We start from the raw sequence: 102,646 nt of genomic DNA, 5'->3' as shown, positions 1-102,646 counted from the left end.
GATTGAAGAATTGTTACCACACCGCTGGAAACCTAAATCGAATTAAAAAATAGGCATGGGGTTCAGCGGACGCTTACGAAATAAATACTGATTTAGACACTCATAACGTACTGTACGATTAAATCGCTCAACATATGCATTTTGCTGTGGATTGCCTGGTTGACTAAATACATGCTCAATACCATGCTGATCACACCACTTTTCCATCAGCTCACTTATATACTCTGGGCCGTTGTCGGTTCTAATGCGTTTAGGTTTGCCTCGTCATTCAATGAGCTGATCAAGTGCTCTCAGCACGCGTTCTGCTGGCAATGAAAAGTCAATCAATATATCCAATGACTCGCGATTATAGTCATCAATCACGTTGTGAACTCGATAACTACGTCCATCACTGAGTTGATCATGCATAAAGTCCATTGACCATGATTCATTCTTAGCTGTCGGTACTGCAAGGGGTTCTGGCTGTTCTCGTTTAATCCGCTTATTAGGCTTGATTCTTAAATTAAGCTCAAGCTCCTTATAAATGCGATAGACACGTTTATGATTCCACTGATAGTTTTTGATATTACGTAGATACAAAAAGCAGAGTTTGAAGCCCCAAGTCTTATGTTCATTGGTCAGTTTAATCAGCCAATCTGCGATTTGAATATTCTCCTGATCCAAACGAGCTTTATAGCGATAACACGTTTGACTGACTTTAAAAATTAAGCAGGCCATGCTGATTGAAATCTTAAATTGCTCAGTAGCTTGCTGAGCAAGTGACTTTCGCTGAACAGGCCTTAAAACTTTTTTAAAAGTGCATCTTGCAAGATGTCTGACTTTAGCCGCTCATCAGCATACATGCGTTTTAAACGGGGGATTTTCAGCCTCAAGTTCTTTAAGCCGCGTCATCATTGAAAGATCCATGCCGCCATATTTGGACTTCCACTTGTAGAATGTAGCAGAGCTCATACCATGTTCGCGGCACAAGTTTGGTATGGGTGTTCCTGCTTCAGCTTGCTTCAAGATACTCATGATCAAGCTGTCTGAATACTTAGATGTTTTCATAGAAAATCTCCTTAAATCAAGGTTATTCGATTTTCTACTTTTAAACGCAATTATTTTTAGGGGGGATTACCCTGCGTATTCTTTAAAGTTTTTATGCTTTCTAGCTCTGGTATAACCACAGACAGGGAGTGGGAAGCCATCAATAAAGTGAATGTTATCTGAACCATAACGCTGAATGAGCTGTGCCATAATGGATTGACTGACATGCCACAGGTTTGCACAATGTTTACAGAAATTGGGATAAGATCCTAATTTTGGAAACCATTCTAACCAATTGTTTTTGAAATACATCCAAATATTTTTGTCTGTATCTAAACCAAGAAATTCACCTACTATTTGCATAGTAATGATTTCTGAATCAGTAACAGCAGGCGGAAAACCACGAGTTCTCAGGGGCTGAATAACAACAATGGGGTAAAGTTCTTCTATGATTACATAGACAAAAATGATAAATTCTTCAATGGACATAACTTTTCTTTAATTTCTTGGTGGAAACTAAAATAGGGTTATGTCCTTTTTATTTCAATCACTTAAAAAGTTGAGATTGGGGTAACTTTATAACTTTTATGCCTACATAGTTTTCCAATTATGTAGGCTTTTTAATGGAATCCTATATGAAACCCTTTATTTTTACGCTTATGCTACTCTGTAGTGCAACTCTATTAACTGCATGTGACAATATTAAAAAAGTTCTGCCGCAAGCTGAAAATGAGAAATCTGAACAATCGGTTACAGCTCAAACTGAAGAAAAGATTATTCAAAATAAACCTACTCTTCAAGGCATTGAAACTTTGGTTGACAATAAAATTGCTGAATCGATTAAATTCTTAAATGAAGAATCCAGACGTTCTGCTACAGATGACGATTATTTTAAATATGCATTAAACGCAAAAAATATTATTAAGTCCGATCTTAATCAGGATGGAAAGACTGATTACGTTGTTGAGGCGAGTTTCTGTGAGGAAACAAACTGCCATTCAACAACTATGACTTATGAAGTTTTTATTTTTACGACTGACCAACAAGACCAGATTAATTTTATAACTGATCTCAATCTAGGCTTGGATGCTAAAGTCACCAACATCAGTAAAGATGGCATTATTACTATTGAGAACCATGAATATGCAGAAAATGATCCCTCTTGCTGCCCATCAATTGTGAATACTCAATCTTACGCACTGGTTGGCAAGAAACTAGCTTTACTTGCTCATCCATAATTTTTAAAAGAGGAAATGCCAATATTGACATTTTCTCTTTTATTATCTTTTAAATGTCCAGTTACCTAAATTTGTATTAATTTGAATTTCAATGATTTTATCCAAGTTACAGTTATTGATATAGCCTCGATAGGTATGACCAAAGCTTAAAGTGACAGGCATTTTAATTGAATTATCAATTGCACTACACTGTCCCCGATTGAGAATCACTTTTTCAATCGTTACCTGATCTGTTGTCGATTGAACATCAATCATACCTAAACCATATTCAGCCCATGCAGGATTTAATTGTAAGTCGATTCGTACAGGAGCTTCTTCGGGGATTTGAGGTGTTTCCATTTCCTCTACTCTTTCATTCTCATAACGGGTTAAGCCGTCTGCACTATATTGATCATCTGTATCATTCACAGGCTGGGTTTCCTGAATCGCTTCAGCCTTTTCAGTGGAGTCTACATTTGTCTTATGGTTTGAGGCATCCTGACACCCAGCGACAAGCAACAGACTCCCGATAAGATAGTATAATCTCATTGGATCACCATTTATTTAAAAAATTCAGGCTCTTATTCCGAGAAAATGAAATAAGAACCTAGAGAAAGATAAAACTAGGATTACATTTCAGGACGAAGTTTAATGCCCTGAATTTTACTGGTTATTTTTTTATTGGCAGCACATTCCACTGTGGCAAGTAATTTGTCGTTATTGGAAACTTCAACGCCAGCCGTATATTGTTGAGACATTTTGTCCAGACTGTCATTGACCCGATATATGGTTTTTCCATTCGCAATATTAATCGCATAATTCTCATAGCGACCAAATCCCTCCCATTGATAGGTGGTGACTTTATTGCGAGGAACTGCAATCGCCAACTCTGGCGTGGCATTTGCCTTACCAAATGAATAACTAATCGTATTGCCTGCATCACAGACCTGAATCACTTTGTTATTGGTCGTTGTGCAGTTGAATACCGTTTTGCTCTGACTTGGGCAAGCTGCGAATAATGAATGGCTACAGGCAGCAACGGCAAGTCCGATGATTAATTTTTTCATTTTAGAGCCCTTTAAGTTTCTTATTGATCGTGGCAATATTTTTGTTCACCAAATGGTTCATCATCACCCAAGCTAAGCGCTGATACTTTTTGGCTTTTTAATTGCTTGGTTGTTATGTCCCCACCCCAAGTATTAAAAATCAGATTGATTGAACCCTCTGGACCACTTCTCACAACATAGTCTGCAATTGCACCCTCACCCCAGCCCTCATGGTAGCAACCGTATTTAAGCTTTTTTTCAATGGTGCTAATGCTTTCTTTATTAAGGAAAATCTTAATACCATCTGTATATAAATAATCAGTAGGCACGTTTCCACTTAATGTTGCATTACTTAAGCCATATTGATCAAAACGAGCTGCAACTTTATTGCCATTTTTTAGCTTCCAGATAATCAACCCTGCTGCTTTCTCTGAAGGTTTGCCTAGTCTGCTTGTAACCGTTTTTAGTGAATCGCCTACTGTAAGCTTCACCCCATTTGCAGAAATAAAGTCATCTGCAAAAACAGATGTAGTTGTAGCAAGTAAACTTGCCAATAAGACAAATTTTGATAATTTCACTGAATAAGCCCCTTATTAAATTATCGCTTTGTACACGACAAAAAAGATAACTCATTGAAATAATGGCATAATACTTGTTTTGTAAAGACGAATATGATGAAACATTTCAATGAGTTATATCTCATCTTAAACAAATATCTAAAGTGGAACAAGTCACATGTAAAATGTTTTACACTGATTATGCTTGCATTAATTGTAATACAGACATGTAATCTTTCTTCTGCATCTAAAGCCTTACCCATCAAGTGCTTACCACAATCATTTTATCGACGTATACAACGCTTATTTGCAGATCAGTATTTCGATTATCATCAAATTTCTCAGTTAATTTTCAATATATTTTTATTCGATAAAGTCCAATTAACTTTGGATAAAACCAACTGGAAATGGGGAAAACGAGATATTGAACCGTACCGGGTTTGTCGGAGAGTCAATATTCTGAGAGACTATCCCGATGACAAAATTAAAATATACCCCTGAAATCAGAGAAAGAGCGGTTCAATTATTGATTGAATCCGAAAAAGATTATCCATCGTATTGGGCTACAATCACAGCAATTGTGCCTAAGATTGGTTGTACTCCTGAAACACTTCGTGCTTGGCATCAAAAGCATTTAGATCAGCAAAATCCTATTAAAGTACAACAGATATCTGATCAAGAAAAAATGAAGCAAATGGAACGTGAAATTAAAGAATTAAAGCGTGCCAATGAAATTCTACGTAAAGCAGCCGCTTTTTTCGCCCAGGCGGAGCTCGACCGCCCACACAAATAATGGTGGATTTCATCCATAACAATAAAGACTTATATGGTGTTGATGCGATTTGTAGGATTTTACCGATCGCAGCTTCAACCTATTACCGAACTTTAGATCTCGCTGACAATCCAGAACATCGAGCGAAACGAGATCTACATGATGAGCATCATGCTGAACAAATTAAACGAATTTGGAAAGAAAGTTCAGGTGGATATGGTGTGCGTAAGGTCTGGCAACAATTGAAACGTGAAGGTTATGTTATCGTACGTTGTACTGTTGCTCGATTAATGAAAAAGCTAGGTATACAAGGTGTTTGGCGTGGTAAGAATAAACAAACTACCCGTAGCAGAGATGATCAAAAACGAATGGATGACTTGGTGAAACGTAATTTTAGTGCTGATCATCCTGACCCTTGCGAAGCAGTGCTTCTTGTATCTTGATTGATATAGTGATTAGCTACCACTATACGCAAATTGTAGAGTTTGGAGTGCTGCTAAAATCTTAAATTTGAACCTGAGATAAAACCTACAATTTGCCCTTATCCCTCATACAACTCTGAACGGTAACTAAGCACTTTGATGCTGTATTCACAAGGTAAGATGATGGTTAATGGGATAAAAATCATAGCTTAAACTCAAGGAATATCACCATGATTATGCTAGGTATTGATGTCAGTAAAACCAAAATAGATTGTTGCATTTTCCCTCAAGGTTTGACTGGAAAAAGAAAAAATAAAATATTTACTAATACAGAAAGTGGCTTTGGCAGTCTGCTCAAATGGCTCATCACTCTTAAAATTGAACCTGATCAAGTGACAGCAATCATGGAAGCGACTTCGGTTTATCATGAGAATTTGGGATATTATCTATATGATGCAGGTGTAAAGGTTTGTGTGGCTAATCCTTCACGAGTAAGAGCCTTTGCCAAAGGCATGTCCATGCTAAATAAAACGGATAAAGCTGATAGTGAAGCTCTTTCACGTTATGGTTACACCGCAAAGTTAATCATATGGCAGCCTGAACCTGAAAATGTCAGATTATTAAAAGCTTTACTAGGCAGACGAGATGTCTATCTAGGTAGTCTATTGCAGGAAAAGAATCGACTTGAAAAGGCGCAGTCCACTCATACCTCCGTTGTTGTGATTAAATTACTTGAAGAGAATATTGAGTATTTAAATCAGCAACTTGAACATATTGATAAGTTAATAAATAATCACATAGATCAAGATCCAACATTGAAACAGGATTTGAAATTACTGCAAACTATTCCTTCAATCGGTGAACGATCAGGCTTATTACTGTTGGGGTTATTTCATTCGCACAAGTTTGAAAAAGCAAGTCAAGCTGCTGCATATGTAGGTTTGGTTCCAGTACATCAGTTGTCTGGCAGTTCAGTCAACAAGCAAAGTCACTTATCAAAAGCAGGTGACAGTAAAATACGCTCAGTATTGTATATGTCAGCATTAACAGCGATTAAATATAATCCACACATTGAAGCTTTATATCAACGATTATTAAGCCAGGGTAAAAATAAAATGTGTGCTTTAGGTGCTGCAATGCGCAAGCTTATACATCTGTGTTATGGCGTTTTAAAACATCAGACTGCCTATCAAAGAGATTATTTATTGGTCGAATAATCTCAAAACCTGATTGACTACCAAGACGGTATCTCAGGTCGCTGACTTCACGTATATTCAAACTCACTCAGGCTGGGTCTATACCGCCTTTATTATTGATGTGTTCTCACGAGCAATTGTTGGATGGAAAGTATCTACACGGATGAATACAGATATGGTGCTCGATGCACTTGAGCAAGCATTGCACGATCGAGGCATGCCAAAGAATGTGATTCATCATTCCGACAGAGGTGTGCAATATCTTTCCATTCGTTATACCAATCGTTTAGAAGCAGCAAATTTACGAGCATCAGTCGGTACGACTGGTGATTCATACGATAATGCTTTGGCTGAAACGGTGAATGGCTTATACAAAACAGAGGTGATTGAATATTTAAAAGCAGATTGGCAAGGTTTAGCAGATGTACAACTTGCGACACTAAACTGGGTAGATTGGTTCAATAAAAAGCGTGTACACAGTGCACTGGGTTATGTATCGCCTTTTGAGTTTGAAGCAATGTACTATGATAAGATTAACCCGTTAGGTCAGGTGGCCTAACTTAAATAAAAAAGTCTCCGACAAACCCGGTACGGTTCAGTTTTGATGATTTGATTATTAGTATACAACATAAGAAAGTTACCTTTTTTTGATTAAGATTTCGACACCTTTATCAAAACGGGTAACTTTCTCTTTTTCAAGAGGTATGTACGATCAAGTTTGAACTAATATATTTAAACGCCTATACGGATGCATATATTGCAGAAATCACTTAACGTTTGAATCATCGCCCAAGAAAAAGACTCGGCTTCAACAGTCCGAGTCAGGTATTATGGCAACAACATGGTGTTGCACTTCAAATGCTAATCTAAGACTATAATAATTCAATTGTTAAAAGCTTATACTTTTACACTCTTTAGTTCCTTCCAAGCAAATACTCGCATATCCTGTATTTGTTGAAGGTTTATACTGCTGTGAAGATTTCGCCACATTAACTTCTGTATTCGTAGCAGTGTTATAACTTTGTTGTAATCCTACAAAAGACAGTAGATCCTCTGCCAATGCTTGTCCTAATTTTTGATAACCTGCTTCTGAAAAATGAACCCCATCTTTTCGACCTAAACCTTGATTAATCCAAGATTTCATCGAACATCCCCCCCCCATAGCTTGTTGCCAATTCCAATACAAAGTATGCTTTTGCTGTGCAACTTGGTACTGCACATTTTGAATCGCAGTTAATTTAATTGGTCTTATCCCACATTGACCCGCGATATTTTTTAAGCTTTCTGGTGCTGAAACAATCATAATGGCAGTATCAGGACTCGCTACACGGATCTGATCAACTTTCGAAATTAATAAATTTTTATACTTATCAACATCAATATTGTCGTTAAATGCTTCATTTGTTCCATAAGCAATAATAATCAATTCAGGCGAGATGCTCTTTAAATTTTGCTGCCATCCCTCGTTCCAGCGATTCCAATATGATAATTCTGCTCCATTAATTCCTAATGCTGAAACAACAGCACCCTCACCATTTTGATTTTTTGCCCACCATCCCCCAATTGCTGATTGCTCTGCATTTGAAGCAGTGATGGTAAATGGTAGCTGTGCCACAAACTCGACTGTTTGCCAGGTATTGTTTTTGATTGGGGCTTCAATCTCAAATTGATGCCCTTGTGCATCTCGGCCCAAAAACTTACCATCCGTTGCAGCCTGCCTTAAATTTACTTTGATTTTTTGCGAAAGTTCACTTTGTTTTGATTTAATGGTTAAAGTTGCTCCATTAAACTTAGGGGTAGCGATTAAGCCCCCCAAAGTATAATTTTGATCTCGTTGCTGGCGACTAGAGATTGGCTCCCAACCATTGTTATCGTACCCATAACGGACTAAACGTTGCCCAGAAAAATACATAGGCATTCCCCACCCCATTCCACCGTTTCCTAACCGGTTTTGTAATTGAGACCTTAACGTTCCTGTCATTACATCAGCCGCTGTATGGGAATCACCGAATTGAACAATATGAACAGATTTATTTTTAAAAGCAGTCATTAATTGGTCGGTATTAGGATCATTAAAATTGGTCAAATTACTAGCGTAAACTGGTGATCCGATCGTTAAAATGCAAAATACACCTAAATAAACTGACTTTTTAATCAACATAGACTTAACCTGTATTTTATTGACTTTAATGAATAATTTTTAGATGGCTTGAAATAACTTGTGCAATCAGTTTCTGACCATCTGTTGAAAAATGGATTCCATCAGCACTACGCATTTTAATAGAATTTCCATTTTTAGTAACATATTCATTGTAAATATCGTTTTTTCCACCGAGTAATGGTCTGGAATCAATAAAAAATGCCTGATGCTTTTTCACTTCATCACTAATGACTCGATTTAAATATACCATCTGTTGATTCAACGAATCTTTTTTCATGTTTGGTGGACTCAACCACATCACACTAATTCGATTTTCTTTGGCTGTTTGAATAATTTGAGAAATGCGAGAACGATAAACAGTCTCCCATTCAGGCGATTGAAATTTAAGGTAACTTCCACCTTTAGGGTTTGGCATATCCCAAGGATCATTCGCTCCTAAAAACACGACTAAAACTTTAATTTGCTTATTTGCAGAAATAGTATCTTGAATTGTTTTAGGCCAATCGAAGAAGCTAGGGTACGACAAGCCTGTACTCTGTTTACTTAAATTAATGGTTTTAATATCAAATTTTTCTTGCAAATGCTTTTGCACGTGCGGTGCAACTCCCTGCATTAATGAGTCACCTGCAAAGAAAACTTGGTCAGTTTTGGTCAAGGTAAATTGGTCAAGTAAAGCTTGGTGTGCCTTTGCTTGTTCTTCTTTCACTAATCTAATTTTTTCTTGTTTCTCAAGTTGTAGTAAGTATTGGCGATATTCTGGTGTATAAGCATAATGCTCATTGTATCGATTTATGATGTCTGTATTCAATTGACCAATCATGGCTTTATCCAAGCCATGTTTCGTATATAGAAGATTGCCAATCTGCCCACCGAATGTCCATACTTCAAATTTATCTAACTTAGTTAAAGGACTTTCTCTATGGTAAGTCTGCTGAAAATAGGCATTGACTGAATTTTGCATAATCCAAATTGATAAAAATGCAAAAAAAACCAGGGTAACCAGAATAAAAATATAACTCTGAACATGATCATCAGCTGGACTAAATTCCTGAGCATTAATTTCATATTCAAGCTCTAGCAGTTTTGACTCATTAGAAATTTGCATATATAAATCCAGGAATTCCAGAGGGTGCACAAATGATAATAGTGATGAAAATAGCGAAGAGCGGTACTAGCAATGCATATCTTGGGATCTTTCGTTGATATGAACTTAAATTACTTAATGCCCGATAAACAAATGGGTAAATTACCCAGGCTATCGTTAATAAAGTAAGTAAATATAATGGGTTACTAGTCCATTGGACATTAATATGATTACTCAATAAGGCTCTAAATACCTGCAATGCCTCTTCGAAGGTTTTGGCTCTAAAGAAAACAAAGCAAAAACTAACAAAGGTGATTGTTAAAAATATGCTAGTGGTTTTACCTATCCAACTTGATTTTGCAAAAGCATCACGTGCATGTTTTATGTCTACTTTAAAGACCTTTTGATAGACTTTATCTGAGATATTAAGCAGTACTAATGCTAAGCCGTGTAACAATCCCCAGATAAAAAAATTCCATCCTGAACCATGCCAGATACCTGATAACACCATTGCAATCACTAGATTTAATTGGGTTAGTGTAAAACCACCCCGGCTTCCCCCTAGCGGGATATAAATATAGTCTCGGATCCAGGTAGACAAACTGATATGCCATTTATCCCAAAAATCACGAATGTTGTGGGCAAGTAATGGAGCTCTAAAGTTTACAGGTAATCTAAAACCCAACAGCAGGCCAAAAGCGATCATCATTTCACTGTAGCCGGAGAAATCAAGAAATAGCTGCAAGGTATAACCATAAATCGCAGCTAATATTTCTAAACTATGATATTGCATTGGATTAGCGAATACGGGATTTACCCATTGATCCGCAATCCAACCCGCAATCCACCATTTTTTTATTAACGCTAAAACCAGAAGTATTAAAGCCAAGCTCGGTAATAAAATTTTACGGGGCTGATTCGTCGTTATCTGTGTACTCATTCCACAAGACTGGCCACTAATATCAGTCAGCCCCTTTGCATTCTGAGCACGAGCGATAGGGCCGGCAGTTATAGTTACAAAGAATGAAAAATGCATTAAAAGTTGAATTAAATTAAATCTAGGACAATCTATTTCATTCCTATAACGACTAACCAAATAACTAATCGCTTGGAATGAGTAATAGGAAATGCCTAAAGGTAAAATTAAATTTGCTGCCAATCCGGAATTATCTAAATTAAATTTATCTAAAAATTCAGAAACTATAGGTTTAAAAAAATCATAATATTTAAAGATACTTAGCTGAATTAATGTTATTACAATTCCAGAAATTAATAATTTTTTCTTAATTAAAACATATCGATCCATTAATATAGATATTAAATAAACTATCAGACTAAAGACAAGTAAAATGATGATAGCTAACCCACCAGCCATCAAAAAAACCAGCAAATAACTTGTAATAACGAGAATCAGATTCTGAATCTGAGGCTTATTCCTAAATACCCAATAAATTGCAAAAAATAGAATAAACGACAATGCGAATTCTATAGATAAAAAAGAAAACATTTTTTTATTCAGTTACAAAAAATTACCCAAATATAACATTATTTTTAAAAAAATATTTATTAGATTTATTAATAAATTTATTACATTACTTAAGATAAACTCATTAAATAACCCGAATCCTGTTTAAGCCATTGATCCCATAATTTGAATTTTTGGCTTATTTTGATGGGTAAGTTGATATGCGCATAACGATGCATAGATTCCACTGAGAAATCCAGAAATACTACGTGATTTGCTTGTAACCAGATTGTATTGACCTTTCAATAAGCTGAATAAGGTTTCTATTTTATTGCGCTGTTTCAAGTGATATCCATCAGATTCAGAAAGCTGTATAGACTGCATGTTCTTTCGATGATAGGTAATTAAATCAATACCTTGATCTTTTAATCTATGCTTCGTTTCCTGACGGCTTTGTTGCACAAACCTATCTGTAAAGGCTTTTTCAGCGATATAATTTTCAAATGAAGAAGCCTACACACAAAATCTATCGCACAACCAATTGGCCCGCATATAACCGAGCACTCATGAGTCGCGGAAATATTGCCCTTTGGTTTGATCCTGCTACGCAATGGTATGCGCCATCAAAAGGCAAACAAGGGCGAAATCAAACCTACTCCGACGCAGCCATCCAATGCTGCTTAATAATTAAATCCTTATTTCGTCTGTCTTTACGTATGGTTACTGGCTTTGTGCAAAGTCTGATTAAACTCTGCGGATTAAATTGGATAGCTCCAGATTACACCACACTGTGCAGAAGACAAAGGCATATCGATATTGCAATTTGCTATCAAAAAAGTAGTGGTGGTCTCCATCTACTCGTAGACTCTACTGGCCTAAAGTTTTTAGGTGAAGGTGAATGGAAGCGTAAGAAACATGGATCTGAATATCGTCGCCAATGGCGTAAGCTTCATATTGGTATCGATGCCGAAACCCTTCAAAGACGTGCTGTACAACTCACCGCAAATAATGTCAGTGATTCACAGGTACTGGAAGATTTACTTGCTCAAATCCCTTTAGATGAACAAATCGATTCTATCTATACAGATGGTGCTTATGACACAAAACGATGCCGTCAGGTCATTGCAGATCGGCAAGCACATGCGGTGATTCCACCTAGAAAAAATGCGAAACCATGGAAAGATACAAAGAGTAGCTCGCTAGAGCGAAATGAATTACTTCGAACAGTTACACGTTTAGGCAGGACACTATGGAAAAAATGGTCAGGCTATCATCGGCGAAGTTTGGTTGAAACTAAGATGTACTGCATTAAATTTTTAGGAGATAAACTCAGTGCAAGAAAATTTGATAGCCAAGTCAATGAAATTCATGCACGTGTAGCAGTCCTCAACAGATTTACGGAATTAGGTCGACCACTTACTCAAGTTACGCCTTAAATTTGGCTCAATTAGGGGGCTTTGTATTTCAAATCTTTGTGCAACAAAGCCATGCAATTGATGAAAATCAAAGTTTAGATTATGAAATAAATAGTGCTGCCGAAGTAGATAGTCTTTTTCAAGTCACTGAAATTGAAGACTTGAAGTTTGTTAAAGAAACAAGTAATTCGGCCACCTATAAAGTAAAAGTTGGAGTAATTAGAGGTGGGCATATCACATCTTCTTGTACTGTAATTGCTACATATGATGACTCGGCAGGTCTGATTGATTGGGAAATCCCATCGGAATGTCATGATTTTTAATGTTGTAATTGGAGATTAGTACATCAACTAATCTCCATTATGCTTACAAGAAATTTCTTTTCTTAACTAAGTTAATTTTATCAAATATTCTTATTAAGAATTCTAAATTGAGGGAAATTTAGATATATTAACATGTACCATTTTTCACAATAGATATTAGTTCTTTTCTATAACTTCCTGGATCATAAACGTCAGTAATTTTACATCCTTGAGCATCACATTTCACATCAAAATCAACATGAAAACTTTCTCCGAAATTTTTAGCCTGTGCGCGTACACGTCCATTTGGTAGTACCGAGTACTTTATTTTATTAGCACGAACATCATAATCATTGCCCGGAATAAGCACTTGACGCACCCATTCACACATATCTCCTTCATGACGATCTGCAATAGCATCTCGCTTCTGAATTAGTAAGCGCAATTCTTTGGATGCATGTAGCTTTAATACATCAATCCCCATCAAGTCTTCATTTAAGTGATCTTCATATACTTTTTTAACAAAATTTATTTTTTCCTGCTGAGAGGAGTTGGCATAGCCTGTACCCGAAGATAAAATGCATAATGCAGTTAGAAAAATTTTTAATTTCATATTTTACTAAAGTATTTGATATTTAAAATAAATATTAATGTTTATTAATATTAAGCACAAGAAAAATTTGCATATTTGTATAACAGCGTGGCGTGAAGCTTTTTATAATAATAAGAGGATCATTTTGAATGCATGTAATAGCCACTTTGGTTTATAAGAATATTTGTCAAAGTGTCCATCTTTAATAAGAATGGGTGTCTAAGTAATTATTGATTTTTCAACTATCCACTAAAAATAATTCTCATACATATGTCATATTCATGGACAAACATCAGCAATTACTCTCATCGCTATACCAACGGTTATTCGCTGTATGCTGTCCAATTTGCTTTATAAATTACTAATTAAATTTATAAAAAGAGATTAACTATAAGATTCACATTTCATAGCTTTGGCTGGTGTTATATTTTTCGCACTCACTAAGTGACTAGAATCATATCCTTCAGTTTCTGCAATGAGTAATCTATAGTTTTTGATGGTTACTGTAGCTTTACCTTCATACGTACAATAGCCTTTCTTAATGCTGTTTGGCAATTTAAAGGTTTTCTTTGCTGTTTCAAAGTTAGAAAAACAGAACCATGCAATACGTGTGTCGCCTTTAGGTCGAGGAATTAACGATGATGATTTTTTGTCTGGATAAAAGCACACATCATCCCCCATATAGTCCACATACTCAGGATCAAGATTCCGTGAATATGTACCGGTTAAATTGGTTTGTCCTGTGTAATATTTTAGCTCTCCCTGGGTTTTTTGATATTGAAAAGCATGTGCACCCACTAACATTGGACATAACACTGTAATACAAATAAAGAGTTGTTTCATTTTTACCCCTAAGTTTATTGTGCTGTTATCCACTTGATACAGCACTGTAGAATTTTTAAGCTGCACATATGTCACCCTATTCTAAATAGCTGTCAAATGTGGCTATGGTTTCTCATCTCTTTAGAAAAGATGATGGCACCCATTTCAGCACTGGTTGAGTTTGATTACTGATATTCTTTTTTCTCTGCATTGTAATTCACAACCAACGATTGATTGGCCGGTTCAATACTGCTGAAGTCTGCATTGGGTTTTTCCCCACTATAATTGACTTGGATTGGAAAATATTTTTTCCCATTGTCAAGGACTTGAATCGTACTGTCGAAGCTAAAATGCAAAGGAGATTCGGGTTCATGGTTTCCTGCATTGTCACCAGCTGCGTCAGCGACACCATAAGCACCAATAAAATCATCTTCAGGTAAGTGAATCACGTTCCAAGAACTACTCGTTTCACCTGTGCTGGTATAACTACTTTGATAAAAGCTGCCAATAAGTTTCTTACCAATCGGCTGCATATTATTTAGAATTTGTTCTCGATCTAAATGTACACGTCCATAGCTGCCGCCATATTCTTGTTCGGGTTGGCTCTTACTGACTATTTGAAATTGTCCATTAGTGAGTTTTTTAAAGCTATATAAGTCCAAACTACCGACACAAGCGTGACAACTCACCACACTCCCATTTTCCATCACTTGCACTTTTTCAATCATGACTAAAAAGCGTGCTTCACCTTCCATATTTCGATAGTTAATAATTGGATGCATGATCGCAACGGTATTTTCACCAGCTTCATCTGGCGAACCAATTGCTACAAAATTTTGTGTTTCAAGTTCACCTTCATTTACAAAAACATTACGCATATTATCTTTGTAAAATAGGCGCATAACTTCTTTAAAACTTAATTCATTTAAACGTGCATCCACCAAGTCTTGACTAAGGAAACCAGATTTTTTTGATTCAGGTGATTGCTGTGTGGTTTTGGGTTGTTGAACTGTAGCTGTTGCAGTCGACTGCCCGCTATACCCTAAATAACCCCATACTGCTGCACCACCTAATACAATCCCAGTAACACTACCTAACCATGCATTTTTCATCTTTTTTTTAACTCGATGTAACGTTTCATAAAATTTTAAATGGGATGTTTTCCCTTAAACAAACTTCTACTATAAAAAGCCTTTTTCCCCATTTTAGCTAGTTCAATTTACTATGCTAAAACTTAAATTTTTAGTCGATAATCGATAAGAAATTGGCAATTTTGGTTTGTTCTTCTAGGGATGGATACAACATACTTAGAAACCTATTTTTCCCGTTTGTTTAAAGTCTTTCTTTTTCATCCACCCCTCAACTGTAGATCCATCGTTGCGAACATACATGACGCTGATCCATGTCTGATTACTGATACGAATTTCTTCATAAGCAATGATGGAATCTTTAGGAATCAAAAAAAGACTTTTTTGTTTACACTGTTCAGTGGGTGCCGTATAAAAATAAGTCCGAAAACCCTTTTGACCTGTCACTTCAAATGAAAGTCTAGGCTGATACATGGCTGAGCGCTGACTAGATTGTGAATTCAGTGCGGAGCAGGATTGTGCATGTGCTGATATAGTCACAATCGAAAGACCGATAACTGCAAAGAAACTTCTGATTAAATTTTTCATTTTTTCCCAACCATTGGTTTTTTACCAAAAACGTACATGTTCAGTAGATACATCACTCTGAATAATCACCCCTCTTCTAAGATCAAGCTGACTTTCATCTGTGTTCAATGTTTTTAGCCGATAGGTTTTTTGATCACCCAAGTTTTTAAGCTCCCAACTATCCATACCTAGATAACGACTCACATCCCCATCTGGCCATCTAATAGTCAATAATGGTAAGGATTCATTCGCCCCGTAAATTTGCTTTGTTACTGAATCAATTGATGCTTTCACCATTGAACGTGTGACTACACACTTTTTACTGGCAGCTTTACCTTTATAAGCACAATTGAATGATGCCGAAGCCTGAGAAGCATTCATAAATTTATTGATTGAAACTTCTGCATTGATCTGCATGGAGCCAAATAAAAAAGTCAGCGCTAGCCCGATTTGAATGATAAACTTCATATTCCCTCTTTAAACCCAAATTATTTTTTAATTAAAAATAACAACTTATGATACATAATGTATCTGAAAACTATTTAAAATTCACGTTCAAAATAAATTTATTTTTGCTTCACAATATATTGAAATACGTGTGAATATTTCCTTTTAAGGCACTGTTGCAAATAGAAACTTGAGTCGATGGTGTTCCCTTTAAAAAGTGCTTAGAGACCGAAAAACCTATCCACTAGATACACTTCACCCTGAGGCTGACCATAATAAAATGACGAAGCTTGTCCTTTACGTAGTGCACGCATGACTTCAATACCTTTTAATTGTGGCATAAGCCGTCTTCATAGATTTGAATCCTAAGGTGACCCTGATGATCCGCTTTAGCTTGCCATGATCACATTCAATCACGTTATTTTTGTACTTAATCTGCCTGTGCTCAAGGTCTGATGGACATTTTCCTTCCCATTTTAACGGTGATAAAGCACGTCCATATGTGGGTGCTTTATCCGTATTGATCACTTTTGGAATTTGCCACTTCTTCTGCCATATTTACAATACCAACGCACAACCCAAAGGATGATCTCACCCTGAAAATGCCAATCATGGAAGAGATTCATATGCTGCACCTTTAGCTAAAAGAGCATTCAGCTTACCATTAGTGGTTATTTGCAACAGTGCCATTTGGAAAGCTTGGAAATACGGGCTTTTTCATGTATGAAATATTTGTGTCAAAATTTCATGCAAATATGAAATTAACAATATGGTTTTTTAGCTAGCTGTTGCATTTCAATCTTATAACTCTCTGGGTCGTAAACATCATCAACTTTACATGATTTAACATCACACTTTACTTTAAAATCACGATGAAATTTTTCACCAAAATTTTTACCTTGTGCTCTTACAAGACCATTACTAAGAACTGTAAATTTCATCCCACTATATTTTGTATCACTATCATTACCTGGGATATAAACATAACGCACCCAATCACAATACTCTCCACCAAATTTAGAATGGATCGAATCTCTTGTATTAAGTATTTTTCTAAACTCGGGGGTTGCATTAGCTTTTAACGTATCGGTTCGGCTTAGTGAACTCAATTCAATTTTATAAATATTTTTTATTAAATCTACTTTTCGAACTTGTTCATTATTTGCATGTGCAAAATTGGATAAGCTAAAAGATAAATACAAAACGGTTTGGACTATGTTCAAATGGCTATTCTACGTTTGATTGGTTTTGGAAAAAAAGAAGAATTTAAGAAAGTGCTAGCAATTTTAAGAAAGAAAAAGCCTGATAGGACAAGGATCCTATGAAATTTGTCGTGTACAGAGGTAATTTTTATGAAATCTAAAATCATGAGAAAAAGATAGAAAAGCACTTAGTCAGTTTCGGAGTATTATTTAAAACGTGGAGATGTTTTTCCTATGTTGATTAGTCAATTTATTTACGAATGAGGTATAAAGTTTTATCTAATTTTTCTTTTTATCCAATTTAAAATTAGGTGCGTACACGGCCTCAACTTTCAATAAAGTATAAAAGGTGTTTGTGTAGGCAATACCCTTACTTTTGATAAGCCAAAAGAAAGCAAAAGCCTTTGTTACCCATACATAACATCCCTATTATGATGGATAACGTGTGGCATCCCTGCCACACTCGTGTATCCAAACGTTGCTTAAATTAAACTATGTAATAGTGGCGACATAAAGGTGCTCTTATCGCTATATATTAAAAACTTAGTGGAACACTGTTTCTAAAGCTTTTAAACCCACTTTGGGATCAAGTAGACCGTTGTAAATTTCAGGGATTTCACGTTCCACCCCAAAAAATTCATAAATGGCAAGCATCGCCCCACGAACTGAATATTCCACAGTAAAGACCACGTCATCTTCAATTTCCACAAACTGTCCAAGGAAAGCAAAGTTTTGTGAGCCTTGTGGAATTACCTGTGGACGATCCCCCGGTTTACGGCAGGCGAATAGGGCAGAGGCGTATGGCATCATGGCGGTAGTAACATCAGTCGTTGCCAAAACATGATCTAAAATGTCGTCAAAACCGAGCTGTTTAATCAGTTCTGTTAGGATTTCTTGCCCCGTGGCTTCGGACATTGGTTTTTTGATGTAATCGCCTATATGGTCAATTTGGAAACCGTAGCCCCATAAGGTATATAAACCTTCAGGTAAGTCGGCAAAGTGTGGCTGTGCAGGAACCACGATGGATAAATGCCAACCCGACTCATACCAAGTCATGAGTGCGCCTGTGCCTGGTTCATTGCCTGTATAGTCAATAATACGTTTAAGTAGCACGTCATCTTTCATGGTCAGAGTGAAAGACTCCCACTTATGTTCATCGACATTGCCATAAAAAGTCATTGGACGGCCAAAGTCTGGGGCTTTTTGTGCCAGCGTTTCCCAAAGCGTCCAGCCATGATCTTCTCGATGACGAATAAGGGCAGGCACGTCATGATTACCGCCATAACGTGAGTCTGCTGTAATAGAGCCTAAAGTGAAAATAGCTAAATCATTGGCTTTCAGATTAATTTGCTCTGAGCCTTCAGGCAATTGTACATATAGGCGTGAAGCGTAGCGTTCTTGAGTTTCAGCATTGGTAATGAAGTCTGCATCTGTGACATAGTGTCCAAAACGCACATCGACGCCTTGTGCGACTAACCAACGCTGTAGGGGCAGAATCATCGAGTCATATTGGTTGTACTTGGTACGTTTCACACCCGCTAAGGTATGAATGCGTGGCAATTCTTGAATAAAACGCAAGAAATAGCGTCTTAACTCTGCTGCACTGTGCCATTTTTGAAAAGCGAAAGTCGTGCGCCACATGCGCCAGAAATTGGTTTCAAAAAAGGTTTCATCAAAAAACTCATCAATGCGGCGACTGCCAATTTTTTCTTCTTTTGAAGCTAATAGGCGCAGCATCTGTGCACGATGTAGCGTATTCAGACCAAGCTTTGCTGCATCCGCAATGACATGTTCGGCATCAATCAACCGTGCATTGGCGTGGGTTTTCACTTTTTCATTAAACTCACGACATTCTTCACGCACCGAAATGTCTGGATTTTCCAAAGATGGAATACTGGAAAATAAGTCCCATAGGCACAAATAAGTTTCATCGGTCAGCATTCGCCCACCACGTGTTACCCAAGCTTGCGCGGCATGCGGTGTATGTCCACCATCCATCGAACCACCTGAAATATCGAGTTCTTCTAAAATATGGATATTTTTGGCAGGGACTTTGGCATCACGGATTGCAAATGCAGCAGCGGCCATACCTGCGATACCACCACCAATAATCCAAAGATGGGACTGTTGCGCGTCTAATGGGGTGCGCTTCTTATTTTGCATGGTTCACCTTTAATTATGATGTTAAAAATTATGAAGTAAAAAAATTGGTTTAGAAAAACCTTAAAAATAGTATGTCTTTTTATATATGAAAAATGTATGAAATGGGAAGCAATCCCCTCATTATATTTTGTAATCAAAAATAGACGTATGATGGCTATTTTTAATACACATTTGTCTTTTTATTAAAATTGAATATGATCTAAATAATTGATGTTAATGTTTATTGTTGAGTAATTGCTCTATTGTTGTTTTCACTATGCCGTATGCTAAATTTCTTTAAAAATAGGCTTTTTATTTATCATTAAAAAATATCTTTGTACACGACAAAAAAAGATAACTCATTGAAATAATCGCATAATACTTGTTTTCTGACGACGAATATGATAACACATTTCAATGAGTTACATCTCATCTTAAACAAATATCTAAAGTGGAACAAGTCACATGCAAAATGTTTTACACTGATTATGCTTGCATTAATTGTAAAAACAGACATGTAATCTTTCTTCTGCATCTAAAGCCTTACCCATCAAGTGCTTACCACAATCATTTTATCGACGTATACAACGCTTCTTTGCAGATCAGTATTTCGATTATCGTCAAATTTCTCAGTTAATTTTCAATATATTTTCATTCGATAAAGTCCAATTAACTTTGGATAGAACTAATTGGAAATGGGGAAAACGAGATATTAATATCTTGATGTTAGCCATCGTCTATCGTGGAATAGCGATACCTATTGTTTGGACATTGCTCAATAAACGTGGAAATTCAGATACAAAAGAGCGTATTGCTTTGATTCAACGCTTTATCTCCATTTTTGGTAAAGATCGTATTGTGAATGTGTTTGCAGACAGAGAATTTATCGGTGAGAAATGGTTTACATGGTTAATTGAAAATGACATTAACTTCTGTATACGTGTTAAAAAAACTTTATTGTGACCAATCACTTAGCCAAGAATCATAAAATTAGTGATTTATTTCGTCATCTTCAAGTTGGTCAAACTGAATGTCGTAAACGACGTATTTGGGTTGGTCGAGTGAAACTGTATATTAGTGCGCTACGATTAGAAGATGGAGAACTTTTACTTGTTGTTTCTCCTATGTTTAATGCTTCTGCTATTCGTGATTATGCATTACGCTGGGAAATCGAAACGTTATTTAGTTGTCTCAAAGGACGTGGATTCAATCTTGAAAATACTCGTTTAACAGACCCTAGACGAGTCAAGAAATTGATAGCAGTGCTAGCTATCGGTTTCTGTTGGTGCTATTTAACAGGTGAATGGCAACATGATCGGAAAAAAGCGATAAAAATAAAGAAGCATGGACGACTTTCAGTAAGTTTATTTCGCTACGGTTTGGACTATGTTCAAATGGCTATTCTACGTTTGATTGGTTTTGGAAAAAAAGAAGAATTTAAGAAAGTGCTAGCAATTTTAAGAAAGAAAAAGCCTGATAGGACAAGGATCCTATGAAATTTGTCGTGTACAGAGATCTGTGTTATAGCGTTTTAAAACATCAGACTGCCTATCAAAGAGATTATTTATTAGCCGAATAATCTCAAAACCTGATTGACTACCAAGACGGTATCTCAGGTCGCTGACTTCACATATATTAAAACTCATTCAGATTGGGTCTAAACCACATTTATTATTGATGTTTTTTCATGTGCAATTGTTGGCTGGAAAGTATCAACACGTAAGAATACAGATATGGTGCTTGATGCGCTGAGTTATGTATCGTCTTTTGAGCTTGAAGCAATGTACGATTATAAGATTAACCCGTTAGGTCAGGTGGCCTAACTTAAATAAAAAAGTCTCCGACAAACCCGGTACGGTTCAGTTTTTGCATAGACCCAAGTGTTAAATCATCATTACGATTCTTGCGTACCACACCATGGACACGTGAAAAAGTAGAAAGCTTATATTTGTACGTCTTACGCCAAAAGGCCAAACAGAAACCGTAGCCTCAGGCAACACTCCTCTCATCATAAAATTATACCAGTCAGTAAAACACTCTTAGATTAAGCATATGAATGTTGGTTATTATTGTTGATTATCACAATAAATTAGTGACCAAAAATCAAAGTACCCTACCCCACCTTAAATTACGTCACACAAAATTAAAACTCTATATAACTGTTATATATAGAGTTTATTAACATACCAATTATGTAATTTAGTGTATTTTATGTCGGTGACTCTTGCCAAGGTTGGGGTCGGGAGTTCGAGTCTCCTTTCCCGCTCCAGATTCAAGAAGCCCTCATCGAAAGATGGGGGCTTTTTTATTGTTGATTTATAATAAGTTTTATCAAATATATCATCAATAAGTGTATTAACCCCTAATTAAACGACACTCACAATTAAGACCTAGGCATAGAACTAGAGTTAAGGAGTGTCTTATGGAACGTTTTAAAGTTATTACATCAGTTCAATGTCGCAGATGGTACAAAAGTGTTCAATTCATGACAAAAATATGTGTGTCATTGCAGGGCATTTAGCTTGAAGGCTATGTGAAAACACACGTAAAACTTGGTCAAAAAGAGCATGCATATGAAATTTCTAACAATCTCAAAAAGCTAAGAATAAAAACTCGGATCAGGCACTTTATCTGTTAACACCCATTCTCCGACTTCTTGATATTTATAATCAATCGGGTCATGTAAGGTCTGGGTACGCACATTGCGCCAAAAACGATCTAAATTCAGTTTGGCAGTCGTGGCTCTTGCCCCCATCACTTGGAAAATATTTTGCGTCACAAATAACGACGTATTGGTCGCAGCAATTTTTGCAGTAGCAATCGCAATAGACACTTCACCACGCTGTTCCACATTCAAAATTTCACCAATGTCCCAAGCTTCTTGTAGTTTTTCAACTGCTTTATTTGCCAATAAACGCACACCCTCAAGCTGCACATAAAACTCAGCAAAATGCTTTTGGGTAAATGGATCATTTACCGCATTTTCAGCCAAAGACTTTGACCATGCTTTTTGGCTTTGTACCGCTTCTTTGGCAACATCAAAAGCACCTTCAGCCACACCTAAAAATAAATGCACAAAAATCAATTGTGCAATCAAAGGACGTAAACTCGAATACGGCGTACTGAGTGGTCCTGGATTTAATAACAGCTCATCTTTAGAAATTTTGACTTGTTCAAAATGACTTGTTCCGCTATCCGTTTGGCGCTGCCCCATATTGTTCCAGTCACCTAAAAAGCTCACACCTTCACGTGCTGTTGGAATGACACCAATCAATAATTTTCCAGCCTCATTAAAACCTGAACACAGTAAAATATCAGAATCCATTGAACCTGAGCAAAAGCTTTTATCTCCATGAAAAATAAATTCATTTTCAGAAATTTGTTGTGCTGTCGTGCGTTGATCTAAAGGGTTTAAAGTATTGCCCCAAAACAGATTTTCACTCGCAGTCTGTTCAAACCATTTTGCATATTGCTCAGGCTGTGAAAACAACTGAACTGTGGCAATCAGTAAATGATGGAAACCATAAACATGTGCTATAGAACTATCCACTTGAGCAATGGTTTGAATGGTTTGGAAAATGGTTTTCCAATCTGCACCTTGTCCGCCATATTGCTGAGGAATAGATAGCCCCAACAAGCCACTTTGACGAATCAAATCACGCTCAACTTTTGGATTGCCTCCAACTTTATCTCGTTCAGCAGCCGTTTTTGCAAATTCTTCAGCGAGCTTTTTTGCCAAATCCAAAGCTGATAAATTCAAGTTTTGTTGTGGTGCATTCATCATGATTACCTATATTTATATTATTTTTAGCTTAGCAAAGCTGGTTTTGTTTGGTTATCTGAATAAATGCTGTCCTTATCTTTAAAAATAAATTCAGCTCAAAACGAAAAACTTTTTTCATCAAAAAATATCAGTATTCATACGTTTTTATCACTATACTCAGCCCATAAAAACCATTTTGGACAATAATAATGACTTATTCTTATCAATGGTTCAGTGCTCCCAAAGAAATCAGTATCGTATGCCCTGTATGCCACAAAGAAGCACTATTTCAATTTGCATCTGTCTTTCATGTTGAAAAAAAACAAGACCGAATATTTTTTGAGACTCATCCCGCTTTTGAAACGACCACTGTGTATGACTCTTATACCTATACCCATAAATTTTGTGTCATTTTTTATCCTGCCTTAAACTCCAATCCAGAACTTGATATTTTTTTGGAATGCCATAAAGGTTTGAATAACTCTGTCCCTCATCTGATAAAAGATAAAGGCGTTGTCTTTTGTCCATCATGCCTGATCAAACGTAAACATCAACTAAACTGGCCACAAGAGGCTTATTATTGTATTGATTATAAAGGTCAATTGCTTTGGGCATTTCATCGTCCTGCCTTTGTTTCAATTTATGATTATATTCAGGCTAAAATTCGAGATCGTCATGTTGCAGGACATTTTATCTATTTGTTGCATATTCCCAGACATTTTTTAACGCAACATGCACGCACCGAAGTGAGTAAAAAAATGCGCCGTTTATTGCTCAGGGTATAAACCACGATCAGACTTCACGATAAAAAATACCGCCCTCATTGGGCGGCATTTTTTTATTTTCAATTGTTATGAAGCATGTTGTGATTTTACTTCTTCAATCAACTGATCCACCACGGCTGGATCAGCCAAGGTTGAAGTATCACCTAAACTATCCAGTTCATTGGCTGCAATCTTACGCAAAATGCGACGCATGATTTTTCCTGAACGGGTTTTCGGTAATGAAGGTGCCCAATAAATCGCATCGGGAGTTGCCACAGGTCCCATCACTTTACGAACCCAACTCACCAATTCTTTACGCAATTCCTCAGTCTCCTGAGCGCCTGCCTGTAAGGTGACATAGGCTGCAACACCTTGCCCTTTAATGTCATGTGGCATACCAACCACAGCAGCTTCTGCAACCAGCTCATGTGCAACCAAGGCACTTTCAATTTCAGCCGTTCCTAAGCGATGTCCTGAAACATTCAGCACATCATCGACACGTCCTGTGATCCAATAGTAGCCGTCTTTGTCACGGCGCGCGCCATCCCCCGTAAAGTAGCTGCCAGGATAAGTCGAGAAATACGCTTCAATAAAACGCTCAGGATCACCCCAAATGGTTCGCATCTGACCCGGCCAGGAATCTTTGATAATTAAATTCCCTTCTGCCTCACCCTCAATTTCATTTCCTTCGGCATCCACTAAAGCAGGTTGCACCCCAAACAATGGACGTGTTGCTGAACCAGGTTTAACAGCTGTAGCACCTGGTAAAGGTGAAATTAAAATCCCCCCTGTTTCAGTCTGCCACCATGTATCCACAATCGGGCAACGGCTTTCACCTACAACAGTGTAGTACCAGTTCCATGCTTCAGGATTGATTGGCTCGCCTACAGTACCCAATAAACGTAAACTACTGCGGTCACTTTCACGGACAAAAGCATCCCCCTCACGCATCATGGCGCGAATTGCAGTTGGTGCAGTATAAAGAATGGTAATATTATGTTTATCGACAATATGCCCTGTCCGTGCCCATGTTGGATATTGTGGAATCCCTTCTGACATGACTGTAGTGGTACCATTGGACAATGGTCCATAAAGCACATAGGAATGCCCTGTAATCCAGCCTATATCTGCCGTACACCAAAACACATCATTTTGTTTAATATCAAATACTTCACGGAAAGTCAGATTGGCATAGGTCAGGTATCCACCAGTGGTATGCAACACCCCTTTTGGTTTTCCTGTCGAACCTGAGGTATACAGAATAAATAATGGATCTTCTGCATTCATGGGTTCAGGTGGGCAAATATCAGTGACCGTCATGATTTCCATGTGATACCACAGATCACGACCTTCTTTCATCTCAATTGGATGCCCAGTACGATGCACCACAATCGTATTTTGTACTGAGGATGTACCCTCTAATTTGAGTGCTGCATCGACATTTTCCTTGAGTGGAATGGTTTTACCACCACGCATGCCCTGATCCGCTGTGATCACCAATTTCGCCTGACTGTCATCGATTCGGCTTGCCAACGAATCTGGTGAGAAACCACCAAAGACCACACAATGCACCGCACCAATACGGGTACATGCCAGCATAGCAATCGCCGCTTCAGGAATCATAGGCATATACAGCACAACACGATCGCCTTTACGAATGCCATTTTTCTTTAAAACATTGGCAAAGCGGCAGACCTCATCATGTAATTCTTCAAAAGAAATAATTTTATGCCGTGAAGGATGATCACCTTCCCAGATAATGGCAGGTTTAAGCGGATGCTCTTTTAAATGACGATCCAAACAATTAGCACTGACATTTAGTTCGCCATCTGCAAACCATTCGATTTTAAAATTTTCAGGATCATAGCTAGTATCTTTGACCTTGGTAAAAGGCTTCATCCAGTCCAGTTTTTTTGCTGCTTCAGCCCAAAACTCGTTGGGATGATCTACTGACTGTTGATAACGCTCGAAATACTGCTGTTCATTGGTTCTTGCTGTTTTTACAAATTGTTCTGGTACAGGATATATTTCTTTCATATTCTACTTCCTAGTTTGTCATCTCGTCTCGAGAGTTATGCTTACGTTCTTGATTTTATTCCTTGCATACAATCAGTATTACGATAGCGCATTTCTCATCACAATTGTGCTTTGGTCGTAGACGTGGGATTCACTTTATCCATCAGATTTATACAAATCATTTGCAAAAACATCCAAAAAATCAGTATTAATGCTCTTTTTTGATCTTATAATTTATTCAATAACATGTGTGTATTTTTCAAATTATTACATTTTTACCGAATTTTATTTTAAAGGATAATATTTCATTATCTTTTAAATTTTTAGCATTTGTATAAATACACAAAATGTGAACCGATCATCACTGATGATTAATATCGTTGAATCATGGAAAAGTAAAGCTTTGGCTACTCTTCATGACATGATTCAACAAAGTGCTGCATATTTTAACGAAACACAACTGTAGTTTGACTCATGGTCAAAGCTATGCTTGATTTAGTTTATTTTGTCGAACTTTAAAACAAAATAACTTAACTTTTAATTGGATTTTATCGTGGCTGAAGATACACCTACGCTCAGTGAAGTCGCCCAAGACACCACTCAACTTTTACACAATGCAAGTGAAAAAACTGCAAAAACAGTGATTGAGCACACTGCAAAATACAATGATGCTTATAGTACGATTGATAAATTTGTCGATGGTTTTTGGGAACGCGTCCCCTATTTATGTATCGCCTTAGTCGTTCTGCTGATTTTCTGGGTATTATCAAAAATATTTAAACTTTTTGTCCGTAAAACTTTAGAAAATCGTTCATATACACGACAAAACTTGGTCTTAGTTCTAAATCGTGTTGGTAGTACTTTTATTATTTTCTTTGGCTTCCTCATTGCAATGGTCATTGCTATTCCTGGTTTTACTCCAGGTCAACTGATGAGTGCCCTCGGAATTGGTTCGGTTGCAATTGGTTTTGCTTTTAAAGATATTTTCCAAAATATGCTATCGGGGATTCTCATTTTACTGGGTGAACCATTTAAAATTGGTGATGATATTATTGTCAATAATATGGAAGGTACGGTTGAGGATATTCAAATTCGTGCAACTTTCCTGCGCTCACCTGATGGTCGTCGTATTGTGATCCCAAATGCAACAGTTTATACCAGCGCAGTAACTGTCAATACAGCCTATCCACGTCGTCGTTGTGAGTTTGTTGTGGGGATTGGTTATGAAGATAATGTTCAGGCAGCCAAAGATATTATTTTAAAAATTTTAGATCGTGATCAAACTATTCTCAGTCAACCTTCTTTTAGTGTAAATGTCACAGCACTTGCAGATTTTTCGATTAATCTTAAAGTGCAATGGTGGGTTAATACCTCTGAAACCAGTACTTCAGCTTCTATTAGCCAAGTACAAGAAGAAGTTATCGAATCCTTTGCCGAACATAATATTTCAATTCCTTATCCAGTACAGGAAGTGAAAGTTTATCGTGGTGAAACAGATCCAGAAGAAAACTCAGGTCGTGCTAAACAAACGACCTAAGACATAAGGAATTACCGTTTCTGTTCGAATAATTCGGTTGCCTAAGCTTACAGCTTGGCAGCCATTTTTTATAAGTAAATCAATTTCATAGGGAATAAAACCACCTTCAGGACCAATAATCACTGTGCATGGATGCTCAATCGCAAAAGGCATTTTTGCTTCGGTATAAGGATGTGCTACAAAAGCAGGCGTTTGTTTTGTGATGAAGGTCGGTAAAACATCTTCAACAAAAGGCTTAAAGCGTTTATATAACTCAATTTTTGGCGCAATGGTGTCACCCGCCTGTTCTAAGCCCAAAGTCACATAATGATCAAGCTGTTGTAAAAATGGGGTTTGCCAATAACTTTTATCCACTCGATAGCTATGAATCAAAATCAGTCGCTCTACCCCTAAAGTGACTGCATCCATAATTAAACGGCGTAATACTTTTGGTCGTGGTAATGCCACAATTAAAGTTACAGGTAATTTTTCAGGAATATGATCTTCTTTAAGTGGTTTAACTTTAATGATATTTTCAGAAATTTCAACAATTTGTGTTAAATAACGTTTTCCACCACGAATACCTATTTTTAAGGAGTCTCCGACTTGAACAGCAAGATGTGTATGTAAATGTTCAATTTGTCTTTGAGCTGTGATTGACCATAATTCTGACTGAGTTTGTCTTGGGTCTAATAAAACGATATTCATAAAATGGTTAATTCATTCATACAATCAAAATAGTGAACGCATATTTAGCAGATTCATTTATAAATCTAGATTTATAAATCATCGACTTATAAATAATGATCAATCACTGCCAAATGCTTTTGTAAAGAACCCATATTTTTCTGCATCACAGTTGCTGCATGTTGACTCAATTGTTGAGCAAATTCTGGTTCATCAATACATTGTAATAATAGCTGTACAACTTGTTCAGCATTTTGCCCAACTTTGACAGCATCTGCTTGTAAAAACTCATCAACAATACTTTGAAAGTTAAAATAATTTTTTCCAATGATCGTGGGTACATTTAACGCCATTGGCTCTAAAATATTATGCCCACCGCCCGGCTCATTTAAAGAACCACCAACAAAACAAGTTTGGCTTAAAGCATACCACAACCATAATTCGCCCATACTGTCTGCCAAATAAACCTGTGTATCGGGTTGAATTTTTTCACTTAGACTTCGACGTTGCGTATTTAAATTCAAATTTTTTGTGATCGTAAATACATCATCAAAACGCTCAGGATGACGTGGAACAACAATACACAACAACTCTGGTCGTTGTTTTAAATAAGGCATCAAAGTGCTTAACAAATTCTGTTCTTCAGGTGCATGTGTACTGGCAAGTGTAATAATTTTACGTTGCTTCAATTGCCATTCACAGATCAGTTCTTGAGCATGTTGTAGATGTAGCAATGGTGCAGAAATATCAAATTTAATACTTCCCACAACATTTACACTTTGTTTTGCTAAACCCAATTCAATAAATCTTTGCTGTGTAGCTAAATCTTGCGCCAACAAATGATCTAATTTTTGCAACATTGGACGCGTTAAACTTGGAACTTTGGCATATGCTTTCGCTGATTTTTCTGAAAGTCTGGCATTAATTAAAATACAAGGGACTTGGAAATTTTTAGCTTGATCGATTAAATTTGGCCATAACTCTGTTTCAACCAACGCTAAAAGTTTAGGTTGGTATTTTTGATAAAATTCAGCAACTAAATCTTTTTGGTCAGCAGGTAAATACACGGCTTGAAATAAAGCCTCAAAAGGCGGCTTTAAAAATAATGACTTAGCGCGTGCTTGTCCTGTTTTAGTGGTATTTGTCACTAAAACAGCATGTCCATTTTTAAAATAATGCTCAATCAGTGGTTGAGCGGCATTGGTTTCACCCACCGAAACTGCATGAAACCAAATCGCTTGCCGATTTTTAACAGGCTGAAAAGGACCAAAACGTTCCAAACACTCTTGTTGGTACTGTGCTAGATCGGTAGCACGTTTTTTAATTCGCCACTGATACAAAGGTTTGACGATTGCAAGTGCTGCGTTATACCAAAAAGGAGTAGCCAATCAAAAATTCTCATATTGGGATCAGTCGGCAAATATAACAGAGCGATCACAGCTTGTTAATCAACAATCGTGTAGAGAATTGCATCAAGTTTTAAAGCATAAGTTTTTAAATCATGCATTGATTAAATCATTAAGCTTCAACTTTCTTGTTGTGCAGCCTCAATCCACGCTTTCACAGCACCAACATTCAAAATAGTTTGCATATAATTTTGACTATTTTCACTGACAGGTAGCCCATAACTTTTAAAACGCATAACAACAGGTGCATAAAATGCATCAACAATTGTAAATTCATTGCCACATAAAAAGCCTTTTGGATATTCACGTTTCGACCAAATTTCCTCAATACGTTTTATATCTGCTTGTAAGTCTGCATTTTCATGAAAAAGTTGTTGTCCAAGTTGAGTAAAATCTTGGGTGATATTCATCGGACATAAACTACGTAAAGCCATAAAACCACTATGCATTTCTGCACAAACTGCTCGTGCATAAGCACGTGTTTTTATATCTTGTGCCCATAAATGACGCTCAGGAAAAAGCTCTGCCAAATACTCACAAATTGCCAATGAATCCCAAACAATCAAATCCTGATGTTTTAAAACAGGAACTTTACCTACAGGTGTAATTTTAGCTAAGGTTTGTTTGAAATTTTGTTCAGGCAAAAAGTCATCATACGGCACTAAGTGTTCAGTAAATGGGATCTGAAAATGTTGCAGTACTAGCCACGCTCGCATCGACCAAGTTGAGTAATTTTTATTACCAATGTATAAATCCATCTTATTTTCCTGTGTATTGTTATTTATATTTTGACACAAATAAAAAGAGCAACTTTGCTGCTGCTCTTTTCAAACGCATACTGCAAGGAATGATTTAAAATAAATATGAAAAACCAAATCCTGCATTATAACTACGATCTTGCCCTTCTAAGTCAACACCAATACTGGCATCTAACTGAGCGCGATCATTTAAAGCATAAATAAGCCCAGAGCCTAAACCATATTGGTAATTTTCACTTTCACCTTTACGATAAATAAACTCTGAAAAGCCTGATAAATTTCCAGCAATTTTATAAGCAACCGTTGGAATTGCAGTCACAGACCAATCACCATCTTGAACTGCATATTGCATGGTAATGCCTGTATTTACCAAGTCATTATATTTATAGTCTAGTGATGTCCCAATACTATAAATATCATCTTCATTGCTAAAGTTGTCATTACCTGTTGCAATCACAGCTTGTGCTAAAACAGCCATAGATAATTTTTCATCATCTAAATCTATCGCTTTCTTTAAACCAATACTGACATCACCTAAACCATCATCATCAACTTTATTACCATTGTACTTGGTTTGCGTCCATGCTGGACCTGCCCAACCTAATTGTAATTCTAAGCCTGATGCTAAACCTGTACGCAATAACATATCACCATTCAAGGTTACCGTTTTTGCTTTGCTACCATCTACAGTTGTTTCTGTATAAGTTGCACTAGGTAAACCCTGTTCCCATGCGACTTGTCCGACAGGTGTAATCCCTGTACCAAAACCTGCACCAGGACGATCAAAGGAAAACTCTGCGGCAAAGCTGCTCATACTGGCAGTTGCTGCAAGCATAACGATGATTTTATTAGAAATTGTCATACTATTACTCTGTTAAGCTAATTCTTTAGACATTTTTGCGCCATGGCTACGTAATAACTCTAAAGTTTCTTTCTCTTCAGGTAAAGCCTGTGACCAATCAATTTCATCAAAATCTTGATCAAAAAATAAATCACTTATTGAGGTTAAAATCGTTTTACCCTCTTCATCTTTGGTATTTGGATCTACTTTATGCTCAAGTAATCGTTTCACTGCTGGTACACATGCTGCACTTGCTGCATCCCATAATGGACCATAACATTCTTCTGCATCCCAAAGATGGAAGTTAGCATTTGCATGGATGAGTTGTTCTAAAATCTCTAAATGAATATTTAATTTTTCTTGTTTTTCCTGCTCAGTTAAAGGCTGACCTGCCTCATACGCTTCACATACATTTTCCCACCATACAAATAAGCCATCCGACCAAACAGACACTGCTGGACCTTTTTCTGGTTCAATAAAGTTAGGGTTTAGACCTTCTGCTAATTGGCGTTTTACTTGTTCAAGGTCTAATGCTTCGATAGCCTGTAAAAAGCTCTGTTGTGGCGCTGTCAGCATATACTTTTCTCATGTGAGTTCAATTTAGGCATATTATGCCGAAAAATATAAAAGATAGTTCAAGTAATTATCATCTTACTGTTTTTGTAAGCTTTTCTGCCCTTTTTTGTTGTTTTCTGACCAAAAATTTTAAACAACCCATAAAAAAAGCCCCTTTCGGGGCTTTTCATTAAGCTTCATCAGCTTCTAAATCAGCATCTGTAAATTCAAGCTTTCCACCACGTGGATTTTCTTTTTTCTCCAGTACATGCTCAATACTACGTTTAATTCGGTCAATTGCACCATGTAATGCTAAGTCGATATTTTTAGCTTTGTGCGTTACAACAACGGGTTTTAATCCTGCTGCTTTCGCTTCAATCATGCAACGGATGTCATCATCGCCGCCTTTATCCCCATTTTCATCACTAATATGAACCGAAAACTGCGTAATGCGTTCACTATGACGTTGAAATTCTTGGTTTAACTCTTCGCGCACATATGTGATTAAACGATCACTATTTTGAATATTTTTATCTGTACGGATTTCAATGTTCATAAATATCAACCTCTTATAACAATTTTATATTTCAATAACTTTTAAAAACTCATTTATGTCTCTGTGCAAAACTTTCTTATGTTGGCACGTTGGATTCTTGCTGATCTTTCAGCATTAAGCACATCTTCATTTGAATTTTGGTCGCAACCTCCACAATGAATGATGAACACTTTGGAGAAATTTCCGTGTCCTTATATCTTCAATATCGGTCTATATTGGAAAATATGCAAGTACATTTTGAAAATATTTATGAAAAGAATATGAAAAATGACAACTTGTTACTTTATTTTCTAATTTAATGATTTACTTATCTTTTTTTAATTAAATATTTACATTTTTCACACATTTCAAAAGCACTAAAAGCGTTATGTTGTTCGTTATATGTCTATAAATTTGCTAAAAGCCTAAATTCAAATTATTAACTTCAGAAAAATAGCGCTATATCTTTAGATACATCCTAAATTCAAAATACGTTATGAGTCGATTCTTAATTGACCTGATCTCAGAACTTATGAGCACTTATCACTTGAGTCAGAGCAATCTCTTTGCCTTTATCACCGTAAATTTTAGATTTATTAAATAATCCACCACAAAATTTTTGCATGATTAAAAGCTTGATCTGCATTAAATTTAGTGAAAAGTATTCTATTTTCAAGCATTCATTTCATACTTTCAGATTACATAAAAATTTACATTTTCGACTATTTCGGCTTTATTTTTGCATAAGAATCTGTATCCTTGTTACGCTTTCTTGGGGGAAACTTTTCATGAAATTTACACACTTTGCTGCGATCTGCGCACTTGCATCAACTGCAACCTTCGCTCAGGCTAATCCAATTGTATGGCAAGATTTTAGCTTAACGGGTCTTTATGGTGAAAACTATGAAGTTGGTACCGAAGACCGTACAACTGTGACTGCTGAATATGCAGCAAAATTAAAATACGCTGATGTATTTTTCTTTGTAGATCACCAACTCGATGGTAATGATGAACAAAATACTTATTTTGAATTATCACCTCGTATCAGCCTAGGTGAAGTATCTGGTCAAAAACTTGCGTTCGGTCCAATCAAAGATGTATTGATCGCAACGACTTGGGAACATAACGCAGGCTATGACCTTAACCAAGAATTTAACAACTTTATGTATGGTGTCGGTTTTGATCTGGCAATTCCATATACACAGTTTGCAAGTATAAACTTCTATAAAGTTGAAAATGACATCCAAGATGATGATTATCAAATGACCATCACTTATGGTGTACCATTTAAATTTGGTTCAGAAGAGTTTTTAGTGGATGGTTTCCTTGACTGGTCTACTGCTGAAGATGACCATGCAAGTGAACTGAACTGGACAACTCAGTGGAAATGGAATGCAGGTAAGCACATTTCTCCAAAAACCAAGCTTTATGTCGGTTTTGAACATTCTGTTTGGAATAATAAATACGGCATCAAAGGTGTTGACCAAAATGATGTCAGTGCTTTAGTAAAATATCATTTCTAAGCAGATGTAGCGTCGCTATAAAAGCAAGATTTCGGTCTTGCTTTTTTGATTTTTAAAGTTTAAAAATTGAAAATAATTTCTTTCTTTTACATACCATGCAATTTTTGATTCGTCCCGCACAAAGTTCAGATCTCATTGAGATTATGCATATTTATAATCATGAAATTAAATCTGGATTAGCTACATGGAATAGTCAAATCAAAAATTTGGCAGACTATCAAGATTGGTTTGATCAGTTACAAAAACAAAATTTTCCTATTTTTGTTGCTGAGGAAATCAACAGTCAAAGTATTGTAGGCTATGCTGACTATTCTAGCTTTAGACAAATCAATGGTTATCGTGCAACGGTTGAACATTCGGTATATATTTCTCCTCCATTTGCCCATCAAGGTTTAGGCAAACAACTGCTGCTTAAACTGATTGAACATGCAAAACAGCATCAAATTCATGTGATGGTCGCAGCAATTGATCATGAAAATATTGCATCTATTCAATTGCATCAAAAATTAGGCTTTGAACAAACGGGTTATATGCCTCAAGTTGGACAAAAATTTGGATTATGGCGTGATTTGGTGTTAATGCAATATATGCTGTAACAGCCAATCTATAATGCTTTAAAATTCACCAAATCATTAATATTATTTATACAAATCAAGCAAATGATGAAAAAAACAGAAAACCAAAAAACAATAAAGCATTGATTTTAAAATAAAAAAATTATGGCATGTTTTTTGATTATCACTCTGTATTCAACGATAAGGAATACATCGTTGTTTTTTAAAATTTTTATGGAAATGACAATGAAAAAATTAATTGTGTTATGTATGGGACTTGGCACATTTTCTAGTGCTTATGCAGATTTGGATTTAAGTCAATTTAAAACACGTTTAGGGGTAACGTTAATTGAACCTAAAAGCCATCCTGGAAATTTATATGATGGCACAGCAACCAGTATTTCACGTAGTTATGCGCTCACTGCATCTAACCTTTATTTTGTAACCCCAAATGTTGCCGTTGATTTGCTTGTAGGTACTGCACCCAAACATCGTATTTATGGCAATGGTGAAAAAATTGGTTATACCCGCTATCTTCCACCAACATTAAGTGTGCAATATAACTTTAATCCCGATGGTCAACTGAATCCTTATTTAGGGGTCGGCGTAAATTATACGTACTACTTTAATGAAAAATTAATCAGCAATGATAAATTATCTATTTCAAATTCTTTTGGTTATGCTGCTACCGCAGGAATGGAATATAATTTAAATAAAAACATAAGTTTAGGCGCAGAATTTCGCTATATTGATGTGAATTCAGATATCCGAATCAATGGTACAACTGTAGGTAATGGTGATGTGAATCCAATGCTGTATACCTTAAATTTAGGCTATAAATTTTAAACTTTTTTAGGCTGTAACTTTCCCACAATGAAGTCTTCGGGCTTCATTGTTTTTGTACATTTTGACAATAGCATCATCATCATACATATTTTGCGATAAAATAAAACGTCAACCAATTTGTGTCGAATACAATAATGCAAAAAGTTTTCTTACTTGCCCTTTCTATCTTTACTTATAGCGCTGTGCAAACTGCACAAGCAGAATCATCTTTTGAACAGGAATTACAACGCGGCTGTCAGGCAGTTTCGCAGCATGCGGCTTTAGGCAAAAAGTTGTATGACCAAAAAAATTATAAGAAAGCATTAGAGCATTTTCAAACTCAAGCAGCTTGGAGCTCTTTTTGTTTATCAAATGAAGAAGAAACAACGGTTAAGTTCACAGAACAGCAAGTGATCACTGCCCAAAATAATGTAGCGCTGAGCTATGCAAAAATGGGAAAACCGATGTGGGCAAGAGCTTGGTTAATGATCAATAAAGAAGAAAAAACCAATCAATTTAATTTAAAAAATCTGGCTAAACCAAAGATTTCTACAGACTTATCAGGTGAATATGTCAGTTATTCAGGTTATGGCGAATGGGATCATATCACGGTTAAACGTCATAAAAATGCGTATGAGGTGAGCTACGCAGGTTTATATATGGGTTTAAGAAGCCTTATTTATGGACCAAATATGGGAGAGTTTGATACTTCATTTGCTTTAAATAAAAAACGAGCAATTTATAAATATGAGGACTGTACGATTCAGCTTGATTTTAAGACAGATCAAAATTTAGGTCATTATATTGAAGCTAAACAAGAAAGTGGTGAGTCGACCTGTGGCTTTGGACACAATGTTTATGCTGGTGGAACTTTCTATAAAGTTGAGAAATAAAACCCCATAAGGGGTTTTATAATAAAAAATTATATTTTTTCAAATAACTCTTGCGCAATTTTTTGAGCAAGTTGATCTTTCTCTTCACTTAAATTATCTAAATCTATGACATATTGGATCGCCTCACGTCCTGCAATCTCTATAGGTCCATAATCATCATAAGCTTCACCTGTATAAGCGTTATAAGCTCTCAAATCATCTTTTGTAAAATCTTTACCTAATAATTGAGCTAAATAAATATAAATCCATGCTTCGCCCGAATTTTTAAATACACCCCGATATAAAAAATCTTCAATCGCATTTAAATTCCCTCGATTACAGAGATAAAGAAATTGCTTATATATCACTTCTTTATCTGCTTCAAAATCAATTTCTGCAAGGCTGATTGGTGCAAATTTCACAAATTCTTGATAGTGCTCTGCTAATTTTATAAATTCATCATATTGTTTTTTCAGTTCTGATGTTTCTTTAGATTTTATATATTTTTGCTTATCATTGTCCCATTTTGCCCCAAAGGTCGACCCATCTCGACCATAAGGAGCTATTTGATTCGCCAAGTAGCGATAATATCCAACCAAAACAGCATAAGCATCTAAATTATGACGCTCTTCTGCATAAATTTTTATCTTATCTAATTTTTGACCAATAATATCAAACTTGTTTTCATCTCCATCGTAAAAATCGTCATATTCATCTTCAAAACTTCCATTTTCAAAGTCTGAATAACTTAATGATTCTCGAAGCTCCTTAAAATTTAAGTAGTCTAAATTCAAAAATAAAAATTCGTATTGCAAAGTTTTTGCTAAATTAAAATATTGTTCATATTCATAACTTTCTTTTAACAAACTTTTCAATTTTAAAATTAAATTTTGAATGTTCTCTAATAAATGATTACTTTCATAATCATCCCAATGGATCTGATCATCCTCGTAATTCGAATAATCTGTTTTTGGTGGATTTTTCAAAATTTCTGATGTTAATAAACCTAATAAATCATGTTCATGATATGTTTCCGAAGAATCATAATTACAATTAAATAAAAGGTTTTGTCCAACAAATGCGTTATAGGATTTAAAACCTTGATTTAAAGCAATTAGTTCATATATATGCGAGCGACTAATTTTTATAGCAAATTGAGATTGTATTTTTTGGGCTAATTGATATGCAAATTCTTGAATAGACATAATTTTCTCACTTTTCAATCCTAATCATTATATTGATTTTGGTGTCATAAGACTTTTAGCAACGCATGTTTAAATACTAAGAACCAAACGGATTGATCTTAAGAAAATTAAAGTTGTATGCAGTTTTTAATACTGACTTTTGAAATCCCTTTTCTACTCATGCGTAAGTACGGTAGGCGACCTTAATATTAAGATAATAAATTCTTATTTATTTTTCAATAGTGAAATTAAAAAAGCTCACAAAATGTGAGCTTTTCATTAAAATGTATTTAAGAATCAAACAGCTAAATCCGCTAAATTACCTTTCTGTTCTAACCAATGTTTACGATCAGCAGAACGTTTTTTCGCAAGCAATTTATCCAATAAACCTGCAGTAAACTGACTATCATCCAGATCTAGCTGTACCAAACGACGTGTATTCGGATCCATAGTCGTTTCACGAAGTTGACTGGCATTCATCTCACCCAAACCTTTAAATCGGGTGATTTGCGGATTCTTAGATTTAACTTTCTTTAAGATCGTTTCTAACTCATCGTCATCTAGTGCGTAATGTACATCTTTAGCATCATCAATACGGAACAACGGCGGCATAGCAACAAACAAATGCCCCTCTTCAACTAAGCTAGGAAAGTGTTTGACAAATAAAGCACACAACAAGGTCGCAATATGCAAACCATCTGAGTCAGCATCAGCAAGAATACAGATTTTCCCATAACGTAATTCTGAAAGATCATCACTACCAGGATCTACGCCAATCGCGATCGCAATATCATGAACTTCCTGCGAAGCTAAAACCTCATCTGAAGATACTTCCCATGTATTTAAAATTTTTCCGCGAATCGGCATAATCGCTTGGAAGTTTTTATCACGTGCTTGTTTAGCAGAACCACCTGCTGAGTCACCTTCCACAATAAACAACTCAGATTCTGCAAGTGTATGCCCCACACAATCTGCTAATTTACCTGGTAAGGCTGGTCCTGAAACAATCTTTTTACGCTCTACTTTTTTTGCTGCTTTTAAACGGCGACCCGCTTTTGCAATCGCTAACTCAGCCAATAACATTGCAGTTTCAGAATTTTGGTTTAACCATAAAGCAAAAGCATCTTTGGCAATATTCAAAACAATATTTGAAGCTTCACGACTTGAAAGACGTTCTTTGGTTTGACCTGAAAATTGTGGCTCTTGGAATTTTAATGACAGGATATAATTCACACCATCCCAAACATCTTCGGCTGACAATTTCATATTACGTGGCAATAAGTTACGTAACTCACAGAACTCACGCAGCGCATCTGTAACGCCTGAACGCAAACCATTGACATGCGTACCACCTTGCGCCGTTGGAATCAAATTCACATAACTTTCTTGAATCTGTTCGCCACCTTCTGCATTCCAACAAATGGCAAATTCAGCACTCGCACGCTCAGCATCTCCAGTTGCAACAAAAGCAGGATGAGGAATAATTTCTCGATCTTGCAATTCATCCATCAAATAGTCAACTAGACCATTTTCAAACTGCCAAACTATTTTTTCATCATTAATTTCATCAACATAATTAATCTGCAAGCCCGCAGCCAAAACTGCTTTCGCTTTTAAATTATGTTTTAAAGCTTTGAGTGCAAATTTTGGTGAATCAAAATATTTTGCTTCTGGCCAAAAACGTACAGTCGTTCCAGACGCTCTTTTGGGTGCTTTTCCTTCTAATACTTCAAGTGGCGCTGCTGCTTCGCCATGCTCAAATGCCATCTTGTACAGATTGCCTTGGCGCTGAACTTCAACTTCCACTCGATCCGATAAAGCATTAACAACTGAAATACCAACACCATGTAAACCACCTGAAAATTGGTAGTTATCTGTACTAAACTTACCACCTGCATGTAACTTAGTTAAAATGATCTCAATGCCGCTTTGCCCATATTCAGGGTGAATGTCGACAGGCATGCCTCGCCCATTATCTTCAACAGATAACGAACCATCTTTATATACCGTGACTGTAATTTTATTGGCATGTCCCGCAAGTGCCTCATCGACAGCATTATCAATAACTTCTTGTGCCAAATGGTTTGGTCGCGTGGTATCGGTATACATACCTGGACGACGGCGAACAGGGTCTAAACCAGATAAAACCTCAAGAGATTGGGCTGTGTATTGCGTCACGTTGCAAGTTTCCCTTTTTTAAAAATTAAGCAGATAGATTATGAGTTGGTACAGTATCTCATTTTCAGTAAAAAAACAGCTTTGATCATCATCTTAAATGGGGTAATACGACAGTCAGTGACGTAATTGTTACAGATTCACTCATTTTTCATTCAAGTTTTGATTGAAAATTTGTTAAGATTCTCTTGATTTATTTCAATCTGATAATAGTTTTTTGCAAACAAAATCATGCTTTGCCTTATAAAAATTGAGATAAATTTTTTAATATGAATAAGATAATGAGAAATGATATGAAAAATATACTCCTACTCTCCAGCCTTGTGTCAACATTACTCCTAACTGCCTGTGGTGGTGGAAGTGACTCGGATGATAATAATGCTGTAGAGCCAAAACCTGAACCACCAAAACCTGCTGAATATGTTCCGTCACAGTACAAAACCTTGAAAGATAATTTCAAATATGTACAAGACCCTCTCACTGAGGTAAAAAATAACAATTTATATGACCTAAGCTATTGGGTAAATGAAAATCCTCTCGAATTAGCAAGTTATAGTTATTTATACTCAAAAGATGATAAAACTTTCAAAACTAAAGAATACGTGACACAAGGATCATCTTATAATACTTGGCAAGAAGACTCTATTCCGTCCTTGGTATTTAATATTGCTCAAAATAAATGGGTGGAAACTCAAGGAGATATGACCGTTTCACAAGGTCCTGTTGGTACTGAAGGCATTAAAACACTCTATATTCAGTCAGATACAGGCATTAAATACTATACATTAACTGAAAAATCTCTTGCAGGACTCAGTCTTGCACAAGGTATCAACCAAGGCTTTGGTAATGGTATTCCTTTACCTGAATCTATTAAAACCCAATATTTTTCTCAAGGTGCCAAAGCCTATGCTTGGGTAAAAGATATTACTCAACCCAATTACGCTATTACGCGTACCCATACAGTATTTAGTTCAACAAATACACCGCACCCTATTTATACCTGTAACACAGTCAGTTCATATTGTTCAACGACAGCGCCAACCCTTGAAAAAGCCATCGAAAGCAAAGCTTGGTATCAAAATACTGGACGTACTGGTGTCATTCGCTTAAATGACAAACAAGTCGCTGATGTTGCAGTTTTTGATAAAGAGCAAAATAAAACACTCAACTACACGATCAAATATGAGTTGATTGCAGCAAAACAAGGTGCACCAAAGCATATTTTATTTACTGCGTCAGACACAGCAGCAAAAGAAGCACTTAAAACTTATTTTAGTGTTAATGATAGTCAAATTGCATGGTTTGAATACAATAATCAAGTTGTTAGAGGAAACTACAACTTACCAATCAAAGGTTTACAAAGCACATATTATAGCTACAACAAAATTGCGGTGAATGACATTTTAACCAAATGGAGTCCACGTAAAAATCCTGTACTTGAATAAGCCCACAAATTAAAAATCAATTTTACTCAAAGGTTAATTGACTTAGCCTTTGAGTTTATTTTTAGCTTCAAATCCTGATAAAAATGCGAGTAACATCGGAATCTTTTCAGCAAAATTTTCCATTGCATGATTACCTTGCATTTCTGTCACAACAAAAGAAGATGGACGATAAAATTGTTCTGCTTGACGATAATCTAACACCTCATCACCTTGCTGCAATAACACTAAAAAATTTTCTGAATGCTGTAGTTTTTGCACAGCAATCTGTTCTAAAAAATTGAGCTGTGTATTATCTAAAGTCCACTTTTCATTGACTTGATAAGGTAGCTGTTCTATTCCAAATAATGTTCTAAATAATAGCCAAGGTTCTACTGCAGGATTAATTAAAACTGCTGGAATATTAAACTTTTCAGCCAATTGTGTTGCATAAAAACCGCCTAAGCTACTACCAACTAATGCAACATCTTCTAATTTTTCAATCATCGCTGCAACAGTGCTCAGCACTTCATCGGGTGGCGCATTTAAATCTGGCAAATGCAACTGATGTTGGCTAATGTATTGACTATACTGATAAAGCTGTTGCCCTTTTATCGAAAATGGGCTGCTTTGAAAACCATGTAAATAAATAATATTCATCTAAAACCATTTGCAAATTTCAAAGAGCTGATATAAGTTAAAATGCGACATAAATCACAAAATGTTATAAATTGTATAACAGCGTTTATTGTCGGACAAAAAAAATACTGTACTAAAACCTGAAACAGTATGCTAAATAAGTTTCAAGATGAATAATAGAATGACATAAGGATATAAGCCTTGATTTTACACATCAACCCATGTGTGTAATCATTTAGAGGATAGCAATCTATGGCAAGTTTAACACCACTACATGAAACATATTGTAAATGGGATCGCTCCCCTCCGAGTCAAGCTGATGTTCTCGAAGGCTTAGCGCAATTGGTTAGTACACCGTTTACTAGCGTGGTACAAGACCTCATCCAATCCTTACAACGTGAAGTTTTACTCAGTGTGTTTGGTCTAAGTAAGCAAAGAGCTAAACGCTTCCAAGCGCGTCCTTATGTAGAAAAAATTTACCAATTTGGTTTTAACTCACTACAAAATTATGGGCATTATTTTTTAGCACCCAGTTTACGTAAAGTGATTGAGCATTTTCCAAAGCTCCATGATAAACCATTGACCCCAACACTTAATTTTTTAGTCAGCGCTTTAAATGGTGTTTTAGGCGATTATCTTTTAGCGACTCATAATCCTTTAGCGTTATCGACTGTTTTGTATGATCATTATGGTGCAATTCAGAAAGGTGATTTAGCAGGAAGAGTGGTTATTTTTGCCCATGGTTTATGTATGAACCATCTTGATTGGAGCAATCGTGGCAATGGCGGTATTGGAGAAAAACTCCTTGCACAACGCGATAATAATACGATGCTCTATTTACACTACAATACAGGTCGTCGTATTTCTGCAAATGGTCGCTCTTTTTCAAATTTGTTAGAAGATTTAATTAAACGTAATCCACGCATTACCAGTATTGATTTAATTGGGCACAGTATGGGTGGCTTAGTTGCTCGTAGCGCCCTGTTCTATGGTAAGCAAAATATGCATAACTGGATTCATCTGGTTGAAAATCTCGTTTGCTTAGGCTCACCGCATCATGGTGCTGTATTAGAACGCTTTGGTTTTGCATTACAAGACAAAATTGGTCATTTCCCTTTGGTCAAACTGGTCAGTCATATTGTCAATATTCGCAGTAATGGTATTTTAGATTTACGTTTTGGCAGTGTACGTGATGATGACTGGGAACATAATCATGCGCGTATTGGTTTAATGGATGATAATCGTAAACCTGCACCATTGCCATCGTACATTAATACCTATTTAGTTGCGGGTACACTTGAGTTTGAAAATCGTAAAAATCGAACTTTAAAAGTGATAGGTGATTATCTGGTCAGTGTAAAAAGTGCTTTAGGTGAACATCCAAATCCTAAGTTTCAGCTTAAATTACCTGAATCACATAAAGCAGTATTTTATGGGTTAAATCATTTTGATATTCAATATCATCCTGATGTTGCCGAACAAGTTGCAAAATGGTTTTATCCTCATCATGACGAAATCGCAGAAGAGCAGATTCGTAAGTACTTGATCAAGCTTGAAAGTATGCGTGGTATTGTTGAAACCTAAATGATCTCGATATAAAACTATCTTGATATAAATTGTCCTAATATAAAAAATGCCAACTCATGTTGGCATTTTTAGTTTAAGCAGGATATTTTCGGAAAAGCTGCCATAGACTGATTAAGGTCAAAACACTAAAAAATAAGCATGACCAAACAGGTAGTGATTGTCCTAGAAATGTCCAGTCAACCATAGCGCATTCACCAGATCCCTTGAGTACATTTTCAAAAACTGCCTTTAATGGCAAGGTATCTACCCAATAATCTAAGCCCGGTCCACAACTTGGTACTTGGTCTTTAGGTAGGTTTTGCAACCAAACATGACGGGCAGCAACGCCTACAGACCAAGCAATCGCTAAAGTACCTAAAAATGCATAAAAACGTTTAAATACATTTGTTTTAGGATTATGCAGTAAGGCGATTAAAGAAATAAGACCTAAACCAATCAAACCAATGCGTTGAAAAACACAAAGTGGGCATGGGTCTAAACCTTGTACATGCTCTAAATACAGAGCAAATGCCATCCCAATAACACTTGCCAAAAATAAAAAACCACTTACAACACGGTAACTCTGCCACTGCATGGCTGTTCCTCTAATTTTTTCTCTAATTTATATCATCTAAATTTGGCAAGATAGTCTTCAAAACTTAAATCTGTTTCTTGCTCAAGTTGCTGTTGTTGTTGCAATGATGATGCTGTCAGTTGCTCAAAATACGCTAAAGTTTCTGGACTTAATACATGTTGTTCGTAATATTTTACATGGCGATGTGCCATTTCACTACCAAAGCTCCACGTTCCGCCGCTTTGTAAAGTATCTTCAATCACTTGCGCAGATAGTGTTTGATCAACATCGCTGATACGTTGTTGCATTACAGTTAAAGCATCTACATAAAGTGTCGTTTCATAACTTTGATTGAGCATTTCAGCCAAAGCTTGCATGGCTTGAATATGGTGTTCTGCCCATTCTCGAAGTGGATATTCAGCATCAAGCTCTTGGATCATCACATTTTCTGCACGTCCACGATTGACCACTTCGTTTTGATTTTTTTCAATCATATCCTGTTCTTTTTCTAAAAGTTCAGGACTATCTTTGAGTAAACAATACAAGGCTAAAACTTCTAAAAAGCCTGCCGTTGTTTCATCAATCCCAATTGCAACATAAGGGTTAACATCAACAGCGCGCAATTCTACATAGCCAATGCCGCGTTTAGCTAAAGCTTCAGAGGGTGTTTCCCCTGCTTGTGGCACTTGTTTTGGGCGTACCAAACTATAATATTCATTTTCAATTTGCAGCACATGGTCATTGATCTGAATAGGTTCACCTTGTTCATCATTTAGACCTAAATGGCTAAATTGTGCATAAGGTGTATTGACTGCTTTTTGTAATTCTGCAACATAACATTTAAGGTTGTTATAATGGATTCCCAATTGTTTTTGGGCAGAATTTTGATAACCAAAGCGTCCCATACGTAAAGCAGTCGCATATGGAGAAAATAAAGTACCTTTCACCAAAGGCAACAAATGATGGTCTCGTCCTGTCATAAAACATTTACAGACAGATGGACTTGCTCCCACCAAATACATCACCAAAGGGGTTAAACGAATAAAATTACGCACTAAGCCTAAATAACGATGACTACGATAGTCTTGTAAACTCAGATTTTTTAATTCATCGTCGGTTTCATGTTGTTGTAATTGTTCAAATAAATGATCAGGAAATGAAACATTATAATGAACACCTGAAATGGTCTGCATACGACGACCATAACGAATACCTAAACCATGACGATATAGCGTTTTAAATTTACCAATATTTGAGCTGCCGTATTGTGCCAGTCGAATATTTTCTTCTTGGTCATCCAACATACATGGCATAGATAAAGGCCAGAGTTTTTCATCATTTTCTAAATGACGATGCACAACCGCATGAATATCTGTTAAATAACTGAGTGCTTCAGGAATACTCTCTTTTGGTGGTGTAATAAACTCCATCAACGCTTCAGAGTAATCTGTTGTGATATGTGGATGGGTCAGCGCTGAACCTAATGTCTTAGGATGATCGGCTTGGGATAAAAAACCATTGCTTTGCATGCGCAAGCTTTCACGCTCAATACCGCGCAACATACCTTTGAATAATGCAGAATCAACCCAAACTGGTAAAACTGTAGGAAAAACTGCTTCGGGTTGACTCATTAGTTACTCACTTATCTTAAAGAATTTTTAAAATAAAATATTTCTGATGACGCAGTATAACGTGAATTATCGATATACTGGCATAGCTGCCAAACTTTTAAATAGAATATTCATTTTATTTCGGCATTTTTTTATCACAAATTAAGCCTTTTAGACATGTTAAATTTGTGATTTTATAAAAGAATTAGTTTACAAAAGATCAAAACCTATGAAATATCAAGATATCCTTAATTTTTGGTTTAATGCCGACACTCAGCCTTTTTGGTTTCAAAAAAGTACTGATTTTGATCAACAATTGCATCAGCGTTTTGCTGATATTTTAAATCAAGCCAAACAAGCAGAGCTTTGGACATGGCGTGAAAATGCAGAAGGACGTTTGGCAGAAATCATTGTACTTGATCAATTTTCTCGAAATTTATACCGTGATCAAGCAGCAGCCTTTGCTCAAGATGCTTTAGCACTAGCTCTTGCCCAAGAAACAATTCAACTGGGTTTAGATCTGCAGTTACAACCTGAGCAACGTTCATTTTTGTATATGCCATTTATGCATAGTGAGTCAAAAGTCATTCATGAAGAAGCATTAAAATTATTTGAGGCTTTAGGCAACCCGATCAATTTAGATTTTGAAAAAAAACATAAAGTCATTATTGATCGTTTTGGACGTTATCCACATCGCAATGAAGTTTTAGGGCGCGAATCTACACCCGAAGAAATTGAGTTTTTAAAACAACCCAATAGTCGTTTTTAATCTCAGACAGATACCCTTCTTTTTAGTCACTGATGTTACGCAGTAGTTCTAAAATTATACTTTGGATCTAGAAGAATGTTGATACGCGGAAACGTCATCCGCAATTGTTCGAGGCAGGACTCCTCCTTATAAATAAAGTTTCTGCGAAATATTCAATCTTTTGACGCTAGTGAACGAGTTCTGCGGATGACAATGGTTTTGCCTACTTTTCCCGAAAGAAAAGTAGGTCGAGCCGAGGGCTAACCCCTAAATTTAAACTTTGGATATAGAACTCCCTCGTGTAATTTAGATTTTTCTATTTTTAGCGATGTAATTTGAATCAAATGCGTAACATCAGTTAGTCAGATACACCAAGATGGAGGAAAATACTTCCATCTTGACCTTCAAAAATAAAATCGTTCCAAGCGCACTCATACCATGAATGTGTCTGCACATCGACTTGATAAATTTTTTGTACTTTGAGTAAAAACTTTATCTTTTCAAGTATTTTTTGTACATAATCAAGTTGTACATCAATAGAAGTAAGATAAAAATCTTGATATTTATCATCTAAATAACACAAGCCTGAACCTGAACCAATCAGCTTTTCATCAATATCGTCAGATTTTTGATAACTAAAAAGCCATGCTCTCAGTACATCACGCACTTTTAAATCAGTAAGAGACAATTCCTCAAATGTAACTGAAGCTGCTGGGTAAATCTCTAAAAAATAGTGTTGAAATGCAATTTGACTTTGCTCACAAACCTGAAGATTAACGATTTCAAAGCTATAATCATGATTGGTCTTTGTATTAAGCAATGCAAAGGTATCTAAAATTCCAGCCAAACGCCCCAATTCGAAGTTAATATTTTGCATCATTGATCTAATTTTTATTCCACTGTGTAATTATATACTGCTTTTGAATTAACAAAAATCTTCTTGAAATTCATGCTCAATCCATCAACGTAGAATAAGATTATAAAAGATAAATTTCTCCCATTTTATAGATTTCTTTTCCACGCTGAGAAGGAGCAAAACATGAAAAATCTATGGATGTGTTTAAGCATTGTTGCAACACTCACAATGACAGGTTGTGCGACGACGCCAAGTAAACCACTTACTTTTGATCAGCTTGGGCAATTTTCAACTTTGCCATTAAATGCCCATACTTTTCGTATCAGTTTTCAAACACGTAATATGAGTTATGGCACAGCCGAAGAAATTACATTGTTAAAATCTGCACAAACGACAGTACAAAATGGCTTCCAATTTTTTAAAGTCCTTGATGATCCAAGCAATCGTACTCAACAACCTCCACGTAAAGCCGTCGTATATCCAACACCAAATTATTATCCTTATGGATATCGACGTCATGGCGCATTTTTCGACCCATTTTATGATATGCCGCAAGTGGTTACTCTAGATCCTACGCAAGTTGCATATACGATTGAATGCTTTAAAGACCAAAAATCTGCACCTACTGATGCTTTTGATGCTCGTTTAATTTTGCAATCATTGGGTCAAAAATATGGGCTTAGTCCGACAGGACAAGTACTCCAACCTCAGATAACTGATGTAACATCAACAAAACAATAACGTTTAAGGTGCTGAATGAGTAAGACTGAAGTTGCAAATGTACCCAGTTTAAATCGAAGTAAACGCTTTGCCACAATTGCACTCATTGTGGCGATCGTTACTTGGTTTTTATTGATTATTTCAGCCAAACTCATGCCCGAATATGCATGGTTTATTCATATCTTGATGCTCGGTGCAGAAGCAGGTGTGGTCGGTGGTTTAGCCGATTGGTATGCGATTACGGTATTATTTCGCAACCCTTTTGGCAAAATTCCTATTCCTAAGTTTTTAAAAGATCACACTGAAATTATTCCACGCAACAAAGCACGTATTGCTGAGTCTATGGGTAAATTTGTTCAGGAAAATTTTCTTTCACCGCAAATTGTTGAAAAAAGTTTACAGAAAACTGACCTCACTTTAGCCGTTGGGCAATGGCTTGCCGATCCCAAAAATAACAGCCAAGTGACAGATGTCATTCAACAAACAGTACCTAAAATTTTCGACTTTGTGGGACAACAACAAATTGGAAATTTCATTCAAAATAATAGTGTTCAATGGATTAAAAATACACGTATTAATCATTTAGCCAGTGAAATGCTGCGTGCTGTTTTAGAAAATGACTTCCACCAAGATGTGCTACAACGTGGCTTAGATATGGCACATGAATGGATGATCCATCATCCTGAGCAAACACAAGATTTAACTCGACGTCTATTTAAAGAATTAGGTGTTTGGAAACTCGCTAAAGGTGCAAGTTGGATCGGGATTGATGTTCAACAGCGTACGATTGATTCATTACTTGAAAAAGTTGAAGCGATTTTGGCTGACCCTGAGCATTCATTTCGTAAAAAACTTGAAGAACTTACACATGACTTGATGCTCCAACTTGCGGACAACCAAAGTGCTGTAAGTATTCGCCTGAATGAAACTAAAAATGCCCTTCTTGATAGTGAGTCTGTGTTGAATTTCATTACAGGTGCAGTGGTTATTTTATGTGATGCAATTAAATCAGACTTAATGAAAACGGACTCAGGTATAGCCACAAATTTACGTGTGGCGATTCAACAAGTCGGTGAAAATCTCATTGCCAATCAATCTGTACGCCAACTACTTAACCAACGTATGAGTGAAATGGCAATTCATTTAAGTGATCAATATAGCGAAAAAGTCATTCGTTTTATCAGTGAACGTATTCATGAATGGGACTCTCGTGAAATGATTGATAAAATTGAGAATGAAGTGGGTGGTGACTTGCACATGATTCGCGTCAATGGTGTTGTTGTTGGTGCTTTTATTGGTCTAACTTTAGGTGTGATTCGTGCAGCAATTGATTTTATGGTTTAGTGAATTTAAAGCATCATTCAAAAACATATATTTATTGTAATTTGTACGTTTAAGCGTACAACCTATGAGGGATTTAGCCAATATACAACTTTATTCAAAATTTATATTATAGATTTATAGAGAGCAGGATGCTCCAGAAAAAAATAAGAAAAGACAACAAAGGACATGTAGGTACAACAGGAGTTATACCTGAGTAACAAATACAAAAAAAGCCTGACAGGATGTCAGGCTTTTTTTTCATCTATCTTATTTTTCTAACTGATGTTACGCAGTAACTCTAAAATTAAACTTTGGAGCTAGAAAAATGTGGATACGCGAAAACGTCATCCGCAACGTGTTTGAGGCAGGACTACTTTAGATAGAAATGTTTCTGCGATGTATTTATCAATTTGCGGTAGTTGACGAGTTTTGCGGATGACAATGGTTTTGCCTACTTTTGCCAAAACAAAAGTAGGTCGAGCCTGAGCAAGTCAAAGTATACTTTGATGAAGCGCAAGACGCAGTGGCTAATCCCAAATTTCAACTTTAGATGTAAGATCCCATCGTGTAAATTTAGCTTTTGCTTTTTTCAGCTATTTAATTTAAATCCAATGCGTAACATCAGTAAATAATAAAAAAACATGAAAATTATATTGGATTAATGATGAAATGGTTGACTTCAATTTATGTATCTTATGCGCTTTTAGACGCTATTTTTAGGCTTAAAAGAATTGATTTTTATCATTTTAAATCTACATTTTTCATGGTTTTGTCATTGAAGCAGCTTAGCATCAAAGCTCATTTTAGCCATATGAAAAACAACAATGAAATATCAATATTTAGCTTTATCTATAATGACTGCCAGTGTATTGGTTGGCTGTGGAAATGATAAAGACAATACAACTGAACTTCCAACAAACTCAAAGCAAGTTTTAACATTAGAACAAACCCTTCAGTTTGGAGATCAAGATTGTCGTTTTGGTGGTACGGTAAAATTCTCTGCATTAGATTTAAATAACAATAAAAAGCTAGAGACTGATGAAATTCAAAAAACAGAAAATAAGTGTATTACGCAGAATTTATTTGCTCATGGTGTACATTTGAATTATGAGCTGATGGATATTAAAGGAATTGTCGATGGTGCAAAAGCTGGCAATTTTATTGAGTTTCGTCGAGGTGGATTTGGTTCAGATTTAGTTGCTCATCCAAAGCATAAAAATCAATATTATGCTTTGACAGACCGAGGACCAAATGCAGATTTTAACTTGAATAAAGACAACGGAAAAATGTTTCCAGATCCTTCATACACACCACGTATAGGTTTGTTTGAAGTGCAAACAGATGGAACTGTGAAAAAAATAAAAGAAATTTTACTCAAAGATCGTACAGGTAAAAATATTACAGGTTTGCCAAATCTCAATTTTGGTTCAACTAAAGAAGCAGCTTATGATATTTATGGAAAGTTATTAAAACAACAAACGGATGAATATGGTTTAGACCCTGAAGGTTTAGTGGCACTTGCAGATGGAACTTTTTGGGTATCTGATGAATATGGTCCACATATTGTGCATTTTGATGCAAATGGTCAAGAGCTTGATCGAATAAATGCTTTTACTGATGATACACGTCGTATAGGTGGCTATATTTTACCTGCTGAGTTTGCGAAACGTCGCCCAAATCGTGGTATGGAGGGATTAACCGTTACACCTGACGGAAAAACATTGGTAGGCATTATGCAATCGACCATGGATAATCCAAACAATAGTGTGAATAAGTCGGATTTGACTCGTATAGTCAGCATTGATTTAGTCACGAAAAAAGTAAAACAGTATTTATATAAGCAAGAAGGTGGTACCAAAGCATATTCAAACTCTGCGATTACTGCGTTAAGTAATACTTCATTTTTAGTACTGGAACGTGATGGAGATTTTTATAAAGATAATCAAAATGCTTTTAAACGTGTATATAAAATTGATTTACGCCAAGCAACGAATTTAGAAGAAGTTAAGGAAAATAACCAAATTAAACAAGATGAAAAACTGGGTTTAACGATTGATGGGAAAACTTTGGAACAATATGTTTTAGCTGAAGGTTGGCAAGGTTTAACTGCTTTAAATATTATTGTACCAAATAAAACTTTGGTATTGGATATGAATAAACAAGTAAAATTTCCACATGATAAAATGGAAGGGCTATGGCTGATCGACCAAGAACGTTTAGGTTTAATTAATGATGATGATTTTTCATTATGGGTAAATAATGGCGCGCTTGAACAAAAATATTTAGATCAAGATAAAAAAGTTATTGATACGAATACTTTATATATTATCGACCATTTAGATTTAAAGCCAATTCCATAAAATATAAAAATAACCAGAGTTTGATTCATTAAAAACTCTGGTTTTAATAAGTGACTTGTGATTATAAACTGATATGAATACGGCTAAATTAACAAACTATCATATTTTTATTACTTTTTTAAAATTGGGCTGTATTGGTTTTGGTGGTCCTGCAGCACATTTGGTTTTATTTCATAATATTTTAATCAAAAAAATGCGTTGGTTAGATGAAGCACAATATTATCAAATATTAGCTTTAGCTCAAATTTTACCAGGACCAACCAGTAGTCAAGTTGGAATAAGTATTGGTTATCTTAAAAATGGTTATTTAGGCGCTTTTTGTGCTTGGTTGGGTTTTACTTTACCTTCTGCCTTGTTGATGGCGAGTTCAGCATTATTTGGGCAATATATTTTTAACACATTGAATAATATATTTTTTCATATTATTCAGCTCATTGTTTTGTCAGTGGTTATTTGGGCATTTTGGCAAATGTTAACCACTTTATGTCATCAGCTCTGGCAATATGTTTTGCTGATTTTTTCAGCAGTTTTTATTTATACTGTGTCTATGGCGATGAATCAATTCATTGTGATTTTTATTGCGGCTCTCGTTGGTGGGTTTTTAGCAAAAGAGCAGCATCAAAAAGAAATTTTTTTAAAAGACTCTGAAGCTAAACTAACTATTATAAATATAAAAAATTCTAAAGCTTATATTTGGCTATTCATTTTTATTGTGCCTTTTTTCTGCTTTCCACTATTTAATCATTTTTCCCCTTCGGTTTTAATACAAAGTATTGAAGGTTTTTATCAATCCGCTTCTTTAGTTTTTGGCGGTGGGCATGTTATTTTGCCATTACTGCATCAAGAATTTGTGAGTACAGGGCTAATTTCAAATGATAAATTTGATTTAGGTTATGCTTTGGTGCAATTCGTACCTGGTCCATTATTTAGTTTTTCTAGTTATTTGGGTGCATTATTACCTTTAACATCCTCAGTCACTTTGAATATTATTATTGCAAGTTTTATTATATTTGTTCCTTCATTTTTTTTGATATTTGGTACTTTTCCATATTGGTCATGGTTAATGAAGCAAAAAATAATCTATAAGTCTTTGCAAGGTATAAATGCAGCAGTGGTTGGTTTGTTATTGTGTTTAATTTATCAAATGTCTGAAAAATATATTATTCAAAGCACTGATATTATTTTTGTTGTTATTTTAATTTTTTTACTAAGAATGAAATTTCCTGTTTGGTTAGTTTTATTATCTACTTTTTTCATTTATTACTTTTATTTAAACCATTATATTATGTGATTTTTTGCTGAAGATGATGGTTTAAATATTTAATTCTTAATTTAAAAATTCTAATTTTTCAAAAATTTAAAACTTAAATTACTCAAAAAGCTAAACTTATCTATTTTTAATTATTTATAAAAACTAAATAAAAGTGAAAAATATCTAAGTTGAATAACGAAAAGAGAAAAATAATGACTGAATTGACAACAACAGAAAGCGAAAACCGACAAATACCATTTAAGAAAATTATCATTTCCATATTTGTTGTTATCGTGACGATATTTGTAGCGATTGCTGTATTGAGTAATCTTTATCCAGTGCAATCACAAAGCATCACTCAAACTTTACAAGAAGGGTTTTCTAGCAAAAGCTTTTGGACTGCGGCAGGCGTTGGCTTATTTGCTCAAGTCGTAGATGGAGCTTTAGGGATGGCTTATGGTGTAACCGCCAGTACTTTTTTATTGTCCACAGGTGTGCCACCTGCTGCTGCCTCAGCATCTGTGCATATTGCTGAAGTATTTACTACGGGCTTTTCAGGGCTGTCACATTGGAAATTAGGCAATATTAATAAAGCCTTGTTTAAGCGCTTGGTGATTCCTGGTGTTATTGGGGCGGTGATAGGTGCTTATTTATTAACAAATATTGATGGAAATGTCATTAAACCTTTCATTTCAGGATATTTATTGTTAATGGGGATTTATATTTTAATCAAAGCCTTTAAAACGATACGCATTAAGACAGATCCTCCAACCTATGTTGCGCCTTTAGCAGTAACAGGAGGCTTCATGGATGCGATTGGTGGTGGTGGTTGGGGACCAGTCGTCACAACATCTTTAGTTGGTAGTGGGCAAGACCCTAGGACAACCATTGGCTCAGTCAATGCCGCAGAATTTTTCTTGGCAATTGCTGGAGGAGCTGCTTTTGCTTTATTTGGTGGTTTTACTCACTGGACAGTCATTGCAGGTTTAGTCATCGGTGGTTTATTTGCTGCACCTATTGCTGCTGTATTATGTGCAAAATTACCTGCTCGTACACTGATGATAGTGGTGGGGATTTTGATTTCATTATTAAGTATTTATAATTTATACAAAGCTTTAGCTTAGTTTTTGGTCTTGGCATTGAAGAAACTCAATGCCAATTTATTTGATTTTATACAAAACGCCTTAAATATTTTTTAAACGTTCAGATCCAATCCAATGTTTAGAAAATTGATAAGCTGCTCGTCCAGAACGTTGCCCACGACTTTGACACCAACGTAAAGCCTCTGCACGAGTTTCCGCTGTAAATGGCATATTTTCTTTCGCCAAATAGTGCTCTACAATTTCTAAATATAAATTTTGATCCATTGGATAGAAGGATAACCACAGCCCAAAACGGTCTGAAAGAGAAATTTTCTCTTCGATTGCTTCTTGTGGGTGTAACTCTTTATATTGTGGGACATCAACTTTAGTCACAGGTGTATTTTCATGCATAAACTCAGGGAGTAAATGACGACGATTACTGGTTGCATAAATAATGAAATTACTTGAACCTGATTGTAATGAACCATCTAAAACACTTTTTAAACTACGATAATTTTCATCTTCTGCGTTAAATGCTAAATCGTCACAATAAACAATAAATTTTTCAGGACGATGCTGTATCGCTTTTTGAATTTCGGGTAATTCAGATAAATCGTCACGTTCAATTTCAATTAAACGTAAGCCTTGCTCATGGTATTGCGTTAATAAAGCCCGCACAATGGAAGATTTTCCTGTGCCACGTGAGCCTGTGAGTAAAATATCATTGGCAGGTAATCCATGTAAAAATTGTTCTGTATTTTGTAAAATTTTGGCTGTTTGGCGCTCAATACCTTTTAAATCTTCCAATAAAATCGCTTTAGGTTGGTAGATTGGTTTGAGTTGTTTATCTTGCCAACGATAGGCAGGTGCAGAAAAATCCGTTTCTTGTCGAGGTTCGGGAAGAACTTGTTTTAACTGTTCAAGTACAACGGATAAAGATTGGATTAAATGATCAGGTAAATCAAGAGTTGCCATAAGAGTTCGCTAATAATTAACAGTTTGGATTGATGTTAACATGTGCATCATCTCAGTGTTTATTTTATGCAATGAAAATGATCATCTGAGCCAAAAAATAGTTGTTTTGAGTAATTGCTTATACGTTGATTATTCAGCATAGTAACCTGATTAGATACTCTATTTAGAGTGGTATTAAAGGATAATGCGACAGATGAAAATAGAATTTAAACATGACTTTAATCCGCATCAAGCATATCGAATTAAAAAGTTAAAAAGACAACTGGCACAAGCTGAAAATTATGAGGAATGGAAATCCACAGCTTTAAAGTTAGATGAAGAAAGTGGAACGCAAGAGTGGAAATATGACAATAGTTCCCCTTATTTTGATGCTCAGATTATTTCCCATCGTTTAAATATTTTACGTCGCTACCGTCATCAGAAGCGTACCGCTGATCTTATTTATATTTTAAGTGAAGGTTTAAGCCATGATATTGCAAATATCGCCCATCCTTTGTTGTTCACAGAAACGTATGTTGGCACTAAAAAAATTATTGAAGATTATGTTGAAGAAGTAAGTCAAAGTCTCGCTTTTATTGCATCCGTGGCATGTGAGGATCTGAGCCTCGTTGAGAAAATTGAATTTTTTACCAACTGTGAAAAAGTATATGGTCAACCTGCGATGATGTTTTCTGGTGGTGCAACATTAGGTTTATTTCATACAGGTGTTTGTAAGGCATTGATGGAGCAAGATTTACTGCCAAAAGTACTGTCAGGTTCGAGTGCAGGTGCAATTATGACAGCAATGCTTGGTGTTTCAGAGCAAAGTGAAGTCCCTAATATTTTGTCTGGTGAACATTTTTATAGTGAGGCTTTTCATTTTCGAAGCCTACGAGAACTGGTCAGAGGTAATGGCGGTTTTGCTGATGTTAAATATTTAAAGAAATTTTTGATTGAAAATTTGGGTGATTTTACTTTTGAGGATGCTTATAAAAAATCAGGTTTAGATATTAATATTAGTGTTGCACCCTATAACGCTTCACATGAAGATGCACGTATTATGAATAAATATACAGCACCTGATTTATTGGTGTGGAGTGCAGTTTTAGCGTCTTGTGCTGTTCCTATTTTATTTCCACCTGTACGTTTGACAGGGAAGCGTTATGATTCAGTGCACACGCCTTATTTAGCGAGTACACGTTGGGTTGATGGTAGTGTACGCAGTGATTTCCCTCAAGAGAAAATGTCTCGTTTGTATAATATCAACTACACGATTGCCAGTCAGGTCAATCCGCATATCGTGCCATTTATGCAAACAGATGTTGAACGTTTTAGAACGGATTTATTAAGTTGGCCTGAGCGAATCGTCCGTAAACATGGCAAAACGATCGCGATGGATGTGATGGACTTTACTCGAGACCGAATGGGACGTATTCCCACTGTACGCAGATTGCTAGAACATGGTTATGGCATCATAGATCAGCGTTATTATGGTGATGTTAATATTATTGGAAATTATAGTTTCAAACATTATCAATATATGTTGCAGAACCCTCGACCAGAACTTTTTCAATTATTGCAACGTGAAGGTGAGCGCGCAACTTGGCCTAAAATTTCAAGTATAGAAACACATGCACGTATTGGTAAAACCATTCAACACTGCTTAGAGCTGTTAAATTTTAATTTGAAAAATAAAGTGAATACTACGCAGAAAGTAGAAGCATGAACATCAAATCATTGGGTACAGCGATAAATTCCGCTCGCAGCCAAAGTTTCGGGCGGAGAGTTTATTGTATAGAAAGTACAACAGGTAAATATTGGGTTAAGCAACAACTTGCTCATGTGAATGCAGAATATGAACGTGGTTTTTTAAATGAACTAGAAATGTATAGCCGTTTGAATGCTTTAGAATCTTCTGATCATTCATTTTTAAGCAACTTTTCAATTTTAGATATTAGAAATGATGATCAAACTCAGTCTGTCTATTTGGGGCAACAATTATGTGTAGAACATACAGATGCACTTTTTGTAGAGCATCCCCAGTTTATGGCATTTTCTCAAGTGATCTGTATTTTAAAGCAGAGTTTAGATGTCTTGGAAAATTTACATGAATTAGGTTTTATTCATGGTGATTTAAAGGTTGAGCATTTTCGACAACAATCAGAACGCTTGTGTTTAATTGATTTTGAGCAGACATGTCATCTTGATGATGTAAAGCATATGCCAAATACAGCGACACCACGTTATATGGCACCAGAATTATTTCATGCACAACCTAAATCAGTGCAAACAGATCTTTATGCTTTAGGAATTATTTGGTTGGAATGGTTAACCCAAGAAAAGTTGCAAGCAAAAAGTTATCAAGATTGGGCTTTTTTGCATTGTCAGGACTTAAAAATAGAATTGGTGCCTAAATTTTATGCTTTAAATGAGATATTAAATTTATTGCTCATGAAAAAAAAGCAGGCGCGTTGTACAAATATTTATCAAATAAAACAACTATTAAGCAAAATTGGCTAAAGAAAAAGCAGGGAAGTGTATTTTTGTTTTATATTTAAGCAAACGAGTGTTTTTTTCAAAAAAAGGACTTGTCAGATCATAATGATCTCTATAATATACACAGCCATTGGGGACGTGGCGAAATTGGTAGACGCACTGGATTTAGGTTCCAGCGCCGCAAGGTGTGAGAGTTCGAGTCTCTCCGTCCCCACCAACAATTATTAAGTTGTCCGAAAACTTAATAATTTGTGATAGAGGATTGGTGTAATGGTAGCATGACGGTCTCCAAAACCGTTCGTCAAGGTTCGAGTCCTTGATCCTCTGCCAACTTATTAGCCATTAAATTGGTGTTTATTCGGGGACGTGGCGAAATTGGTAGACGCACTGGATTTAGGTTCCAGCGCCGCAAGGTGTGAGAGTTCGAGTCTCTCCGTCCCCACCATATTCAAAAGGAGCAAGATTTTAAATCTTGCTTTTTTTATGTCTGGAATTTAGGAATAAAAATTTTAGGCATCCATAAGGATGCCTGATTTCTCTTTTCTAATAAAAAAAGAAATTTATGCTTTTAAATGATCTTCGAATTCTTCACCTAATTGAAATGCAAGATTGTTTCCTGCAAGATCACATGTCACTAAACCGTATTCTTTTTTAAAACTAAATGTGAAACCTTTACCATCAGCTAAATTTTTAACAGAGTAACCTAACTTTTCTAACCAAATACGAAATGCGATAAGATTTTTTGCTTTAACAACCTTTTTCATGAAGATGCTCCTGAATTCCTGTCTATAAAAATTAATAGGGATGGTCGATAAATTTTTAAAGGGCAAAATAATAAAATAATTTTTTTATAACAATTTTTGATCAAGTTTAAAAGTGAGTTTTTTGTTTACAGTACAAATTTCATTATCAAATACATAGTTGATTTTTATCTATGTGTTTGATAATTATTGATTTAACTGTAAGTTATTACAGTTTAGTTGAGCCATATTGAAATAATTTGAAAAACTCTAATATAAATCTGAATTTTCTCAATCTGTAAGAAAATATGACATAAATAGGTTTTATCAATTATTTTCTAAAAATACCATGCATTTGTTTAAATCATGCATGGTAAATCATCTTAAAAGTTGTCTTTCATCGCACGAATACGAGCAAATTCTTCTGCACTTTCCACCCTTAAAAATGGATTAGTCTCAAGTTCGAGTTCAATAGTACTAGGTAAAGTAATTTTTCCTTCAGCACGTAGTTGCTGAACGTGTTCAGCGCGTTGTTGCAAAGCAATATTGTCAGGTTCTACATGTAAGGCAAATTTTGCATTAGATAACGTATATTCATGTGTGCAGTATACGTGTGTACGTGGTGGTAAAGCTGCGAGTCGATTAAGTGAATGGTAAAATTGTTCAGCAGTTCCTTCAAACATGCGTCCACATCCCATAGCAAATAGTGTATCACCACAAAAAACGCTATCAATTTCATCAATAAAATAAACAATATGCCCAAGTGTATGACCAGGAACAGCAATGATCTCGACTTTTAAATCATGAAAAGTAATTTGATCATCATGTTGTAAAGGATGAGTGACAAAAGGAAGATGACTTAGTTCTTCGCGAGGTCCATAGACAGGGATATTTTTTTCAGTTATTAGAGCGGGGACACCACCCACATGGTCTTTATGCCAATGTGTCAGCCAAATTTGACTTAAAGTGAGTTGATGTGTCTGACAGTATTCTTCAACTAAATGTGCTTCTGTAGGGTCAATGACAACCACATTTTTACTTGAGGTATGTTCAATGAGCCAAATGTAATTTTGTAATTGATTTTTTACATCTATCACATGAATTTTGAAAGACATTTTTCACTTCCTTGCTGTATTCATCACATTTTATTGTAGAGAAAATACAGTGTGAATGATAGTTACTCTATGCAAGATGATAAAAAGCATTAATTTAAGTTAAAGCATTTTTAAATTGTTTTAAGTGTTAGTTTTTTGAACGAATAAAGATAAATTTTGTTGTAATAATATTGTAAATGTAAATAATACTGATTCTTATTTATATTTGTAAATTATTGCTATGTTATTTTCTTATTCACGTATTTATTGTGCTGTTGCTATGGCGCTATGTGCTTCAGGTATACAGGCAGAAATGCTGTCTAATGAAAAAATACAATCTCATGAAAACTTAGAAATTAGGACATTAAACCCTGTTATTTTACAGGCGAAGTCCAATATACAAGTCGGACAAAGTAAGTATACGAAAGAAGATTTAGAAAATATTCCAAATACGCAAAAAAATATCAACGACTTTTTAAAAGTAAATCCGAATGTGCAGTTTAACAATAATGCGCTTGCTGCAGGGAAACTTGGCGATTTGGCAGCATCGGATGTCAGTATTCATGGTGCATTATTTTATGATAATAAATTTTTACTCAATAATGTGAATATCGGTAATGCTTTGAATCCAGCAGATGATAAAGATGGAACAGGGATAGAATCTATTGATGGTGGTTCATTAACAGCAACTGTTAATACAGATTTGTTATGTGGTATTGAGGTATTAGATAGTAGTGTAAGTGCTGAATATGGCGAGTTTACGGGTGGCGTTATTCAGGCAAAAACCTGTATACCCAATACAGCAGTCGGTAAAGTGCATGGCTCGCTTGCTTATGATTATAGCAGTAGTGATTGGACAAAGTACCATTTTGTTGATGCTGAAGAGTTTGATGCTTTTGCCGATAATGATAACGCAAAATATCAAAAAAAATTTGTTAAACAAGGTTTAAGTAGTACGGTCTATGGCAAGCCGACAGAACGCTTAGGTTTGAGTTTGTCTGCATCACGACGTTGGTCGGAAATCGACTTAGTTTCTAGTTATGCTGCTCAAGAACCTGCTAATCAAACACGTCAAATTGATAATTTTTCAGGAAATTTATCTTATGATTTTGATGATAAAAATCAATTAAAGCTTGGTTTGTATTATCAAGAAGAAAGTAATAATAAGCATAATCCAAGTTTAGCCAATAGCTCATTTCAGTCGCAAAGTGAAAATCTGGCATTAGATTTTGAATTAAAGCATGACTTAGAGTATGCCGTATTAACACAAAATCTTGTTTTACAAAGCCAAAACCGCGCACGTGACTCGGCAAGTACATCCATGCTGGCATGGAATACATCACCTGATAAAAATTGGTCGACTCAACTTTCAAGCACCGAAGGGGGTTATGGTGATTTGGAAATGAGTCAAGACAACTGGGAATATAATTTAAAATCAAATTTTAAGGATTTTGAACTTGGTGGATTTATACACCATTTTAAAGCGGGTGTAGGTTATGGGCATTATCAGGCAGATTGGAAGCGTTTAGAGGATGCCTATATGTATTATTTACCTTCAAAGTCAAATGGTGGTTTAGGTACAAATACATGTACTTTAGCAGATGGAAGTCTCGATCCTTATTGTGATTTAAGTTATAGCAATGGTACGGTATCGGGGCAATATTTGGCACGTCGTCGTCATTATGCTGAAGGGGAAATAGAGGTACAGCAAGATCGTTGGTTTAGTTATCTTGAAGATGAAATGCAGTTAGATCAATGGTTGAAGTTACGACTTGGACTAAGACAAGATTATGATAGTTTATCTAAGAAAAATAATGTCGCGCCACGAAGTTTGCTACAAGTTTTACCATTTTCGAATGAGCGTTTGAATTTGAGTGTGGGCTGGAATCGTTATTATTCGAATAATGCTTTTAGCTATGCATTACAAGATGGAAAAAATGCCTTAACGAGTGAAGAACGTCGCAATAGTTTAGAAGATGCTTGGAAAGTCAGCAATGCAAATGCAGCCAGTAGTAATATTCAACGTACACAATTAGATGTCGCTTATAGTGATGAATCTCTTTTTGCGATCAGCTCGGTACTTGGAAATTGGCGTTCACAATTGAAATTTGTAAATCGTGATTATAAAGATCAAATACGAAAAGATAAAATTGCTGATACAGCCAGTGATTATCAATACACCAATAATGGACAAAGCTCAGCGAAAACCTATACATTACAGATTGATAACATTATACCAATCAATGCTTTGCAGGCTAAAAGCAACTTTAGTTTAGCCGTAGATTATAGTCAAATTAAACGTAATTTTAATGACTATGATGATTCTATGTACAATGAACAGCACTATGTTGAATATGATGGAAAAATAATTTCACAACTCGATATGCCTGCTGATAATTTTGCCCGACCTTTAACTGTTCGTGCGGTGTGGAATATGAAGTTTGATCATACACCTTTAACACTCACTCATTTTTTACGTTATCGATCTGCTTATGATGTGATGGAAAAAAGTACCATAGCTAAAAATGATCGCTATGAATACAACGGAGAAATTATACAAAGCCGATATAACCCTGAACGCTTATCTGCTGCGTTTACATGGGACACTCGCGCAACTTATGCAATGAAAATTGGTCGAGATTATGCACTTAATTTAGGTTTGACTGTGAACAACGTCTTCAACCGTCATAATAAATACTATGAACAATCAGCAAGTCGCATTTTGTCAGAAACAGGTCGTCAATTTGTGGCAGATGTGCAGTTTAAATTTTAACTAAGTTAGGTAAATTGAATCAAAAATGAAAGTATTTATCGTATCTGTGATGACAATATGTGTATTAACAGCATGTACGTCTACAGAACTCAAGCAACACAATCAAACTCAAAAAATGCTCAATGCAGAATGTCGAGTAAATCCCGATATTCAGCGTAATACTATTCCTCAGACGCCTAATAACATCAGTTTACCTGCATTTGGGCAAGGAATCATTGGCTGGGAAACGGGTGAGGAAGGGGCTAAGCAGCGTTTAATACAATTCAACAGCAAGATGTGCAAAAGATTCAAGCTCAAGGTGTGACACTCGATATGGTACAAGAGTGGCAAGCCTTTTATGAAAATGAAGTACAGCGAAATTCTTGTAACCCTACTGCACCTTATCGTGCTGCGCTCATGAAAAAAATCGCGATGTTATGGTCTACGACAAGCCAATAGTAAGTTAAAGTTATGTATTTAAGTACTTTTAAATGGTTAAATTCGACGATTTAAAAGTATTTTAAAAGCAAAGATTTATGCTAAATAATTCTTAAAATTTAGGCATTTAAAATAAAATAAAACTGAATGATCTTCATAATAAAACATAATTTGTTATAGTGGCTATACGATTGGGGAAACAATAATGCAATTTAATTTTGAAATTGACACGACATGGTGTTTAGAACAATTATTAAAAGATCAACGAATTACCGAACGCGACAAAGTTTTAGTACAAACCACGCATCGGCAACGAGATCAACTAAAATGGCATCCATTACAATGGATTGCGAGTTTTAATCTATCTGACCAAACTGCACCACAAAAAAGACTGACATTAAGCGTTTTATGTCAGTGGTTGTCTGAAAAAACACAACTACCTTTATATGTGATTGATCCTTTAAAAGCAGATGTGGCAAGTTTAACCAATGTGATGTCACAAGAATTTGCTTTACGTAATCGAATATTGGCTGTTGAGATACAGGATGATCAGGTTTTGATTGGTGTTGATCAGCCATTTATCCAAGATTGGATACAAAATTTAGAAAGTAGTTTAAAGCCTAAAAAAATTCAGCGTGTACTTTTAAATCCTGAACAACTGCAACGTTATTTGGTGGAATATTACCAAGTCAGTCGTGCTGTTATTTCCTCGCAAAAAGCAGGTGCACATCATAAGGAAAATAAAGGTGTTGAAGCCTTATTGCAATTAGGTGATACCCAAAACCCTGATGCAAATGATCAGCATATTGTGAAACTTGTTGATTGGGTTCTACAATTTGCTTTTGAGCAACGCGCAAGCGATATTCATTTAGAACCACGTAAGGACAATGGCAAAATTCGCTTTCGTATTGATGGGGTTTTACATACCATTTACAACATGCCAGCAAACACTTTAACCGCTGTCATTTCTCGTATCAAAATTTTAGGGCGTATGAATGTTGCAGAAAAACGTAAACCACAAGATGGACGTTTAAAAACACGAACACCAAAAGGACAAGAAACAGAACTCCGTTTAGCAACGTTGCCAACAGCCTTTGGTGAAAAGTTGGTGATGCGTATTTTTGACCCTGAAGTTTTGGTGCGTAGCTTTAAACAATTGGGATTTGATGGAAAATTATTACAAGATTGGCAAGCCATTACCCAACATAGTCATGGCATTATTTTGGTAACAGGACCGACAGGTTCAGGAAAAACAACGACTTTATATTCATCACTTAAGCAATTAGCAACAGAACAAGTCAATGTCTGTACCATTGAAGATCCAATTGAAATGTTAGAGCCAAGTTTCAATCAGATGCAAGTTAATCATGGCATTGAGTTAGGTTTTGCCGACGGGATTCGAGCTTTAATGCGTCAAGACCCTGATATTATTATGGTTGGGGAAATTCGAGACTCAGATACAGCCAATATGGCAATTCAAGCTGCATTGACAGGGCATTTGGTGCTTTCAACTTTACATACAAATGATGCGCCTTCAAGTTTAACGCGTTTACATGATTTAGGCGTACAACCATTTTTGACAGCAGCAACAATTTTAGGTGTATTGGCACAGCGTTTGGTTCGTCAGCTTTGCCCACACTGTAAACAAGAAACGTTTATTAATGATCAAGAATGGAAACATTTAACTTTTGGTTATCAAATACAAATGCCTGATTTTGTATTTAAAGCTGTTGGCTGTGAAGAATGTCGTCAAACAGGCTATCAAGGTCGAGTTGGAATTTATGAGTTTATGCCAATTAGCCTAAGCTCAAAGCAGAAAATTTCGGCGCATGCAACTTTGGATGAATTACGTGCTCAAGCAAAACAAGAGGGCATAGACCCACTTCGTATTGCTGGTGCGCATAAAGTCATAGAGGGCGTGACCACTTTGGAAGAAGTATTAAGAGTCGTACCGTTAAATTAAATCTGTTTAAAAATAATTGACCATTTTTTAAATTTATTGAAAATTAAATCGTCATTTGAGAAGAAGCAGAGGTTTAGTGATAAATTTTTGCTTCAATAACAAAAACTTATTTTATCAAAAAAATCATTTCTAAGCTTTTGTTCAATCCTTTTTATGGGAAATAGCTAGAACTACGACACATTTTTAGTATAATTGTGTTTATAAAATAAACTTTTATTTGCAGATGATGAAAAGAATTTTTAAATTAATTGTTGTTAGTAGTTTTATTGCTTTATCTGCATGTGGTGGCGGTTCTTCAGATAACCCTGCACCTCAGATCAAACCTCAAGTGTCTCCACAAAAAAATCAGAGTGTACAATTTTTTATTGCAGCCCATCCTGATGATATTCAATTATTTATGGCAAAAAATGCTCAATTCTATATTCAGCATAAAAATAAAAATGTATTTATTTTGACTACGGCAGGGGATGGTGGACATGAAATCAATCTTTCTCGCTATTCACCTTTTAGTAAAACATTTTGGGCAACACGACTTCTTGCCTATGAAAAATCTATTCATTATTGGAATAATAATCAAAATAATATTCAAGAAAAAACTTTAGAATTTAATCAACATCTTTTGCCACGTCGACAGTTTGGTGAAAATATTGTGATGTATAATTTTTTATTGCCTGATGGCAATATGCAAGGAAATGGTTTTCCTACTACAAATTTTCAAAGTTTAGAAAAATTGTATCATGGCAATATTAAGATGATTTCTAGTGTTGATCAGAAAAACAAATATACCAAACAAGATTTTATAGAAACTTTAGCGCAAATTATTAAATATGAAGCAGGTGAAAAGGAGATTAGTTTTAATATTGCTGAAGATAATCTTTATATTAATCAGAAAGACCATTCTGATCATATTATGACCTCATTGCTTGTGCAAGACGTGAGTCAAAAACTCAATAATTGTATGTTAACCAATAAATATACAGAGTATGTAAATAGAGCAAAGCCGATTAATATGTCATCAAGCGAATATGATCAACACCAAAAAATGTGGAATGTGCTTAATTCCGTTTTAGTTGAATATAAATATGTAAATCCGTATGCACGTGATCCACATTTAGTATGGTTAGGTAAGCAATATATCAGCTCAAATACAGTCGTAAACTGTAAAAATGTGCAAGAAAAATTAGCACAAAATTTACCTTAAAACTTATTTTAAAATTCACCAAGTTGATTTTGTAAAACCATGAAATAATCATCAAAAATCAGGAATTCCTAAGATTCACCTCATCTTACTTTGTTTTAATGACTTTATCGAAAATGAATAGAGTGAGATATTTAACATGAAACTTATGACAAAAGCAGTATTATTTTCTACTTTAGTTGCTGTGACTTCTATTACTGTTGCAAATAATACCATCGTCAATCAAGCAGCGACTCAAACGCAAGTGGTTAATCAAACAGCTTTATATACAGCGACGACAGTCAAGCAAGCATTGACATTAAAACATGATGCTAAGGTTCAACTTCAAGGATATGTTGTAAAAGCGATTGGTGATGAAAAATATCAGTTCCGAGATAAAACGGGAACAATTACCGTTGATATTGATGATGATCTTTGGAAAGGTAAAGCTGTTTCTGCAAGTACTTTGGTGACTTTGAGTGGTGAGGTTGATGTGGATTATAAACCTACAAAACGTGTGGAAATTGAGGTTGATGCTGTTAAATTCTAAATCAGATCAGTGAGATAGTTACACATGATTTTCATGTCTGATTAGACATCATGATAAAACCACATCAATAAGGATGTGGTTTTTTATGAAAATGTGATGTGAAAATTCGTGTTAAATTGATTAAGTTGAAAATAAAACTAGGTAAAGATTCATGCGAATTTTATTGGCTGAAGACGATGCATCACAGGCTGAAAGTATTCAAACATGGTTAGAAATGGATGGCTATACCGTTGATTGGGTAGAGCGTGGTGATCATGCCATTTTGGCAGTAAAACAACATCAATATGATTGTGTTTTACTGGATCGAGGTTTACCTCAAGCAAGTGGTGATCAAATTATTCATGTTATTCAACAACTAAAACAATCTCCTCCCGTCATTTTTATTACAGCAAGAGATACCATACAAGATCGTGTTGAAGGGCTAGATTTGGGTGCAAATGATTATCTGGTTAAACCCTTTAGTTTAGAAGAGTTATCTGCACGTGTAAGAACACAATTAAGACAAAAACATAGCACAGGACAAGACCAGTTAAAATATGCTGATTTAGTTTTAGATTTACAAGGAAAACGGGTATTACAGCATGATGAAAATGTGAATTTGACAGCAAAAGAGTTTCAAATTTTATATAAATTGATGCAAAAACCTGAACATATTGTGACACGTGAGCAGTTAGAAGAGTCCCTATATGCATGGGGTGATGAAATTGAGAGTAATGCGATAGAAGTCTATATTTACCAACTAAGAAAAAAAATAGGAAGTTCACGTATTAAAACCATACGAGGTTTAGGATATCGAATGAATGATGAATAATGGCTTGAATTAAATGAAAAAATCCTCAAAAAAAGTGGTGTCATTACAAAATAAACTGATCAAAACTGCAATGATGAGTTCGATTTTGGCTAGTCTAATTGCACTGATCGCTTTGCTAGGTTTTTCCATTTATCAGGCAATGTCTGTACAAGACGAAATTATGGATGAAATCTCAGACATGTTATTGATTTCGGATATTCGTCATCAGGCAGGGCAACAACTTGATGAACTGAGTGATGAATTTGATATTGAATATCGCTTGGCATTACAACAGCAAACTTTAACTCAGTCTGCAACATTTAAAACGGAATATGCAACTATAAAACCTTTTTGGTTAAGCCATTCAAGTTATGGTTTTGCTTGGTTCAATGGTGAAATTTGGCGTATTTATCAAGCTGAAAAAACGGAAGATCATCTGCATGTTTTAGTGATGCAACCTTTGCAAGCTCGTTTTAAAGATACTGGAAATAGTTTATTGCTCTATGGTGGAATTTTACTGGTTTTATGGTTAATACAAGGCTTAATTTTATATATTCTTCTTCAAAAACAGTTTCGATTATTTAAGTCTTTATCACAAGAGATCTCATTAAAAAATATCAATGACTTAACACCTGTGCATGCAGAAATTCAACAATTTAAAGAATTACAGCCTTTGCTTGAGCAGCTCAATTTTTTATTGGCACGTTTGGATCATTCATTACTTGCAGAACAGCGTTTTACCGCAGATGCATCACATGAGTTAAGGTCGCCCTTGTCAGCAATTCAAATGCGTTTACAAGTACTTAAACGAAAATATCATGATCTTGTTGAGTTACAACCTGATTTGGCAAGTATTCAGCAAGATGTTTATCGAGGGACACAAGTTTTAGAAAACTTATTATTATTGGCACGGCTTGATCCAACACAAGCGACTCAATTACCAAGTAAAAAGGTAAATGTAAGAATGATTGTTGATACTGTTATTGCATCATTCACTGAAAGTTTGCAGCAGAAAAATGTGCAACTTCACGTGCAATATCATGATATTGAGTTGAATGTAAATGAAGAACTCTTTTTTATTTGTTTTAGAAATCTTCTTGATAATGCCATTCGTTACGCACCTTTTGGCGGGACAATTGAGTTGGAGATGCAAGAAAATCAAAATAATGTGGAATGGCGAATTGAAAATCAGGGCAGTGGATTGACACAAGATTTGGTTGAGCGTTTAGGTGAGCGCTTTTATCGTATTTTAGGGAATAAAACACAAGGCTCTGGTTTAGGTTTATCTATTTGTAAGAAAATTATGGCATTACATCAAGGGCAAATCCTCTTGTCTATTTCAAAATTAGGTGGTTTAAAAGTCCAACTGATTTTTATGAAGTGAGTAGAAAAGAGATGACTTTAGAGGAAATATTGGCGACGAGTACAGAAAGTGAATTATTGTCATGTCGTGTGATTGATCATGTGATTATTTTATCTATTTATCATGATGAGCTAGAGCGAGTTATTGAGTTTAAATTACCTTATATTTCATTTTATTCAACATTTTCAGAACATTCGACCCCTGCGGTTTGTTTTATGAAAATAGAAAAGATCAGTGCTGTCTTAAATATTGAACATGGTGTTTATGTGGCTGCTCATTCATTTCCAGATTTTATGTATGAGATTAAACAAGGCTTGCATATTGCTTATGGTTTAAGAAGCAGCCAGTTTCAGTATATGTTACGTTTTATTGGTGTTTTTAAACTTAATATTCCTTTAAGAGGTTTAGAGGATTGTCATTATTCTTTGAGTTAAAAAAGCAGTATGCGCTGATTCATACTGCTTGCTCCCACAATTCTTGTTTTAATTCATTATTTTTTTTGATTATTTGGTTAAAATAAGACGATTATTACGTGTTAAGCGTAGGCGATATTCTTCACCTGCATGCATAATGCGAATTTCACGTCCTAATGCAAATAGGTTGTTTGAGTGCAGCATTGGTAAAGCATGAGTTGATTCGTTGCGTGTGAATAGGCTAAAAGGTGCGTTCATTGTTATTACTCCGTGTGGGGCGTCATTTAGTGTTTTAAATGATAATCATTATCGAATAAGACTGTCAACGATAATTTTTATCATTTTCAAAAAAAATCAATTTACTTACATTTCGTAAAACATGTGACGGGATAAATATGTCTAAACCAGTTGTAAATGTCGCGATTGCACTATTGTTTCATCAAGCTAAGGTTTTAGTCGGGTGGCGTACTGCAAAGCAGCATCAAGGAAATAAGTATGAATTTCCTGGAGGGAAGGTTGAGCAAGGTGAAACAGCAGAACAGGCATGTCGTAGAGAAGTGTTTGAAGAGGTTGGCGTTGACTTAGAGCAATGGCATAGCTTTGATATTATTCAGCATGAATATGATGATATTGTGGTGAATTTACACCTATTTTATGCGAGTGTGACTACAGCTCAGTTGCAAGATATACAGCAACCTTGGGTATGGTATCGTCGAGATCAATTAAGAAATTTAAATTTTCCTAAAGCAAACCAAGCGATTATTGAGCGTTTGTATTGGTCGCCTTATATTAAGATTAGTGAAAATTTGAATGAAATACAGCACATTGCACCAGAAACTTTACTGTATTGGCGTATTGATGAATTACAAACGAGTCAATTACAGCAATTGACACAGTTAACTCCTGCACAGTTGGCAAAGTTAATAATTAATATTGAGATTTGGGAAGGGCTTCCGAGTGAAATTAAAAAACAAATATTCACATTACATTTCAAGCAATATCAGGTGATGCAGTTAAACACTCAAAAATTACCTCATGGCGTGCGTTGTCTTGCAGCCTGTCATGATTTGGCTGCTTTAGAAAAAGCACAGCAGGTTGGTTGTGAGGCAGTTTTTCTGAGTCCTGTTTTAGCAACAGAAAGTCATCCTGACACAGCAACACTAGGTTGGACACAATTTTCTGATTGGGCAGCACACTCTACAATTCCTGTATTTGCTTTAGGTGGGCTTAAACCCAATGATCTGACATTTGCACAGCAGCATCATGCTTATGGTGTTGCTGGTATACGCGCGTTTTAGGATGGTGTGATAGATGCAAAGGGCGTATTAAAGCCCTTTGAGTTGTGCTTGAGCTTCAGCAATGGTTTTGCTGTCTCTTTGTTGTTGTGCGGCTTGTAAGATGGTATTCCACAACTGTTTTCGCATGGCATTGCTTTGTGCAAAACTTAGCCCACGACGTGCTAAAGCGTCAGCATTACGTGCTTGCTTTTTATGATTTGCAATCATTGCTAACCATAAATAAGTTTCCGCAGATTGTGGTGCTAAGCGTTGCGCTTGTAAGGCATACTTTTCAGCCTCATCCCATTTTGTTTGTCGAAATGCGGTTTGGGTTTTTTGTATGAGTTGGTTAAATGCAGGAATGTTACGTCCATCATCAAATTTTTGTACGTTGGCTTTTTGCTCAGGTACAATGACTTGCATCGGTTCACGTTTGATTTCAGGGCGTTCATAAGGAATAATTTTTACGCCATCAGGTGTTTCGACATGCGGTTTTTGTGTTACTGGTGGCTCAGGCTTTTTGCCTGAACCTGATTGTATTGGGGTAGATTGGCAAGCAGCTAGCCCCAAAACAAGTGCTAAAATACCTAGAAATTTTATTTGCATAAAAAAGTACTCTTAATTTTGATAACTACCACTCGAAATAACACGTCCTTGATTGTTTAAATCTTGTTCCATGCTATTTTCACTTTCACGAATATAATTTTCCATATTATCGCTGTTGTTGTCATTTGATGAGTTGCTTTGTGTGTCAGGAATATAAGTTGGTTCAACTTCATAATGTGGCATCCCACAAGCTGTTGCTTGACGTGGCACCGAATTGCGTAACAGCGGAATGTATAAGCTATTGTCACAACCTTGAGCAGATAATAAACCTCGTTCACCATCAATCCACTGCCATTGTACATTGTCAGTTTGACGTAAATTGACAGGTTTTTGGCGTAATTGTTTCATGACACTCGTCCAAACAGGTAGCGCACCTGATGAGCCTGTTAAGCCTGTAATTTTGTTATCGTCCAAACCTAACCAAACGACAGCAAGATGGTTGCCTGAATAACCTGCAAACCATGAGTCACGTGTGTCATTGGTTGTGCCTGATTTTCCTGCAAGTTTTAGTTCAGGAGAAAGACTGGCATAAGCAGATTTTCCTGTACCTGAAGCCATGACTTGTTGTAAGCCATAATTTAAAATATAAGCAGCAGATGGGTCGATGGTTGGTTGTACATTTAAACTAAAACGTTCTAAGACACGACCATTGGCATCGACTACTGTACGAATGGCTTTGACAGGATATTTGAAGCCACCTGTTGCAAAGTTACCATAGATACTCATCACTTCCATCGGTGACATATCAACAGCACCTAAGAAAATAGAAGGATAATTAGGGATCGGAGATTCAACGCCAAATTTGCTCAGTTGGTTTTTAAAAGTAGATAAACCAAACTCTTGCCCCAAACGAACCGCAGATAAATTATAAGAATTTGCTAATGCTTGTACCATAGGCACATAACCATGACCACCGCCACTATAGTTTTTAGGCGTCCATGATTTATTACCTTCAATTGGAATGCTAATCGGGCTGTCTTCAATTTGGCTTGCCCAAGTATAACGTCCAGATTCCAATGCACTTAAATAAATAATCGGTTTGAGTAATGAACCCACCTGACGTTTTGCATCAATAGTACGGTTAAAGCCAGTAAAGTCTTGTGTTGAACCCACTGCTGCAATTAATTCGCCATTTTCAGGTTGTGTGACTAAGACAGCCCCCTGTAAATCTTTTAAACGAGATGGATTTGCTCGTGCTAAGCGTCCAACTGTTTCACGGAAACTATTTTGTACTTTGGTTTGTGAGATTGGATCAAGTGTTGTGAAAATACGTAAGCCTTGATTGGTTAAATCAGATTCTTGATATTCCTTTTTCAATTGTCGACGTACAATATCTAGAAAATCAGGGAACTTTGCTGGACCTGTGGTTGGTTTTTTAACGACATTTAATGGGCGAGCTGTTTCACGTTCATATTCTTCTTGTGTTAAATATCCCATCACGAGCATATTATTTAAAACAATATCACGACGTTTTTTAGCGCCTTCAGGATTTTTCCAAGGGTTATATAGCGTTGGTCCTTGTACTAAACCGACTAAATATGCTTGTTGAGCAATATTAAGCTCACGTAATGGCAAACCAAAATAAAACTGAGATGCTAGACCATAACCATTGATTGAATAGTTACCATTTTGCCCTAAATTTACTTCGTTTAAATAAGCTTCTAAAATTTCATCTTTATCATAATGTAATTCTAAAAGTAGTGACATGAAAGCTTCATTCACTTTACGTTTAAGCGTTTTTTCAGGTGAAAGATAAAAATTCTTAATGAGCTGTTGAGTGAGGGTAGAACCACCTTGACGTTTACCACCCGTGACATTACTGACAACTGCACGTGCTGTGCCACGGAATGAAATCCCATGATGATGATAAAAGTTACGATCTTCAGTTGCAACTAAGGCTTCAATTAAGGTTTTAGGGACTTTATCGAGCTTAATCAGTACACGATCTTCATTATGCTGAGGGAAAATTCCGCCAATCAACATAGGTTCTAAACGTGCAATCCCTGTGCTTGATGGTTTAGTCGCTTTAATATCGGCAACGATATTATCTGTAAATGAAACTTGTAAAACTTGTTCAGGATCAACACTATCACCGAAGTCAAAACCACGTGTATGTACATAATAATGATTATCTTGTACAACATAACTTCCTGATTTTGCATAACTATCTTTTTTACTATAGCCTAATAATTTTAGTTCTTGTTCAAAATCACTGGCTGCAACAGGTGCATTTGCATATAATTCTAAAGGACGTGCAAAAACCTTAGCTGGAATATCCCAACGGTTACCTTCAAACTTATCTCGAATAATGGTGTCTAATCGAACCAAGTAAATACTAAAAGCTAAAAAAGCAGCAATAATGAGCACACAGAAAATCAGTGCGATTAAGCCTAGTCCACGTTCTGACTTCATAAAAATATGCAAAAAACCTGAGAAATTTGGCTAATCATGCGAAGCTTTTGAGGAATTTGCAATAATTAAACTGTGAAATTAAACAATTTATCGGTCAAAGTAGACGAAAAAAAATAAATGAGTGAAATAAATCAATTTTATAAGATTAAAAGTAAATTTAAATTGAGGATTTTAATATTGTCTATTTATATGAATTTTCAAAATTTTTAAGTTAAATAAAGCCAAATAATTGATCCCAATTTTTTATGTACGATGATTGTATGTACTGATTTAGGATTGTTTTTTTATATATTTTTTCTCAGCTTTGATGTTTAAGTTTGTTGTAGTCAGGTTTAAAAATAAAGATATTTCAATGTGATATTTATAAGCTATAAATTAAGTGATGTATTGCAATAGTTGCAATAAAAGTTTAAGCAATGCTGTTTAATATGTATAATTCATTGTGTAGTTTAAAATTACAATACAACTTTGTATGTGCTTGAAGGCAAAATAAATTGCGTTATTTTAAAGCAGAGTTTTGCAGCATATTTTGAATTGTTGTTAAAAGGAAATTGATGAATCCGACGCTTATTTCACCCAAAACATTTAGAAATATTGGTCTCATAGGACGACCTGATAAATCTTCTGTGGTTGATACTCTTTGCTTGATCCACGATCATTTACTGGGTTTAGGTTTGCATCCAGTTTTTGATTCAGAAACAGCCGAGTTGGTTCCTTATACAAACACACAAACAGTCAGTCGCCATTTACTGGGTGAAGTGGTGGATTTGGTGATTGTTGTTGGCGGCGATGGTTCTTTATTACATGCAGCACGTTCATTGGTGAAATACAATACGCCAGTTTTGGGTGTAAATAGAGGACGCTTAGGTTTTTTGACCGATATTAAACCTACAGAAGTCATTTTTAAATTAGATCAAGTCTTAAAAGGTGAGCTGCAAATTGATCGTCGTTTCTTGTTGGAAATGGAAGTTCGCAGCCAAAATCAAATCATTTATGAAGCCATTGCATTGAATGATATTGTCTTACATTCAGGCAAATCTGTACATATGATCGACTTTGAGCTTAAAATTGATGGTCAATATGTGTATCGTCAGCATAGTGATGGTTTGATTGTATCTACACCAACAGGTTCAACTGCATACGCATTATCGGGTGGAGGACCTATTTTACATCCGAGTATGGATGCAATCGCTTTGGTTCCAATGCACCCACATACTTTATCTTCACGCCCAATTGTGGTCGGTGGGCAAAGTGAAATTAAAATTGAAATTCGTGAAAATCGAGTATTGCCGATGGTCAGTGCTGATGGTCAACACAGTGTTTCATTAAATGTGGGGGATAGCGTACATATTCGTAAGCATCCTTTTAAATTAACTTTAATACATCCACCGGGTTACGACTTTTATATGGCATGTCGTACGAAACTTGGTTGGAATCAAGATTTTGATTCGTTTCAACAGCAGGATTAATCATGAATATTGAACAAATGCTTTCTGTATTAGATGCAGATGTAGTGGCGCGTTTAAGAACAGCCGTTGAAATTGGCAAATGGGCAAATGGCGTGGCATTGACACAGGAGCAGCGCCAAATTTGTATGCAAGCAGTTATTGCATGGGAGCATCAAAATTTAGCTGAAACTGAGCGTTCAGGTTATATTGATAAAGGTCATAAAGATGAAGGTGACGAATGTGATTCGCATGTTCCTGAACCTGAATTTAAACCAATTCGTTTTGTATAAGCTGTATGAAGGCAAGTGATTTACTTGCCTTTTTTGATTTTAGACTTTTGTTTCAAGTATTTTAGTTTTTCTCGCCTTATATCCAATCGGTGTAGGTCATTCACATCACTTTAGCGACATCAAATAATAAATTTATAAATATAGAGGCTGCGTCAATATTTTTAATTGAAGATAAATTTTTCAGTTTAATAGGATAAAACTTCAACTGCTAAAGTCTAGGCATTTCTGTATAATGCGTTAACTTAACCTCTAAGGAATCTCTCATGCACTTGGCGGCATTGCATACACCGAGCCAGATTCAACTTAATAAAGATGGAAATTTAAAACATTTCATCACCATCGAAGGGCTTTCTAAAGAAACCCTCACCAAAATTCTTGATACAGCCCATTCTTTTATCAATGATCAAAATCAACTCGTGACGAACAACCTACTTGAAGGTCGTACCGTGATGAACTTGTTCTTTGAAAATTCAACTCGAACACGTACTACATTTGAAGCTGCTGCAAAGCGTTTATCTGCCAATGTTTTAAATATTGATATCGCACGTTCTAGTACATCTAAAGGCGAAACACTGCGTGATACCTTGTGGAACCTTGAAGCGATGGCGGCTGATATTTTTGTGGTGCGTCATTCTTCTTCAGGTGCTGCTCATTTTATTGCAGAAACTGTATGTCCGCATGTTGCAATCATTAATGCAGGTGATGGTCGCCATGCTCATCCAACACAAGCGATGTTGGATATGTTGACGATTCGCCGTGAAACCAAGAAAAAGTTTGAAGATATTTCCATTGCAATTATTGGTGATATTAAACATTCACGTGTTGCACGTTCAGATATCGCAGCTTTGCAAACTTTGGGTTGTCAAGATATTCGTGTGGTTGCACCGAATACTTTGTTGCCGCATGGTTTTGAACATTATGGTGAAGGTGTTCGTTTATTTAATAAAATGGACGAAGCAATTCAAGATTGTGATGTGATTATTACTTTACGTATTCAAAATGAGCGTATTGATTCTCCTGCACTTTCTTCGCAAGCTGAATTTTACAAAATGTATGGTTTAAACCAAGACCGTTTGGCTTTGGCAAAACCAGATTGTATCGTCATGCATCCTGGTCCAATGAACCGTGGTGTGGAAATTGATTCAAGTATTGCAGATGGTGACCAATCTGTGATTTTACATCAAGTGACCAATGGTATTGCGGTACGTATGGCAGTACTTGCCTTGTCTATGCAAGGTCAGTTACAAGAAAAAGGTTTGTTAGAAGCGATTGCGGTTTAAGGCAGGTATTAAAGTCATGAGTATTGTAAAAATTGAAAATGTACGTGTCCTTGATCCCATTCAGAAAACTGATACAGTAAAAACAGTATTTGTTGCTCAAGGTAAACTTGTTGAAGCAACAGATCATGTTGATGAAACCATTGATGGTCAAGGTAAATGGTTAATGCCAACGATGGTGGATTTGTGTGCACGTTTACGTGAGCCAGGTCAACAACAACATGGAACGCTAAAGTCTGAAGGTCGTGCTGCACGTGAAAATGGTATTTTGCATGTATTTACACCACCTGACTCTCAACCAATTGTGCAAGATAATGGTGCTCTAGTCCAAGGGCTAGTAGAAAAAGCCAAACTCGATGGTGGTATTTATTTACAAGTCATTGGTGCGCAAACTCAAGGTTTAAATGGCAAACAACCTGCAAATATGGCAGGGCTTAAAAAGGGTGGTTGTACTTCAGTGTCCAATGCCTATGCGACTTTTGAAGACGATGATGTGGTCATTCGTACTTTGGAATATGCTGCTGGCTTAGGAATGACGGTTGTGTTCTATCCAGAAGAACATCAAATTGCCAAAGATGGCTGTGTGCATGAAGGTTTCACTGCATCACGTCAGGGCTTACCAATGATTCCAGCTTTGGCTGAGACGATTGCCATTGCTAAATATTTACTCATGATTGAAGCGACTGGGGTAAAAGCACACTTTGGTTTATTGTCATGTGGTGCTTCTATTGAACTAATCAAAGCAGCAAAAGCGAAAGGCTTGCCAATTACGGCTGATGTTGCAATGCATCAACTGCATTTAACCGATCAATTGATTGATGGTTTTAATGCTTTGGCGCATGTTCGTCCACCGCTACGTGCTGAACAAGATAAAGAGTTATTACGCCAAGGCTTAAAAGATGGTGTGATTGATGCGATTTGTACACATCATGAGCCACTCAGTGCTTCTGCAAAACTTGCACCATTTGCAGAAACTTTGCCGGGCATTACAGCATTTGATACTTATGTTTCTTTTGGTGTTCAGTTGGTAAAAGAAGGTTTATTTGAACCTTTACAATGGGTTGAAAAAGTAACTTTAGCACCTGCACAAGTTGCCAATATGACAGAGCGTTGGGCAAAAGAGTCTGGTTGGGTATTGGTTGATCCAAATTTAGAATGGACTGTAGATAAAAATAACGTTCTTTCTCATGGTAAAAACACGCCTTTAATCGGTCAGAAAGTGACAGGTAAAGTGCTTAAAACATTTGCAATTTAACTAAGATTTTAATGAATTAAAGAGTCTGTTCACAGGCTCTTTTTTTCTTTTGGATATGCACTTCATATTGTATATATAAATGTTGTGTTGTTTTTAGGATGATCTTTATCTGAAATTCGATTGATTCAAAACAATCTACTTTTCAATATAAAAATAATACTCATATTTGTAGTTTTATAAAAAATAGTAAAAGTATAAATCTGATTTTCTTCATTTAAATTTGATATAAGCAAAGCACATTTTCTTATTTTGATTTATAAGTGCACTGATTTAATCTGCAATTTAAATCAAGATGAAAGACGAACATGAGTACGCGAAATCGCAAAACTTTCTTAATCACGATCATTGTTATAGCAGCTTTAGCTACTTTTCTTGTTTATCAAAATCGCTCTGTACAGCCACAAAAAGCCAATTTACAGACGAATCAAGCAGATGTCGTGATCGCTTATCAAACAGGTGTTGACCCAAGTAAGGTCGCACAGGTAAATGGTGACTACGAAAAAGACAGCCAGCACAATATCAATTGGAAAAAGTTTGACTCAGGTTCGGATGTTGTCAATGCATTAGCCTCTGGTGATGTTGTTATTGGAAATATTGGTTCTAGCCCTTTTGCCGCAGCAGCAAGCCGTAACTTACCAATCGAAGCATTTTTGATTACTGCGAAGTTGGGCGGTTCAGAAGCGTTGGTGGTGCGTAATGCCGCTAAGATTAATCAAGCATCAGATTTGATTGGCAAAACCATTGCTGTTCCTTTTGTATCTACAACACATTACAGCTTACTTTCAGCTTTGAAACATTGGAATATTACAGAAAATCAACTCAAGATAGTGAATTTGCGACCACCAGAAATTACCGCAGCTTGGGAACGTGGCGATATTGATGCGGCTTATGTTTGGGAACCTGCATTAAGTAAAGCCAAAGCAACAGGACATGTTTTAGTTGACTCTAAACAAGTCGGTGAATGGGGCGCGCCTACATATGACTTGTGGGTCGTTCGTAAAGATTTCGCTGAGAAAAATCCTGAGTTTTTAAAATCTTTTGTTCAAACAACCTTAAAACAAATCGACGCTTACAATGCTGATCCTAAAACCTTTGTTGAAAATCAAAATAATATTGAAAAAATTGCGCAATTAACAGGTTCAGACCAGAAAGACATTCCTTTGTTACTTGCAGGAAATGACTATTTAAATGCGCAACAACAAACTCTAGTTTTATCTGGAGAGTTTGCAAAGAATATTTTTGATACATCAACTTTTTTAAAGACACAAGGCAAGGTTGATCAAGTGAAAGCGGACTATAAAGAAAATGTCAATGCTCACTTTATTCAACCTTAATGGGAGAGGAAAATGGGGCAGTTGATTTTAAGTGATATAGGACTGACATTTCCGCAACAGTCACATGCTGTGTTGGAAAATATTCAGTTAGAGATTGCTGAAGGCAGTTTGACTGTTATTTTGGGTGAATCAGGCTGTGGTAAAACAACATTGCTCAATATTTTGGCGGGCTTTCAACAACCGTCAACTGGGCAAGTCATTTTAAATGGCAAAGTTGTTACACAACCTGATGCAGAACGTGCGGTTGTATTTCAAGAACATGCTTTATTGCCATGGTTAAATGTCGCTGAAAATGTCGGCTTTGCACTTAAGTTAAAAGGTTTAAAACCACAGCAGATTAGTGAACAAGTTGAACATATTTTACAAACAGTTGGTTTGGCACATGTTGCTCATGCCAATATCTGGCAGTTGTCGGGTGGGATGAAGCAGCGCGTTGGTATTGCGCGCGCTTTAGTCAGTCATGCACCGTATATTTTGTTAGATGAACCTTTTGCTGCATTGGATGCGTTTACACGTGAAAATATGCAGCAATTGGTTTTAGATCTTTGGAAAGATCAGCAAAAAAGTTTTTTCTTAATTACGCATGATATTGAAGAAGCACTTTTATTGAGTCAAAAATTGGTACTCATGACAGCACGACCTGGTCGTATTCAAGAAACACTCACTTTAAATTTTGCCGAACGTTATCGTCAAGGTGAGGATATTCGTTTTATCAAATCAGATCCTGATTTTATTGCTTTACGTGAACAACTCTTCAATCGTTTAAAACAGCAAAATCAAGCGTTGGAGCAAGTTATATGAATACGCAAAGCAAATCAGAAAATTTAAATGTTCTTGCAGAACATCAAGATTTAAGCCAGAACGCAAAAACAACTGAGTCAACTTATCGTGGTGGATTTAAAAATATTTTTCTACAGCATAAAAATATTTTTATTAGCACCTTGAGTGTATTGAGTCTTTTATTGTTGTGGTATGTGATCACAGCACTACAACTCGTTCCAGCACTATTTTTACCGAGTCCTTATGCAGTTTGGCAAAAATTTTTGACGGTTTCTCAACAAGGATTTATGCAAGCGACACTTTGGCAACATTTAGCTGCAAGTATTACTCGAGTATTATTGGCACTCATTGCAGCAATTGTGGTGGGTGTGCCGCTTGGTTTATGGATGGGCATGAATAAATGGGTACGTGCTGTATTAGACCCATTGGTTGAACTATTAAGACCCATTCCACCCTTGGCTTATTTGCCGCTATTGGTGATTTGGTTTGGTATTGGAGAAGGAACAAAAGTTCTTTTGATTTTTTTCTCAATTCTTGCTCCAGTCATTATTAGCAGTGCACATGGTGTACTTAGCCATCAAATCAACCGTGAACGAGCAGCTCAGTCACTTGGTGCAACAAATTTGCAAGTTTTAAAATATGTCATTTTACCAACAGCATTACCACATATTTTGACAGGTATTCGTATTGGGTTAGGTGTAGGTTGGTCAACTTTAGTGGCATCTGAGCTTGTTGCCGCTGACCGTGGTATTGGCTTTATGGTGCAATCCGCAGCGCAGTTCCTGATCACAGATACAGTGGTACTTGGCATTATCGTGATTGCTGTAGTGGCTGTGAGCTTTGAACTCTTTTTACGTTGGTTGCAAAAAGAAATTTCACCTTGGTATGGGCAACAGATTTAGTTGGTAATGATCAGCTAATAAATTGAAAGTATAGATTTTATTTAATTAATGATTTAAAAGAGAATGACCGTGAGCTTTGAAATTCAATCCATTCAACCGAATATTGGCGCAATTATTTCAGGTGTGGATTTAAACCAGTTATCTGAGGAACAAGTAGGCTTGATCCATCAAGCATTGCTCAAACATCAGGTAATCTTTTTTAGAAATCAAAAGCTTGAACCTCAGGCTCAAGCAGAGTTAGCACGTAGTTTTGGCGATTTACATATTCATCCGATTTATCCGACAGTTGAAGGTGTCAAAGAAATTATTGTGTTGGATAGTCATCGTCAAGATTTGCGCGATAATGAACTTTGGCATACAGATGTGACTTTTAGCCAAACACCACCGTTAGGCTGTGTATTGCAAGCGATTAAAATTCCTGAAGTGGGTGGAGATACATTGTGGGCAAGTGGTGTATCTGCATTTCGTTTATTAGATGAAAAATTAAAAGAAAAACTCAGAAATTTGACAGCAGAACATGATATTCGCAAGTCTTTCCCATTAGAACGTTTTGCTTCAACACCAGAAGAAAAAGAAAAACTAGAAGCAACATTTCGTAAAAATCCACCTGTGACACATCCTGTTATTCGTACACATCCTGAAACTGGTGAAGAATCATTATTTGTGAGTGAAGGATTTACGACAAAAATTCATGAGCTAGATGAAGCGGAAAGTCATGAGTTATTGGAATTTTTATTTAAATATACCACTCAAGCAGATTTTCATGTGAGATGGCAGTGGAAAGAGGGTGATGTCGCAATTTGGGATAATCGCTGTACACAGCATAAAGCATTGTTTGATTATGGCGATGCGCATCGTATTATGCGTCGTGCAACGGTTTTGGGTGATGTGCCTTATTATCAACAAGCAGCTTCTTAAACGTTATTTTTCAAATAAAAAACCTGATCAAGTGATCAGGTTTTTCTTAAGGCGGCTTCAAAAGCCAAGTCAATTATAATAGGCTGATAGAATTAATCTGCACGACGCCAAATTGTACCTTGACGAGTATCTTCAAGTACCACACCTTGATCTAATAATGACTGACGAATGCCATCTGCTTTGGCAAAGTCTTTGGCTTTTTTCGCATCGACACGTTGTTGAATAAAATCAGCAATTTGCTCTTCAGATAAAGCCAATGTTTCCTGACCAATGTCTGATTCTAAAAAATTTTTGATTTTTCTAGGATTTTTTGAACAGATATTTAAGATCTTAGTAATATTTTGGAATACTGATGAAAATGCTTTAAATTCCATGAGTATTTCTTTATTGTTTGATAGTGATTGATCGTGAGTAATTTTATTTCTGAGTAGTTTGATAATCTTACTAAGCTCGAATAAAGTTGCTAAAGCTTTAGGCGTATTAAAATCATCACTCATCGACTCTTTAAAATTTAACAATATAGTTTTAGGTTTGTCTGAATAAACCTGTCTATACTCCCTTGATCTACTATTAATTGAAATAAAGTCCCACCAAAATTGATTTTGAATCTCAAGAATAGATTTTTGAGTGTTATATAAACGCGTTAAAGCATTTTTAGCCTCTTTTAAAGCAAAATCTGAGAAATTCACAGGGCTACGATAGTGTGAAGACATAATGAAATAGCGAATGACTTCAGGATGGAATTTTTCCATTACGTCACGAATGGTAAAGAAATTGCCCAAAGACTTCGACATTTTCTCGCCATCGACATTGATGAAACCCACATGCATCCAATAATTGACATATTGTTCGCCTGTTGAAGCTTCAGATTGTGCGATTTCATTTTCATGATGTGGGAAAGTTAAGTCTGAACCACCACCGTGAATATCGAAATGATTGCCTAAGCAGCACGTTGACATTGCCGAGCATTCAATATGCCAACCCGGACGACCATTGCCCCAAGGTGAAGCCCAAGACGGTTCATTTTCTTTGGCATGTTTCCAAAGGACAAAGTCAAATGGATGTTTTTTCTCTACTTCAACATCGACACGTTCAGAAGCGCCTGCCTGCATATCTTCAAGCTTACGACCTGAAAGACGACCGTATTTGGCAAATTTTTCAACTTCAAAATAGACATCCCCATTACTTGATGGATAGGCTGTACCTTTATTAACAAGGTTGCCGATCATATCTTGCATTTGGTCGATGTAGTCTGTTGCACGAGGTGCTTCATCAGGCTCAGCACAGCCCAAGCGTGCTGCATCATCATTCATTGCGGTAATAAAACGATCGGTCAAAGCCGTAATACTTTCGCCATTTTCATTGGCACGGGCAATGATTTTGTCGTCAATGTCGGTAATGTTACGTACATATTTAACTTGCCAACCTTGACTACGCAAAAAACGGATAATGTAGTCAAATGCAACCATGACACGCGCATGCCCAATATGACAGTAATCATAAACCGTCATACCACAGACATACATGTCGATCTGTCCTTCTTTACGGGGTACAAATTCAACTTTTTTACGTTGCTCAGAATTGTAAAGAACAAAAGGTTGCATAGGTCTTCTAAATGCTTCATTAAAATGGTGCTTCATCTTAACCTATGCGTTTTTTTTCATAAAGTTAAAATGAAAATAAAGATAGGGTTTTGATTGCATTTTTTGTTGAATGATTTTAAATAATGCTTGTTTTGAAAAATAACAAATTTCTATAAAAGAATGTTTTAAATGCTTGGGGAAATAAAATGAATAAAAATAGTGGTTTTGCTAAAGGTACATTGGTACATACAAATAAAGGTTTAGTGCCAATTCAGAATATAAAAGTTGGGGATATGGTTTTATCCTTGTCAGAAAGGGGCGAAGGAGAGACAGCTTATAAGCGTGTAGTGAATACTTTTAAATCTGCTGAGAAAAAAGAGTTAATGGGAGGTCTGTTTGGTATTTTCTGTACGGATGACCATCCATTTTGGGAAATTGGCAGAGGCTGGGTTCCATTGAAAGATATGTATTTGGATGGAAAAGGTGTTTTTTCTTTTTATAATTTAAATAGAAATGAATCACCACTGGATAATAATATTAGGGGAGCATTACAGGTTTTTGAAGTAGATGAAGGTACACATGATGTATTTAACTTAGGTGGTTTTTATCTAGCACGTTCGGGTACAGAAGGTGTTGCAGTAGCTTATTTCAGTAATAATAAATATGACTATCGAGCAAAAGATGGTGGATATTTACTTATCGATTTTAGAAAATATCCTGCTCAGTATATTTTAACAGATGATAATGACAGTCTTTTGGGCTATTGGAAAAATCAATGTTACTTTAGCTTTGATCTGGATCAACTAGAGCAAGAAAAGGATCAGTACGTTGTCCTAAGGAAAGGACGAGATGATATCGAAATTGCAGAGTATTCTAGAATATTACAAGATTTTGATTTAGATTTACATGATCGTAATTATGTATTATGTGGAAATCCAATTAATGTTGAACTATTGCAGGACATAGAAAAACGATTTGAAGGTGCTTTTTCAGATTATGTTTATAATATTGAAGTTGAAGATTATCACACGTATTTTGTAGGAAAATATGGTTATTGGGTACACCAATAACCTAAATAGAATGAATTTTAAAAATAGTTAAATCGGTCACTCTACATAAATTATGCACATTCATTGCTAAGAAAATGAAAATTATACATTTAGAAAATACCTTCGCTGCATAGCTATGATAAAATTGCCAAAATTATTTTTTGCTTGCAGCGAGTGATCCTCTCTGCAAAGATCAGGTAAATCGACTTTGAATCCTACAAACATGCCGAATCAGATTGATTTTCAAAAAGTTGCACTCGAAACCCTCAGCATCGAAGAGCATGCTTTAGAAGTCCTAGCATCTCAAATTGATGAACGCTTTAGCCAAGCCTGTGAAATTATTTTACAGTGTAAAGGACGTTTAGTGATCACGGGAATGGGTAAGTCAGGTCATATTGGACGTAAAATGGCAGCGACTTTTGCGTCGACAGGAACACCATCCTTCTTTATGCATCCTGGTGAAGCAGGGCATGGCGACTTAGGTATGTTGGTTAAAGGGGATGTGCTGATCGCGATTTCTTACTCAGGAAAAAGCGATGAAATCATGATGTTGATGCCATTGATCAAACATGTGGGTGTGCCTTTAATTACCATTAGCGGTCATGACAAAGGACCAATGCCACAAAATGCAGATGTTGCTTTGACTTTGGGTGATATTCAAGAGGCATGTCCACTAGGGCTTGCACCGACTTCAAGTACCACAGCAACTTTAGTTTTAGGTGATGCACTTGCAGTTGCGCTATTAGAAGCACGTGGTTTTACTTCGGACGATTTTGCACGTTCACATCCAGCAGGGGCGTTGGGCAAACGTTTGTTATTGCATGTCAAACATTTAATGCATACCGGTGAAGAACTACCAAAAGTATCACCTGATACACCAATGAATAAAGTATTGTATGAAATTTCCAATAAACGTTTAGGCTTAACCACCATCGTCGATGAAAATGATACTTTGCTCGGGATTTTTACCGATGGTGATTTACGTCGTTTAATTGATAAACAACAAGGTTTTGATGTGAACTTGGCGGTGTCTGAAGTGATGATTCAACATCCATCTACCATTTCGCAAGAAGCACGTGCAGTTGAAGCTTTAGAAAAGATGAACGAAAAGAAAATTAACCAATTTATTGTGGTTGATGATGCCAATAAAGTCATTGGTGTAATCAGTATGCATGACCTAATCCAAGCAGGAGTAAACTAAACCATGGCTTCTTATGTTTTATTAGAGCAAGCACGTCATATTGAAGCTTTGGTTTTAGATGTAGATGGTATTTTAAGTGATGGTTTTGTGACTTTGACTAATACAGGTGACGAAATTAAATCTTTTGATATCCGTGATGGTTTGGGCATGAAATTGGTGCAGCAAGCAGGGATCAAAGTCATCATTATTACGGGTCGAAAAAGTAATATTGTTGAAAAACGTATGTCTGACTTGGGCGTAGATTTGGTTTTTCAAGGTCGTGAAGACAAAGGTGTTGCTTTACGTGAAGCCTGTGCGCAGTTCGGACTTGATCCTGAAGATTGTTTATATATGGGTGATGATTGGCCTGATCTTTCTGCATTTGCAATCGCAGGTATGAAAGTGACTGTACCAAATGGTCATGTTGAAGTTCGTCGTCGCGCAGACTTGGTCACACAGGCAATGGGTGGGCGCGGTGCGGTACGTGAGGTTTGTGATATGTTACTGATGTCTAAAGGTGTTTACCAAGCACTACTTGAAAAATATACAACAATCCCACATTAATAGAGAAGTCCTGCATTTAAATTCAATATGTTGATTATTATTTATGGATACTAAAGTTTTGTATGTCACTGCTGTACTGATCGCTGCTGTCAGTGGTGGTTATTACTATTACAGTGGAAAAGGCAATAAGTTAGATGCCAATGCTGCACAGAGCATGACCTATTCTGCTGAAGGTATTCATGTCTTACAAACTGATGAAAAAGGTGATTTGCATCTTCGAGCGACTGTAGATCATTTAGAGCAAGATCTGAAAAAAGAAACTGCAACGTTAGTCAATCTGAATGCATCAATGTATGAAAATAACCAAGTGAATTCGACATTTTATGCCAAACAAGCCAATGGTTATGATGATAATGAAAAAGTGGTTTTAAAAGGGCAGGTGAAAGCAACTAAACTAGGTGAACAGGGGCAAATGGTCTTTTTAACGGATGAGTTAACAAGTTATCCAAAACGGCAGGTTTTAGAAACAACTCATCAAGTCACTGTAACTGCGCCTAATGCATCATTTATTAGCCAAGGTTTAAATGCAAATTTAAGCACAGGCGAATACGAATTTACACATATTCGAGGAAAGTATGTACCTAACTAAATATTTATCCCAACCACAAACTTTCCTAAAACAGTCTTTGTGGCTTGCAGGTTTACTCTGTGTTTCAGCAAGTTCTTTTGCCTTGCCATCTGACCGTAATCAACCGATTTCGTTATTGGCTGACCGAGCAACCTATAATGAAAAAACGGGTGTCACAACTTATTCAGGTAATGTTGTGATTGAGCAAGGAACAATGAAGTTACAAGCGGCTTCTATTGTGGCACAGCTTAATAAAAGTAAACAAATTAGTACCATTACTGCAACAGGCTCACCTGCAAAATTTCAGCAACAGGTCGATACTGCAAAAGGTGTGGCACGTGGTGAAGCACAAAAGATTATCTATGATGCTGAAACAGGTTTGATTAACTTGATTGGTAATGCCTATCTTTACCAAGATGGCGCGAGTATTCGTAGTGGTACTTTAAAGTACAGTATGAATAAGGGTGATATTGAAGCCAACGGTGGTACTGGTTCTACAGGAACACCAAAAAGTCGAGTTCAAATTATCATTCCGCCAAATGGCAGTAAATCTTTCCCAGGGGCACGTGATTAATGAGTCAGGCATTAAACCAACCACAAACCTTATGTATTAAGCATTTGGCGAAAGTTTATAATAAACGTTGGGTGGTAAAGGACGTTTCTTTTAGCATGCAAAGTGGTCAAATTGTTGGCTTACTTGGACCAAACGGTGCAGGGAAAACCACAAGTTTCTATATGGTGGTTGGTTTAGTGCGTATGGATAAGGGTGAAATTCATTTAGATAATGAAGATATTTCAGACCTTGCTATGCACCAACGTGCAAGAAAAGGCATTGGCTATCTACCACAAGAAGCCTCTATTTTTAGAAAGTTAAGTATTTCTGAAAATATTATGGCAATTTTAGAAACACGTAAAGACCTCAACAAACAACAGCGCCAACAAAGACTGCAAGAGCTGTTGGAGGACTTTAAAATCACACATATCAAAGATTCTTTGGGAATGAGTGTGTCTGGTGGTGAGCGCCGTCGTGCTGAAATTGCACGTGCTTTAGCAGCCGACCCAAAATTTATGTTACTTGATGAACCATTTGCGGGCGTCGATCCAATTTCTGTTGGTGATATTAAAGATATTATTCGTCAGCTTAAAGATCGTGGCATTGGTGTACTCATTACTGATCATAATGTGCGTGAAACATTAGCCATTTGTGAACATGCTTATATTGTGAGTGAGGGTGCTGTTATCGCAGAAGGTTCGCCAAGTGATGTACTCGCCAATGAAACTGTACGTGAAGTTTATTTAGGTGATGATTTTACAGTCTAGTATAATATTTGTAATTTAATTTGTGACTTAATTTGCGATTTAAATAATTGAAAAAGAGAGCATTATGACTCTCTTTTTTTATTGCTGAAATTTAAAAAAAACACGTTATACTAAGTTTGCTGATTGATTATTGTTAATTTTAGTTTTATGCCATTTACTCTTGTATCCGAAGTTTTTTTTGAAGAAGACATTAAAAAGAGTCGCTTTCAGGCGATTGCTGCACCTGTTGAAAATGAACAAGAAATCAAAGCCTTTTTAGAAAAACATTTAGATTTGACGACAACACACCAATGTTGGGCATGGAAAATTGGGCATAATGTTCGTTTTAATGATGATGGTGAACCTTCAGGAACAGCAGGTCGCCCCATTTTAGCAACAATTGAAGGAAATGAACTGACCAATGTGATTGTATTAGTTAACCGTTGGTATGGTGGGATTAAACTCGGTACAGGAGGTTTAGTCCGTGCTTATGGAGGATGTGCTGGGCAATGCCTACTATTGGCTGAGAAAATTGAATTAATTGAAAAGAAAAATGTAAAATTTAACTGCATTTTTAATGAGTGGGCAATTTTTCAATATGAGCTAAATCAACAACAGATAGAATATACAGAACAATATAGCGCAGAGGGTGTAGAAGTTATTGCGCGTTTACAGTTGCATCAGATTGAACCTTTAGCAGATAAAATTCAATATGTTACACGTGGACGAGAAAGTTTAAAGCTTATGGATGATGCAAATGACTGAAGACCGCTTATTAAAATACCGTGATCAGCATAAGCATCGTTTGAATTATATGCCATGGTTATATTATTCACTCAAGCCAAAAAATAAAGTCTGGGCAGAAGCTTGGCAAAAGGAATATCAAACTTACTTAATGGAAATGGAAACGGTAGAAATTGGAGAAAATTGTTTTATTTCGCCTTTGGCACATATTTTTGCAGAACCTGGACGAACGATAAAAATAGGTAACAATACTTTTATTGCAGCTGATTGTACTTTGCATGGTCCTTTAGAGATCGGCAATGAAGTCGCGATTAATCATCATTGCATTTTAGATGGTGGGCGTGTTGGAATTAAATTGCATGATCAAGTACGGATTGCAGCTTATTGTCATTTATATGCTTTTGATCATGGTATGGATTTGGCACAGCCTATTTATCAGCAAGCCGTCACTTCACAAGGGATTGAAATAGGAAGCGATGTCTGGCTTGGCGCACATGTTGGAATTAAAGATGGTATAAAAATTGGCGCACATGCAGTTGTAGGGATGAATAGTATGGTCACAAAAGATGTAGCTGAAAAAGAAATTGTTGCAGGTAATCCAGCACGTTTTATTCGATATCGTGATTAGCTTAACATTTTGTACAAATTAATCATTTATTCATTCAATTAATTACATGAACGCGTTCCAACCAATCAAAAAGTTATGTTACTTTTAGGATAGAGAAATAGACCTAGGGCGAAAATGCCAAAGAGAGGCTAAGATGAAACGAGTGATTGCATGTATTGATTCTTCACCTTGTATCAATGCTTTAGCAGAGGCAGCAGCATGGATTGCGCAAAAAACGAATCGAGAGTTGGTGCTTCTTCAAGTGCTTGATTATTATCCTGCAAGTTATCATCTAGGTGAAATTAGTGGTGTGATTGGCTTTGAAAGTAATGCAATGCTACTCAAAGAGCTTGCTGAGCTAGAGCAAAAACAAAGTGAATTAGCACTTGATTATAGTAATAATTTATTACAACACATTTCAACGATGATTCAGCAAAAATATGGCATTGTTCCAAGTCATATACAAGAAAAAGGTGATTTCTTAGAGCAAGGTTTTAATGTTCTTCGCGAAGATGATTTTGTTGTGATCGGGCGTGTAGGTGAGCGTTCGGCAGAGAAAAATAAAAGTATTGGGAGTAATGTCGAAAACTTTATCAGAGGTGCTAAATGTACCGTATTAACGGTTGGTGAAAACTTTAAAGCACCTACACGATTTATTTTTGCCTATGAATACTCTGAAACTTGTCAAAAAATGTTAGAGCGTGTGGAAAAAAGTGATTTACTACGGCAGTTACAATGTCATTTAGTCTATGTCGGTGATCACCCTGAGATTTTAAATGAACCTGCAAAACGTTTAAAAGAAGCAGGCTTAGATGTTGTGGTTGAATATCGTTATGGTGATGTCGCTGAAAATATTTTGGACTATCAAAATCAGCATCAAATTCAACTGATTGTCTTAGGCGCATTTAGCCATAGTAAAATTCATCAATTTTTCTTAGGTAGTGTAACCACAACAATATTCCGTAATGCCAATGTGCCTTTATTGGTCGTGAAATAAAGCTCTACAGGGGTCTCATTAGACGTTAAAAAATGGCTTTGCTGAATGATCACGCACATTGTTTTAGCTCAATTGATGATGAGATCCTACTTTATTTTTAAAAAATGGTTAAAAATAATCTTGGCTAAATATGTGTTGTGTAAAAAATGATCTTTGTTGAATATTAATTATATTTCAATAGTTTATTTTAAAATAAAAAAGTTATCCACAACTCTACAAACAAGTTAGGTGGATAACTTTTTTGAAAGAAATGAGACGAAAAATGATCATCTCTTTAATTTTGATTTAAAAGTACAATATCACGAATATATATACATATTATGTATATAACAATTATTTGACAATTGCAATCGCAAAACCATCATGTCCTTTGCTGCCTACGGTTTGCAACGCTGTGCATGATAAAATTTTAGGGTGATTTTGCATTGCTTTATACATTTCACGAATGCCTTCAATGCTTGGTTTGTGGTTGTCAGGATTTAAAATATCGCCTGAACGAATCACATTATCTAAAACAATAATCGTTCCAGCGTGTGATAAATTCAGACTTAATTCCAAATATTCAGGATAACTTTGTTTATCTGCATCGACAAAAATAAAATCAAAGGGTTCAGTATCGGCAGGTAATGCTTTTAAAATGTCTGCAGCACGCCCAACTTTTAAGTCAACTTTTTGAGGTAGCTGAGCATTATCAATATTTTCTTGTCCTAAAGCAGCATGGGTATCTCGACCTTCAATTGTCAAAATATAACCATCTTCAGGCAAGGCACGTGCAAGCCACATTGTACTGTATGCTGCAAACGTTCCTAATTCTAAAACTCGTTTGCATTTGTTCATCTGAATCAACATTTGCAACAGCATGCCTTGATTGGGTGCGACAGCGAGATGATCAGGAAAACCACGTTCATCTGTATGTTTTAAAGTTTGAGTCAGAATTGGATCATCTGGAATTAAATGTGATTCGATATAAGCATCGATGTCTGACCACATTTGTTGCATATTATGTCACCTGAATTGAATCGTCACTATAGAGCTAGGTGCATTTTAAACTTTTAAAAGCAGAGTGCAATTCATGTTGATATTTTTCGGCTCGATTTATCTTGCAAATATAAAAAAAGAGGTCAGTAGACCTCATTTTAAATACAGCATATTTTTAAAAATTACACATTGAACTATTACGACTGAGGTCTGGTCCCCAAGTTCGATAACCTTGTGTATCAATATGGATTTGACCCGAAGCATATAGACCTAAGCCCATATTGAAGTTTTGCCCATACTGTGACCAAAATTGACAGAGCTTAAATTTGGTATTTTCAATATAAGCATAATCTTGCGGTTGTGGATAAGCAGAACCTATACGAAAATCGATTGCAGAGTTAAATAAATGACGTGAAGAACCAGCACCACCAGCACATTGATTCAAAGGTAAATCACGATAAACTGAAGTAACTTCAAAGTCTGTTAATACTTTAGATGCAACTAAGTATTTAAAAACACGTAAAGTTTGAATCTGATTAGACCAAACTTCACGGCTTGGAATCATATATTCAGAGCGACCACATTTTTGCCAATCACGTGCTGTTCTAAACAGTTCAAAACTTGGAATAATATTCGCGACATTATTTTGTTCTAAAAAGCGTTCATATTCACGAGCACGAGCTTGGTTATCATCTTGCATCAACCAATAGCGATAAGAAGCAGGCAATACCTTTTGTGGTACTGTATGCTGAATCACGACTTTTTCTTGAGGTATATAAATACGTTGGCTTTGGGTTGGTGTTCCGATGGTCTGACCTTTTTGAGGGGTGGATGAACATCCGATCATCATCATTGGAACTATGCTGATTGCAAATAAGCCCTTCAAAATATCTTTCATTTTATATATGTGCTTGTGAGTTAACGAGCTATTTTATGCTAATTTTTAGCAGCAAATCTGTATAAATTGCAAACAAATGTACAATTTCAGTTGGATTTATAAAAAAAGACCAGCTAGGCTGATCTTTTTCTTGATTACTTCTCTAAATATTGAAGTTTATCTGGTTTACCATTCCATTCTTCACGGTCTTCTGGCTGATCGCCAATTTGTGTGATGTTTGGCCATTTTTCAGCAAGTTCAGCATTAAGCTCAATAAAGACTTCTTGACCTTCTGGTAACTCATCTTCAGAAAAAATTGCATTTGCAGGGCATTCTGGTTCACACAATGCACAATCAATACATTCATCAGGGTTGATGACAAGAAAGTTAGGTCCTTCATAGAAGCAGTCAACAGGGCATACTTCTACGCAGTCTTGATATTTACACTTAATACAATTTTCAGTGACAACAAAGGTCATGGCGTCAGCTACCTAAAAATATGGTTCTAATTAATAATGGTGTATTTTAGGCAAAAACTGATGCAACTAACAATTCCTTTTATTGATATTTGTTATATAAATGGCTGTTAAATTCAAGGTAAAATCAATAAATTGGTTATTATTTGTGCTAATTGACCTGATATCATGTTAAATTGCATATATAGCATTTATTAAGAATAGTTTAGCTGATTTTATTGGAAGTAAGTGAGGTGCATGGCTTGGTCATCATATTGTGGTTATAAAGTGGGATAACCTATATTTCGGTACTCAATTTAAAAAATAAAAAATAATTTTTAAAGCGTGAGAAACATCACGGTTTTTAAACTTTGGTTATGTTGTATATTAAAAGCGAGATACAGCATAAATAAACTCAAAAAGGTATATGCTTAAAATGAATAAATATTATATTTTCATCCTCACCTTGTTAGGGTTTTACCAAACGCATGCTCAGGCGCTTGAACCCACTCAGCAAATGATCACTGATAGTTTCACATGTGTAGCGAATGAAAAAGAGAGTACAAATGTTTTAAACTATTTAAATCGGCATAAGCAAGAAATGACGGATCATGAAGTTCAAAAACTCGATTTTCCTGAAAAATATGCAGTGCTTAAGCAGCCTGTTCGTATTTTAGGTATGACAGCTCAATATTATGCAGTGAATAAGGTCGAAGTAGATAAAAATCATCAATTTATGACATTTAGTTTGTATATTCCACATCAAAACTCTCTTCAGTTGATTGAAACATTAGCAAAAAAATACCAAGCAGTGCCAGACCAAGAATCTCATCAGATGTTTAAAGAACAAGGCTTAAATATTCGTATGTATCATTTAAGTGAAACTCAAACAGAGAAATACAAACGCCAACTGACAATGAATAATGCATGGTTGCCAGATGAGCAGCATAATCCTTGGGCATTTGTTGAAATTTCATGTGCGTATATACCTAAATAATAAAATAACCATAAAACCTTTTGAGTTTGAGTATTTGGAATTTGATTGATTATTCAACTAGTTAAATTTGAAGAATATGAACTCAAGAGGTTAAATTTTTTATTTAAAAATCATCAGTCGTTCTCTTGATTAAAAATACAACAATGTTAAATTCGAGTAAGAAACTTAGATAAGTTTTCTTTTTGTTCAAAAAAATGAGATGAGTTAGCTCATGTTTTCAATAAGTTAAAAGTATAAGTTTTGGTAATAATCAATATTTAAATTTAAAGCTGCAAAGGATTTGCAACATGATTAAAAATGATATTCAACGCGCCCGTCGTATGCATATTGCCGATATTCCTACTCGAAGCGCTCAGCGTTTTGGTCATAAAACGGCTTTAGTTGATCAAGGTCAGCGTATCAGCTTTAGCGAGTTTGATCGCTATGTTGAACAAATTTCCATGCATATGTATGCACAAGGCTTATGCAAAGGCGATAAAATCATGCTTTTTTCGCATAATTGTTGGCAATTTCCTGCAATTTTATATGCAGCGGCACGACTCGGTGTCATTGGAGTGCCCATTAATTTTATGTTGAATGCAAAAGAAGTACATTATCTGTTGCAACATGCCCAACCTAAAATGCTGGTTGTTGAAGATGATTTGTGTGAGGTGATGGAACAGGCTTTAGAAAAAATTGACTTTACACGACCAAAGCAAGTGGTTCTTGATTTAAATCAATGCACTATATCTGCTCAATGGAAAAATTTTGAGGAATATTTGGTTCAAACTGAAATTAAATTACCTGATGTTGAACTACATGCTGATGATGCAATTCGTATGATGTATACCAGTGGTACAGAGTCTTTACCGAAAGGTGTTTTACTAAGTAGTGAGGCTTTAATGTCACAATATACCAGTTGTATGGTTGAAGGGAAAATGAGTTCAAATGATCGAGAAATTCATGCTTTTCCAATGTATCACTGTGCGCAGCTCGATGCTTTTTTAAATGTAGATCTGATTTTAGGTGCAACCAGTTATATTTTTAGACGTTTTGAGCCAGATGCTGTGTTGGAAATGATTTCAAAAGAAAAAATTACCAAATTATTTTGTCCTCCAACCGCTTGGATTGCACTCTTAAATGCTGAAAAATTTAATCCTGTTGAGTTAACATCATTAAGTAAAGCTTATTATGGTGCTTCAGCAATGCCGAAAGCTGTGATTGAAACATTACTGGAAAAATTACCACATATTGGTTTTTGGCAGTTTTATGGTCAAACTGAAATGGCGCCTGTCGCTACAGTATTACATCCAGAAGATCATTTTGAATACGCTGATTCTGTTGGAAAACCTGCATTTAATGTTGAAACACAAATTATGGATGAACATGGTGTGATTCTTCCACAAGGTGAAATTGGAGAGATCGTACATCGTAGTGTTCATTTAACCGTAGGATATGACCAAAATGATGAAAAAAATGCTGAAAGCTTTAAATATGGTTGGTTTCATAGTGGAGATTTAGGTTATTTTAATGAGCAAGGTTATTTATATGTTGTTGATCGTATTAAAGATATGGTCAAGTCAGGTGGTGAAAATGTATCAACACGTGAAGTAGAAGAAGTCATTTATCGTATTGAAGGCGTAAAAGAGGTGGCTGTATTTGGAACGGCACATCCACGTTGGATTGAGGCTGTGACTGCTGTTGTTATTCCACATCAAAATGTTCAATTAGATGAAAAAATGATTATGAAATTTTGTGCGCAACATTTATCTGCTTATAAGATGCCTAAAATGATTTATTTTGATGATGTTTTACCAAAAAATGCCAGTGGTAAAATTTTGAAAAGAGAGCTAAAACAACAATTTCAATCCTAAAAATAATTTTTTTGCATAAAAAACAGACCTTAGATAAGGTCTGTTTTGTTTATTGGTCTATTAAGTATTGAGTAACTCTTTTAATTGATAGAGTTGAGCAAGTGCTTCACGTGGTGTGAGATTATCGACATCTAAATGTGCCAAAGCATCTAAAGCAGGAGATGGTTTTTCGATTTCAACGACTTTCTCAATCACATCAGGTTCAGTATTTATATCACTAAATAAATCATTTTGGACACTGCTATTGTGCTGTTGCTGCTGTTTTTCCAAGATTTTTAAGCGTTTTTGTGCATCTTTAATGACACTCTCAGGAATGCCTGCCAGTTTGGCAACCTGTAAACCATGACTTTGACTTGCAGGACCTTTTTGAACTTTATGCAGTAAAATTAAATTTCCATTGAGCTCTTTTGCAGTAACATGATAATTATCAATAGCATTTTCTTGTGCCAATTCAGTGAGTTCAAAATAATGCGTCGCAAATAAACATAAACATTTGATACGTTTAGTTAAATCAAGCACACATGCCCATGCCAATGACAAACCATCATAGGTGCTCGTACCACGCCCAACCTCATCCATCAGAACCAAAGATTGATTGGTCGCATGATGTAAAATTTGAGATGTTTCAGTCATTTCAACCATAAAAGTTGATTTCCCTGAAGATAAATCATCGGCTGAACCAATACGGGTAAAAATACGGTCAATCGGTCCGAGTTGTGCTGACTTTGCAGGTACAAAACTACCGCAATAGGCGAGTAGACTAATTAAGGCTGTTTGGCGCATAAAAGTCGATTTACCACCCATATTTGGACCCGTAATAATTGCCATACGATGATTAAAGTCTAAATGTGTATCATTCGGTGTAAATGGAGTTTTACTCAACGACTCTACAACAGGATGGCGACCCGCAATAATATTTACCCCAATCTCAGGACTATATTCTGGGCGATTCCAATGATTTAAACGTGCTTGATGAGCAAAATTTGCTAATAAATCAATTTGAGCAATGGCACTGCTCATCATTTGTAAATTAGCAATATCATCACGTAATTGTTCAAGTAACATTTCAAATAGCATTTTTTCACGAGCAAGTGCGCGTGATTCGCTTGATAAGACTTTATCTTCAAATGCTTTTAGTTCAGGGGTAATGTAGCGTTCAGCATTTTTTAAGGTTTGTCGGCGAATATAATGCTCAGGTGCTTGTTCTGCTTGGGCACGAGAAAGTTCGATATAATAACCACTTACACGGTTATAACCAATTTTTAAAGTATTAATTCCTGTGGCTTCTCGCTCTTGGATTTCAAGATCAATCAAGAATTGACCTGCATGATCTCGAATTTGACGTAGTTCATCTAATTCAGGATCGAAACCTTCAGCAATAACATTGCCATCACGTAATAAAACAGGTGGATGTTCAACAATTGCTGACATTAAGTGTTGATGTAAGCCATTAAAATCACCTAATTCTTCATTGAGTTGTTGAATAAGAGATGTTTGAGGTGCTGTTAAAATGGGTTGAAGTGCATGTCTTAACAATGGGATTTGTGCACAAGCTTGACGTAATTGTACTAAATCACGTGGGCGAGCACTGCCCAAAGCAACACGACTTAAAACTCGCTCGATATCGCCAATGTCTTTGAGAACTAAACGTACTGGTGACTCATGATAACCTTTGATGAGTATTTCTATTGCATCTAAGCGCGCATCTAAAACTGCTGTATCACGCAGAGGTTGCATTAACGTACGACTGAGCAAACGCCCACCCATTGCCGTTTGGGTATCATTAATTAAGGAAAATAATGAAGTGCCATGTTCAAATAATGGATCAATTATTTCTAAGTTACGGCGAGTTACAGGGTCTAAAGCAATAAAATCAGTACTTTGTTCAAGCTTTATTGAGCGGATATGAGGTAAAGCCGTTTTTTGTGTTTCTTTGGCATAATGAATTAAAGATGCAGCAGCAGCTTTTGCAAGTGGTAAATGATCAATTCCAAAACCCGATAAGGTAGAAACGGCAAACTGATCACATAATGTTTTCTGTGCATTATTCAGATTAAAATCTACGTTTGGACGCTTGGTGATTGGGCATTCGATTTGTTTTTTTATTGATTCAATAATTTGTGTGTCAACTAAATCCTCGTCAATTAAAATTTCGCTTGGCATTAAACGTGCTAATTCTAAAGGTAGGGTTTCAGGTTTATATTCTTGTTGTTGAACTTTAAAAATACCTGCGCTTAAGTCGAGCAGAGCAATTCCCATTTGATTTTGTTGAACACACAAAGCCAGTAAATTTGAGCTTTGATGTGCAGTTAACAGGGCATCATCTGTTAAAGTTCCTGGGGTAATAATACGCACGACGGCACGTTCAACAGGTGCTTTTCCTGTAACTTCACCGACTTGTTCACAAATAACAACCGTTTCACCTTTTTTAACTAAGCGTGCTAAATAACCTTCAGCAGCATGATAAGGTACACCTGCCATTGGAATGGGGTCACCATTGGTTTTTCCACGATGGGTGAGGGTGATGCCTAATATTTTGGCAGCTTTTTTGGCATCATCAAAAAATAACTCGTAAAAATCACCCATACGATAAAACATTAATGCATGTGGATGCTGTACTTTTAAATTTAGATATTGCTGCATCATTGGAGTATGGGATTGGATATTCGCTATGATATTATTATCAATCATTGTTATTAATTCCTTTATTTTCAATGTCTTTAAGAATATTTAGCATAAATAGATAATCCAAGAGTTAAGAGGAGATTTGAAAGTATGACCTGTCTAATTTTAAACAAGCCCTCATTTTTGATCAATATTGTAAAATGAGCAACTTGAAAGGATAACAAACAATTCAGACTTTCTCTAAGGATTAAGCTGACTTTGCGCATTCAGATAGAAGATGAAAAAAATACTTGTACGAAGTGAGGTGAAGAATGCTTTTATTCTTTATAAAATATGCCTAATTTTTTAGATGTGAATACTCAAAATCTAATGATCCGTGAATGATCGAATTTGGCTTTTGAGAGATATTATCTTGATTATATTTTCACTCAAATCGTTTTACATGATCTCTAAGCAAATTTTTTTTCTTCTTTAATGTAAGGTAATTTAGAATTTACCCCCACCATATATTTAAAATCTGCCAGACTAAGCATATCTAAATCTTCCTCACTATTGCCATATGCATAAATTTTATTATATTGATTTAAATCATATTTTTCTAAAACTCTAAGTCTTTTTTGCTCGCAACTACAGTCCAGTGTCGAATATGATCCAGTAAATAGACCATTTTTAATCTCAGTACCTGTACAAATTAAATCGATATTTAAAATTTGACAAATTGCCTCAAGATAAATATCAATGGATGCTGAAACAAGTACAACATCATCGCCATTTTCTTGGTGGATTAATAATTGTTGATAGATTGCAGGGTCAAGTTGAGCCATTAAACGCGTTGAATATTCTTCTGCTAATTCTAAAATTTCATCAGCATCGGCATCTTTAAACATGGCTTTAAAGAGTTTTGGGCGCATTGCATCGGCAGGATACGCCTTTAAATAGTAGGCTTGAATCCAAGGCAAAATCTTAATACCTTGTTTAACAATATGTCGTTTTGATAAAGCATAGAAAATAAACCCTGTGAAACTGTCTTTTTTACACAAGGTTCCATCAAAATCAAATAAGGCTAGGTTTTTATGCGTTTTGCTCGTTGCATGCATGTTTCATATCGTCCGTTTACGCGGCTTGCATACCAGTTAGTATTATAATCACGGCTCAATTTTGGACCAGAAATGACTACTTCAGGCATAATAGCATAGATTGGCTCTTTTCCTGTTTTATCTTGATAAAGTTTAGAAACAGCAATATAAGTTTGTGTTTTTTCAAAACTTTTCTCTTTTTCCTTTTTCAGATCACTACGCAGTTGGCGCGGTGTCACTAAAATATTGTTTTTTGAAAATAAGGTGATAATGGCTTTCTCTGTTGTTGTCATTGTAGAACGAGGATCACCATTTTTATCATAAGAAAGTAAGTCACCATCTAGATCTAAATTAATATCAGATGATTTTTCAATCATTTTTTGGAAAGCTGCATTACGACTTGAATACATTCCCGAATTATAGTCTGCAAAACGATAAATTGGGTTGTCGTAATTTGTAGGGTAAATCATTAAGCGATGTATACCATAATATAAGCCGCCAAATTCGGTATAAAGGTCATCACGTAAAGCATTGGTGTTCATGCTTGTGCGTTTATGTTCTTTGGCATAGTTGATATGAACTTGCATTGAACCCAATGTAGTGATTGGATTTAATTTTTCAGCAAAATCCTGACCAACCAGTTTTGCAGCCCCTGTCAAAGCGCTGATATGATAATGTTTTGTCATATAATCAAAAATTTCACGATAAAGAACATCAAGCTCTTTTTCATTTTTGACACGACTCATTTGTTTAAGATAATTATCTTCAGGTGTCGGTTGGTTTTTTAGAACATCTTGGAAATAATTAGCGATAGGTCCACCAATTGTTGTTCCTAGCTTGTCCTCAAATTTTTCTTGTAAACGCGTACTGACTTCTTTAACGGCTTTATCGCCTAAACCGGGTACATTCGGATTTGCAATAAAGTTTGATTCTTGATCAACAACAGCAATAATTGTACAAATATTTTCCTTATTGCGTGGAATTTTTAATTCTTCAGTGATATCAAAAATGTCTTGAGCCCAAGATTTTCGATCATTGACTCGGTTAGGAATCAATTTACGAATTTGCTCACTTTCGAGTTCTGGTTCGTCATCATGTGACCACCAAGAGCCATTGCCACAAGCGCTGAGCCCCAGTACTAAGACCATTAAACTTGCAGAGCGAAGAAAGTTTTTTTGTCGAGCAATTTTTTTCATACTAACGAAAACACGCTTAGAAATGGATGAGCAGGGTGAAGCAGCAAATTATACTATGTCTTAGTTAAAATGTATGAATATATATTGTATACGCATCTGGCAGTAATACAGTGAGCTATAGCCCTAACACGTAGTGAATGATGAATATAAAATAATTTCAAAAGGTACAATAATTTAAAATATAGAGATGATTTATTCTTTATTTTTATTAAAGAATAAATAAGAGATGAACGGATGTTTTTTTATTGATAGATGAATTAAACTGTTTGTTTAGTATATTTAAATATTGTCGTATTTAATTTTTTAGTATTTTATTCTTGAATAAAACATTAATATCATTTTTTGTCTTGAGTTAATATGTTAATAATCAGTTGTTTGTGTATTTTTATTGCTGGATTTTAAATTCGTTTTAAAAAAAATAGATCAAATGTAAATTTTTATTGATTAAAATGCGACCTATTTTAACTTGGTATTTTTTGTTAAACCGTTTTGTCGGAAAATAGAATACTATAACATTGATGTAGATAATCCCCAATTATCTACATAACTTTTTATACCTGCGTCTTTTGGCTGCAGGTTTTTTTTACTATATGGTTAATACTTTATAATAATTTATTGAAGGCGGTAAGATGAATATATGTATAGGCGGTTGTTGGCATGGTAGTAAATTACTCAAAGATGAGGAAAATGGCTATTTTCTTGCAAAGGATAAAGTCACTGGTAAGCCAACCACATATGAGAGAGCAGTTTTGAAAGTTGGAGAAGAAATGTATGTCTTTTGGATCGCAGATGATCTGAGTCATTTGGAAGCAAATGAAAAGATCAAAATTTATCTGGACAAAGTCAAGCAAGCTTTAGAATAAAAATTTCATAAGATGATTAAGCCTCCTATTTTGGAGTTTTTTTTATTCTAGCGAGGCAAAGTCTCTTATTTTAAAACACACCTACAAATTCTTTTCCCCAAATTTCCCCAATAAAAGAACCTGTAGGTGTGTTTATTATTTTTCATTGTTATTGGTTTTGAGTATAGCGATAATAAAATAAAACTCAAGTAAGCTATTGTTTTATAAAATAAAACATAGTTAATTGGTTGGTTTTAGCTAGAGTGTTGATTTTTAAATTATATATCAAAGTAAAATAAATATTTTTTATAAATTAATTAAGTAATCATTCTTAAAAAGAATGTTTATTTGGTTGATTTTAGAGCATTTAGTGGTAACTCATTCTATTTTAAGAAAGAAATGTGATTGTTAGCTGTGATAGATAAATATTTTTTTAATGCTGCGGTTTTAGTTGAATCCGTCGTTTCAGAAACTTATCATTGATTTTATTTAAATATTGAATGATGAATTGCTCCAAAGTTTTTGACACAACGGCAGCTTCAGGATTTAGAATAGCCAGATTAACAAGAATCTCTGCTTTAAGCTATTTTTTGGCTTATGGCTCTTTTGTAAATATTCTTGTTTTAATAAATAGTGGTAATCCTTTACGAGTCATTCGTATTTAAGCTTTGTAGCGAGTTCTATCATTTACTGTAGTTTATTCTGCGATGATTTCTATTTTACGCCACAGATATAATTTGTACCACAGAGATAATGATGGTGTAAATGAGGTGTTAAAATAGTAAAAATGTTGTACAAAACCTTTGGAATATGGGAAACAGAAAATTGAGTAAAAACAAAGTAATTGAAGAATTGTTTGATAGATCAAAGCATTCGCCAATTTTTGTTGCCCCGATGGCAGGTGGGATAGATTATTTATAAATAATTATAATAAACAATATTTTATATTGATTTGAGTGGTGCAAGGTGCAATGGAGGTGCAACCACTCATGTTTTATTAGAAATGAACTTTAACTTTTCATCGCATGCCAATCTTTTTTAGCTTCTTGTCGAGCACTTGTCAACCATAAAGCAACATCACTTAAATGTGCACACCAAGGGGAGTATTTACCGTCTGGCTTAAATACAGGAAAGGGTAAGTCACATTTGCATGCGCGTTTATTAGCTTGAATGAGTGATAAGTGTGGCAAGTAGTCAGCTAAGAGCTCTTCTATAGCTACGACAGGTTTACGATATTTCATTTGAAGTAACCATAAAGTGTCAAATGGATCTTCAATATTTGGTTTTACTCCCATTATTTTTGCTCCTTCACTACCTTAATAATTGACTCATAAACATCATTTGCAACACCTCCACAAACATGTGTACCAAATGCTATAGCTTCAGCTATTTCGTCAGTACATTCTATTGGCATTAAAATAAAACTTTCAGGTACTGCTTGAGCTTTGGATAGCTCATCAAACATTCGTTCAACAATCTCTGTAAAAGAACAGCCTTCCATGTTGTGGTTTGCACCAAATTTACAAAGCTTGTGAATTGTTTTTAAGCCTTCGATTTCAATTTTTTCAGGGTTTTGAATATCCATCACACCACCTCGCTTTCTTCTTGTTTTTCACGTGCAAAAACTGCCACCGCATCATCTTCTGTGAAATGAATATCCATCAAGAAAAATCCATCTGAAGCAATAGGATTCCACTCTGATAGATCTGTATCGTCCATCATCTTTTCCCAAGTATCTTCTGATACACAGGCTTCAAGATAGAACTGAACAGTTTCAATATTGAAATAACGCTTTACTTGATTCCATTCATCTTGTGAAAGCCACTCTTGATTTTTGTGGTGCTGATCTAAATATTTGCTATATTCAGGATGGATCCACGAGCCATACTCATCACGAACAATTTCCGCAGGTTTTAATTGATTAATATCCATATCACGCCACCTTCCCAAGCTGCTTAAACTCAGCATTGGTTAAAATATTTGGATTCCCCAAAAACTGCTCTAAAGTCATATGAGCTTTTTTTAAGCTATATGAGTAATGATCATCGTAATAAACCACACCATTTGACACAAAATAAGAACGCGCTGTTGATAAGCTGACATGTGAAGAAAAAGCACATGTTCTAGGTTTCTTTTTACGTTGAACGCGCTGCTTGTTTGTTAATCCCATTACAACCACCATAATTCAAAGTTAATAAATACAAATCCATTCACGACTAATAAAATTTCAAGGAAAAACAGAGTCCATTCCATTTGCTTACCTTATTTACTGATCATCC

At 35.8% G+C, this 102,646-nt stretch carries 92 protein-coding genes, 3 tRNA genes, 12 pseudogenes and 1 other annotated feature; of the genes and pseudogenes, 59 read left to right on the top strand and 48 right to left on the bottom strand.

Annotation, left to right across the window (positions count from 1 at the left end):
* Positions 1-78: 78 nt before the first annotated feature.
* Together HX124_RS13670 and HX124_RS13665 are read right to left on the bottom strand one after the other, a co-directional pair.
* Positions 79-1,047 (bottom strand): annotated as a pseudogene (locus HX124_RS13670) (IS3 family transposase); the annotation flags it as partial.
* A gap of 69 nt (positions 1,048-1,116) precedes the next feature.
* Positions 1,117-1,515: pseudogene (locus HX124_RS13665) on the bottom strand (transposase family protein); the annotation flags it as partial.
* A 146-nt stretch (positions 1,516-1,661) separates the two neighbouring features.
* Between HX124_RS13665 and HX124_RS13660 the strand changes: the two are divergent.
* Positions 1,662-2,264, top strand: a complete 603-nt coding sequence (locus HX124_RS13660) for a hypothetical protein (RefSeq protein WP_228254472.1) — start codon at positions 1,662-1,664, stop codon at positions 2,262-2,264.
* Between the two features lie 42 nt (positions 2,265-2,306).
* On the opposite strand, the gene HX124_RS13655 is transcribed toward HX124_RS13660, so the two are convergent.
* The 3 genes from HX124_RS13655 to HX124_RS13645 all read right to left on the bottom strand — a co-directional run bounded on the left by HX124_RS13655 (position 2,307) and on the right by HX124_RS13645 (position 3,867).
* Positions 2,307-2,792, bottom strand: coding sequence for a hypothetical protein (locus HX124_RS13655; protein WP_114392578.1), 486 nt, complete (start codon positions 2,790-2,792; stop codon positions 2,307-2,309).
* Between the two features lie 80 nt (positions 2,793-2,872).
* On the bottom strand, positions 2,873-3,310 hold the full coding sequence (locus HX124_RS13650; RefSeq protein ID WP_286383522.1) for a hypothetical protein: 438 nt from the start codon (positions 3,308-3,310) through the stop codon (positions 2,873-2,875).
* A 20-nt stretch (positions 3,311-3,330) separates the two neighbouring features.
* Positions 3,331-3,867 (bottom strand): hypothetical protein, encoded by a 537-nt coding sequence (locus tag HX124_RS13645; RefSeq protein WP_114392582.1) that lies wholly within the window; start codon positions 3,865-3,867, stop codon positions 3,331-3,333.
* A 96-nt stretch (positions 3,868-3,963) separates the two neighbouring features.
* Between HX124_RS13645 and HX124_RS13640 the strand changes: the two are divergent.
* From HX124_RS13640 to HX124_RS13625, 4 genes and pseudogenes are all read left to right on the top strand, one after another.
* A pseudogene (locus tag HX124_RS13640) lies at positions 3,964-4,272 on the top strand (IS4-like element ISAba33 family transposase); the annotation flags it as partial.
* Positions 4,273-4,321: 49 nt separating this feature from the next.
* Positions 4,322-5,031 (top strand): annotated as a pseudogene (locus tag HX124_RS13635) (IS3 family transposase); the annotation flags it as partial.
* Positions 4,597-4,713, top strand: a sequence feature (AL1L pseudoknot). Its footprint overlaps the pseudogene before it by 117 nt.
* Before the next feature lie 239 nt (positions 5,032-5,270).
* The gene (locus HX124_RS13630; RefSeq protein ID WP_004278529.1) at positions 5,271-6,257 is read left to right on the top strand and encodes an IS110 family RNA-guided transposase; all 987 of its coding nucleotides are present in this window, start codon (positions 5,271-5,273) and stop codon (positions 6,255-6,257) included.
* 37 nt (positions 6,258-6,294) lie between these two features.
* Positions 6,295-6,795, top strand: a pseudogene (locus HX124_RS13625) (IS3-like element ISAba29 family transposase); the annotation flags it as partial.
* Positions 6,796-7,125: 330 nt separating this feature from the next.
* Here HX124_RS13625 and HX124_RS13620 read toward each other — a convergent pair.
* The 4 genes and pseudogenes from HX124_RS13620 to HX124_RS13605 all read right to left on the bottom strand — a co-directional run.
* A complete protein-coding gene (locus tag HX124_RS13620; RefSeq protein ID WP_286383521.1) occupies positions 7,126-8,397 on the bottom strand; it encodes an SGNH/GDSL hydrolase family protein in 1,272 nt (423 codons plus the stop codon).
* Between the two features lie 25 nt (positions 8,398-8,422).
* Entirely contained in the window at positions 8,423-9,502 is a 1,080-nt protein-coding gene (locus HX124_RS13615) for an SGNH/GDSL hydrolase family protein (RefSeq protein WP_286383519.1), read from the bottom strand.
* Positions 9,489-10,856 (bottom strand): MBOAT family O-acyltransferase, encoded by a 1,368-nt coding sequence (locus HX124_RS13610; RefSeq protein WP_286383517.1) that lies wholly within the window; start codon positions 10,854-10,856, stop codon positions 9,489-9,491. Before HX124_RS13610 ends, HX124_RS13615 begins: the two co-directional genes overlap by 14 nt.
* A gap of 255 nt (positions 10,857-11,111) precedes the next feature.
* A pseudogene (locus HX124_RS13605) lies at positions 11,112-11,393 on the bottom strand (transposase); the annotation flags it as partial.
* A gap of 56 nt (positions 11,394-11,449) precedes the next feature.
* On the opposite strand from HX124_RS13605, the gene HX124_RS13600 reads away from it, so the two are divergent.
* The gene (locus HX124_RS13600; RefSeq protein ID WP_286383516.1) at positions 11,450-12,382 is read left to right on the top strand and encodes an IS5 family transposase; all 933 of its coding nucleotides are present in this window, start codon (positions 11,450-11,452) and stop codon (positions 12,380-12,382) included.
* Between the two features lie 2 nt (positions 12,383-12,384).
* A complete protein-coding gene (locus HX124_RS13595; protein WP_286383515.1) occupies positions 12,385-12,684 on the top strand; it encodes a hypothetical protein in 300 nt (99 codons plus the stop codon).
* Between the two features lie 127 nt (positions 12,685-12,811).
* On the opposite strand, the gene HX124_RS13590 is transcribed toward HX124_RS13595, so the two are convergent.
* From HX124_RS13590 to HX124_RS13560, 7 genes and pseudogenes are all read right to left on the bottom strand, one after another.
* Positions 12,812-13,276: a hypothetical protein gene (locus HX124_RS13590; protein WP_086196708.1), complete on the bottom strand. Its 465-nt coding sequence runs from the start codon at positions 13,274-13,276 to the stop codon at positions 12,812-12,814.
* Between the two features lie 363 nt (positions 13,277-13,639).
* Positions 13,640-14,098, bottom strand: a complete 459-nt coding sequence (locus tag HX124_RS13585) for a hypothetical protein (protein ID WP_086196709.1) — start codon at positions 14,096-14,098, stop codon at positions 13,640-13,642.
* A 164-nt stretch (positions 14,099-14,262) separates the two neighbouring features.
* Positions 14,263-15,189, bottom strand: coding sequence for a hypothetical protein (locus HX124_RS13580; RefSeq protein ID WP_086196710.1), 927 nt, complete (start codon positions 15,187-15,189; stop codon positions 14,263-14,265).
* Positions 15,190-15,384: 195 nt separating this feature from the next.
* Positions 15,385-15,753: a hypothetical protein gene (locus tag HX124_RS13575; RefSeq protein WP_086196711.1), complete on the bottom strand. Its 369-nt coding sequence runs from the start codon at positions 15,751-15,753 to the stop codon at positions 15,385-15,387.
* A gap of 21 nt (positions 15,754-15,774) precedes the next feature.
* Complete coding sequence (locus HX124_RS13570; protein ID WP_086196712.1) at positions 15,775-16,200, bottom strand: hypothetical protein; 426 nt, start codon at positions 16,198-16,200, stop codon at positions 15,775-15,777.
* 200 nt (positions 16,201-16,400) lie between these two features.
* Positions 16,401-16,728, bottom strand: a pseudogene (locus HX124_RS13565) (DDE-type integrase/transposase/recombinase); the annotation flags it as partial.
* A 212-nt stretch (positions 16,729-16,940) separates the two neighbouring features.
* Positions 16,941-17,402, bottom strand: coding sequence for a hypothetical protein (locus HX124_RS13560; protein ID WP_286383514.1), 462 nt, complete (start codon positions 17,400-17,402; stop codon positions 16,941-16,943).
* Between HX124_RS13560 and HX124_RS13555 the strand changes: the two are divergent.
* Positions 17,385-17,504: pseudogene (locus HX124_RS13555) on the top strand (IS4-like element ISAba33 family transposase); the annotation flags it as partial. The gene HX124_RS13560 and the pseudogene HX124_RS13555 sit on opposite strands and share 18 nt — an antisense overlap.
* A gap of 420 nt (positions 17,505-17,924) precedes the next feature.
* On the opposite strand, the gene HX124_RS13550 reads toward HX124_RS13555, so the two are convergent.
* Positions 17,925-19,544, bottom strand: coding sequence for an oleate hydratase (locus HX124_RS13550; RefSeq protein ID WP_004883953.1), 1,620 nt, complete (start codon positions 19,542-19,544; stop codon positions 17,925-17,927).
* 383 nt (positions 19,545-19,927) lie between these two features.
* Between HX124_RS13550 and HX124_RS13545 the strand changes: the two are divergent.
* The 3 pseudogenes from HX124_RS13545 to HX124_RS13535 all read left to right on the top strand — a co-directional run.
* Positions 19,928-21,019, top strand: a pseudogene (locus HX124_RS13545) (IS4-like element ISAba33 family transposase).
* Positions 21,020-21,139: 120 nt separating this feature from the next.
* Positions 21,140-21,274: pseudogene (locus HX124_RS13540) on the top strand (IS3 family transposase); the annotation flags it as partial.
* A gap of 113 nt (positions 21,275-21,387) precedes the next feature.
* Positions 21,388-21,510: pseudogene (locus HX124_RS13535) on the top strand (VF530 family DNA-binding protein); the annotation flags it as partial.
* Positions 21,511-22,122: 612 nt separating this feature from the next.
* Here HX124_RS13535 and HX124_RS13530 read toward each other — a convergent pair.
* On the bottom strand, positions 22,123-23,307 hold the full coding sequence (locus HX124_RS13530) for an acyl-CoA dehydrogenase family protein (RefSeq protein WP_286383513.1): 1,185 nt from the start codon (positions 23,305-23,307) through the stop codon (positions 22,123-22,125).
* 188 nt (positions 23,308-23,495) lie between these two features.
* Here HX124_RS13530 and HX124_RS13525 point away from each other — a divergent pair, with 188 nt between their 5' ends.
* Positions 23,496-24,071 (top strand): hypothetical protein, encoded by a 576-nt coding sequence (locus tag HX124_RS13525; RefSeq protein WP_286383512.1) that lies wholly within the window; start codon positions 23,496-23,498, stop codon positions 24,069-24,071.
* Positions 24,072-24,137: 66 nt separating this feature from the next.
* Here HX124_RS13525 and acs read toward each other — a convergent pair whose 3' ends face one another.
* Positions 24,138-26,087 (bottom strand): acetate--CoA ligase, encoded by a 1,950-nt coding sequence (acs, locus tag HX124_RS13520; protein ID WP_286378135.1) that lies wholly within the window; start codon positions 26,085-26,087, stop codon positions 24,138-24,140.
* A 532-nt stretch (positions 26,088-26,619) separates the two neighbouring features.
* On the opposite strand from acs, the gene HX124_RS13515 reads away from it, so the two are divergent.
* The gene (locus HX124_RS13515; RefSeq protein ID WP_286378136.1) at positions 26,620-27,603 is read left to right on the top strand and encodes a mechanosensitive ion channel family protein; all 984 of its coding nucleotides are present in this window, start codon (positions 26,620-26,622) and stop codon (positions 27,601-27,603) included.
* Here the strand turns inward: HX124_RS13515 and HX124_RS13510 are convergent.
* From HX124_RS13510 to HX124_RS13485, 6 genes are all read right to left on the bottom strand, one after another.
* Positions 27,577-28,290 carry a 16S rRNA (uracil(1498)-N(3))-methyltransferase gene (locus tag HX124_RS13510; RefSeq protein WP_286383511.1) on the bottom strand — a complete coding sequence of 238 codons (714 nt, stop codon included), beginning with the start codon at positions 28,288-28,290 and terminating at the stop codon, positions 27,577-27,579. The genes HX124_RS13515 and HX124_RS13510 overlap by 27 nt on opposite strands.
* A gap of 86 nt (positions 28,291-28,376) precedes the next feature.
* A complete protein-coding gene (locus tag HX124_RS13505) occupies positions 28,377-29,657 on the bottom strand; it encodes a 3-deoxy-D-manno-octulosonic acid transferase (protein WP_286383510.1) in 1,281 nt (426 codons plus the stop codon).
* A 137-nt stretch (positions 29,658-29,794) separates the two neighbouring features.
* Positions 29,795-30,433 carry a glutathione S-transferase family protein gene (locus HX124_RS13500; protein WP_286383509.1) on the bottom strand — a complete coding sequence of 213 codons (639 nt, stop codon included), beginning with the start codon at positions 30,431-30,433 and terminating at the stop codon, positions 29,795-29,797.
* 94 nt (positions 30,434-30,527) lie between these two features.
* Positions 30,528-31,295 (bottom strand): transporter, encoded by a 768-nt coding sequence (locus tag HX124_RS13495; protein ID WP_286378138.1) that lies wholly within the window; start codon positions 31,293-31,295, stop codon positions 30,528-30,530.
* A 12-nt stretch (positions 31,296-31,307) separates the two neighbouring features.
* Positions 31,308-31,850, bottom strand: a complete 543-nt coding sequence (locus HX124_RS13490; RefSeq protein ID WP_107009826.1) for an ankyrin repeat domain-containing protein — start codon at positions 31,848-31,850, stop codon at positions 31,308-31,310.
* A 169-nt stretch (positions 31,851-32,019) separates the two neighbouring features.
* A complete protein-coding gene (locus HX124_RS13485) occupies positions 32,020-32,385 on the bottom strand; it encodes an HPF/RaiA family ribosome-associated protein (protein ID WP_107009825.1) in 366 nt (121 codons plus the stop codon).
* Between the two features lie 767 nt (positions 32,386-33,152).
* Here HX124_RS13485 and HX124_RS13480 point away from each other — a divergent pair.
* The 4 genes from HX124_RS13480 (at position 33,153) to HX124_RS13465 (ending at position 36,159) form a co-directional block, all read left to right on the top strand.
* Positions 33,153-33,887 (top strand): outer membrane protein OmpK, encoded by a 735-nt coding sequence (locus tag HX124_RS13480; protein ID WP_286383508.1) that lies wholly within the window; start codon positions 33,153-33,155, stop codon positions 33,885-33,887.
* A gap of 95 nt (positions 33,888-33,982) precedes the next feature.
* The gene (locus HX124_RS13475; RefSeq protein WP_286378139.1) at positions 33,983-34,483 is read left to right on the top strand and encodes a GNAT family N-acetyltransferase; all 501 of its coding nucleotides are present in this window, start codon (positions 33,983-33,985) and stop codon (positions 34,481-34,483) included.
* Between the two features lie 204 nt (positions 34,484-34,687).
* Complete coding sequence (locus HX124_RS13470; RefSeq protein ID WP_107009828.1) at positions 34,688-35,287, top strand: OmpW/AlkL family protein; 600 nt, start codon at positions 34,688-34,690, stop codon at positions 35,285-35,287.
* Positions 35,288-35,421: 134 nt separating this feature from the next.
* A complete protein-coding gene (locus HX124_RS13465; protein ID WP_286383507.1) occupies positions 35,422-36,159 on the top strand; it encodes a hypothetical protein in 738 nt (245 codons plus the stop codon).
* 29 nt (positions 36,160-36,188) lie between these two features.
* On the opposite strand, the gene HX124_RS13460 is transcribed toward HX124_RS13465, so the two are convergent.
* On the bottom strand, positions 36,189-37,343 hold the full coding sequence (locus HX124_RS13460; protein WP_286383506.1) for a hypothetical protein: 1,155 nt from the start codon (positions 37,341-37,343) through the stop codon (positions 36,189-36,191).
* A 276-nt stretch (positions 37,344-37,619) separates the two neighbouring features.
* A complete protein-coding gene (parE, locus tag HX124_RS13455) occupies positions 37,620-39,500 on the bottom strand; it encodes a DNA topoisomerase IV subunit B (RefSeq protein WP_286383505.1) in 1,881 nt (626 codons plus the stop codon).
* 290 nt (positions 39,501-39,790) lie between these two features.
* Between parE and HX124_RS13450 the strand changes: the two genes are divergently transcribed.
* Positions 39,791-40,942, top strand: coding sequence for a hypothetical protein (locus tag HX124_RS13450; RefSeq protein ID WP_286383504.1), 1,152 nt, complete (start codon positions 39,791-39,793; stop codon positions 40,940-40,942).
* 42 nt (positions 40,943-40,984) lie between these two features.
* On the opposite strand, the gene HX124_RS13445 is transcribed toward HX124_RS13450, so the two are convergent.
* On the bottom strand, positions 40,985-41,578 hold the full coding sequence (locus HX124_RS13445; protein ID WP_286378144.1) for a YqiA/YcfP family alpha/beta fold hydrolase: 594 nt from the start codon (positions 41,576-41,578) through the stop codon (positions 40,985-40,987).
* Positions 41,579-41,809: 231 nt separating this feature from the next.
* Between HX124_RS13445 and HX124_RS13440 the strand changes: the two genes are divergently transcribed.
* Positions 41,810-43,141, top strand: coding sequence for a PGAP1-like alpha/beta domain-containing protein (locus HX124_RS13440; protein ID WP_286383503.1), 1,332 nt, complete (start codon positions 41,810-41,812; stop codon positions 43,139-43,141).
* A gap of 76 nt (positions 43,142-43,217) precedes the next feature.
* Here the strand turns inward: HX124_RS13440 and HX124_RS13435 are convergent, their stop codons facing one another.
* Positions 43,218-43,718, bottom strand: coding sequence for a disulfide bond formation protein B (locus HX124_RS13435; RefSeq protein WP_286383502.1), 501 nt, complete (start codon positions 43,716-43,718; stop codon positions 43,218-43,220).
* Positions 43,719-43,750: 32 nt separating this feature from the next.
* Positions 43,751-45,328, bottom strand: coding sequence for a glutamate--cysteine ligase (gshA, locus tag HX124_RS13430; RefSeq protein ID WP_286378145.1), 1,578 nt, complete (start codon positions 45,326-45,328; stop codon positions 43,751-43,753).
* A gap of 208 nt (positions 45,329-45,536) precedes the next feature.
* Between gshA and HX124_RS13425 the strand changes: the two genes are divergently transcribed.
* Positions 45,537-46,076, top strand: a complete 540-nt coding sequence (locus tag HX124_RS13425) for a DUF924 family protein (RefSeq protein WP_286383501.1) — start codon at positions 45,537-45,539, stop codon at positions 46,074-46,076.
* 337 nt (positions 46,077-46,413) lie between these two features.
* On the opposite strand, the gene HX124_RS13420 is transcribed toward HX124_RS13425, so the two are convergent.
* On the bottom strand, positions 46,414-46,932 hold the full coding sequence (locus HX124_RS13420; RefSeq protein WP_286418704.1) for a hypothetical protein: 519 nt from the start codon (positions 46,930-46,932) through the stop codon (positions 46,414-46,416).
* 162 nt (positions 46,933-47,094) lie between these two features.
* On the opposite strand from HX124_RS13420, the gene HX124_RS13415 reads away from it, so the two are divergent.
* The 5 genes from HX124_RS13415 to HX124_RS13395 all read left to right on the top strand — a co-directional run bounded on the left by HX124_RS13415 (position 47,095) and on the right by HX124_RS13395 (position 53,690).
* Positions 47,095-47,652, top strand: coding sequence for a CC0125/CC1285 family lipoprotein (locus tag HX124_RS13415; RefSeq protein WP_286378148.1), 558 nt, complete (start codon positions 47,095-47,097; stop codon positions 47,650-47,652).
* A gap of 15 nt (positions 47,653-47,667) precedes the next feature.
* Entirely contained in the window at positions 47,668-48,975 is a 1,308-nt protein-coding gene (locus HX124_RS13410) for a DUF445 domain-containing protein (RefSeq protein WP_286383499.1), read from the top strand.
* Between the two features lie 803 nt (positions 48,976-49,778).
* Positions 49,779-51,314: an esterase-like activity of phytase family protein gene (locus HX124_RS13405; RefSeq protein WP_286383498.1), complete on the top strand. Its 1,536-nt coding sequence runs from the start codon at positions 49,779-49,781 to the stop codon at positions 51,312-51,314.
* 73 nt (positions 51,315-51,387) lie between these two features.
* Positions 51,388-52,605, top strand: coding sequence for a chromate efflux transporter (gene chrA / locus HX124_RS13400; protein ID WP_286383497.1), 1,218 nt, complete (start codon positions 51,388-51,390; stop codon positions 52,603-52,605).
* A 173-nt stretch (positions 52,606-52,778) separates the two neighbouring features.
* Positions 52,779-53,690, top strand: a complete 912-nt coding sequence (locus HX124_RS13395) for a sulfite exporter TauE/SafE family protein (protein WP_286383496.1) — start codon at positions 52,779-52,781, stop codon at positions 53,688-53,690.
* 60 nt (positions 53,691-53,750) lie between these two features.
* Here the strand turns inward: HX124_RS13395 and HX124_RS13390 are convergent, their stop codons facing one another.
* Positions 53,751-54,623, bottom strand: coding sequence for an ATP-binding protein (locus tag HX124_RS13390; RefSeq protein WP_107009878.1), 873 nt, complete (start codon positions 54,621-54,623; stop codon positions 53,751-53,753).
* Positions 54,624-54,816: 193 nt separating this feature from the next.
* Here HX124_RS13390 and HX124_RS13385 point away from each other — a divergent pair, with 193 nt between their 5' ends.
* The 5 genes from HX124_RS13385 to HX124_RS13365 all read left to right on the top strand — a co-directional run bounded on the left by HX124_RS13385 (position 54,817) and on the right by HX124_RS13365 (position 57,543).
* Complete coding sequence (locus tag HX124_RS13385; RefSeq protein ID WP_107009877.1) at positions 54,817-56,328, top strand: DUF3336 domain-containing protein; 1,512 nt, start codon at positions 54,817-54,819, stop codon at positions 56,326-56,328.
* Positions 56,325-57,122, top strand: a complete 798-nt coding sequence (locus HX124_RS13380; RefSeq protein ID WP_286383495.1) for a protein kinase domain-containing protein — start codon at positions 56,325-56,327, stop codon at positions 57,120-57,122. The genes HX124_RS13385 and HX124_RS13380 overlap by 4 nt, the downstream gene beginning before the upstream one ends.
* Positions 57,123-57,230: 108 nt before the next feature.
* Positions 57,231-57,315: transfer RNA gene (locus HX124_RS13375), tRNA-Leu, on the top strand.
* A gap of 39 nt (positions 57,316-57,354) precedes the next feature.
* A tRNA-Trp gene (locus HX124_RS13370) sits at positions 57,355-57,428 on the top strand.
* A gap of 30 nt (positions 57,429-57,458) precedes the next feature.
* A tRNA-Leu gene (locus HX124_RS13365) sits at positions 57,459-57,543 on the top strand.
* Positions 57,544-57,658: 115 nt separating this feature from the next.
* Here HX124_RS13365 and HX124_RS13360 read toward each other — a convergent pair.
* Together HX124_RS13360 and gloB are read right to left on the bottom strand one after the other, a co-directional pair.
* Complete coding sequence (locus HX124_RS13360; RefSeq protein ID WP_065991968.1) at positions 57,659-57,862, bottom strand: hypothetical protein; 204 nt, start codon at positions 57,860-57,862, stop codon at positions 57,659-57,661.
* A gap of 359 nt (positions 57,863-58,221) precedes the next feature.
* Positions 58,222-58,953, bottom strand: a complete 732-nt coding sequence (gloB, locus tag HX124_RS13355; RefSeq protein ID WP_286383494.1) for a hydroxyacylglutathione hydrolase — start codon at positions 58,951-58,953, stop codon at positions 58,222-58,224.
* Positions 58,954-59,173: 220 nt separating this feature from the next.
* Here gloB and HX124_RS13350 point away from each other — a divergent pair, with 220 nt between their 5' ends.
* The 8 genes and pseudogenes from HX124_RS13350 (at position 59,174) to HX124_RS13315 (ending at position 68,399) form a co-directional block, all read left to right on the top strand.
* Positions 59,174-61,705, top strand: coding sequence for a TonB-dependent receptor plug domain-containing protein (locus HX124_RS13350; RefSeq protein ID WP_286383493.1), 2,532 nt, complete (start codon positions 59,174-59,176; stop codon positions 61,703-61,705).
* A gap of 25 nt (positions 61,706-61,730) precedes the next feature.
* Positions 61,731-62,143: pseudogene (locus HX124_RS13345) on the top strand (DUF4951 domain-containing protein).
* A 184-nt stretch (positions 62,144-62,327) separates the two neighbouring features.
* Complete coding sequence (gene tfpB / locus HX124_RS13340) at positions 62,328-64,085, top strand: type IV pilus assembly ATPase TfpB (protein WP_286377343.1); 1,758 nt, start codon at positions 62,328-62,330, stop codon at positions 64,083-64,085.
* A gap of 223 nt (positions 64,086-64,308) precedes the next feature.
* Entirely contained in the window at positions 64,309-65,286 is a 978-nt protein-coding gene (locus HX124_RS13335; RefSeq protein ID WP_286383492.1) for a PIG-L family deacetylase, read from the top strand.
* 136 nt (positions 65,287-65,422) lie between these two features.
* A complete protein-coding gene (locus HX124_RS13330) occupies positions 65,423-65,812 on the top strand; it encodes a NirD/YgiW/YdeI family stress tolerance protein (RefSeq protein WP_286377345.1) in 390 nt (129 codons plus the stop codon).
* Positions 65,813-65,963: 151 nt separating this feature from the next.
* Complete coding sequence (locus HX124_RS13325; RefSeq protein WP_286383491.1) at positions 65,964-66,623, top strand: response regulator transcription factor; 660 nt, start codon at positions 65,964-65,966, stop codon at positions 66,621-66,623.
* 13 nt (positions 66,624-66,636) lie between these two features.
* Positions 66,637-67,986 carry a sensor histidine kinase gene (locus HX124_RS13320; RefSeq protein ID WP_286383490.1) on the top strand — a complete coding sequence of 450 codons (1,350 nt, stop codon included), beginning with the start codon at positions 66,637-66,639 and terminating at the stop codon, positions 67,984-67,986.
* Between the two features lie 11 nt (positions 67,987-67,997).
* A complete protein-coding gene (locus tag HX124_RS13315) occupies positions 67,998-68,399 on the top strand; it encodes a hypothetical protein (RefSeq protein WP_286383489.1) in 402 nt (133 codons plus the stop codon).
* 69 nt (positions 68,400-68,468) lie between these two features.
* On the opposite strand, the gene hemP is transcribed toward HX124_RS13315, so the two are convergent.
* Positions 68,469-68,636, bottom strand: coding sequence for a hemin uptake protein HemP (gene hemP / locus HX124_RS13310; RefSeq protein ID WP_107009544.1), 168 nt, complete (start codon positions 68,634-68,636; stop codon positions 68,469-68,471).
* A 137-nt stretch (positions 68,637-68,773) separates the two neighbouring features.
* Here hemP and HX124_RS13305 point away from each other — a divergent pair, with 137 nt between their 5' ends.
* The gene (locus HX124_RS13305; RefSeq protein ID WP_286383488.1) at positions 68,774-69,676 is read left to right on the top strand and encodes an NUDIX domain-containing protein; all 903 of its coding nucleotides are present in this window, start codon (positions 68,774-68,776) and stop codon (positions 69,674-69,676) included.
* A gap of 27 nt (positions 69,677-69,703) precedes the next feature.
* On the opposite strand, the gene HX124_RS13300 is transcribed toward HX124_RS13305, so the two are convergent.
* A complete protein-coding gene (locus tag HX124_RS13300) occupies positions 69,704-70,261 on the bottom strand; it encodes a tetratricopeptide repeat protein (protein WP_107009542.1) in 558 nt (185 codons plus the stop codon).
* Between the two features lie 12 nt (positions 70,262-70,273).
* Complete coding sequence (mrcB, locus tag HX124_RS13295) at positions 70,274-72,673, bottom strand: penicillin-binding protein 1B (RefSeq protein WP_286383487.1); 2,400 nt, start codon at positions 72,671-72,673, stop codon at positions 70,274-70,276.
* A 554-nt stretch (positions 72,674-73,227) separates the two neighbouring features.
* Here mrcB and HX124_RS13290 point away from each other — a divergent pair.
* The 8 genes from HX124_RS13290 (at position 73,228) to tauD (ending at position 80,877) form a co-directional block, all read left to right on the top strand.
* The gene (locus tag HX124_RS13290; protein WP_107009540.1) at positions 73,228-74,142 is read left to right on the top strand and encodes an NAD(+) kinase; all 915 of its coding nucleotides are present in this window, start codon (positions 73,228-73,230) and stop codon (positions 74,140-74,142) included.
* A 2-nt stretch (positions 74,143-74,144) separates the two neighbouring features.
* Positions 74,145-74,411 carry a YeaC family protein gene (locus HX124_RS13285; RefSeq protein ID WP_107009539.1) on the top strand — a complete coding sequence of 89 codons (267 nt, stop codon included), beginning with the start codon at positions 74,145-74,147 and terminating at the stop codon, positions 74,409-74,411.
* Between the two features lie 263 nt (positions 74,412-74,674).
* Positions 74,675-75,691, top strand: coding sequence for an aspartate carbamoyltransferase catalytic subunit (locus HX124_RS13280; protein ID WP_286383486.1), 1,017 nt, complete (start codon positions 74,675-74,677; stop codon positions 75,689-75,691).
* Positions 75,692-75,707: 16 nt separating this feature from the next.
* Complete coding sequence (locus HX124_RS13275) at positions 75,708-76,943, top strand: dihydroorotase (protein ID WP_286377353.1); 1,236 nt, start codon at positions 75,708-75,710, stop codon at positions 76,941-76,943.
* 305 nt (positions 76,944-77,248) lie between these two features.
* A complete protein-coding gene (gene tauA, locus HX124_RS13270; protein WP_286383485.1) occupies positions 77,249-78,277 on the top strand; it encodes a taurine ABC transporter substrate-binding protein in 1,029 nt (342 codons plus the stop codon).
* A 12-nt stretch (positions 78,278-78,289) separates the two neighbouring features.
* The gene (locus HX124_RS13265) at positions 78,290-79,078 is read left to right on the top strand and encodes a taurine ABC transporter ATP-binding protein (protein ID WP_286383484.1); all 789 of its coding nucleotides are present in this window, start codon (positions 78,290-78,292) and stop codon (positions 79,076-79,078) included.
* Positions 79,075-79,959, top strand: coding sequence for a taurine ABC transporter permease TauC (gene tauC, locus HX124_RS13260; RefSeq protein WP_107009534.1), 885 nt, complete (start codon positions 79,075-79,077; stop codon positions 79,957-79,959). The genes HX124_RS13265 and tauC overlap by 4 nt, the downstream gene beginning before the upstream one ends.
* A gap of 63 nt (positions 79,960-80,022) precedes the next feature.
* Entirely contained in the window at positions 80,023-80,877 is an 855-nt protein-coding gene (gene tauD, locus HX124_RS13255) for a taurine dioxygenase (RefSeq protein WP_107009533.1), read from the top strand.
* 92 nt (positions 80,878-80,969) lie between these two features.
* Here the strand turns inward: tauD and cysS are convergent, their stop codons facing one another.
* Positions 80,970-82,481 (bottom strand): cysteine--tRNA ligase, encoded by a 1,512-nt coding sequence (cysS, locus tag HX124_RS13250; RefSeq protein ID WP_286383483.1) that lies wholly within the window; start codon positions 82,479-82,481, stop codon positions 80,970-80,972.
* Positions 82,482-82,666: 185 nt separating this feature from the next.
* On the opposite strand from cysS, the gene HX124_RS13245 reads away from it, so the two are divergent.
* From HX124_RS13245 to HX124_RS13205, 9 genes are all read left to right on the top strand, one after another.
* Positions 82,667-83,530 carry a Hint domain-containing protein gene (locus tag HX124_RS13245; RefSeq protein ID WP_286383482.1) on the top strand — a complete coding sequence of 288 codons (864 nt, stop codon included), beginning with the start codon at positions 82,667-82,669 and terminating at the stop codon, positions 83,528-83,530.
* A 202-nt stretch (positions 83,531-83,732) separates the two neighbouring features.
* Entirely contained in the window at positions 83,733-84,710 is a 978-nt protein-coding gene (locus tag HX124_RS13240; protein ID WP_107009530.1) for a KpsF/GutQ family sugar-phosphate isomerase, read from the top strand.
* A gap of 3 nt (positions 84,711-84,713) precedes the next feature.
* Entirely contained in the window at positions 84,714-85,253 is a 540-nt protein-coding gene (locus tag HX124_RS13235; RefSeq protein WP_107009529.1) for a KdsC family phosphatase, read from the top strand.
* Positions 85,254-85,296: 43 nt separating this feature from the next.
* The gene (gene lptC, locus HX124_RS13230; RefSeq protein ID WP_107009528.1) at positions 85,297-85,842 is read left to right on the top strand and encodes an LPS export ABC transporter periplasmic protein LptC; all 546 of its coding nucleotides are present in this window, start codon (positions 85,297-85,299) and stop codon (positions 85,840-85,842) included.
* Positions 85,829-86,395, top strand: coding sequence for a lipopolysaccharide transport periplasmic protein LptA (gene lptA, locus HX124_RS13225; RefSeq protein ID WP_107009527.1), 567 nt, complete (start codon positions 85,829-85,831; stop codon positions 86,393-86,395). The genes lptC and lptA overlap by 14 nt, the downstream gene beginning before the upstream one ends.
* A complete protein-coding gene (lptB, locus tag HX124_RS13220) occupies positions 86,395-87,141 on the top strand; it encodes an LPS export ABC transporter ATP-binding protein (RefSeq protein ID WP_107009526.1) in 747 nt (248 codons plus the stop codon). Before lptA ends, lptB begins: the two co-directional genes overlap by 1 nt.
* Positions 87,142-87,288: 147 nt before the next feature.
* A complete protein-coding gene (locus HX124_RS13215; RefSeq protein ID WP_286383524.1) occupies positions 87,289-87,885 on the top strand; it encodes an IMPACT family protein in 597 nt (198 codons plus the stop codon).
* Positions 87,878-88,492, top strand: coding sequence for an acyltransferase (locus tag HX124_RS13210; protein WP_286383481.1), 615 nt, complete (start codon positions 87,878-87,880; stop codon positions 88,490-88,492). The genes HX124_RS13215 and HX124_RS13210 overlap by 8 nt, the downstream gene beginning before the upstream one ends.
* A gap of 133 nt (positions 88,493-88,625) precedes the next feature.
* Positions 88,626-89,468, top strand: a complete 843-nt coding sequence (locus HX124_RS13205; protein ID WP_107009523.1) for a universal stress protein — start codon at positions 88,626-88,628, stop codon at positions 89,466-89,468.
* 333 nt (positions 89,469-89,801) lie between these two features.
* Here the strand turns inward: HX124_RS13205 and HX124_RS13200 are convergent, their stop codons facing one another.
* The 3 genes from HX124_RS13200 to fdxA all read right to left on the bottom strand — a co-directional run bounded on the left by HX124_RS13200 (position 89,802) and on the right by fdxA (position 91,802).
* Complete coding sequence (locus HX124_RS13200) at positions 89,802-90,467, bottom strand: O-methyltransferase (protein ID WP_107009522.1); 666 nt, start codon at positions 90,465-90,467, stop codon at positions 89,802-89,804.
* A 154-nt stretch (positions 90,468-90,621) separates the two neighbouring features.
* Positions 90,622-91,344 (bottom strand): M15 family metallopeptidase domain-containing protein, encoded by a 723-nt coding sequence (locus HX124_RS13195; RefSeq protein WP_107009521.1) that lies wholly within the window; start codon positions 91,342-91,344, stop codon positions 90,622-90,624.
* Between the two features lie 134 nt (positions 91,345-91,478).
* Positions 91,479-91,802, bottom strand: a complete 324-nt coding sequence (fdxA, locus tag HX124_RS13190; RefSeq protein ID WP_107009520.1) for a ferredoxin FdxA — start codon at positions 91,800-91,802, stop codon at positions 91,479-91,481.
* Positions 91,803-92,214: 412 nt separating this feature from the next.
* Between fdxA and HX124_RS13185 the strand changes: the two genes are divergently transcribed.
* A complete protein-coding gene (locus tag HX124_RS13185) occupies positions 92,215-92,775 on the top strand; it encodes a hypothetical protein (protein WP_286383480.1) in 561 nt (186 codons plus the stop codon).
* A gap of 287 nt (positions 92,776-93,062) precedes the next feature.
* A complete protein-coding gene (locus HX124_RS13180; protein ID WP_286383479.1) occupies positions 93,063-94,628 on the top strand; it encodes a fatty acyl-CoA synthetase in 1,566 nt (521 codons plus the stop codon).
* Positions 94,629-94,688: 60 nt separating this feature from the next.
* Here HX124_RS13180 and mutS read toward each other — a convergent pair whose 3' ends face one another.
* From mutS to HX124_RS13165, 3 genes are all read right to left on the bottom strand, one after another.
* Positions 94,689-97,319 carry a DNA mismatch repair protein MutS gene (gene mutS / locus HX124_RS13175; RefSeq protein ID WP_286383478.1) on the bottom strand — a complete coding sequence of 877 codons (2,631 nt, stop codon included), beginning with the start codon at positions 97,317-97,319 and terminating at the stop codon, positions 94,689-94,691.
* Positions 97,320-97,702: 383 nt separating this feature from the next.
* Complete coding sequence (locus tag HX124_RS13170; protein ID WP_286383477.1) at positions 97,703-98,350, bottom strand: HAD-IB family hydrolase; 648 nt, start codon at positions 98,348-98,350, stop codon at positions 97,703-97,705.
* Positions 98,317-99,477: a DUF1615 family protein gene (locus HX124_RS13165; RefSeq protein ID WP_286377478.1), complete on the bottom strand. Its 1,161-nt coding sequence runs from the start codon at positions 99,475-99,477 to the stop codon at positions 98,317-98,319. The genes HX124_RS13170 and HX124_RS13165 overlap by 34 nt, the downstream gene beginning before the upstream one ends.
* A 677-nt stretch (positions 99,478-100,154) precedes the next feature.
* Between HX124_RS13165 and HX124_RS13160 the strand changes: the two genes are divergently transcribed.
* On the top strand, positions 100,155-100,388 hold the full coding sequence (locus tag HX124_RS13160) for a hypothetical protein (protein WP_107009514.1): 234 nt from the start codon (positions 100,155-100,157) through the stop codon (positions 100,386-100,388).
* Between the two features lie 989 nt (positions 100,389-101,377).
* On the opposite strand, the gene HX124_RS13155 is transcribed toward HX124_RS13160, so the two are convergent.
* The 4 genes from HX124_RS13155 to HX124_RS13140 are packed head-to-tail and all read right to left on the bottom strand — an operon-like array spanning position 101,378 to position 102,537.
* Positions 101,378-101,662 (bottom strand): pyocin activator PrtN family protein, encoded by a 285-nt coding sequence (locus HX124_RS13155; RefSeq protein WP_107009513.1) that lies wholly within the window; start codon positions 101,660-101,662, stop codon positions 101,378-101,380.
* Positions 101,662-101,952 (bottom strand): hypothetical protein, encoded by a 291-nt coding sequence (locus HX124_RS13150; protein WP_286383476.1) that lies wholly within the window; start codon positions 101,950-101,952, stop codon positions 101,662-101,664. The genes HX124_RS13155 and HX124_RS13150 overlap by 1 nt, the downstream gene beginning before the upstream one ends.
* Positions 101,952-102,299 (bottom strand): hypothetical protein, encoded by a 348-nt coding sequence (locus HX124_RS13145; RefSeq protein WP_286383475.1) that lies wholly within the window; start codon positions 102,297-102,299, stop codon positions 101,952-101,954. The genes HX124_RS13150 and HX124_RS13145 overlap by 1 nt, the downstream gene beginning before the upstream one ends.
* 1 nt (position 102,300) lies before the next feature.
* On the bottom strand, positions 102,301-102,537 hold the full coding sequence (locus HX124_RS13140) for a hypothetical protein (RefSeq protein WP_286418702.1): 237 nt from the start codon (positions 102,535-102,537) through the stop codon (positions 102,301-102,303).
* Between the last annotated feature and the right edge of the window lie 109 nt (positions 102,538-102,646).

The organism is Acinetobacter sp. 226-1 (genome assembly GCF_030329325.1).
Classification (GTDB): Bacteria; Pseudomonadota; Gammaproteobacteria; order Pseudomonadales; family Moraxellaceae; genus Acinetobacter; species Acinetobacter sichuanensis.
The sequence above is the reverse complement of the archived record's forward strand: the minus strand, read 5'-3'. Positions and strand labels throughout refer to the sequence as shown.

Bases quoted from the DNA above. Each gene is read 5' to 3' on its own strand.
- HX124_RS13165 (WP_286377478.1), bottom strand. From the start codon at position 99,477: ATGGTCTTAGTACTGGGGCTCAGCGCTTGTGGCAATGGCTCTTGGTGG.
- lptB (WP_107009526.1), top strand. From the start codon at position 86,395: ATGAGTCAGGCATTAAACCAACCACAAACCTTATGTATTAAGCATTTG.
- gshA (WP_286378145.1), bottom strand. From the start codon at position 45,328: ATGAGTCAACCCGAAGCAGTTTTTCCTACAGTTTTACCAGTTTGGGTT.
- HX124_RS13580 (WP_086196710.1), bottom strand. From the start codon at position 15,189: ATGAAAAATGCATGGTTAGGTAGTGTTACTGGGATTGTATTAGGTGGT.
- HX124_RS13155 (WP_107009513.1), bottom strand. From the start codon at position 101,662: ATGGGAGTAAAACCAAATATTGAAGATCCATTTGACACTTTATGGTTA.
- HX124_RS13380 (WP_286383495.1), top strand. From the start codon at position 56,325: ATGAACATCAAATCATTGGGTACAGCGATAAATTCCGCTCGCAGCCAA.
- HX124_RS13170 (WP_286383477.1), bottom strand. From the start codon at position 98,350: ATGCATGCAACGAGCAAAACGCATAAAAACCTAGCCTTATTTGATTTT.
- HX124_RS13490 (WP_107009826.1), bottom strand. From the start codon at position 31,850: ATGCTGACAGCGCCACAACAGAGCTTTTTACAGGCTATCGAAGCATTA.
- HX124_RS13315 (WP_286383489.1), top strand. From the start codon at position 67,998: ATGACTTTAGAGGAAATATTGGCGACGAGTACAGAAAGTGAATTATTG.
- HX124_RS13620 (WP_286383521.1), bottom strand. From the start codon at position 8,397: ATGTTGATTAAAAAGTCAGTTTATTTAGGTGTATTTTGCATTTTAACG.
- HX124_RS13210 (WP_286383481.1), top strand. From the start codon at position 87,878: ATGACTGAAGACCGCTTATTAAAATACCGTGATCAGCATAAGCATCGT.
- gloB (WP_286383494.1), bottom strand. From the start codon at position 58,953: ATGTCTTTCAAAATTCATGTGATAGATGTAAAAAATCAATTACAAAAT.
- tfpB (WP_286377343.1), top strand. From the start codon at position 62,328: ATGCAATTTAATTTTGAAATTGACACGACATGGTGTTTAGAACAATTA.
- HX124_RS13615 (WP_286383519.1), bottom strand. From the start codon at position 9,502: ATGCAAATTTCTAATGAGTCAAAACTGCTAGAGCTTGAATATGAAATT.
- HX124_RS13415 (WP_286378148.1), top strand. From the start codon at position 47,095: ATGAAAAATCTATGGATGTGTTTAAGCATTGTTGCAACACTCACAATG.
- HX124_RS13475 (WP_286378139.1), top strand. From the start codon at position 33,983: ATGCAATTTTTGATTCGTCCCGCACAAAGTTCAGATCTCATTGAGATT.
- tauA (WP_286383485.1), top strand. From the start codon at position 77,249: ATGAGTACGCGAAATCGCAAAACTTTCTTAATCACGATCATTGTTATA.
- HX124_RS13425 (WP_286383501.1), top strand. From the start codon at position 45,537: ATGAAATATCAAGATATCCTTAATTTTTGGTTTAATGCCGACACTCAG.
- HX124_RS13285 (WP_107009539.1), top strand. From the start codon at position 74,145: ATGAATATTGAACAAATGCTTTCTGTATTAGATGCAGATGTAGTGGCG.
- HX124_RS13360 (WP_065991968.1), bottom strand. From the start codon at position 57,862: ATGAAAAAGGTTGTTAAAGCAAAAAATCTTATCGCATTTCGTATTTGG.
- HX124_RS13600 (WP_286383516.1), top strand. From the start codon at position 11,450: ATGAAGAAGCCTACACACAAAATCTATCGCACAACCAATTGGCCCGCA.
- HX124_RS13510 (WP_286383511.1), bottom strand. From the start codon at position 28,290: ATGAATATCGTTTTATTAGACCCAAGACAAACTCAGTCAGAATTATGG.
- HX124_RS13145 (WP_286383475.1), bottom strand. From the start codon at position 102,299: ATGGATATTAATCAATTAAAACCTGCGGAAATTGTTCGTGATGAGTAT.
- HX124_RS13290 (WP_107009540.1), top strand. From the start codon at position 73,228: ATGAATCCGACGCTTATTTCACCCAAAACATTTAGAAATATTGGTCTC.
- mutS (WP_286383478.1), bottom strand. From the start codon at position 97,319: ATGATTGATAATAATATCATAGCGAATATCCAATCCCATACTCCAATG.
- HX124_RS13440 (WP_286383503.1), top strand. From the start codon at position 41,810: ATGGCAAGTTTAACACCACTACATGAAACATATTGTAAATGGGATCGC.
- HX124_RS13585 (WP_086196709.1), bottom strand. From the start codon at position 14,098: ATGAAACAACTCTTTATTTGTATTACAGTGTTATGTCCAATGTTAGTG.
- HX124_RS13525 (WP_286383512.1), top strand. From the start codon at position 23,496: ATGACTTATTCTTATCAATGGTTCAGTGCTCCCAAAGAAATCAGTATC.
- HX124_RS13610 (WP_286383517.1), bottom strand. From the start codon at position 10,856: ATGGCTGGTGGGTTAGCTATCATCATTTTACTTGTCTTTAGTCTGATA.
- HX124_RS13305 (WP_286383488.1), top strand. From the start codon at position 68,774: ATGTCTAAACCAGTTGTAAATGTCGCGATTGCACTATTGTTTCATCAA.
- HX124_RS13660 (WP_228254472.1), top strand. From the start codon at position 1,662: ATGAAACCCTTTATTTTTACGCTTATGCTACTCTGTAGTGCAACTCTA.
- HX124_RS13575 (WP_086196711.1), bottom strand. From the start codon at position 15,753: ATGAAAAATTTAATCAGAAGTTTCTTTGCAGTTATCGGTCTTTCGATT.
- HX124_RS13480 (WP_286383508.1), top strand. From the start codon at position 33,153: ATGAAATTTACACACTTTGCTGCGATCTGCGCACTTGCATCAACTGCA.
- HX124_RS13325 (WP_286383491.1), top strand. From the start codon at position 65,964: ATGCGAATTTTATTGGCTGAAGACGATGCATCACAGGCTGAAAGTATT.
- HX124_RS13140 (WP_286418702.1), bottom strand. From the start codon at position 102,537: ATGGGATTAACAAACAAGCAGCGCGTTCAACGTAAAAAGAAACCTAGA.
- HX124_RS13390 (WP_107009878.1), bottom strand. From the start codon at position 54,623: ATGGCAACTCTTGATTTACCTGATCATTTAATCCAATCTTTATCCGTT.
- fdxA (WP_107009520.1), bottom strand. From the start codon at position 91,802: ATGACCTTTGTTGTCACTGAAAATTGTATTAAGTGTAAATATCAAGAC.
- HX124_RS13650 (WP_286383522.1), bottom strand. From the start codon at position 3,310: ATGAAAAAATTAATCATCGGACTTGCCGTTGCTGCCTGTAGCCATTCA.
- HX124_RS13395 (WP_286383496.1), top strand. From the start codon at position 52,779: ATGACTGAATTGACAACAACAGAAAGCGAAAACCGACAAATACCATTT.
- HX124_RS13465 (WP_286383507.1), top strand. From the start codon at position 35,422: ATGCAAAAAGTTTTCTTACTTGCCCTTTCTATCTTTACTTATAGCGCT.
- HX124_RS13460 (WP_286383506.1), bottom strand. From the start codon at position 37,343: ATGTCTATTCAAGAATTTGCATATCAATTAGCCCAAAAAATACAATCT.
- HX124_RS13240 (WP_107009530.1), top strand. From the start codon at position 83,733: ATGCCGAATCAGATTGATTTTCAAAAAGTTGCACTCGAAACCCTCAGC.
- tauD (WP_107009533.1), top strand. From the start codon at position 80,023: ATGACCGTGAGCTTTGAAATTCAATCCATTCAACCGAATATTGGCGCA.
- HX124_RS13485 (WP_107009825.1), bottom strand. From the start codon at position 32,385: ATGAACATTGAAATCCGTACAGATAAAAATATTCAAAATAGTGATCGT.
- HX124_RS13445 (WP_286378144.1), bottom strand. From the start codon at position 41,578: ATGAATATTATTTATTTACATGGTTTTCAAAGCAGCCCATTTTCGATA.
- HX124_RS13435 (WP_286383502.1), bottom strand. From the start codon at position 43,718: ATGCAGTGGCAGAGTTACCGTGTTGTAAGTGGTTTTTTATTTTTGGCA.
- HX124_RS13630 (WP_004278529.1), top strand. From the start codon at position 5,271: ATGATTATGCTAGGTATTGATGTCAGTAAAACCAAAATAGATTGTTGC.
- HX124_RS13335 (WP_286383492.1), top strand. From the start codon at position 64,309: ATGATGAAAAGAATTTTTAAATTAATTGTTGTTAGTAGTTTTATTGCT.
- HX124_RS13195 (WP_107009521.1), bottom strand. From the start codon at position 91,344: ATGAAAGATATTTTGAAGGGCTTATTTGCAATCAGCATAGTTCCAATG.
- HX124_RS13530 (WP_286383513.1), bottom strand. From the start codon at position 23,307: ATGATGAATGCACCACAACAAAACTTGAATTTATCAGCTTTGGATTTG.
- HX124_RS13215 (WP_286383524.1), top strand. From the start codon at position 87,289: ATGCCATTTACTCTTGTATCCGAAGTTTTTTTTGAAGAAGACATTAAA.
- HX124_RS13330 (WP_286377345.1), top strand. From the start codon at position 65,423: ATGAAACTTATGACAAAAGCAGTATTATTTTCTACTTTAGTTGCTGTG.
- HX124_RS13410 (WP_286383499.1), top strand. From the start codon at position 47,668: ATGAGTAAGACTGAAGTTGCAAATGTACCCAGTTTAAATCGAAGTAAA.
- lptC (WP_107009528.1), top strand. From the start codon at position 85,297: ATGGATACTAAAGTTTTGTATGTCACTGCTGTACTGATCGCTGCTGTC.
- HX124_RS13180 (WP_286383479.1), top strand. From the start codon at position 93,063: ATGATTAAAAATGATATTCAACGCGCCCGTCGTATGCATATTGCCGAT.
- HX124_RS13495 (WP_286378138.1), bottom strand. From the start codon at position 31,295: ATGACAATTTCTAATAAAATCATCGTTATGCTTGCAGCAACTGCCAGT.
- HX124_RS13185 (WP_286383480.1), top strand. From the start codon at position 92,215: ATGAATAAATATTATATTTTCATCCTCACCTTGTTAGGGTTTTACCAA.
- HX124_RS13245 (WP_286383482.1), top strand. From the start codon at position 82,667: ATGAATAAAAATAGTGGTTTTGCTAAAGGTACATTGGTACATACAAAT.
- HX124_RS13405 (WP_286383498.1), top strand. From the start codon at position 49,779: ATGAAATATCAATATTTAGCTTTATCTATAATGACTGCCAGTGTATTG.
- HX124_RS13550 (WP_004883953.1), bottom strand. From the start codon at position 19,544: ATGCAAAATAAGAAGCGCACCCCATTAGACGCGCAACAGTCCCATCTT.
- acs (WP_286378135.1), bottom strand. From the start codon at position 26,087: ATGAAAGAAATATATCCTGTACCAGAACAATTTGTAAAAACAGCAAGA.
- HX124_RS13470 (WP_107009828.1), top strand. From the start codon at position 34,688: ATGAAAAAATTAATTGTGTTATGTATGGGACTTGGCACATTTTCTAGT.
- tauC (WP_107009534.1), top strand. From the start codon at position 79,075: ATGAATACGCAAAGCAAATCAGAAAATTTAAATGTTCTTGCAGAACAT.
- hemP (WP_107009544.1), bottom strand. From the start codon at position 68,636: ATGAACGCACCTTTTAGCCTATTCACACGCAACGAATCAACTCATGCT.
- HX124_RS13280 (WP_286383486.1), top strand. From the start codon at position 74,675: ATGCACTTGGCGGCATTGCATACACCGAGCCAGATTCAACTTAATAAA.
- HX124_RS13320 (WP_286383490.1), top strand. From the start codon at position 66,637: ATGAAAAAATCCTCAAAAAAAGTGGTGTCATTACAAAATAAACTGATC.
- HX124_RS13235 (WP_107009529.1), top strand. From the start codon at position 84,714: ATGGCTTCTTATGTTTTATTAGAGCAAGCACGTCATATTGAAGCTTTG.
- HX124_RS13205 (WP_107009523.1), top strand. From the start codon at position 88,626: ATGAAACGAGTGATTGCATGTATTGATTCTTCACCTTGTATCAATGCT.
- HX124_RS13450 (WP_286383504.1), top strand. From the start codon at position 39,791: ATGAAAAATATACTCCTACTCTCCAGCCTTGTGTCAACATTACTCCTA.
- HX124_RS13385 (WP_107009877.1), top strand. From the start codon at position 54,817: ATGAAAATAGAATTTAAACATGACTTTAATCCGCATCAAGCATATCGA.
- HX124_RS13500 (WP_286383509.1), bottom strand. From the start codon at position 30,433: ATGGATTTATACATTGGTAATAAAAATTACTCAACTTGGTCGATGCGA.
- lptA (WP_107009527.1), top strand. From the start codon at position 85,829: ATGTACCTAACTAAATATTTATCCCAACCACAAACTTTCCTAAAACAG.
- HX124_RS13275 (WP_286377353.1), top strand. From the start codon at position 75,708: ATGAGTATTGTAAAAATTGAAAATGTACGTGTCCTTGATCCCATTCAG.
- HX124_RS13300 (WP_107009542.1), bottom strand. From the start codon at position 70,261: ATGCAAATAAAATTTCTAGGTATTTTAGCACTTGTTTTGGGGCTAGCT.
- HX124_RS13265 (WP_286383484.1), top strand. From the start codon at position 78,290: ATGGGGCAGTTGATTTTAAGTGATATAGGACTGACATTTCCGCAACAG.
- HX124_RS13655 (WP_114392578.1), bottom strand. From the start codon at position 2,792: ATGAGATTATACTATCTTATCGGGAGTCTGTTGCTTGTCGCTGGGTGT.
- HX124_RS13200 (WP_107009522.1), bottom strand. From the start codon at position 90,467: ATGCAACAAATGTGGTCAGACATCGATGCTTATATCGAATCACATTTA.
- HX124_RS13590 (WP_086196708.1), bottom strand. From the start codon at position 13,276: ATGAAATTAAAAATTTTTCTAACTGCATTATGCATTTTATCTTCGGGT.
- cysS (WP_286383483.1), bottom strand. From the start codon at position 82,481: ATGCAACCTTTTGTTCTTTACAATTCTGAGCAACGTAAAAAAGTTGAA.
- mrcB (WP_286383487.1), bottom strand. From the start codon at position 72,673: ATGAAGTCAGAACGTGGACTAGGCTTAATCGCACTGATTTTCTGTGTG.
- HX124_RS13160 (WP_107009514.1), top strand. From the start codon at position 100,155: ATGAATATATGTATAGGCGGTTGTTGGCATGGTAGTAAATTACTCAAA.
- HX124_RS13150 (WP_286383476.1), bottom strand. From the start codon at position 101,952: ATGGATATTCAAAACCCTGAAAAAATTGAAATCGAAGGCTTAAAAACA.
- chrA (WP_286383497.1), top strand. From the start codon at position 51,388: ATGAATACGGCTAAATTAACAAACTATCATATTTTTATTACTTTTTTA.
- HX124_RS13420 (WP_286418704.1), bottom strand. From the start codon at position 46,932: ATGCAAAATATTAACTTCGAATTGGGGCGTTTGGCTGGAATTTTAGAT.
- HX124_RS13350 (WP_286383493.1), top strand. From the start codon at position 59,174: ATGTTATTTTCTTATTCACGTATTTATTGTGCTGTTGCTATGGCGCTA.
- HX124_RS13570 (WP_086196712.1), bottom strand. From the start codon at position 16,200: ATGAAGTTTATCATTCAAATCGGGCTAGCGCTGACTTTTTTATTTGGC.